The sequence below is a fragment of the Kineosporia babensis genome, from assembly GCF_021129305.1.
Classification (GTDB): domain Bacteria; phylum Actinomycetota; class Actinomycetes; order Actinomycetales; family Kineosporiaceae; genus Kineosporia; species Kineosporia babensis.
The window spans coordinates 172,121-287,463 of the sequence record NZ_JAJOMB010000008.1; the positions used below are offsets into that span (position 1 = coordinate 172,121).

At 69.3% G+C, this 115,343-nt stretch carries 101 protein-coding genes and 1 pseudogene (2 of these 102 running past the window's edge); 59 read left to right on the top strand and 43 right to left on the bottom strand.

What is annotated here, in order from left to right; translation table 11 throughout:
• Positions 1-337: the 5' portion of a nucleotidyltransferase family protein gene (locus LR394_RS16995; protein ID WP_231442994.1), read on the bottom strand. Its footprint begins 251 nt before the window's first position; the window shows 337 of its 588 coding nt (coding positions 1-337); the start codon lies at positions 335-337; the stop codon falls past the left edge of the window.
• 118 nt (positions 338-455) lie between these two features.
• The gene (gene groL / locus LR394_RS17000) at positions 456-2,081 is read right to left on the bottom strand and encodes a chaperonin GroEL (protein WP_231442996.1); all 1,626 of its coding nucleotides are present in this window, start codon (positions 2,079-2,081) and stop codon (positions 456-458) included.
• Between the two features lie 311 nt (positions 2,082-2,392).
• On the opposite strand from groL, the gene LR394_RS17005 reads away from it, so the two are divergent.
• The gene (locus LR394_RS17005) at positions 2,393-4,012 is read left to right on the top strand and encodes a bifunctional 3'-5' exonuclease/DNA polymerase (protein WP_231442998.1); all 1,620 of its coding nucleotides are present in this window, start codon (positions 2,393-2,395) and stop codon (positions 4,010-4,012) included.
• Positions 4,013-4,296: 284 nt separating this feature from the next.
• Here LR394_RS17005 and LR394_RS17010 read toward each other — a convergent pair whose 3' ends face one another.
• Positions 4,297-4,506 (bottom strand): cold-shock protein, encoded by a 210-nt coding sequence (locus tag LR394_RS17010; RefSeq protein ID WP_231443000.1) that lies wholly within the window; start codon positions 4,504-4,506, stop codon positions 4,297-4,299.
• Positions 4,507-4,862: 356 nt separating this feature from the next.
• On the opposite strand from LR394_RS17010, the gene LR394_RS17015 reads away from it, so the two are divergent.
• On the top strand, positions 4,863-5,297 hold the full coding sequence (locus tag LR394_RS17015; RefSeq protein ID WP_231443002.1) for a hypothetical protein: 435 nt from the start codon (positions 4,863-4,865) through the stop codon (positions 5,295-5,297).
• A gap of 104 nt (positions 5,298-5,401) precedes the next feature.
• Here the strand turns inward: LR394_RS17015 and LR394_RS17020 are convergent, their stop codons facing one another.
• The 3 genes from LR394_RS17020 to LR394_RS17030 all read right to left on the bottom strand — a co-directional run bounded on the left by LR394_RS17020 (position 5,402) and on the right by LR394_RS17030 (position 7,896).
• A complete protein-coding gene (locus LR394_RS17020) occupies positions 5,402-6,055 on the bottom strand; it encodes a LytR C-terminal domain-containing protein (RefSeq protein WP_231443003.1) in 654 nt (217 codons plus the stop codon).
• Between the two features lie 137 nt (positions 6,056-6,192).
• Positions 6,193-6,531 carry a DUF3263 domain-containing protein gene (locus LR394_RS17025; protein ID WP_231443004.1) on the bottom strand — a complete coding sequence of 113 codons (339 nt, stop codon included), beginning with the start codon at positions 6,529-6,531 and terminating at the stop codon, positions 6,193-6,195.
• On the bottom strand, positions 6,532-7,896 hold the full coding sequence (locus LR394_RS17030; protein WP_231443006.1) for a pyridoxal phosphate-dependent decarboxylase family protein: 1,365 nt from the start codon (positions 7,894-7,896) through the stop codon (positions 6,532-6,534).
• 2 nt (positions 7,897-7,898) lie between these two features.
• On the opposite strand from LR394_RS17030, the gene LR394_RS17035 reads away from it, so the two are divergent.
• Entirely contained in the window at positions 7,899-8,612 is a 714-nt protein-coding gene (locus LR394_RS17035) for a uracil-DNA glycosylase (protein ID WP_269329291.1), read from the top strand.
• Positions 8,613-8,675: 63 nt separating this feature from the next.
• Here LR394_RS17035 and LR394_RS17040 read toward each other — a convergent pair whose 3' ends face one another.
• Positions 8,676-11,225, bottom strand: a complete 2,550-nt coding sequence (locus tag LR394_RS17040; protein WP_231443018.1) for a bifunctional FO biosynthesis protein CofGH — start codon at positions 11,223-11,225, stop codon at positions 8,676-8,678.
• Between the two features lie 218 nt (positions 11,226-11,443).
• Between LR394_RS17040 and LR394_RS17045 the strand changes: the two genes are divergently transcribed.
• A complete protein-coding gene (locus tag LR394_RS17045; RefSeq protein WP_231443020.1) occupies positions 11,444-12,319 on the top strand; it encodes an SDR family NAD(P)-dependent oxidoreductase in 876 nt (291 codons plus the stop codon).
• Between the two features lie 526 nt (positions 12,320-12,845).
• Here LR394_RS17045 and LR394_RS17050 read toward each other — a convergent pair.
• On the bottom strand, positions 12,846-13,172 hold the full coding sequence (locus tag LR394_RS17050) for a hypothetical protein (protein ID WP_231443022.1): 327 nt from the start codon (positions 13,170-13,172) through the stop codon (positions 12,846-12,848).
• A 103-nt stretch (positions 13,173-13,275) separates the two neighbouring features.
• On the opposite strand from LR394_RS17050, the gene LR394_RS17055 reads away from it, so the two are divergent.
• A complete protein-coding gene (locus LR394_RS17055; protein WP_231443024.1) occupies positions 13,276-14,688 on the top strand; it encodes a dihydrolipoyl dehydrogenase family protein in 1,413 nt (470 codons plus the stop codon).
• A gap of 56 nt (positions 14,689-14,744) precedes the next feature.
• Positions 14,745-16,178, top strand: coding sequence for a glycosyltransferase (locus LR394_RS17060; protein WP_231443026.1), 1,434 nt, complete (start codon positions 14,745-14,747; stop codon positions 16,176-16,178).
• A 70-nt stretch (positions 16,179-16,248) separates the two neighbouring features.
• Here LR394_RS17060 and LR394_RS17065 read toward each other — a convergent pair whose 3' ends face one another.
• The gene (locus tag LR394_RS17065) at positions 16,249-17,118 is read right to left on the bottom strand and encodes a polysaccharide deacetylase family protein (RefSeq protein ID WP_231443028.1); all 870 of its coding nucleotides are present in this window, start codon (positions 17,116-17,118) and stop codon (positions 16,249-16,251) included.
• 210 nt (positions 17,119-17,328) lie between these two features.
• On the opposite strand from LR394_RS17065, the gene lhgO reads away from it, so the two are divergent.
• The 6 genes from lhgO (at position 17,329) to LR394_RS17095 (ending at position 24,646) form a co-directional block, all read left to right on the top strand.
• A complete protein-coding gene (gene lhgO / locus LR394_RS17070) occupies positions 17,329-18,537 on the top strand; it encodes an L-2-hydroxyglutarate oxidase (RefSeq protein ID WP_231443030.1) in 1,209 nt (402 codons plus the stop codon).
• 526 nt (positions 18,538-19,063) lie between these two features.
• Positions 19,064-20,710 carry a sugar transferase gene (locus LR394_RS17075; protein WP_231443032.1) on the top strand — a complete coding sequence of 549 codons (1,647 nt, stop codon included), beginning with the start codon at positions 19,064-19,066 and terminating at the stop codon, positions 20,708-20,710.
• 202 nt (positions 20,711-20,912) lie between these two features.
• Positions 20,913-21,734: a glucose-1-phosphate cytidylyltransferase gene (rfbF, locus tag LR394_RS17080; RefSeq protein ID WP_231443034.1), complete on the top strand. Its 822-nt coding sequence runs from the start codon at positions 20,913-20,915 to the stop codon at positions 21,732-21,734.
• Between the two features lie 55 nt (positions 21,735-21,789).
• Positions 21,790-22,827, top strand: coding sequence for an NAD-dependent epimerase/dehydratase family protein (locus LR394_RS17085; protein ID WP_231443036.1), 1,038 nt, complete (start codon positions 21,790-21,792; stop codon positions 22,825-22,827).
• Positions 22,824-23,363 carry a dTDP-4-dehydrorhamnose 3,5-epimerase gene (gene rfbC, locus LR394_RS17090; RefSeq protein ID WP_231443039.1) on the top strand — a complete coding sequence of 180 codons (540 nt, stop codon included), beginning with the start codon at positions 22,824-22,826 and terminating at the stop codon, positions 23,361-23,363. The genes LR394_RS17085 and rfbC overlap by 4 nt, the downstream gene beginning before the upstream one ends.
• Entirely contained in the window at positions 23,360-24,646 is a 1,287-nt protein-coding gene (locus LR394_RS17095; protein WP_231443041.1) for an NAD(P)H-dependent oxidoreductase, read from the top strand. The genes rfbC and LR394_RS17095 overlap by 4 nt, the downstream gene beginning before the upstream one ends.
• Before the next feature lie 118 nt (positions 24,647-24,764).
• Here LR394_RS17095 and LR394_RS17100 read toward each other — a convergent pair whose 3' ends face one another.
• From LR394_RS17100 to LR394_RS17110, 3 genes are all read right to left on the bottom strand, one after another.
• The gene (locus tag LR394_RS17100) at positions 24,765-26,600 is read right to left on the bottom strand and encodes a glycosyl hydrolase (RefSeq protein ID WP_231443043.1); all 1,836 of its coding nucleotides are present in this window, start codon (positions 26,598-26,600) and stop codon (positions 24,765-24,767) included.
• A 177-nt stretch (positions 26,601-26,777) separates the two neighbouring features.
• Entirely contained in the window at positions 26,778-27,881 is a 1,104-nt protein-coding gene (locus LR394_RS17105) for a glycosyl hydrolase (RefSeq protein ID WP_231443045.1), read from the bottom strand.
• A gap of 187 nt (positions 27,882-28,068) precedes the next feature.
• The gene (locus tag LR394_RS17110) at positions 28,069-29,745 is read right to left on the bottom strand and encodes a Wzz/FepE/Etk N-terminal domain-containing protein (protein ID WP_231443046.1); all 1,677 of its coding nucleotides are present in this window, start codon (positions 29,743-29,745) and stop codon (positions 28,069-28,071) included.
• A 291-nt stretch (positions 29,746-30,036) separates the two neighbouring features.
• On the opposite strand from LR394_RS17110, the gene LR394_RS17115 reads away from it, so the two are divergent.
• Positions 30,037-30,969, top strand: coding sequence for a glycosyltransferase family 2 protein (locus LR394_RS17115; protein ID WP_231443048.1), 933 nt, complete (start codon positions 30,037-30,039; stop codon positions 30,967-30,969).
• The gene (locus LR394_RS17120) at positions 30,966-32,465 is read left to right on the top strand and encodes a hypothetical protein (RefSeq protein ID WP_231443050.1); all 1,500 of its coding nucleotides are present in this window, start codon (positions 30,966-30,968) and stop codon (positions 32,463-32,465) included. The genes LR394_RS17115 and LR394_RS17120 overlap by 4 nt, the downstream gene beginning before the upstream one ends.
• Before the next feature lie 191 nt (positions 32,466-32,656).
• On the opposite strand, the gene LR394_RS17125 is transcribed toward LR394_RS17120, so the two are convergent.
• A complete protein-coding gene (locus LR394_RS17125) occupies positions 32,657-35,608 on the bottom strand; it encodes an oligosaccharide flippase family protein (RefSeq protein WP_231443052.1) in 2,952 nt (983 codons plus the stop codon).
• A 492-nt stretch (positions 35,609-36,100) separates the two neighbouring features.
• Here LR394_RS17125 and LR394_RS17130 point away from each other — a divergent pair, with 492 nt between their 5' ends.
• Positions 36,101-37,048 (top strand): glycosyltransferase, encoded by a 948-nt coding sequence (locus LR394_RS17130; RefSeq protein ID WP_231443054.1) that lies wholly within the window; start codon positions 36,101-36,103, stop codon positions 37,046-37,048.
• An 87-nt stretch (positions 37,049-37,135) separates the two neighbouring features.
• On the opposite strand, the gene LR394_RS43010 is transcribed toward LR394_RS17130, so the two are convergent.
• Entirely contained in the window at positions 37,136-38,314 is a 1,179-nt protein-coding gene (locus LR394_RS43010; protein ID WP_231443056.1) for a glycosyltransferase, read from the bottom strand.
• A gap of 256 nt (positions 38,315-38,570) precedes the next feature.
• Here LR394_RS43010 and LR394_RS17140 point away from each other — a divergent pair, with 256 nt between their 5' ends.
• Positions 38,571-39,545 carry a glycosyltransferase family 2 protein gene (locus LR394_RS17140; RefSeq protein WP_231443058.1) on the top strand — a complete coding sequence of 325 codons (975 nt, stop codon included), beginning with the start codon at positions 38,571-38,573 and terminating at the stop codon, positions 39,543-39,545.
• Positions 39,542-41,200 carry an FAD-dependent oxidoreductase gene (locus LR394_RS17145; RefSeq protein WP_231443060.1) on the top strand — a complete coding sequence of 553 codons (1,659 nt, stop codon included), beginning with the start codon at positions 39,542-39,544 and terminating at the stop codon, positions 41,198-41,200. Before LR394_RS17140 ends, LR394_RS17145 begins: the two co-directional genes overlap by 4 nt.
• A 62-nt stretch (positions 41,201-41,262) precedes the next feature.
• Here the strand turns inward: LR394_RS17145 and LR394_RS17150 are convergent, their stop codons facing one another.
• Together LR394_RS17150 and LR394_RS17155 are read right to left on the bottom strand one after the other, a co-directional pair.
• Positions 41,263-41,472, bottom strand: a complete 210-nt coding sequence (locus LR394_RS17150) for a DUF397 domain-containing protein (RefSeq protein WP_231443062.1) — start codon at positions 41,470-41,472, stop codon at positions 41,263-41,265.
• A gap of 17 nt (positions 41,473-41,489) precedes the next feature.
• Positions 41,490-42,335, bottom strand: coding sequence for a helix-turn-helix domain-containing protein (locus tag LR394_RS17155; RefSeq protein ID WP_231443064.1), 846 nt, complete (start codon positions 42,333-42,335; stop codon positions 41,490-41,492).
• Positions 42,336-42,966: 631 nt separating this feature from the next.
• On the opposite strand from LR394_RS17155, the gene LR394_RS17160 reads away from it, so the two are divergent.
• From LR394_RS17160 to LR394_RS17170, 3 genes are all read left to right on the top strand, one after another.
• Complete coding sequence (locus LR394_RS17160; protein WP_231443066.1) at positions 42,967-44,364, top strand: NAD(P)/FAD-dependent oxidoreductase; 1,398 nt, start codon at positions 42,967-42,969, stop codon at positions 44,362-44,364.
• A gap of 90 nt (positions 44,365-44,454) precedes the next feature.
• Positions 44,455-45,249: a HipA family kinase gene (locus tag LR394_RS17165; protein WP_231443068.1), complete on the top strand. Its 795-nt coding sequence runs from the start codon at positions 44,455-44,457 to the stop codon at positions 45,247-45,249.
• Positions 45,246-45,695: a DUF3037 domain-containing protein gene (locus LR394_RS17170; protein WP_231443070.1), complete on the top strand. Its 450-nt coding sequence runs from the start codon at positions 45,246-45,248 to the stop codon at positions 45,693-45,695. Before LR394_RS17165 ends, LR394_RS17170 begins: the two co-directional genes overlap by 4 nt.
• 29 nt (positions 45,696-45,724) lie before the next feature.
• Here the strand turns inward: LR394_RS17170 and LR394_RS17175 are convergent, their stop codons facing one another.
• The 3 genes from LR394_RS17175 to LR394_RS17185 form a co-directional block, all read right to left on the bottom strand.
• Positions 45,725-45,982: a PspC domain-containing protein gene (locus tag LR394_RS17175; protein ID WP_231443072.1), complete on the bottom strand. Its 258-nt coding sequence runs from the start codon at positions 45,980-45,982 to the stop codon at positions 45,725-45,727.
• Positions 45,983-46,100: 118 nt separating this feature from the next.
• A complete protein-coding gene (locus LR394_RS17180) occupies positions 46,101-46,982 on the bottom strand; it encodes a hypothetical protein (RefSeq protein WP_231443074.1) in 882 nt (293 codons plus the stop codon).
• Positions 46,983-47,159: 177 nt separating this feature from the next.
• Entirely contained in the window at positions 47,160-47,831 is a 672-nt protein-coding gene (locus tag LR394_RS17185) for a hypothetical protein (RefSeq protein ID WP_231443076.1), read from the bottom strand.
• Positions 47,832-47,849: 18 nt separating this feature from the next.
• Here LR394_RS17185 and LR394_RS17190 point away from each other — a divergent pair, with 18 nt between their 5' ends.
• The 4 genes from LR394_RS17190 (at position 47,850) to LR394_RS17205 (ending at position 51,603) form a co-directional block, all read left to right on the top strand.
• Complete coding sequence (locus LR394_RS17190) at positions 47,850-48,047, top strand: hypothetical protein (RefSeq protein ID WP_231443078.1); 198 nt, start codon at positions 47,850-47,852, stop codon at positions 48,045-48,047.
• 127 nt (positions 48,048-48,174) lie between these two features.
• Complete coding sequence (locus LR394_RS17195; RefSeq protein WP_231443080.1) at positions 48,175-48,375, top strand: hypothetical protein; 201 nt, start codon at positions 48,175-48,177, stop codon at positions 48,373-48,375.
• A complete protein-coding gene (locus LR394_RS17200) occupies positions 48,372-49,124 on the top strand; it encodes an ABC transporter ATP-binding protein (protein ID WP_231443082.1) in 753 nt (250 codons plus the stop codon). Before LR394_RS17195 ends, LR394_RS17200 begins: the two co-directional genes overlap by 4 nt.
• 1 nt (position 49,125) lies before the next feature.
• Positions 49,126-51,603, top strand: a complete 2,478-nt coding sequence (locus LR394_RS17205) for an ABC transporter permease (protein ID WP_231443084.1) — start codon at positions 49,126-49,128, stop codon at positions 51,601-51,603.
• Here LR394_RS17205 and LR394_RS17210 read toward each other — a convergent pair.
• The 3 genes from LR394_RS17210 to LR394_RS17220 form a co-directional block, all read right to left on the bottom strand.
• Positions 51,591-52,730: a cytochrome P450 gene (locus LR394_RS17210; protein WP_231443086.1), complete on the bottom strand. Its 1,140-nt coding sequence runs from the start codon at positions 52,728-52,730 to the stop codon at positions 51,591-51,593. The genes LR394_RS17205 and LR394_RS17210 overlap by 13 nt on opposite strands.
• Positions 52,727-54,121, bottom strand: a complete 1,395-nt coding sequence (locus tag LR394_RS17215; RefSeq protein WP_231443088.1) for an ABC1 kinase family protein — start codon at positions 54,119-54,121, stop codon at positions 52,727-52,729. Before LR394_RS17215 ends, LR394_RS17210 begins: the two co-directional genes overlap by 4 nt.
• A gap of 99 nt (positions 54,122-54,220) precedes the next feature.
• Positions 54,221-55,237 carry a LacI family DNA-binding transcriptional regulator gene (locus tag LR394_RS17220; protein ID WP_231443090.1) on the bottom strand — a complete coding sequence of 339 codons (1,017 nt, stop codon included), beginning with the start codon at positions 55,235-55,237 and terminating at the stop codon, positions 54,221-54,223.
• 272 nt (positions 55,238-55,509) lie between these two features.
• Between LR394_RS17220 and LR394_RS17225 the strand changes: the two genes are divergently transcribed.
• Both LR394_RS17225 and LR394_RS17230 read left to right on the top strand, forming a co-directional pair.
• A complete protein-coding gene (locus tag LR394_RS17225) occupies positions 55,510-56,415 on the top strand; it encodes an amidohydrolase family protein (protein WP_231443092.1) in 906 nt (301 codons plus the stop codon).
• Positions 56,412-56,987 carry a cysteine dioxygenase gene (locus LR394_RS17230; protein WP_231443095.1) on the top strand — a complete coding sequence of 192 codons (576 nt, stop codon included), beginning with the start codon at positions 56,412-56,414 and terminating at the stop codon, positions 56,985-56,987. Before LR394_RS17225 ends, LR394_RS17230 begins: the two co-directional genes overlap by 4 nt.
• 19 nt (positions 56,988-57,006) lie before the next feature.
• Here LR394_RS17230 and LR394_RS17235 read toward each other — a convergent pair whose 3' ends face one another.
• On the bottom strand, positions 57,007-58,581 hold the full coding sequence (locus tag LR394_RS17235) for an aromatic amino acid lyase (protein WP_231443210.1): 1,575 nt from the start codon (positions 58,579-58,581) through the stop codon (positions 57,007-57,009).
• A gap of 206 nt (positions 58,582-58,787) precedes the next feature.
• Here LR394_RS17235 and LR394_RS17240 point away from each other — a divergent pair, with 206 nt between their 5' ends.
• The 5 genes from LR394_RS17240 (at position 58,788) to LR394_RS17260 (ending at position 63,366) form a co-directional block, all read left to right on the top strand.
• Positions 58,788-59,672: an IclR family transcriptional regulator gene (locus LR394_RS17240; protein WP_231443097.1), complete on the top strand. Its 885-nt coding sequence runs from the start codon at positions 58,788-58,790 to the stop codon at positions 59,670-59,672.
• Positions 59,673-59,779: 107 nt separating this feature from the next.
• Entirely contained in the window at positions 59,780-60,913 is a 1,134-nt protein-coding gene (locus LR394_RS17245; protein WP_231443099.1) for an ABC transporter ATP-binding protein, read from the top strand.
• On the top strand, positions 60,910-61,557 hold the full coding sequence (locus tag LR394_RS17250; RefSeq protein ID WP_231443101.1) for an ABC transporter permease: 648 nt from the start codon (positions 60,910-60,912) through the stop codon (positions 61,555-61,557). Before LR394_RS17245 ends, LR394_RS17250 begins: the two co-directional genes overlap by 4 nt.
• Positions 61,554-62,291: an ABC transporter permease gene (locus LR394_RS17255; RefSeq protein WP_231443103.1), complete on the top strand. Its 738-nt coding sequence runs from the start codon at positions 61,554-61,556 to the stop codon at positions 62,289-62,291. The genes LR394_RS17250 and LR394_RS17255 overlap by 4 nt, the downstream gene beginning before the upstream one ends.
• 148 nt (positions 62,292-62,439) lie before the next feature.
• Positions 62,440-63,366: an ABC transporter substrate-binding protein gene (locus tag LR394_RS17260; RefSeq protein ID WP_231443104.1), complete on the top strand. Its 927-nt coding sequence runs from the start codon at positions 62,440-62,442 to the stop codon at positions 63,364-63,366.
• 148 nt (positions 63,367-63,514) lie between these two features.
• Here the strand turns inward: LR394_RS17260 and LR394_RS17265 are convergent, their stop codons facing one another.
• Positions 63,515-63,691: a hypothetical protein gene (locus tag LR394_RS17265; RefSeq protein WP_231443107.1), complete on the bottom strand. Its 177-nt coding sequence runs from the start codon at positions 63,689-63,691 to the stop codon at positions 63,515-63,517.
• Between the two features lie 162 nt (positions 63,692-63,853).
• Positions 63,854-64,690: an IclR family transcriptional regulator gene (locus LR394_RS17270; RefSeq protein WP_231443109.1), complete on the bottom strand. Its 837-nt coding sequence runs from the start codon at positions 64,688-64,690 to the stop codon at positions 63,854-63,856.
• A 173-nt stretch (positions 64,691-64,863) separates the two neighbouring features.
• On the opposite strand from LR394_RS17270, the gene hutU reads away from it, so the two are divergent.
• The 4 genes from hutU to hutI are packed head-to-tail and all read left to right on the top strand — an operon-like array spanning position 64,864 to position 70,239.
• Positions 64,864-66,528, top strand: coding sequence for a urocanate hydratase (hutU, locus tag LR394_RS17275; RefSeq protein ID WP_407937069.1), 1,665 nt, complete (start codon positions 64,864-64,866; stop codon positions 66,526-66,528).
• Positions 66,525-67,712, top strand: a complete 1,188-nt coding sequence (locus LR394_RS17280; RefSeq protein WP_231443114.1) for an allantoate amidohydrolase — start codon at positions 66,525-66,527, stop codon at positions 67,710-67,712. Before hutU ends, LR394_RS17280 begins: the two co-directional genes overlap by 4 nt.
• On the top strand, positions 67,709-69,049 hold the full coding sequence (locus tag LR394_RS17285; protein ID WP_231443116.1) for a formimidoylglutamate deiminase: 1,341 nt from the start codon (positions 67,709-67,711) through the stop codon (positions 69,047-69,049). The genes LR394_RS17280 and LR394_RS17285 overlap by 4 nt, the downstream gene beginning before the upstream one ends.
• The gene (hutI, locus tag LR394_RS17290) at positions 69,046-70,239 is read left to right on the top strand and encodes an imidazolonepropionase (RefSeq protein ID WP_231443118.1); all 1,194 of its coding nucleotides are present in this window, start codon (positions 69,046-69,048) and stop codon (positions 70,237-70,239) included. Before LR394_RS17285 ends, hutI begins: the two co-directional genes overlap by 4 nt.
• Before the next feature lie 33 nt (positions 70,240-70,272).
• On the opposite strand, the gene LR394_RS17295 is transcribed toward hutI, so the two are convergent.
• Together LR394_RS17295 and LR394_RS17300 are read right to left on the bottom strand one after the other, a co-directional pair.
• Positions 70,273-70,803 carry a GNAT family N-acetyltransferase gene (locus tag LR394_RS17295; RefSeq protein ID WP_231443212.1) on the bottom strand — a complete coding sequence of 177 codons (531 nt, stop codon included), beginning with the start codon at positions 70,801-70,803 and terminating at the stop codon, positions 70,273-70,275.
• Between the two features lie 26 nt (positions 70,804-70,829).
• Complete coding sequence (locus LR394_RS17300; protein ID WP_407937070.1) at positions 70,830-71,861, bottom strand: Gfo/Idh/MocA family protein; 1,032 nt, start codon at positions 71,859-71,861, stop codon at positions 70,830-70,832.
• Between the two features lie 727 nt (positions 71,862-72,588).
• Between LR394_RS17300 and LR394_RS41725 the strand changes: the two genes are divergently transcribed.
• Positions 72,589-74,835: an ABC transporter ATP-binding protein gene (locus LR394_RS41725; RefSeq protein WP_331283076.1), complete on the top strand. Its 2,247-nt coding sequence runs from the start codon at positions 72,589-72,591 to the stop codon at positions 74,833-74,835.
• 151 nt (positions 74,836-74,986) lie between these two features.
• Here LR394_RS41725 and LR394_RS17315 read toward each other — a convergent pair whose 3' ends face one another.
• From LR394_RS17315 to LR394_RS17325, 3 genes are all read right to left on the bottom strand, one after another.
• On the bottom strand, positions 74,987-76,108 hold the full coding sequence (locus LR394_RS17315) for an aromatic ring-hydroxylating oxygenase subunit alpha (RefSeq protein ID WP_231443122.1): 1,122 nt from the start codon (positions 76,106-76,108) through the stop codon (positions 74,987-74,989).
• A gap of 196 nt (positions 76,109-76,304) precedes the next feature.
• Positions 76,305-77,528, bottom strand: a complete 1,224-nt coding sequence (locus LR394_RS17320; protein ID WP_231443124.1) for an NAD(P)/FAD-dependent oxidoreductase — start codon at positions 77,526-77,528, stop codon at positions 76,305-76,307.
• A gap of 37 nt (positions 77,529-77,565) precedes the next feature.
• On the bottom strand, positions 77,566-77,901 hold the full coding sequence (locus LR394_RS17325) for a bifunctional 3-phenylpropionate/cinnamic acid dioxygenase ferredoxin subunit (RefSeq protein WP_231443126.1): 336 nt from the start codon (positions 77,899-77,901) through the stop codon (positions 77,566-77,568).
• 159 nt (positions 77,902-78,060) lie between these two features.
• Here LR394_RS17325 and LR394_RS17330 point away from each other — a divergent pair, with 159 nt between their 5' ends.
• A complete protein-coding gene (locus tag LR394_RS17330; RefSeq protein ID WP_231443127.1) occupies positions 78,061-78,846 on the top strand; it encodes an IclR family transcriptional regulator in 786 nt (261 codons plus the stop codon).
• 94 nt (positions 78,847-78,940) lie between these two features.
• Here the strand turns inward: LR394_RS17330 and LR394_RS17335 are convergent, their stop codons facing one another.
• From LR394_RS17335 to LR394_RS17345, 3 genes are all read right to left on the bottom strand, one after another.
• On the bottom strand, positions 78,941-79,345 hold the full coding sequence (locus LR394_RS17335; protein ID WP_231443129.1) for a DUF805 domain-containing protein: 405 nt from the start codon (positions 79,343-79,345) through the stop codon (positions 78,941-78,943).
• A 206-nt stretch (positions 79,346-79,551) separates the two neighbouring features.
• Positions 79,552-80,373 (bottom strand): DUF805 domain-containing protein, encoded by an 822-nt coding sequence (locus LR394_RS17340; protein WP_231443131.1) that lies wholly within the window; start codon positions 80,371-80,373, stop codon positions 79,552-79,554.
• 87 nt (positions 80,374-80,460) lie between these two features.
• Positions 80,461-81,933, bottom strand: a complete 1,473-nt coding sequence (locus LR394_RS17345) for an aldehyde dehydrogenase family protein (RefSeq protein WP_407937071.1) — start codon at positions 81,931-81,933, stop codon at positions 80,461-80,463.
• A gap of 143 nt (positions 81,934-82,076) precedes the next feature.
• On the opposite strand from LR394_RS17345, the gene betA reads away from it, so the two are divergent.
• The 5 genes from betA to LR394_RS17370 all read left to right on the top strand — a co-directional run bounded on the left by betA (position 82,077) and on the right by LR394_RS17370 (position 90,838).
• Positions 82,077-83,783 (top strand): choline dehydrogenase, encoded by a 1,707-nt coding sequence (gene betA / locus LR394_RS17350; protein ID WP_231443136.1) that lies wholly within the window; start codon positions 82,077-82,079, stop codon positions 83,781-83,783.
• Positions 83,784-84,231: 448 nt separating this feature from the next.
• Positions 84,232-85,221 (top strand): quaternary amine ABC transporter ATP-binding protein, encoded by a 990-nt coding sequence (locus LR394_RS17355; RefSeq protein ID WP_407937072.1) that lies wholly within the window; start codon positions 84,232-84,234, stop codon positions 85,219-85,221.
• Positions 85,218-87,170 (top strand): ABC transporter permease subunit, encoded by a 1,953-nt coding sequence (locus LR394_RS17360; protein WP_231443140.1) that lies wholly within the window; start codon positions 85,218-85,220, stop codon positions 87,168-87,170. The genes LR394_RS17355 and LR394_RS17360 overlap by 4 nt, the downstream gene beginning before the upstream one ends.
• 27 nt (positions 87,171-87,197) lie before the next feature.
• On the top strand, positions 87,198-88,169 hold the full coding sequence (locus LR394_RS17365; RefSeq protein ID WP_269329296.1) for an ABC transporter substrate-binding protein: 972 nt from the start codon (positions 87,198-87,200) through the stop codon (positions 88,167-88,169).
• 218 nt (positions 88,170-88,387) lie between these two features.
• Positions 88,388-90,838 carry a GcvT family protein gene (locus tag LR394_RS17370; RefSeq protein WP_231443145.1) on the top strand — a complete coding sequence of 817 codons (2,451 nt, stop codon included), beginning with the start codon at positions 88,388-88,390 and terminating at the stop codon, positions 90,836-90,838.
• A 175-nt stretch (positions 90,839-91,013) separates the two neighbouring features.
• On the opposite strand, the gene LR394_RS17375 is transcribed toward LR394_RS17370, so the two are convergent.
• Positions 91,014-91,451, bottom strand: a complete 438-nt coding sequence (locus tag LR394_RS17375; protein WP_231443146.1) for a DUF2000 domain-containing protein — start codon at positions 91,449-91,451, stop codon at positions 91,014-91,016.
• A gap of 110 nt (positions 91,452-91,561) precedes the next feature.
• Between LR394_RS17375 and LR394_RS17380 the strand changes: the two genes are divergently transcribed.
• Positions 91,562-92,356, top strand: a complete 795-nt coding sequence (locus tag LR394_RS17380) for a helix-turn-helix transcriptional regulator (RefSeq protein WP_231443148.1) — start codon at positions 91,562-91,564, stop codon at positions 92,354-92,356.
• A 45-nt stretch (positions 92,357-92,401) separates the two neighbouring features.
• Positions 92,402-93,319 (top strand): aldo/keto reductase, encoded by a 918-nt coding sequence (locus LR394_RS17385; RefSeq protein WP_231443150.1) that lies wholly within the window; start codon positions 92,402-92,404, stop codon positions 93,317-93,319.
• 10 nt (positions 93,320-93,329) lie between these two features.
• On the opposite strand, the gene LR394_RS17390 is transcribed toward LR394_RS17385, so the two are convergent.
• Both LR394_RS17390 and LR394_RS17395 read right to left on the bottom strand, forming a co-directional pair.
• Positions 93,330-94,319, bottom strand: coding sequence for an aldo/keto reductase (locus LR394_RS17390; protein ID WP_231443152.1), 990 nt, complete (start codon positions 94,317-94,319; stop codon positions 93,330-93,332).
• 25 nt (positions 94,320-94,344) lie between these two features.
• Complete coding sequence (locus LR394_RS17395) at positions 94,345-95,010, bottom strand: TetR/AcrR family transcriptional regulator (protein ID WP_231443154.1); 666 nt, start codon at positions 95,008-95,010, stop codon at positions 94,345-94,347.
• Positions 95,011-95,498: 488 nt separating this feature from the next.
• Here LR394_RS17395 and LR394_RS17400 point away from each other — a divergent pair, with 488 nt between their 5' ends.
• Both LR394_RS17400 and LR394_RS17405 read left to right on the top strand, forming a co-directional pair.
• Positions 95,499-96,020, top strand: coding sequence for a SigE family RNA polymerase sigma factor (locus LR394_RS17400; protein WP_231443156.1), 522 nt, complete (start codon positions 95,499-95,501; stop codon positions 96,018-96,020).
• Entirely contained in the window at positions 96,020-96,784 is a 765-nt protein-coding gene (locus tag LR394_RS17405; RefSeq protein ID WP_231443158.1) for a hypothetical protein, read from the top strand. Before LR394_RS17400 ends, LR394_RS17405 begins: the two co-directional genes overlap by 1 nt.
• A gap of 6 nt (positions 96,785-96,790) precedes the next feature.
• On the opposite strand, the gene LR394_RS17410 is transcribed toward LR394_RS17405, so the two are convergent.
• The 3 genes from LR394_RS17410 to LR394_RS17420 all read right to left on the bottom strand — a co-directional run bounded on the left by LR394_RS17410 (position 96,791) and on the right by LR394_RS17420 (position 100,126).
• Positions 96,791-97,186: a VOC family protein gene (locus LR394_RS17410; RefSeq protein ID WP_231443160.1), complete on the bottom strand. Its 396-nt coding sequence runs from the start codon at positions 97,184-97,186 to the stop codon at positions 96,791-96,793.
• 72 nt (positions 97,187-97,258) lie between these two features.
• On the bottom strand, positions 97,259-99,220 hold the full coding sequence (acs, locus tag LR394_RS17415) for an acetate--CoA ligase (RefSeq protein WP_231443163.1): 1,962 nt from the start codon (positions 99,218-99,220) through the stop codon (positions 97,259-97,261).
• 201 nt (positions 99,221-99,421) lie between these two features.
• On the bottom strand, positions 99,422-100,126 hold the full coding sequence (locus LR394_RS17420; protein WP_231443165.1) for a LytR/AlgR family response regulator transcription factor: 705 nt from the start codon (positions 100,124-100,126) through the stop codon (positions 99,422-99,424).
• Between the two features lie 227 nt (positions 100,127-100,353).
• Between LR394_RS17420 and LR394_RS17425 the strand changes: the two genes are divergently transcribed.
• The gene (locus LR394_RS17425; protein ID WP_231443168.1) at positions 100,354-100,803 is read left to right on the top strand and encodes a GtrA family protein; all 450 of its coding nucleotides are present in this window, start codon (positions 100,354-100,356) and stop codon (positions 100,801-100,803) included.
• Positions 100,804-100,992: 189 nt separating this feature from the next.
• Positions 100,993-101,832 carry a Fic family protein gene (locus LR394_RS17430; protein WP_231443170.1) on the top strand — a complete coding sequence of 280 codons (840 nt, stop codon included), beginning with the start codon at positions 100,993-100,995 and terminating at the stop codon, positions 101,830-101,832.
• Between the two features lie 462 nt (positions 101,833-102,294).
• On the opposite strand, the gene LR394_RS17435 is transcribed toward LR394_RS17430, so the two are convergent.
• Positions 102,295-103,158: an HAD family hydrolase gene (locus LR394_RS17435; protein WP_231443172.1), complete on the bottom strand. Its 864-nt coding sequence runs from the start codon at positions 103,156-103,158 to the stop codon at positions 102,295-102,297.
• Between the two features lie 471 nt (positions 103,159-103,629).
• On the opposite strand from LR394_RS17435, the gene ssd reads away from it, so the two are divergent.
• The 11 genes and pseudogenes from ssd (at position 103,630) to LR394_RS17490 (ending at position 114,233) form a co-directional block, all read left to right on the top strand.
• On the top strand, positions 103,630-104,748 hold the full coding sequence (gene ssd / locus LR394_RS17440; RefSeq protein WP_231443174.1) for a septum site-determining protein Ssd: 1,119 nt from the start codon (positions 103,630-103,632) through the stop codon (positions 104,746-104,748).
• Positions 104,745-106,076 (top strand): TadA family conjugal transfer-associated ATPase, encoded by a 1,332-nt coding sequence (locus tag LR394_RS17445; RefSeq protein WP_231443175.1) that lies wholly within the window; start codon positions 104,745-104,747, stop codon positions 106,074-106,076. Before ssd ends, LR394_RS17445 begins: the two co-directional genes overlap by 4 nt.
• A gap of 503 nt (positions 106,077-106,579) precedes the next feature.
• A complete protein-coding gene (locus LR394_RS17450) occupies positions 106,580-107,005 on the top strand; it encodes a type II secretion system F family protein (RefSeq protein ID WP_231443177.1) in 426 nt (141 codons plus the stop codon).
• On the top strand, positions 107,002-107,499 hold the full coding sequence (locus LR394_RS17455; RefSeq protein WP_231443179.1) for a type II secretion system F family protein: 498 nt from the start codon (positions 107,002-107,004) through the stop codon (positions 107,497-107,499). Before LR394_RS17450 ends, LR394_RS17455 begins: the two co-directional genes overlap by 4 nt.
• Positions 107,500-107,729: 230 nt before the next feature.
• A complete protein-coding gene (locus LR394_RS17460) occupies positions 107,730-107,900 on the top strand; it encodes a DUF4244 domain-containing protein (RefSeq protein WP_231443181.1) in 171 nt (56 codons plus the stop codon).
• Positions 107,901-108,058: 158 nt separating this feature from the next.
• Positions 108,059-108,391: a TadE family type IV pilus minor pilin gene (locus tag LR394_RS17465; protein ID WP_231443182.1), complete on the top strand. Its 333-nt coding sequence runs from the start codon at positions 108,059-108,061 to the stop codon at positions 108,389-108,391.
• Positions 108,392-108,832 (top strand): Rv3654c family TadE-like protein, encoded by a 441-nt coding sequence (locus LR394_RS17470; protein ID WP_231443183.1) that lies wholly within the window; start codon positions 108,392-108,394, stop codon positions 108,830-108,832.
• 166 nt (positions 108,833-108,998) lie between these two features.
• Positions 108,999-109,328 (top strand): annotated as a pseudogene (locus LR394_RS17475) (STAS domain-containing protein); the annotation flags it as partial.
• A 92-nt stretch (positions 109,329-109,420) separates the two neighbouring features.
• Complete coding sequence (locus tag LR394_RS41730; protein WP_331283077.1) at positions 109,421-109,882, top strand: ATP-binding protein; 462 nt, start codon at positions 109,421-109,423, stop codon at positions 109,880-109,882.
• A 259-nt stretch (positions 109,883-110,141) separates the two neighbouring features.
• Positions 110,142-112,574, top strand: a complete 2,433-nt coding sequence (locus tag LR394_RS17485; protein ID WP_231443187.1) for a sodium-translocating pyrophosphatase — start codon at positions 110,142-110,144, stop codon at positions 112,572-112,574.
• A 93-nt stretch (positions 112,575-112,667) separates the two neighbouring features.
• Positions 112,668-114,233, top strand: a complete 1,566-nt coding sequence (locus LR394_RS17490) for a DUF7059 domain-containing protein (RefSeq protein WP_231443189.1) — start codon at positions 112,668-112,670, stop codon at positions 114,231-114,233.
• Between the two features lie 81 nt (positions 114,234-114,314).
• On the opposite strand, the gene LR394_RS17495 is transcribed toward LR394_RS17490, so the two are convergent.
• The 3 genes in view from LR394_RS17495 to LR394_RS17505 are tightly spaced (at most 13 nt apart) and all read right to left on the bottom strand, a layout consistent with a single transcriptional unit that may run on beyond the window.
• Complete coding sequence (locus tag LR394_RS17495) at positions 114,315-114,890, bottom strand: GTP-binding protein (RefSeq protein WP_052527280.1); 576 nt, start codon at positions 114,888-114,890, stop codon at positions 114,315-114,317.
• Positions 114,871-115,251, bottom strand: coding sequence for a DUF742 domain-containing protein (locus tag LR394_RS17500; protein ID WP_231443191.1), 381 nt, complete (start codon positions 115,249-115,251; stop codon positions 114,871-114,873). Before LR394_RS17500 ends, LR394_RS17495 begins: the two co-directional genes overlap by 20 nt.
• A gap of 13 nt (positions 115,252-115,264) precedes the next feature.
• On the bottom strand, positions 115,265-115,343 hold the 3' portion of the coding sequence (locus tag LR394_RS17505) for a roadblock/LC7 domain-containing protein (protein ID WP_285617011.1). It continues 344 nt past the right edge of the window; the window shows 79 of its 423 coding nt (coding positions 345-423); its start codon lies beyond the right edge, outside the window; the stop codon is at positions 115,265-115,267.

Genomic DNA, 115,343 nt, shown 5'->3' on the forward strand with positions numbered 1-115,343 from the left:
TGGCTTGAAAGGCTGCCTGCGCGGCGTGGCGGAGGCGTTCCACCACCGCGGCCGTCACGTCCGGCATGTCTACGAGGCCGACAACCACGGCGTCCGGCGGGGAAGGAAGATCAGCAAGGTACCTCAGTCCGGCGAGCAGCGAGACCGACATACCCCCGGCCCAGCCCGCGGCGTGCACCACCACCGCTTCGGCCGGCACCAACTCTCTGACAGCCGACCCCGCGGCCCCGGTGACCACCACAACCGGCTGACAACACGCGTCCCCCATTGCTGTTACCGCGAGCCGCACCCAAGGCACCCCGCGCGCATCGGCGACCAGACCCTTGGGCCTGCCCATCCGCGTCCCTGCGCCGGCAGCGAGCACTACCCCCGCGATCCGCACTACCCCACCCCCAAAACGCCGCAGGGGCGGCCTTCCCGAAGGAAGACCGCCCCCACGAACCGGAACAGCTGGATCAGAAGTCCATGCCACCCATGTCCGGAGCGCCGCCGGCCGGAGCCGCCGCCTTCTCCGGCTTGTCGGCGATGACCGCCTCGGTGGTCAGGAACAGCGCCGCGATGCTCGCGGCGTTCTGCAGCGCGGAGCGCGTGACCTTGGCCGGGTCGATGATGCCCTTGGCGACCAGGTCGACGTACTCGCCGGTGGCCGCGTTCAGACCGTGACCGGCTTCCAGGTTGCGCACCTTCTCCGCCACGACGCCACCCTCGAGACCGGCGTTGACCGCGATCTGCTTGAGCGGGGCCTCGACGGCGACCTTGACGATGTTGGCACCGGTGGCCTCGTCGCCGGTCAGCTCGAGCTTGGCGAAGGCCTTGACCGAAGCCTGCAGCAGCGCGACGCCACCACCGGCCACGATGCCCTCTTCGACGGCGGCCTTGGCGTTGCGCACGGCGTCTTCGATGCGGTGCTTGCGCTCCTTGAGCTCCACCTCGGTGGCAGCCCCGGCCTTGATCACCGCAACACCGCCGGCCAGCTTGGCCAGACGCTCCTGCAGCTTCTCACGGTCGTAGTCGGAGTCGCTGGCCTCGATCTCGTTGCGGATCTGGGTCACCCGACCCGCGATCTGCTCCGCGTCGCCCGAGCCCTCGACGATGGTGGTCTCGTCCTTGGTGATGACGACCTTGCGGGCCTGGCCGAGCAGCTCCAGACCGGCGGTCTCCAGCTTCAGGCCGACCGTCTCGGAGATGACCTGGCCGCCGGTCAGGATCGCGATGTCCTGCAGCATGGCCTTGCGGCGGTCGCCGAAGCCGGGCGCCTTGACGGCGATCGACTTGAACGTGCCCTTGATCTTGTTGACGACCAGGGTGGACAGCGCCTCGCCGTCCACGTCCTCGGCGATGATCGCCAGCGGCTTGCCGCTCTGGATGACCTTCTCGAGCAGCGGCAGCAGGTCCTTGACCGTGCTGATCTTGCCCTCGACCAGGAGGATGTACGGGTCGTCGAGGACGGCCTCCATCCGCTCCGGGTCGGTCACGAAGTAACCGGAGATGTAGCCCTTGTCGAAGCGCATACCCTCGGTGAGCTCGAGCTCGAGGCCGAAGGTGTTGCTCTCCTCGACGGTGATGACGCCTTCCTTGCCGACCTTGTCCATCGCCTCGGCGATGAGCTCGCCGATCGCGGGGTCAGCGGCGGAGATGGACGCGGTAGCAGCGATCTGCTCCTTCGTCTCGACCTCCTTGGCCTGCGCGAGCAGCTCTTCGCTGACCGCAGCGGTGGCCGCCTCGATACCCTTCTTCAGGGCCATCGGGTTGGCGCCGGCGGCGACGTTGCGCAGACCCTCACGAACCAGGGCCTGGGCGAGCACGGTGGCGGTGGTGGTGCCGTCACCCGCGACGTCGTCCGTCTTCTTGGCGACCTCCTTGACCAGCTCGGCGCCGATCTTCTCGTAGGGGTCCTCGAGCTCGATCTCCTTGGCGATGGACACACCGTCGTTGGTGATCGTGGGGGCGCCCCACTTCTTCTCCAGGACGACGTTGCGGCCCTTCGGCCCAAGGGTCACCTTGACGGCGTCGGCGAGCTGGTTCATGCCCCGCTCGAGGCCGCGACGGGCTTCCTCGTCGAACGCGATGATCTTGGCCATCGTGTGGTGTTCCCTCCACGTGGGTGGGCGGCGGCCAGGTGATGCCCGCGACGGACGAAGTGGCACCCGGCGGTCTCTGTCCCGCCCGGTCCCCGGCTTCTCACCGCCTGGCCGTACTCGCAAAGCTGTCACTCTCACGGGGAGAGTGCTAGCTCCATGATTAGCACTCGACCTAGGTGAGTGCAAACCTCCGGGCGCTCGTCCCAAGGGCCGATTCTGTCGGTGGTGGGTGCCAGCATGAGCGCGTGGCGGGTGCTGGTTCGGCTGTGTGGGCACTGGTGGTCCGTAGGGGTGCGGGCTTCGAGGTGCAAATGGCAGACGCGGTGGGCGCCTCGGTCGGCGAGGTCACGCGGGTGGACGACCTGGGTGAGATCGAGCGGGCCAGCTCGCCCCGCTGGGTGTGGTGGCGTACGGCCGAGATCTACCCGGCGCTGCTGGAGGCCGGGGTCCGGGTGCAGCGCTGTCATGACTTGGCGGCGGTGCAGAGCCTGCTGCGCACCTACGAGGGTGAACCGTTCGTGCCGCCGCAGAGCGCACTTTCCGAACCGGCCGGGTCTGGCGCCGTCCAGATCTCGCTGTTCACCGACGACGAAGCTGCGAGCAAGCCGTCCCGGCGGCTGGGAGCCGGGCCGGACGGTGACCCTGCCATGTACGGCACGTACTTCGGGTTGGCAGAGCTACGCCGCCACTATGCCGAACAGCTCGCCCACATCGCCCGGGTCCGCAAGGCCCACCCCGGCTTCGGCCTCCTGGTCGCCGCCGAGTCGGCCGCCGGCCTGGCCGCGGTCGAGATGGGCCGGGCCGGGCTGCCGTGGAGCACCGAGATCCACGACCGGGTGCTCACTGACCTGCTCGGCCCGCGCCCGCAGCACCATGGGCGCCCGCGCAAGCTGCAGGTGCTGGCCGAGGAGGTCTCCGCGTTGCTCGCGCCGGAGAAGACCGGCCCGGCGCTGCAGGTCAACCCCGACTCCCCCGCCGACGTACTCAAGGCGTTCAAGCGCCAGGGGGTCACGCTGACCAGCACCCGGGCCTGGGAGCTGAAGGAGGTCGAGCATCCGGCGGTGGCGCCCCTGCTGCGTTACAAGGAGCTGGCCCGGCTGCACGTGGCGCACGGCTGGGGCTGGCAGGACCAGTGGGTGCGCCAGGGCCGGTTCCACGCCGAGTACGTGCCCGGCGGGGTGGTCACCGGGCGCTGGGCCACCTCGGGCGGCGGAGCGCTGCAGATCCCCAAGGTGATGCGGGCCTGTGTGGTCGCCGATCCGGGTTACGTGCTGGTGGCGGCGGACGCCGGGCAGCTCGAGCCGCGGATCCTGGCGGCGCTGTCGGCCGACCGGGGCATGATCGCGGCCACGGCCGACGCCGACATGTACACCGCCCTGGCCCGGCAGGCCCTGGGCCGCCCCGAGGCCCGTAACGAGGCCAAGATCGGGCTGCTGGCGGCCATGTACGGCGCCCGGGCGAACACCCCGGCGATGGTGGCGCTGAAGCGGCGCTTTCCGCAGGCCCTGGATCTGCTCGAACGGGCGGCGCGCACCGGTGAGAACGGCGGCATCGTGCGCTCGGTGCTCGGGCGTACCTGCCCACCGCCCGAGCCGACCTGGCAGGAGGTCCCGCCCGAGCAGGCGCTGGCCCGCTCCCGGGCGCGGGGCCGGTTCACCCGCAACTTCGTCATCCAGGCCTCGGCCGCGGACTGGGCCAATGCCCTGGTGGCCGGGCTGCGGCGCCGGCTGATCGCGCTTTCCGACCGGGCCGAACTGGTGTTCTTCCAGCATGACGAGGTGCTTGTGCATGCCCCGGCAATGCTGGCCGAGGCGGTCGTCGCGGCGATCGCCGACAGCGGCGCCGAAGCCACTGCCTTGGTTCTCGGTGATCGTGGTGTTCGTATCCCGCTGGCGGCGGCACCGATCACCTCTTATGCCGACAAGAATTAACCGCTGGTCGCATTTCTTCGGCGGTGGTGAACGCACTGCGACCGGACCGGCAAACCGAGGTCAAGAATGTGTCAGGACGACGATATCTGGCAGCCGCACCGACACCCGGGACTTAATCCATCGGGCCACGAGAATGCGGACAACCCTCGCGGCAATTGTTCAGCCGGGATATCCGGATTGTAAAAACTGTGCAAACACACAAGGCCGTCCCCGACTGGACCACCGGGGACGGCCTTGGTGACGAGTCAAGCCGCAAGCCGAGTAAGGCTCACGATCGACGCAAATCAGCTGCTGGCGGGGCGAACGGCCTCGGCCTGCGGGCCCTTCTGGCCCTGACCGACCTCGAACTCCACCCGCTGACCCTCGTCGAGCGAGCGGTAGCCGTCCATCTGGATAGCCGACCAGTGCACGAAGACGTCAGCGCCACCACCGTCAACGGTGATGAACCCATAACCCTTTTCGGCGTTGAACCACTTGACGGTTCCCTGAGCCATTCCTACTCCTGCTTGCTGTAACTGCGGCGCGACTCGAGCACTGCACACGAGCCGGGTCTCACGCTCGCCGAGCCCGCTCTCCCGAGGGGGAGCTGGTCCGGGATGGTCCAACGTGCGGGCCTCTGGCGTGAAGCTGGAGAGGACATTGCTCATCGAACTGTTCGACCGCCGCCTACAGTAGCGCCTGATTCGCGCAGGCGGGAGATACCAACTCTTAGCGGCCTTCGTGAACCGCACTTAGGCTGAGCTTCATGCGATCTGCGCGCCGACGCGTGGGACCAGAAGTCGGCATCCGTTCTACCGGCCGGCGAGGCGGTTATGTGGAGGCTCCGAGTCGGGGTCCGACCACTCGTCCGATGTTGATCAGAACCCGTCGCTGGATGAATTGGATCAACCTTTCCACCCCCGCCGGACTGGCCTTGGCGAAGGCCGGCGGAGCCCGGATCGAACCCGGTCCGTACGGGCTGCTGCTGGCCTGGGAGTACCGCAGCGCACTGCTGCCGGTGCGCGGGCGGGCGATGACCGTGGGCGATGTGGTGCTGCTCGGGATCAAGGAGTCTGCGCTGGTCAGACGGCCCCATCTGCTCCGCCACGAGGCTCGCCACGCCGGCCAGTACGCGCGCTGGCTGGGACCGCTGGGGTTCTGGCCGGCCTACGGGGTGGCCTCGCTGTACAGCTGGCTGCGCACCGGCGATCCGGCGCTGCGCAACCACTTCGAGTCGCGCGCCGGGCTGCTCGACGGCGGTTACATCCACCCGGTGCGACCGGACCCGCCGCGGCCACCGGACTGAGGAGTGGTTGACCAATTGCCGAACGGGCCGACGCATCGCCGCGCCGGCCCGTTCCGAAGGTCGTGAACAGCCGCCAGAAACTCATTCGGCTGTCGGCGAACGGACTACTGGGTGTCCTGGCCGAGGACGACCGTGATGTCGCCCGGGTTGACCTCCGGGCTGTCGGAGATCTCGCCGACGCCGATCGCCTTGCGCACCGCGTTCGCCGTCGGCTTCAGCTCGTCGCCGCCGTAGTAGATCTTGGTGACCGGCAGGTCCTTGTTGGTGGAGTTGCCGGTGCGCTTGACCGTCCAGCCCTCGCCCTTGAGGCTGCCCTCGTACTCGGCGGCCAGCCCGTTGATCCCGATCGAGTTCAGCACGATCACCTCGATCGACTTGTCCACCTTGGTGTCGGTCTCCTCGCCACCGGTGTCCGCGCCGTCGTTGCCGCCCGCAGTCTCGCTCTCCTCGGGGGCCGCCGACTCGTCCGCGGCCGACTCCTCGTCCTTCGGAGTCTCCTTGTCGGCGCTGGGAGCGGCGCTGGCTTCGGTGTCGGTGCCCTCGTCGAGGGCGGCGGAATCGCTGGAGGGCGCCTTGTCGGTGCGGCCGCCGACCACGGTGTAGACCGCGCCGATCACCAGCATCACCACGGCCACCCCGGCGATCACCGGCAGGATGGCGGCAATCGCCTTCGGCCGCGCGCGGTGGGCACCGCGGCGGCTCGCCTCCACCGGTGCGGCGGAGCGGTCGTCGTAGCCCGGAGGCCTCGTGGCGGTCATCGCATGACTCCCAGAACTATGGAACGAGCACCGCCCGGTTCAGGGGTGCCCGACGACCTGAGACTACCGACCCGAATCCGTGCGACCAGGTAACTCAGCACGCCGTCGCCGCGTCGTCCGCCCCGTCAGACGCATCTTCATGCTCGACCGTGAGCATCCAGTGACTGTGCGGAACCACTGCGACGCCGCATCTGGCGCACCCGACGCAGCCGTTTCACCAGCATAGGGTCGGCGGCCAGCGCCTCGGGTCGGTCGATCAGCGTATTCAGCACCTGGTAGTACCGGGTGGCGGGCAGGTCGAACAGTTCGCGGATGGCCTGCTCCTTGGCCCCGGCGAAGCGGAACCACTGCCGTTCGAAGGCCAGGATCTCGGCCTCGCGCGCGGTCAGCGGCCCTTCGGCGGGATCCTCGGAGTCCATGCGGATCACTCTAGGACCGCGGTCGGCCGGGTGCCATTCACTGCCGTTCACCGGCATTCACACCAGGCTGTCCAGAATCAGGTCGATGTCCGCCTCGCTGGTCTCCGGGTTGACCACTGCCAGCCGGGTGCAGGTCTCCCCGTTGTGCGTGGTCGAGACCACGAACGCCTTGTCCTCGGCCAGCAGCTGCTCCGACCAGGCCCGGTAGTTCTGCGGGGTCCAGCCGATCCGCCGGAAGCAGACCACCGACAGGTCCGGCTCGTGCAGCAGTTCCAGCTCAGGGCGCTCGCGGACCTGCTGGGCGGCGTAGCGGGCCACGGTCAGGGTGCGCTCCACGGCGTCGGTGTAGGCCTGGGTGCCGTGCGTGGCCAGGGAGAACCAGAAGGGCAGTCCGCGTGCACGTCGGGTCAGGCCGACCGCGTAGTCGGTGGGATTGGTCTCCCCGCTCTCGGTCAGCACGTCCAGGTAGCCGGCCCGCTGGGTGTGCGCGGCCCGGGCCACCGCCGGATCGCGGTAGATCAGGGCGCAGCAGTCGAACGGCGCGAACAGCCACTTGTGCGGGTCGACCACGAAGGAGTCGGCCCGCTCGATCCCGGCGAAGCGCGAGCGGACGCTGGGGGCGGCCAGCCCGGCCAGACCGTAGGCGCCGTCGACGTGGAACCACAGGCCCAGTTCCGCACACACCGCGCCGACCGACTCCAGGTCGTCGATGATGCCCAGGTTGGTGGTGCCCGCGGTGGCCACCACCGCGAACACGCCCTCGTGCCCGGCCCGGGCCAGGGTGCTGCGCAGCGCCTCGCCGGTGAGCCGGCCGTCCTCGCCGACCGGCACCCCGATGAAGTCGATGTCCATCACGTCGCAGGCGCTCACGATCGAGGAGTGCGCGTTGGCGGTGCCGGCGATCGCCCAGCGCGGCGGCAGGTGCTGCGAGCGCTGGTGCCGGGCCTGGTAGCGGGCGGCCACCAGCGCGGACAGGTTGCCGATGGTGGCGCCGGGGACGAACACTCCACCCGCCTGCTCCGGCAGCCCGGCCAGACCGGACAGCCAGGCCAGCGCCTGGTTCTCGGCGAAGACCGCGCCCGAGCCCTCCATCCAGGTGCCCGCGTACAGGCTGGAGGCGCTGACCACCAGGTCGAACAGGGTGGCGGCCTTGGTCGGGGCGCAGGGGATGAAGGAGAGGTAGCGCGGATGGTCCACCGTGATGCAGGCCCGGGCCAGGACGTCGCTGAACAGCCGCAGCACCTCCTCGCCGCCCATCCCCTCGGCGGTGATCGTCGGCCCGACCAGCTTCTGCAGCTCGGCCGCGGTCAGCGGAGCGTCCAGCGGAGCGTTCTGAGGCGCGTTCTGCAGGCTCATCCGGTGCCGCGAGTAGTTCATCACGGCCTCGGCGAGAACCTGGGTGCCTGCGTCGTAGCGATGCACGGATGTGCAGTCTAAGCGTGGCTGGCGATACCGTCGCCTGCGTGACGCGCCGACCACTCGCCGAGCAGATCGACCCCGGATGGGCTGCCGCCCTTGCCCCGGTCGAGGACAAGATCGCCGAGATGGGCGATTTCCTCCGGAAGGAGATCGCCGACGGCAGGACTTACCTGCCTTCCGGGCCCAATGTGCTGCGGGCGTTCAAGCAACCGCTCGACCAGGTGCGGGTACTGATCGTCGGGCAGGACCCGTACCCCACTCCGGGGCACGCGGTGGGGCTGTCGTTCTCGGTGGCCCCGGATGTCCGGCCGCTGCCGCGCAGCCTGGTCAACATCTACAAGGAGCTGCACTCCGACCTCGGCATCGAGCCGGCCAAGCACGGTGACCTGACCAAGTGGTCGGAGAACGGTGTGCTGCTGCTCAACCGGGTGCTGACGGTGGCGCCTGGTGCACCGGCATCGCACCGGGGTAAGGGCTGGGAAGAGGTCACCGCGCAGGCCATCCACGCTCTGGTCGAGCGGGACGAGCCGCTGGTGGCGATCCTGTGGGGCCGCGACGCCCGCAACCTCGCGCCCGCGCTGCAGGACATTCCCCGGATCGAGAGTGCGCACCCCAGCCCGCTGTCGGCCAACAACGGCTTCTTCGGCTCTCGTCCGTTCAGCCGGGCCAACGCCGAGCTCGAGGATCTGGGCGCCGACCCGATCGACTGGTCTCTCTGAAACTGCTTTCAAACTAAGGACGCTGTGGGCAACCGGGTGCCCACAGCGTCCTTAGTTTGGTTGTCAGTGTTGTAGTTCGGCCGCTTCGTACAGCGTGTTGCGCCGGCGCGCGGGCCGGTCGAGGTACTCGGAGATCTCCTCCAGCTCGTCCACGGTCTTCAGCGAACCGTACTGCGAACCGGCCATTCTCGAGATGGTCTCCTCCATCAGGGTGCCGCCCACGTCGTTCGCCCCGGCCTGCAGCATCGCCCGGGTGCCCTCCACCCCGAGCTTGACCCAGGACGTCTGGATGTTGTCGATCCGGCCGTACAGCAGGATTCTCGCGAGCGCGTGCACCACCAGGTTGTCGCGCATGGTCGGCCCCGGGCGGGCCACCCCGGCCAGGTAGATCGGCGCGTTCTGGTGCACGAAGGGCAGCGCCACGAACTCGGTGAACCGGGCGTTGCCGTACTCGATGCTCTGCTCCTGCAGCTGGGCCAGCAGCCTCAGGTGCCGGGCCCAGTGCGCGGGATTGTCCACGTGGCCGTACATCATGGTCGAGGAGGTGGGCAGGCCGACCTGGTGGGCGGTGGTGACCACCTCGATCCATTCCCGGGTGGGCAGCTTGCCCTTCGTCAGGATCCAGCGCACGTCGTCGTCCAGGATCTCCGCGGCGGTGCCCGGAAGTGAGTCCACCCCGGCCTCTTTCACCCGCTCCAGCCATTCCCGGATCGGTAGGCCGGTACGGGTGGAGCCGTTCACCACCTCCATCGGGCTGTAGGCGTGCATGTGCATCTGCGGCACGGCCTCCTTCACCGCCCGGGCGATGTCGAAGTAGGCGTTCGCCGGCAGCCGGGGGTCGATCCCGCCCTGCATGCACACCTCGGTCGCGCCGACCGCCCAGGCCTCGCGCACCCGCTGCTTGACGTCGTCCAGCGACAGGGTGAACGCGTCGTCGTCCTGCCGGCGCTGGGCGAAAGCGCAGAAGCGGCAACCGGTGTAGCAGACGTTGGTGAAGTTGATGTTCCGGTTGACGACGTACGTGACGTCGTCGCCGACCGCCTCCCGGCGCAGGTCGTCGGCGATCCGGGCGAGCTGCTTCAGGGCGTCGCCCTCGGCGTAGGCCAGCAGGACGGCCTGGTCCTCGGTGAGCTGCTGCGGTTCGGTCTCGGCGGTCTTCAGGGCCTGGACCATGTCGCCGTCGATCCGCTCGGGAGCGCCGGTCTGGACGGCCTTTTCGCGTAGCGCCGACCAGTCGCCGTAGACGTCGTCGAAGTCGCTGCGGCGGTCGCTGGTGCGGCCGGTGGTGTCGATCGTGACGTTCAGATCGGTGCGGCCGCTGCTGCCCCAGTCAGGATCCGGCTCCTGCCAGGGCATTCCCTTGATCAGCGCACTGGGGTTGGCCAGGCCGTCCTGGCGCATCAGGGCCTTGACATGACCGTAAACCCTGGGGTCGAGCCAGGGTTCGCCGACGGCCGCGTACTCGGGGTGCACGGTCAGGCGCTCAGTCAGCTCAAAACCGGCATCGGCGCTGTACTTCGCCAGATCGTCCAGGTGCGGCCAGGGACGCTCGGGGTTCACGTGGTCGGGGGTGAGCGGGGAGACGCCGCCCCAGTCGTCGGCCCCGGCCTGCAGCAGCCGGCCCAGCTGCTCGGGCTCGGACAGGTTGGGCGGCACCTGGATCCGCATCCTCGGCCCGAGCACGATCCGCGCGGTGGCGACGGCGGCCAGGTACTCCTCGTCCTCGGCGTCGGCCCGGTGGCGCATCACGGTCTTCGGCTTGGCCCGGAAGTTCTGGATGATGGTTTCCTGGATGTGACCGTACTCGCGGGCCAGCCGGCGCAGCGCGAGGAGCGACTCGGCCCGGTCGGCGAACGTCTCGCCGATGCCGATCAGCAGGCCGGTGGTGAACGGGATGTTCAGCCGGCCCGCGTCCTCGATCACCCGCAGCCGCACCTGCGGGTCCTTGTCCGGGCTGCCGTAGTGCGCCTGACCTGGAGTTTCGTACAGATGCCGAGAGGTTGTCTCGAGCATCATGCCGACGCTCGGCGAGACCGGCTTGATCCGGCCCAGGTCCTGCCAGCTCATCACCCCGGGGTTGAGGTGCGGCAGCAGACCGGTCGCCTCGAGCACCTGCACGGCCAGGCTGCGGATGTAGCCCAGGGTGTCCTGGTACCCGGCCTCGGCCAGCCACTCCTTGGCCTCGGGCCAGCGGTCCTCCGGGCGGTCGCCCAGGGTGAAAAGGACTTCCTTGCAGCCCAGCGCGGCCCCCTGGCGGGCCACCCGCAGCACCTCGTCGGGCGTCATGTACAGACCCTTGCCCTCGCGCTCGAGCTGCTTGGGGGTCTTCACGAACGTGCAGTAGTGACACCGGTCGTTGCAGAGGTGGGTGACCGGGACGAAGACCTTGCGGGAGTAGGTGACGATGCCGCTGCGCCCGGCGTTGGCCAGGCCCGCGTCCCGCACCGCCCCGGCCGCCCGCAGCAGGCGCTCCAGATGCTCACCCCGGGCCTGCAGCAGGACCTCGGCCTCGGCCTCGTTCAGAGTGACGCCGTCCTCGGCCCGCCGCAGCGCCCGGCGCAGCGCGGATTCGGAGGGCGCGGGCGCTGACGAAGGGGTCGGCGTCTGGGTCACGAAGGGCTCCTTCTGCTTGCGGGGCTTGCTGCCAGGGTGGAACCTGAATCGCCGCTCATCACCCTCGTGCGAATCTACGCGGGCGCCCCTGGCATTCCCGATCGGGCAACTTCGGCCCGCGCAGGTTTCACCGGCGCCCGCGCGTATCAGGCTGCGGCGACCGAGCATCTTTCTACGCAGTAACCCCCCAGACTTCCCTCTTCAGGAGATTCAGCGCGATGCGCAGCTCGCAGCCCGTCGGCGGCAAGGTCGTGGTCATCACCGGTGCGGCGCGGGGTCTGGGGGCCGCGCTGGCCGAGCAACTGGCCGCGCGGGGCGCCCGCGTGGCCCTGCTCGGGCTGGAGCCCGACGAGCTGGCCGTGGTGGCCGCCCGGTGCGGGCGTAACGCCGCTTGGTTCGAGTGCGACGTGACCGACCCGGAACAGCTCGCCGCCGCCGTGGCCGGGGTGGAGAAGCGCTTCCGCGGGGTGGACGTGCTGGTGGCCAACGCAGGCATCGCGATGGGCAGCCCTCTGCTGCTGGCCGAGCCGGCTGCCTACGAGCGGGTGATCGAGGTCAACCTGCTGGGCAGCATCCGGACCTTGCGCGCTTTCCTGCCCCTGCTGATCCGCAGCCAGGGGTACTACCTGCAGATCGCTTCGCTGGCCGCGCTCAGCCCCACGCCGATGATCACCTCGTACGGCGCCAGCAAGGCCGGCGTGGAGGCTTTCGCCTTGGGGGTACGCACCGAACTGGCTGTGCACGGAGTCGGTGGCGGGGTGGCCTACCTGTCATTCACTGACACCGACATGGGCCGCTCGGCCAGCCGCTCCAGCAGTGGGGTGCGCCTGCATGACCTGGACCGCGCGGTGAACCGCTTGGTGCAGGGAATCGAGCGGCGCGCACCCTACGTCTACGGCCAGGCCTTCATCCGGCTGCTGCGCCCGGTGCGAGGGCTCCTGCCGGGGGTGGTGCATCGGGTGGCCCGGGGACCTGCCTCGCGGTTCGAGGCTGCGGTAGCTCAGGCCGGGCCGCAGGCCTCCTCGCCGATCGGGCCGGGCGGGCGGGCGGACACCAAGGCCCGCAAGTTCCGAGACCCGGAGACCACCGGCTAGCTCCTACATCACCACAGATGTTGCCCTGGCCAAGGTTGGTGCTCTCCGCACCGGGCAAGGGAGAAAGCAGTCCCGGACCGGGAGCGGTGGGCGGGGACGCTCAGATGATGTGTACACCTGGTACCAGATGGACCACGTTGACACATCGTGAGCGGTCGTCGGCCGGGCTCTGCCCGGGGATGGGCAGGATCGGGCTGGCACGGTCTCACCAAGGCCGGGCGGCAGATCCGCCGACAAGCCGTCAAGGTCGGCGTGACTTCCGAAGCACGACCTGGTCTGATCCACCGGGCCGTGCTTCAACGCGCCCGGCCCGACCAGCCCGGTAGCTCCTCAGCCACCCGCCTCACCGGCGGGTGGCCCCGCGGAACGGGCCACCCCGTCCGTTGCTTCTAAATCAGCCGACCATAGGAAACCGGGCAGCCCTATGGAACGGACCGCGACGTCCGTTGCTTGTGGTTGTTCCGGTCAGAGGCAGACCGGCGAGCCCGCTGCCTCTGACCCGTCTGCGTGATCGCCGGCGGACCGCTCAGTTCTGCGGGGGCTGCCCGTAACGCGGCGGCTCGTTCGGCGGGGTGCCGTACGCCGGGCCGTCTGTCGGAGGCTGCTGCTTGGGCTGCTGGCCCGGCTTGGCACCGCCCTTGCCGTCCTTGAAGCGCTCGGTCAGGCCGCGGGCCTGCTCCTGCACCTTGGCGCGGGTTGCCGGATCCTTCAGCTTCTTGCTGAGCTCCTGCGCCTGAGCCTGCACCTTGGCCCGGGTGGCCGGGTCCTTGGCGGCAGCCTGAGCCTGCGCGAGGAGTTTCTTGCCCTGGGGGGAACGGGCGAACGCGGTGACTTTCCCGAGAAAACCGGCCATGCCCAAAAGTAACCGCTGAGCTGATCAAAAGCATCCGCGTGGCGGGCCGCGTCCGGAAGCCGCCGATGTGCCGAACCGCCAGGTCGCAGGCAGGATGCGGGCCATGGCACCGAAGCATGACGATGAAGTGGCAGAGGCTGTCAGAACCCCCGCGCAGCTGGACGGCTCCCGCTACGACGTGGTGGTGGTCGGAACCGGCTCGGCGGGTAAGCCGCTGGCCAGCGAATTGGCCAAGGCCGGGCTGCGGGTGCTGGCGGTGGAACGGCATCGGGTCGGCGGCGAGTGCGCCTACGTGGCCTGTGTGCCGTCCAAGTCGATGCTGCTCGCGGCCCGGCGGCATCGGGCGTCCGGCTCACCTTCCTTTGCCGAGGCCGTGGCGCTGCGCGACAAGATCGTTTGGCACCGCTCGGACCACAAGGCGGTGGAAGGGATGCTCGAGGCGGGCGTCGAGCTGGTGCGGGCTTCGGCCGCCTTCTCGCCCGGCGCGGTGCAGCTCGACGGCACCGCCACGGTGCGCTGGAGCCGGGCCCTGGTGATCGCCACCGGGGCCGATGCGGTGATCCCGAAGATCGATGGCCTGCAGCAGGATGCGGCGGGGATCTGGACCTCCGACCAGGCCCTGTCCAGCGATGAACTGCCGCCACGGCTGGCGATCTTGGGTGGCGGCCCGATCGGCTGCGAGCTGGCCGAGGTGTACGCGTCGTTCGGCAGCCAGGTCACCCTGCTGGAGGCCGCGCCCACGTTGCTGCCCCGCGAACAGCCCTGGCTCGGCGAGGCCATGGCTCAGGCGCTGCGCCGGCTGGGGGTAGACGTCCGCACCAGCACGGAGCTCACCGCAGTGCAGCCGGGGCTCGTGCTGCAGACGGCCCAGGGCGAGATCGCGGCCGAGCGCCTCCTGGTGGCGATCGGCAAACGCCCGCTCACCGAAGGTCTGGAGAACCTGGAGCTCGGGGAGAAGGGCGAACTGCTTGTAGACGCTCGGATGCGGGTGCGTGCGAACGGCGGCGAGGCGCTGGCCGATGTGTTTGCGATCGGCGACGTCACGGCGCTCAACCCCTATACCCACGGCGCCAACTACCAGGCCCGGGTGGTGGCCGACGAACTGTTGGGCCGCGGCCGTGACGCCGACCATTCCGGCACCCCTCGGGTGGTCTACACAGACCCCACGGTCTTCGCTGTCGGGGAGACCGAACGCACCGCCGCCGACCAGGGTCTGCGCACGGTCAGCGCGCGGTTCGACGTGACCGGCACAACGCGCGCCGCAGTGGAGGCAGTTGAGCAGGCCGACGATCGCCCGGCCTCCCTGGAGCTGATTGCCGACGCGTCCAGCGGCGTACTTCTGGGCGCCGCCGCGATCGGTCCGGAGGCCGACTCTTGGGCTGCCGAACTGGCCCTCGCAGTGCGGGCGCGGATCACCGTGCAGGCCCTTGCCGACCAGCCGCACGCCTTCCCCTCCTGGGCCGAGGCGATCGGCTCACCGGCCCAGGAGCTGGCGGCCCGGCTGAGAACTGCCTGATCTGAGCGGCTGATTCACCGGCTGCCCCGGGGCACCGCGCAGATAAGGTTCGTGCCATGGATGCGGGCACGAACGACGGAACGATCTCGAGCGCGGTCTTCGTCACGGCGACAGAGCCGGAACCGCGCAAATACGGCAAGCCGGTAGTCATCGGCGGCATCCTGGACCACCTGTGCGAACGCCTCGGGCCGGACAATGTGCACCTGGTCCTGATCGGCCGGGCCGACGTCGAGCGCCCACCGGTTCAGTACCACCGGCACGTGCTGACCAAGCCGGGCACGGTGGAACAGGCCACCTCGGTCCTGGCCAATGTGGTCCTGCCGCCCCGCTTCCGCCCGGCCGGCCTGGGCCAGGCCGCGGGCGAGCACTCCGGCGGCCGCTACCGGCACCCGCTGCAGGAGGCGGTGCTGCACTCGGCCAACCTGGGCACCCGGATCTTCAAGGTGATCAACGAGATCGAGGCCGATCTCGAGGTCTGGGACACCGTGCGGATGGGCCAGTACGTGCTGGAGCGCGGCGAGACCGCCCGCGACCGCTCGATGCTGTGGCCCGGCTCGTCGTTCGGCCACCAGGTCAAGCGCCGCATCCTGTACGCGGACGACCTGTTCTCCGAGCGCTACGACGCCATGCTGAAGGAGGACACGGCCACCGGTAACCCGGGCGGCGAGTTCGCCAAGCTGCTGCCCGGCCCGGCGAAGAAGCTGCTGGCCAACCCGCGGGTGCACCGGCCGCTGCTGCGCCTGGAGCGCGACCTGGTCGCTGCCTCCGAGGTCCGCCAGCCGGAGTACTTCGACGGCACCTACCTGATCAGCCCGGAAGAGACCGCCCGCCTGGCCGAGAAGGTGCCGGGGGCGAACATCGGCACCCTGCCCCCGCTGCTGCGCGAGCCCTCCGGCACCCGGATCCGGCAGTACAACGGCGCCCCCGAGTTCACCTTCATCGGTGGTTTCGACTATGCGCCCAACCGGGACGGCCTGGACTGGTTCCTGACCAACTGCCGCGAGGCGGTGCTGCAGGCGCTGCCCAACGCCGTGATCAACGTGGTCGGCCCGGGCACCGACGCCGGTCTGCCCTCGGGTGAGGCCTGGGGCGAGAAGGTTCGCTTCCTCGGCTGGGTGGACGACCTGGACACGGTGCTCAACGGCAGCGCCACGCTGCTGTCGCCGCTGCGGACCGGTAGCGGCGTAAAGATCAAGGTGCTGGAGGCGCTGGCCCGGGCCCTGCCGGTGGTCGGTACCAAGGCCGGGGTGCAGGGCATCGAGGGTGGCGAGAGCAGCGGTCTGCTGATCGGCGAGACCCCGCAGGAGCTGGCCGCGGCGATGCAGCGGGCCACCGATCCGCTGCGCAACCAGCAGTTGTCGGCGGCGGCCCGGACGGCCTGGGACACCAAGTACTCCCCCGTCGTGGTGCGCCGTAAGTACGACGAGATCTTCGGCTTGTCGCGCCCGATCGCTCCGGAGACCCGCCCGATCCAGCTCCCCCGCTTCTGAGCCGGGTACCCCGAACAGAACTGGGGACGCCCGCGGTCACCGACCGCGGACGTCTCCAGTTCTGGTTGGATCAGTTGGCGTCGGGCATGCCGCCGGTGGGACGGTTCGGGTCACGCTTCTCGGCCCAGACCGTGCGCACGGCCGGGTATTTGGCCAGCAGTTCGCTGCAGGTGCGCGAGGTGTAGTTGCGCTCGGCCATGCCGGCCAGCAGCAGCCGGGTCGCCTCGCCGCGGTCCAGGCCCTCGCCGGTCTCCGGGTCGGAGGCGCCTACGCCGTCGCCGGAGAAGTCGTGCAGCAGCACGATGCCGCCCTGGTGCAGGGAGCCGATGGCGCGCTCGGCGATGGTGGCCGCGTCGGAGCCGTCCCAGTCGCGGGCCCAGGCCGACCAGACCACCACGTCCATCCCCAGCGCCCGGGTGGCCAGGTACTGCCCGATGGTCTGCGCGCCGTAGGTGGGACGGAACAGCAGCACCTTGCGGCCGGTGATCCGCTCCAGCCGGGACTTGCCGTCGCGGATCAGCGCCACGGCCTCCTTGATCGGCAGCGAGCTGAGCCGGGTGTGATCGATGCCGTGCAGGGCGATCTCGTGGCCCTCGGCGATGATCCGGCGCACCAGGTCGGGGTACTTCTCGGCCTGCTCCACCATCACGAAGAAGGTGGCCCGGTTGCCGCTGGCGGCCAGCGCCTCGAGCACCTGCGGGGTGTAGACCGGGTCGGGCCCGTCGTCGTAGGTGAGACCGACCACCTTCTCGGAGGTGGCGACCGCGGCAACGGTGCTGACCGCGAGCAGCGCCGGGCGGCCGTACTTGAGCACCTTGTCCGGTTCGGGCAGCTGGCGCTCGCCGACCTCGTAGTCGCAGACGTAACCGCGGCGCACGAGCCGGGCGGACAGGTCGAGCAACGGCCGCCGGGCGGCGGGCCGAACGGAGGCCTCAGTCATGGTGGCCAACCTATCCGCACCCACCGTCAGTTTTGCGCCGACATCACGCTGCGCCACCGCCGTAGAGCACTGAGGCGGCCGAACCGGGGTAAATGGTCCACCCTCCGCTGCCGGAGTACACCTATCCAGTTACTCCGGGCCGATCTCGGTCATCACCACCCCCCTCGTCTGGATACGCTCGACTTCTCTTTGAATTCGGAGGATCCCTAGATGTCCGTTCAGCACGTCGGCGTCATCGGCGCCGGAATCGTCGGTCTCGCAGTCGCCCGGCGGATCACCGAGGTCTACCCCGGCACGCAGATCACCGTCCTGGAGAAGGAGGACCGGCCGGCGGTTCACCAGACCGGGCACAACAGCGGTGTGGTGCACGCCGGGCTCTACTACACCCCGGGCTCGCTCAAGGCCACGCTGTGCCGTCGCGGCGTGGGCCTGCTGCAGGAGTACACGCAGGAGAAGAAGCTCCCCTACGACGAGTGCGGCAAGCTGGTCGTGGCGATCAACGACGCCGAGGTCGCGGGTCTGAAGAAGATCCAGGAGAAGGCCGCCAAGAACGGCGTGCCGGACGTGGCCTGGCTGGACAACGTGGGCCTGCGCGAGATCGAGCCGTACGCGGCCGGTGTCGCCGCCCTGCACTCCCCCCGCACCGCGATCACCGACTACGTGGCGATCACCGACGCCTACGCCGACGACGTGCGCGCGGCCGGCGGCAGCATCGAGTTCAACTTCCCGGTCGACGGGATCACCCAGTACAACAACAAGGTCCAGGTCAAGTCGAACGGCCGCACCATGGTCTTCGACCGGCTGGTGGTCTGCGCCGGTCTGCAGTCCGACAAGGTGGCCACCTGGGCCGGCGACGACGCGGGCCCGGCGATCGTGCCCTTCCGCGGCGAGTACTTCCAGCTGCTGCCCGAGCGCACGCACATGGTCAAGGGCCTGATCTACCCGGTGCCCAACCCGGACTACCCGTTCCTGGGCGTGCACTACACCAAGCGTGTGCACGGCGGCGTGGACCTCGGCCCGAACGCGGTGCTGGCCTTCGCCCGCGAGGGGTACACCAACGGCACCTTCAAGGCCTCGGAGCTGTTCGAGACGCTGAAGTGGCCGGGCTTCCGCAAGCTCGCGGCGCAGCACTGGAAGATGGGCGCCAACGAGATGGCGGGCTCGCTGAGCAAGCGGCTGTACGTGAAGTTCGCCCAGCAGTACGTGCCCGAGATCCAGGCCGGCGACCTGGTCAAGGCCCAGGCCGGGGTGCGGGCCCAGGCGGTCGACCGGGACGGCTCGCTGGTCGACGACTTCCGGATCTCCAAGCTGGACAAGGTGATGGCCGTACGCAACGCGCCCTCACCGGCGGCCACCAGCTCGATGGCGATCGCCGAGTACATCACCGACGAGCTGCGCGACCTGATGGTCACGAAGTGACTCTGAAGTAGGACCGGAGCGGGACCGGTCCGGACGGACGTCGCCTGGCGTTCATCCGCCGGTCCCGGGCCGGGGGCCTGTGCGCCGCGTGAGCCTCACAGCCAGTTACGGAACGTGCGATTTTCCGGATTCTTGATGCTTTCTTGGGTGCCCTGGGCACATCCGGTCCGGTGCCCTGGCATGCTTACGCCCGGGGGGCAGCAGCGCTGCTGTCGGTCCTTCGGGCACAGCGGCTCAGGTGAACGTATATATGAACCTCACCCGATCGGCCATGGTTCCCTGACTGGTCAGGTTCGGCGGTTACGAAGGTAAAAGTCCGGAAGAACGGTTTCGGATTGCCCGATTTAACCGTCGAAGTTACGCGAGTGACTACGAAACGTAGTCACTGAAACCAAAATCGTCACTCGACACGTGCGTTGCGGTAACGAACTCGGCATTGGCTAACGATGAGGTTGGCGAGACCGTACTTTGGCAGTGGCGGCAGTGCGGGGCTGCGGACGACACAGTGCGACAGGGAGGGCTTGTAGTGACGCTCCGTGATCCGATGGGCAGGGCCGGCAATTCCGGGGGACCGTCCCCGGACGGCAGCCACCCGGACGAAGCACGGCTGGTCATCGACGTACGCGGCGAGGCCGCGCCCGCCCAGCACCTGGCCGGCTCACAGCAGTCGCAGAACGGCTACGGCGGCTTCGCCCCGCAGGCCTCGTTCAACCAGCAGATGGCCACCCAGCCGATCCAGATCCCCCAGCTGAACTCGCCGCACGCAGACCTGCGCCCGGGCGGCAACGCCCAGGACGACGACCCGCCGGCCGGCACCTGGGCCGGACCGCTGGTCCGCGCCGGGATCCGCCCGATGCTGGTGCTGCTGGACCTGGTGGCCTGCGTGGCCGGCGCCCTGGCGTCCGGCGGGCTGCGGCCGATCATGGGCATCTTCACCATCCTGCTGATCGCGGCCTACGCCACCGGCGGCCTGTACCGCTCGCGGCTGTCGCCCTCGATCCTCGACGACATCCCGGCCATCTCCGGCCGCCTGCTGGTCGTCCTGGCCCTCACGGTCACCGGCCAGCTCACGCTCAACCAGCTGCGCTGGGACGTGGAGATGGTCGACTGGAAGCTGCTGATCGCCGCCGCGGTCACCTTCGTCGCCACCGTCTGCCTGCGCACCACCGCCTACGGCCTGGTCCGCTTCGCCCGTCGAACGGGGAGGATCGCGCACCGCACCCTGATCCTGGGCGCCGGCCGGGTGGGCACCTACCTGGCCGAGTCGCTCTCCCAGCACCCGCAGTACGGCCTGCAGCCGATCGGCTTCCTCGACATCGACCCGCCGCGGCCGGGCGTCAGCGCCTCGCACCGCATCCTGGGCCGGCCCGAGCAGCTGGTCGAGGTCCTGCTGGACCACCAGGTCCGCAACGTGATCGTGGCCTTCGGCTCGATGCGCGAGTCCGAGCTGGTCGACATCATCCGCACCTGCGACCGGCTGCACTGCGAGATCTTCGTGGTGCCCCGGCTGTTCGAGCTGCACCACATCGGCGCCGAGATGGACACCGCCTGGGGTATGCCCCTGGTGCGCCTGCGCCGCGCCGCCTACCGCAGCCGCGCCTGGCAGGTGAAGCGAGGGATCGACATCGCCTTCTCCGGCTTCGCGCTGTTCCTGCTGTCCCCGCTGATGGCGGTCATCGCCGCGGCGGTGCGCTGGGAGGGCGGCCCGGGCATCCTGTTCAAGCAGGAGCGGGTCGGCGTCGACGGCCAGCACTTCTCGGTGATGAAGTTCCGGTCGATGAAGCCGGTCAACGAGGCCGAGTCGGCCACCAACTGGAACATCGCCCAGGACCACCGGCTCGGCCCGGTCGGCAAGTTCCTGCGCCGTTCGTCGCTGGACGAACTGCCCCAGCTGCTGAACATCCTGCGCGGCGACATGAGCCTGGTCGGTCCCCGGCCGGAGCGCCCGCACTTCGTCGACACCTTCCGCAGCCAGCACCCGCACTACGTCGCCCGGCACCGGGTGCCGTGCGGCCTGACCGGCCTGGCCCAGGTCAACGGCCTGCGCGGAGACACCTCGATCGCCGAGCGGGCCCGGTTCGACAACTACTACATCGAGAACTGGTCGCTCTGGCTCGACATCAAGATCCTGATGCGCACCGCTATGTCCGTGATCCGGGCCGAGGGCGGCTGATCACGTCTTCACCGTGACCGCCGTCCGGGGTGGTCACGGTGCGCCGAACCGGTCACTACCAGGCCGGATCGGCCCAAGGGGCCCGGCGGTGCGGCCATACTGGTCGCCCCGTCAGCGGGTTCTCCCCGGGTAGGGCCTTCCCCAAAGAACCCCAAAGAACCCGACCGTTCACCAATCCCCCCATTCGTGCGAGGAATGTCCTGTGACTGAACAGCAGCCCGACGTCTCCGAGATCCCCGTAGTCCTGCTCGCCGGAGGTATGGGCACCCGGCTGCGCGAGGCCAGCGGGGACAAGCTGCCCAAGCCGATGGTGGACATCGGCGGCCGCCCGGTGCTGTGGCACGTGATGAAGATGTACCAGGCGCACGGCTTCCGTAAGTTCGTGATCTGCCTGGGCTACAAGAGCGACGTGATCAAGCGGTACTTCCTGGACTACCGGCAGGCCGCGGGCGACTTCACCCTCACCAACGACGGCTCCGAGCCGGTCTTCCACTCGGCCGGCAAGGTCGAGGACTGGGAGATCACCTTCGTCGAGACCGGTCTGCAGACCGGCACCGTGGGCCGGGTCAAGCGGGTCGCCGAGCACCTCAAGGCCGACCAGTTCATGCTCACCTACGGCGACGGCGTCGGCGACGTCGACATCTCCAAGGTGGTCGCCACCCACCGGGCCGGCGGCCGGATCGGCACCGTCACCGCGGTGCACCCGACCAGCCGCTACGGCGAGATGCACGTCGAGGGCGACCAGGTGGTCGAGTTCAACGAGAAGCCCACCCTGGCCACCGGCTGGGTGAACGGCGGCTTCTTCATGTTCGAGCGCAGCTTCATCGACAAGTACCTGTCGAAGATCGACGACGACTCGATGATGCTGGAGCAGCAGCCCCTGCAGGAACTGGCCCGGGACGGGCAGCTCTCGCTCAACGGCCACGAGGGCTTCTGGCTGGGTATGGACACCTACCGGGACTGGACCGAGCTCAACAAGATGTGGGACCGCGGCGAGGCGTCCTGGAAGTTCTGGCAGGACTGAGTCTCCCCTCCCTTCCGATCGTTCGACCGACGTATACAACAAGGAGCAACTGACCATGAAGGTCCTGGTGACAGGCACCGAGGGGTACCTGGGCTGCCTGGTGGCGCCCGAGCTGATGAAGCGCGGTCACGAGGTGATCGGCGTGGACACCGGCTACTACCGGCAGGGCTGGCTGTACAACGGCGTCCCGTTCACGGCCCAGACGCTGGCCAAGGACATCCGCGAGATCACCGTCGAGGATCTCGAGGGTGTCGACGCGATCGTGCACATGGCCGAGCTGTCCAACGACCCCCTGGGTGAGCTGCTCTCCGAGGTCACCTACACGGTCAACCACAAGGGCTCGGTCAAGCTCGCCGAGATGGCGATCCAGGCTGGCGTCGAGCGCTTCGTCTACATGTCCTCGTGCAGCGTGTACGGCGTGGCCGAGGGCACCGTGGACGAGAACTCCCCGGTCAACCCGCAGACCGCCTACGCCGACTGCAAGACCCTGGTCGAGCGCGACCTGAGCGCCCTGGCGAGCGACAACTTCTCGCCCACGTTCATGCGCAACGCCACCGCCTTCGGCGCCTCCCCGCGCCAGCGGTTCGACATCGTGCTGAACAACCTGTCCGGCCTGGCCTGGACCACCAAGAAGATCGCGATGAACTCGGACGGCACCCCGTGGCGTCCGCTGGTGCACGGCCTGGACATCGCCAAGTCGATCTACTGCGCCCTCGAGGCCCCGCGCGAGGCCGTCCACAACGAGAAGTTCAACGTGGGCAGCAACGAGCAGAACTACCAGGTCCGGACGATCGCCGAGACGGTCGGCGCCGAGTTCCCGGGCTGCGAGGTCACCTTCGGCCCGGCCGGTGGCGACAACCGCAGCTACAAGGTGAACTTCGACAAGATCTCCTCGCAGCTGCCCGGCTTCTCCTGCGACTGGGACGCCCAGAAGGGTGCCGCCCAGCTGCACCAGGTCTTCCAGGCGATCGACATGGACGAGGCCACCTTCACCGGCCGCGGCCACACCCGCCTGAAGCAGCTCGAGCACCTGATCAGCACCAAGCAGCTGGACGCCGACCTGTTCTGGACCAAGGAGGCGGCGGCCAAGTGATCATCACCAAGCAGCACATCCCCGACGTCGCGATCGTCGAGCTGGAGCGCCGCGAGGACGACCGCGGCTTCTTCGCCCGGACGTTCGACGTGGCCGAGTTCGAGGCCGCGGGCCTGAACCCGGCCGTCGAGCAGTGCAACATGTCGTACAACCACAAGGCCGGCACCCTGCGGGGCATGCACTACCAGCTGGACTACGCCCCCGAGGTCAAGCTGATCCGCTGCGTGCGCGGCGCGATCGTCGACCAGATCGTGGACATGCGTCCGGACAGCCCGACCTACCTGCAGCACGTCTCGGTCGAGCTGACCGCGGAGAACCGCAAGGCTCTCTACGTGCCGGCGATGTTCGCCCACGGTTTCCAGACCCTGGTCGACGACACCGAGGTGATGTACCAGGTCACCGGTAAGTACACCCCGGACGCCGAGCGCGGTCAGCGCTACGACGACCCGGCCCTGGGCCTGACCTGGCCGCACGAGGTCACCGTGATCAGCGACAAGGACAAGTCCTGGGCGCTGCTGGAAGGTGCCGCGAAGTGATCATCGTCGACACCGCGCTGGCCAAGCGCGAGGCCGAGGGCAACCCGGTCCGGGTGGCCCTGGTCGGCGCCGGCTTCATGGGCCGGGGCTTCGTCAACCAGGTCGTGAACTCGGTTCCCGGCATGGTCGTGGCGGCCATCGTCAACCGCACCCAGGCCAACGCCGAGCGGGCGTACACCGAGGCCGGCGTGACCTCGTGGGAGGTCACCGAGACCGCTGAGGCGACGTCCAAGGCGGTCGCCGCCGGCACCCCGGTGATCACCTCGAACTACGCCGCGGTCACCGAGGCCGAGGGCATCGACGCGATCGTCGAGGCCACCGGCAACGTCGAGTACGGCGCCCACGTGGTGACGTCGGCGATCGAGTTCGGCAAGCACGTGGTGCTGCTGAACGCCGAGGTCGACGGCACCGTCGGCTCCGCGCTGAAGGCCCGCGCCGACGCCAAGGGCGTCATCGTGACCGGCTGCGACGGCGACCAGCCGGGCGTCCAGATGAACCTGGTGCGTTTCGTCAAGAGCATCGGCCTCACGCCGCTGGTCTGCGGAAACATCAAGGGCCTGCAGGACGAGTACCGCAACCCGACCACGCAGGAAGGCTTCGCCAAGCAGTGGGGGCAGGACCCCCACATGGTGACCTCCTTCGCCGACGGCACGAAGATCTCCTTCGAGCAGGCGATCGTGGCCAACGCGACCGGCATGACGGTGGAGAAGCGCGGCATGCGCGGTGCCGACCACCGGGCCCACGTGGACGAGCTGACCAAGGCGTACGACGTCGAGGAGCTCAAGGCGGCCGGCGGCTACGTGGACTACGTGGTCGGCAGCCAGCCCGGCCCGGGTGTCTTCGTCCTGGCCACCCACGACGACCCGAAGCAGAAGCACTACCTGAACCTGTACAAGCTCGGCGAGGGCCCGCTGTACAGCTTCTACACCCCGTACCACCTGTGCCACTTCGAAGTTCCGCTGTCGGTGGCGCGGGCCGTGCTGTTCAACGACGCCGTGATGCAGCCCCTGGGCGCGCCCACGGTCGAGGTCGTCGCGGTCGCCAAGCGCGACCTGAAGGCCGGTCAGACGATCGACGGCCTGGGTGGCTACGACACGTACTCGGTGGCCGAGAAGGCTTCGGTCACCAAGGACGAGAACCTGCTGCCGATGGGTGTCACCGAAGGCTGCGTGCTGCTGCGCGACGTGGCCAAGGACGAGGTGCTCACCTACGCCGACGTCACCCTGCCCGAGGGCCGGCTGATCGACCAGCTGCGGATCGAGCAGGCGAACCTCTTCGCCTGATCTGCCGATCGAGACGGCCCCGGACCTTCTGGTCCGGGGCCGTTCTGGTGTGCGGTAAAAGGGCTTTCAGAACTGAGGACGTCGGTGGGCACCTGGCGCCCACCGACGTCCTCAGTTTTTACTCACCGAAGAGCTTCTGGAACTCCTTGCCGGCCTTGGGCATGCTGTCCAGCCGGTGGTCACCCTTGTCGCCCACGTCGACGTCGAAGTAGATCTGGTAACCGACGTTGTTGCGCGGGTCGTCGATGAACTTGTGCATCTGCTCGATGAAGTACGGGTTGTCGCCCCCGCCGTGACCATCACCGACGCTGCGGTCCCACAGCCCCCACTCGGGCAGGGACAGCGGCTTCTTCTTGGACTGCGCGAAGTTCGACCAGAAGGACAGGCCGTAGGTGGCGTCCATGACGGTGGCCCAGGCCTGCTCCTGGTGCGCCACCCGGCAGGCGGCCTTGCAGCCGCTCGGGTAGGGGTAGCTGTTCTCCGCCCAGGAGATGTCGTAGACGTCCACCCCGATGTAGTCCACGTACTTGTTGCCGGGGTAGTACAGCGTGGAGTCGTACGTCTCGCCGCCGTTGTTGACGTTCCAGTCGAACTTCAGGTTCTCGGCACCGGGCACCGCGCGCATGGTGGTGACCACGTTGCGCCAGTACTTGATGAAGTCCTCCCGGTCCGAGGCCTTCGGGTGCCAGGGCCAGTTGACGTTGAACTCCCAGCCCAGGCGCAGGATCGCATCACCCTGGCCGTAGGCGACCAGGTTCTTGGCCAGACGCTCGAAGTGCCGGTCGTAGTCGCCGTCGGCGCCCGCGGCCAGCGTGGCCGTGCTGTCCCGGGTGGGCAGCATGGCCACCGCGAAGACCATCTGGTAGTCGGTGTTCTGCCAGGTGTTCAGCATGTACGTGGGCGCCGCGATCTGTTCCCAGTTGGTGCGCTGGGAGTAGTCCATGGCGTAGGTGGGCTGACGGCCCAGCCAGCTGCCGAACGAGTTCACCGACGAGGGTGAGGTGCCCTTGTACACGCCCAGGCCCACCTTGCCGGCCGCGCCGGAGGTGGCCGGCTTCTCGGTCTCCTCGGCCTTGGGCTCGGCCGCCGGGGTGGTGGCGCCCGCGGCCGGGGTGACCGGAGCGGTCTCGTCCTTACCCCCGCCGACCAGTGCGTACGCAATGCCGCCGACGACCAGGAGGACCACCATCACGGCAGCGATCAACGGCAGACGCGGTTTGCGGCGTTTGGGCTGCCGGAACGACTGGGGCTGCTGGCGCGGGGGTGGACCGGTGCGGCTGCCGCCGAGGCTCGGGAAGCTGGCCCCGTTCCCGGGAACCCGCTTTCCGTCGCCAGAGGCCCAGCCGAGATCGGGGGCCTCGGAATCCATATCGAAGAAACTCGGCCGACGGCCCTGGATGTTGAGGCTTTTTGCGTCCTCCCGCTCGTCGCGGGACCGGTCCGGGCGCTGGTCGTACTCGTCTTCCGGCTCATTGCGGCCAGGAGCGACGATCGCCTTGATCTTTCCGGAGGCGGTGGTCAGCGGAGCGATCGCGCGGAACCGGGTGCGGGGCCCCTCCTGCTGCTCGCCCTCGGGGCGCCGGTTCTCGTCCTCCCGGCGGGGGCGGCGGCCGGCGAAACCGCGGGCCGGGCGCTCGGGGAACTCGTCCTGAGCCTGCCGGTCGAGGCGGTTCTCCAGGGCGTACTCGTCAGGGGAACCACGCTGCGCCGAGCGCGGTTCGCCGTACCCCTGCTCATAGTTCGTTTCGTAGCCCGGCTGATACCTGGAGTCGTCACCGGTTTCGAGGCCGGGCCGGTGCCCCTGCTCGTAACCGTCGTCGTACCGAGAAATTTCGTACTGGTGGTCCTGGGCGGCGGCGCGCCGGCCGTCCCGGTCGTAGGGCGGGCGTGCGGGCGATTCGTCTGCCGGATCCTGGCCGTACGGGTGCGACGGTCTGACAGGGTATTCAGGCATGACCTGGCACCGACTCCCGGCCCGATTCGGCACCATTTGACGGGCCGCCGGAGCGGTCACCAGGCGCGCAGGAGTAAAGGAGGGTCACGCCCAGAGAGTGTAATCGGTTCTCTGTGCGTCCGCTTCGCCCTTTGCGTCCCTACTGAAAACAACACAGCGGGTGAGCAGGCGACTCCTTTACTTCGCGAAAAGGGAACGGAAAGTCTCCCCGGCCTCCTGATAGGTCGTCATCAGCTTGTGCGGGCCGTCGTGGCCGTTGAACTCGAAATAAGCCTGGTAGGCGACGCCGTTGTCCGGGTTCGCGATGAATGCATGCATCTGCTGCAGGTAGTAGGTGTTGAGCCCGCCGCCGTGCCGGTCCTCGCGCTCCCACAGACCCCATTCCGGCAGGGTGAGAGGTTTTCCGCGGTGCCGGGCGAAGTCGGCCCAGAACTCCAGGCCGCGCTTGCCCCCGTAGATCGCGTTCTCCCACGCCCGTTCCTGCCGGTCGGAGCGGCAGTCGACGTCACAGCCGTCCGGGTAGGGGTAGGTGCGCCAGGTGTACGCCACGTCGTAGGCGTCTACCCCGATGTAGTCGACGTACTCGTCGCCCGGGTAGTACTCCACCGCGTCGTACTTGTTCTTGCCGTTGTTGGGGTTCCAGTCGAACTTGAACTCCTGGCCGGGCACCGAGCGCATGGTGTCGGCGATCTGCCGCCAGTAACCGATGAAAGCCGCCGTGTCGGGCGTCGCCCAGCGCGACGTCTCCAGGTTGAACTCCCAGCCCAGCCGCAGGATCGCGTTGCCCTGACCGGCCTCGACCAGGTTCTGCGCCAACTGCCGGTAGTACTCGTTGTAGGCGCCGGTGGCGCCGTTCGCGACCGTGGCCGAGGCGTCGTCCTCAGGCAGCAGGGCGATCGAGTACGACGGCTGGTAGCCGGTGCCGCTCCAGGCCTCGATCATGTACGCCGGGTCGGCGATCTCGTCCCAGCTGGTCCGGCTGGAGAAGTCCACCACCACGTCCAGGTCGGCGCCGAACCACTCGGCGAAGGCCTGCGCCTGATCCGGCTCGGTACCCACGAACACGCCGTTCTTCAGCGGCGGCACGGTGCGCTCGGGGATCGGGCCGGACAGCGCCGCATCTCCCACCGGGTCGCGCTGCCAGAGCCAGTAGCCCACGCCCGCGGCGACCGCCAGCAGCACCGCGAGAACGCCCGCCACGAGGGCGAACAGGCGCAGTCGGCGCCGGCGCCGGGCGACCGCGCGCGGCGGCCCTCCCGTTCCTCTGGTGAGCTCGAGCATCTGGCTTCAGGCCGTCCGGATCTGGAGTGAGCAGTGACCTATCAAGTCTCAGCGTCACCTTTGGCCGGAAGCCGGTCAACCGTCACTCAGCCGCAGCTCAGGTAGGCGGCAGCTTCTGCCAGCAGCGCGCAAACGACGGACGGCCACCGGGAGGTCTCCCGATGGCCGTCCGTCGAAACTGTCCTGCTCAGCGTCGGCGACCGCCACCGCGGCCACCGCTGGAGCCACCCGAGCGGGTGACGTCGTTCCAGGGCAGATCCGCGTCTTCCGGACGCCCGCCGCCGTAGTTGCCGCCGCCCTGCGGGGCACCGTAGCCACGGTCGTCCCCGCCCAGGGCCGGGAAACCACCGGAGTCCTGACCGCTGTTGATGATCGGCAGCCCGCGCGGCGAGGTGTCGTACATCCGGTTCGGCTCGGCGCTCATCGCGGCCCGCTGCCGGCGACGGCTGTTGGTCGTGTTGGGCCGGCGGATGTGGTTGACCAGCAGGCCCGCCACCGGGATGCCGGCCAGCCGGCAGCGCCGCTGGAGCTCCTCGAGGTCGGCCGGGGTGGTCGCCTCGTCGAGCACCACGACCGCGGCGTCGACCTGACCGGCCAGCACGAACGAGGCCGAGGAGGCGGGCAGCGGCGGGGCGTCGATCAGCACCAGGTCGGTGTCGTCCGGGAGCTGGTCGAGGATGGCCTGCACGTCGGGCACCGGGTGCCCCTGGACCGGCTGGAGCACCTGCAGCCGGATGATCCCGAACTGGGCCCGCGAGGCGGCCTTGCGCTCCACCGCGTGGCCCAGGTCGATCCGGCCCTGGGCCAGGTCGTGCAGCGGAACCCGGAGCACGCCGTGGTCGGCCTCGGACTGCGGGCGCACCGTGTCCTCGATGTTGAGCAGGAACACCCGGCGACCGTGGTCGGCGGCGGCCGCGGCCAGGTTCAGCGCGGTCAGGCTGGAGCCGGCGCCGTCGTGCGGGGCGGTGATCAGGAAGACCCCGGGGGCGGTGCCACGGATGTAGTCCAGACCGACCGCGGCCATCCGGTAGGCGTCACCGGGCTCGGAGTAGGCGGCGGCGATCGCGTCGTCGGCACCGATCCGGCCCCGGTCGGGGACCTCGCTGAGGACCGGGGCGCCGAAGATCGCGCTGGCCTCGTTCGGGCCGACCTTACGCCGGGAGAAGGACTGCGTGTACAGAGCGTAACCAGTACCGGCGATCAGGCCGATCAGCGCCAGGATCAGCGCGTTGCGCAGCGGCTGCGGTGAGGAGGCCGACTCGGGTACGTCGGCGAGCTGCACGTTGTTCACGCCGTTGCCGTAGACCGCGGCCGCGGCCTCGACCGCGTTGCGCTGGAGGACCGAGGTGCCGGTGGTGTCGTCGACCTGCTTGACCTGGGCGGCGACCTGGGCGGTGCGGACCTTCTGGTAGGCCGCGACCACCCCGTCGACCGTGGTCTTGGCGAGCGCCGCGGAGGAGGCGGTGGCCTCGACCGTGATCACCGAGGCGTCCTCGGACGAGGTGACCGCGATCTCCTTGTACAGCTCGCGCGTGGTCACGCCGGGCAGCGGGGTGTCGTCGATCGCCGTCTGCAGCACCTCGTTGGTGGTGAGCAGGACGGTCTGGTTGGCGATGTACCGGGCGACATCGTTCTGCGGCTGGTCGACCAGGGGCTGGAAATCGCCCTGCGCGCTGATGAAGATCTTGGACTCGGCGGTGTACTTCGACGACTGCACCGTGCTCAGCCCGACGCCCAGCAGAGCCGCGACCACGACGCAGGCCAGCACCACCCAGCGTTCCCGCACGATGGCGTTCACCAGGCTGGGCGCCTCTTCCGCGGCCGAACTGCCATCGGCCTGGCGCGCCGCCAGAATGTCCTGCACGCGTACTCCTCCTGGTCGCGAAAATTATTGCCGGCCCGCAGCACCCCCCGTAGTGCGGCCGAATGGGTCAAGTGCCCCGCAGCCGGATGGGTTCCTCTGCATTGAGCCACCCGGTATCCGTGCGACAGTCTGTCACGAACGCCTAGCCTGAGCGGCAGAGTTGCGCAGCCTTGGGCTGTATCGCCCCGATGATTGCGACGATTGGACCCCAGCCGGCCACACAGGGCCATCGGGCTGTTACGTCGTGCTCATCAAGCACCACACGGCAAGCCGGTTCACAGGAGGAATGACGTGGAGTCAAGCGCCCAGGACGGCGCCGTACCTGCTTACGAGCTGATCATGGTCAGCTACAACAGCCGGTCACAGATCGAGGGCCTGCTCGCCGGGCTGCCCGCCGACATCCCGCTGGCCATCATCGACAACGCCCGGGGGGCCGACGGCCTGCGGGAGCTGATCAGCGGCCGCCCCAACGCCCGGTACCAGGAAGGTCCCGGCCAGGGCTTCGCCACCGCAGCCAACATCGGTGCCCGCAGCAGCGCCTACGACTATGTGATTTTTGTCAATCCGGACTGCCGCCCGACGGTCACCGGTCTCGACGCTCTGGTCTCGATGCTGGCGGCCGAGCCGAACATCGCCTCGGCGGCGGCCACCACGGTCTCCGGCGACGGAACGGTGGAGATCGGCACCGGCGGCTGGGAGCCCACCCTGCGCCGCTCGATCGTCCATGCGGTCGGCCTGCACAAGGTCGCCCCGCAGGCCGGCCTGTTCGCCCGGCCCCGGCCCTACCTGCCGATCAAGGTGGACTGGACCACCGGTGCCTGCATGGCCGTGCGGGTGAGCACGTTCAAGGATCTGGGCGGGTTCGACGAGCAGTTCTTCGTCTACAACGAGGACGTGGCGTTCGGCCGGGCGGTGCGCGAGTACGGCATGACCCAGGCGCTGCGCACCGACGTGCTGGTGCAGCACGCGGCCGGTAACTCGGGCGCGCCCTCCAAGGAGATGCTGCGCCTGCGGGGGGCCTCGATGGCCCGCTACGTGGCCCAGCACAACGGCCTGGAGACCGCGCGCGGCATCCGCCTGGCGCTGACCTTCGGCTACGGCGTGCGAGCGCTGGCCTCGCTGGCCAAGGGCAACCGGGGCCGGGCCCAGGAGCACTGGAGCTACGTCCTCGGGATCACCAGCGGGCGGGCCAGCGTGGCCGGCCGGACGGTGACCAGGGCGTGAGCAACACCCCCCGATCCGGCTCGACCCGACTGCCCGGCGGTACGCCGCCGGGCGGCTCGGCCGGGCCTGGTACCGGCCAGCAGCCGTACGACAGCGCCCGGCTGGTCAAGCAGGTACGCAACCGCTGGCGCCGGGCCAAGACCAGCCCGCAGCCCAGCCTGGACGCCCTCGCCGCCTACGACGAGCGCTCCGAGCGGCTGCGCCTGGTCGACGCCCTGCCCAACCGCCAGGTGAGCGACGCCGACCGCAAGTACATGCTCCGGCTGATCAAGATCACCCTGCTGCTGTGCGTGGTGTTCCAGCGGTTCGCGCTGCCGCTGGGCGGTTTCCCGATCTCCGTGCCGCTGGTCGCGATGTACGTGTTCCTGGTGCTGGCCCGGCTGCGTGGCGGGGTCCGCTACAACCGGGTGCGCAGCGAGCTGTTCATCGCCTCGGCCGGGCTGGTCATGCTGGCCACGTTCTTCGCCGGTCTCACCCCGGGATCGTCGGTCTCGGTGAACTCGGTCCTGCTCCTGCTGATCATCTACATCCCCTGGGTGTTCTGCATCAGCTCGCAGTTCCGCGACCTGTTCGTCCCGGTGGCCCGGTTCTACACCCAGATCATGCTGGTCGCCTCGGTGGTCGGGATCTTCCAGCTGGCCTCGCAGTACGCCGGCGTCTGGGTCTACCAGGACTTCATCCTGAACGTGGTCCCGGAGAACTTCCTGCTCCAGAACTACAACGTGTCGTACCAGCTGGCCTGGAACGACCCGACCACGAAGGCCAACGCCTTCGTCTTCCTGGAGCCCTCGTTCCTGTGCCAGTTCCTGGCCGTGGCCCTGGTGGTCGCGCTGCTGATCCGGGCGCCCGCCTGGCAGCCGGCCCTGCTGGGCATGGGTATGGCCGCCACGCTGTCCGGTACCGGCATCATCCTGCTGGTGCTGTGCGTGGCCCTGATGGTGGTCGTGGCCCCGAACCGGATCCGCCCGGCGTACGTGCTGGCGGGGGTGGTCGGGCTGGCGATCGTCTTCGCCACCCCGGCGGCCGACATCCTGCTGGACCGAAGGAACGAGACCTCCCAGGAGGGCTCCTCGGGTTACATCCGGTTCGTCCAGCCGTACACCGAGGTGGCGGACGGGCTGCGGGAAGAGGCCACCCGGCTGTTCGTCGGGGCCGGGCCGGGTTCGGCCGACCGGTTGCTGACCTCGTTCCGCTCAGGTGGTGACGCGGTGGTCTACACCATCGCGCCCAAGCTCGCCTTCGAGTACGGCCTGATCGCGATGGTGGTGTTCGTCGCCTTCCTGGTGGTGGCCGTGTACCGCGGTCCGCCGATCCCGGTGCTGCCCACCGGCATCCTGTTCATGATCTTCTTCCTGTCCGGAAGTCTGCTGCAGCCGCACACTCTGGCGCTGGCCTGGCTGCTGACCAGTCTCTGGGGCCCACCGGTAACGGTGGGGGTGTCGGACGCGCTGGCCGCGATGGTCCGCAGGAACAAGGACGCCGGGGCGCAGGCCTAGGCAGAACAGAATTGAGGACGCTTTCCGGCCGCTGGGCCGGGAAGCGTTTTCTTTTGGGTGTGGTCAGGCAGAGCAGAGGACGTCCGGGCGGGCTTGCGCAGCAGACAGGCCAATGGCTGTGCGGGGCACCGGAATGCTGGTGCCCCGCACAGCCATTGGTGGGTATTGCTCAGGTTCTGGTTACGGCCGGATCAGCGGTTGCGGCGCCCGGCCTCGGGGAACGGCCACGGGTCTTCGCCCTGGTCTTCGGCCGACTGGCCACGCCCCGGTTCCCGGCTGCGACCCTGTTCACGGCCTTGCTCGCGGCTCTGTCCGCGACCGGAACGCCCGTCCCCGTAAGGGTTCTGCTGGTCATAGCGGTTCGGCCCGCCGGCCCGGCCGGACTCACGCCCCCGACCCTCATAGCCACGGCCGTCATTACCGCGACCGTCGTGGCCACGGCCTTCGTAAGCGGCCGCGTCATATCCCGGATCGTCGTAGCCAGGTTCGCCGTACTCCCGGCCGCCGGCTCCTCGGTCCGGGTAACCGCCGCCGCGCTGACCACCAGCACCGCGAGACTGCCCCCGTTCCGGTCGCGCCTCGTAGCCCTGGACCGGTGTGCCGTAGGCGTTCTGGCCTTCGCCCGGAGTCGCATACCCACCCCGGCCACGCCCACGCTCGTCGTAGTCCTGGGGCGCAGGGCCACGGCCATTGGCCGGCGTCGCGTACCCGCCGCGGCCACCGGATTCGTACCCAGCGCGCCCATCAGCAGGGGCCTCGTACCCCCCGCGACCGCCGGCACTTTCGCGCCCGCTGCGGCCCCGACCGCTCAGGCCGTCACGTTCCTGGCTCCGGGAACCCTGCTCGCTCCAGTCCGCCTCGCGACCACCGCTCGGCCGGCCACCCGCGTCGTAACCACCGCGCCCAGCAGCCTGGCCACCCGTGTCGTAACCACCGCGCCCGGCAGCCTGGCCACCGGTGTCATGGCCGCCCCGGCCCTGGCCGTCGTAACCACCACGACCACCGGCCGAACCACCGCGCGCAGGCCCACCAGCGCCATAACCGTCCGGACCCGGCTGAGCCTGGTCGGCATAACCATCACGGCCACGGGCATCACCACGGCCGGAACCCGGCCGCCTGGGAGCCTCACCGTGAGCGCTGTAATCGCCCTGGATCTCTACTCCGCGAACTTCGCCACGTGAACCCGAGCCACCACGAGCCTGCCCACGACCTGGCTCATCCCAGTCCCGCGCACCGGCGTTGCCCCGGTCCGACCGTCGGCCGTCATCGGGCCCACCCTGCGCGGACTCCCACGGCGCCGGGAACTGACCCTGCGAAGAGGGTGGCCTACCGCCACGGTCCTGCCGAACCGCAACGGTGGGCTCATGGGCGTCGTAAGCGCCCTCCGACCCGCGGCCAGAGGGGCCGAAGCCCTGCCCGTCCTGCCGCACGGCAACCGTAGGGCCGGTCGGGTCGTACCAGCCTTCGGCCTGCGAGCCGGCCGGACTCTCGTACCCGTCCCGGTCCCGCGGATCACGACCACGCGGATCACGGCCCTGCAGATCACGGCCCTGCAGATCACGGCCCTGCGGATCACGGCCCGAACGACCGCCGGACGAGTGCCGGTCCCGCTCGTCCCAGCCCCACGGTTCCTCGGCCTGCCGGCCGGCCAGGCGCTGCTCCGGCTCGTCCAGAGCCCAGCGCTCCTGCTCGTCCTCACTCCAGAAACCCTGGGCACCATGACGTTCGCGCTCGTCAAAGCGCTCGTCAAAGCGTTCGTCGTAACGGTCGTCGTAAAGCTCGTCCCGGGCCCGGCCCGCGTTGCCCTGGGCCCGCAGCGCCTCCGCCGCCTCTTCCTCGATCCACGGGCGAGGCTGCTTGTCGGCCTTCAGGAAGATGATCCAGCTGGCCACGAAACCGGCGATCTGCGCGGTGGCCATGCCCCAGGCCGCCCCCGGACCGCTCCACAGCGCCCCGCCGAGCGAACCCAGACCCAGCATCAGCGGCGCCTGCACGAAGGTGACCCGCAGCATCTGGTCGGCCCGGCGCAGCGCCTTCAGACCCAGGCTGGCGCCCAGCACGAAGCCCACGCAGACCACGATGATGCCCATCGGGAGCATCACCTCGCGGGCGGTCGCCCAGCTGTCGCCCAGCAGCTCGCCACCGATAGAGGTCGGCACCAGCAGCAGGATCAGCACCCAGGTCCCGGCGATCCCGCCGATCCCCGCGCTGAGCATCAGGGCGCCCTTGAGCAACGACTGACCGGCCATCGCGGTGCGTGAGAGCATCGGCAGGCCGAACGAGGAGATCCCGGAGAAGAGCAGGTTCAGCGGGCCCAGCAGGGTCTGCGCGGCCCGGATACCACCGATCGCCACCTTGCCGACGATGCCGCTCACCACGTACGAGACCAGGGTGGTGGCGCCCTGGTTGAACGAGAAGTCGGCGGCCATCTTCATGTTGATGTCGCGGGTCTCGCGGAACCAGGCCATCGCCTCGAACGGGTCGGGCGCCACCCGGGTCTGCAGGATGCCGATCAGGGCGGCGACCAGTGCCCCCGCACCCCAGGCCAGGGTGATCAGGAAGACCGACGGCTCCGGCTGGACCAGCAGCACCGCCAGCAGACCGAACTGGATCGCGGTGCGGACCGCGTCGTTGATCGTGGCGGTGCGCGGGCGGCCGGCCGCGAAGAAGGCGCTGCGCCAGGTCTCCTGCAGCATCAGGCCGGGCATCGCCAGCCCCAGGCCGAGAATCGCCAGCGCACTGACGTGGTCGCCGAGCACGAAGTACATCACCGCGGCCGCCGCCGCACAGATCAGGCCGGTGACCACGCCGAAGCTGATCGCTGAGCCGGCCGCCTGGCGCTGGGCCCGGCGGCGGGTGTGCCGGTCGGCGTCGGTGAACCGGATGACGTACGGGTCGCCGATCCCGGCCCGGCCCAGGCCGATCAGGAAGGTGAAGGTGACCAGCATCAGGCTGAAGGACCCGAAGTCCTCCTTGGTGACCTGCCGGGCCACCACGATCGAGAGGGCGAAGTTGGCCAGGCTGGAGAGCGCCTGGTCGGCGAACGTCCAGATGATCCGGCTCTTGTTGGAGATCTGCGGGGTGTCGTCCTCGGAGTCCAGGTCGGCCGGGTCCCGGTGCACGTGCCTGCCGGTCAGCGCCACGGCTCACCTGCTTCCGAGGGGAAGCGGCGGCGAATGCCTGTCGCGATGGCGCCGGTGCGGCCGGGCATTCACGCACACCTTTCGCAGATCGCGGTCCGACGGCCCGGACGGCACCGTCGGAAACGATCGACCAGCACGTCTGCGAGCAGTTCGATCGAGCACTGGAACCGGACGGTACAGCGCCGGCCCGGAACACCACAGCAAGCTTCCGGCGTCTCAGCCTACCTTCACGCCTCGTGAGGTCCGTCGGTTTCGCTGCGGTGCACCTGTCCGGCGCAATCCGGACACCAAAACGAGTATCAACCTGGACTTAAGGTTGCGCTTGATCAGCCAAACGGATGACCCTGCCACATCTTCACGCCAGAAACACAGGTAAAGGGCATTAACTAAGACGGCCGAGTCTCAGCGCGCTCTCAGTTACCCTCAGGGCGCGGTCTGACCGCATTAAGAGTAAGTTGCGAACGTGTTGCCTACGGAGAGGCCTGGACCGATATGCCGTCTGTGAGCGTGGTGATCGCGTGCTACAACGCCGCCGACACTCTCGGCATCCAGCTGGAGGCACTGGCCCGGCAGACCTACCGGGGTGACTGGGACGTCATCATCAGTGACAACGGCTCCACCGACCACAGCCGCCTGGTCGCCCAGCGGTACGAGAGCCGGCTGCCGAACCTGCAGATCGTCGACTCCTCCGGCACCGCCGGGGCCGGGCACGCGCGCAACATTGCCGCCCAGCACTCCGAAGCCGACTTCCTGGCCTTCTGCGACGCCGACGACGAGGTGGCCGACGACTGGCTGGAGACCATGACGGTGGCGCTGGAGCGCAACCCGTTCGTGGCCGGCCGCTTCGAGTCGCGCAAGCTGAACTCCGAACGGGTGCTGCGCTCGCGCCCGCTGCAGCAGAGCACCGGTCTGCAGGAGTCGCCGTTCGGCCCGGGTCTGCCGCACGCCGGCGCCGGCAACATGGGCGTCCAGCGCGAGATCTTCCTCACCGCGGGCGGCTTCGACCAGGCCGTGGGCACCCTGGAGGACACCGACCTGTGCTGGCGGATCCAGCTGGCCGGCACCCCGCTGATCTTCGCCCCCGACGCGGTGGTGCACGTGCGGCTGCGGACCTCGTTCAGCAAGATGTGGCGCCAGGGCTGGTCCTACGGTCACGCCGCGGCGTTGCTGGAGCGGCGCTACGGCAACAAGCCGATCGCCAGCGTCACCGCGGTCACCACCTCCCTGGCCGTGATCAAGGCGGCCGAGGAGGCCGAGATCCAGCCTGCTCAGGGCAAGGTCGGCTCGGCGCTGAAGCTGATGCGGGAGAACCCCTCCCCCGGGGCGATGCTGTGGGCGGTCGGCTGGCACGTCGGGCACCGGGCGATGAAGGGCGACGAACTGCCCGCGCTGCCGATGCTCACCTCCGGCCAGGAGAACCGGCTGAGCCAGGCCGGCTGAGACCCGAAACCCAGGAACCGCACAAAGCAGAGGACGCTTGCCCCGGCCGGGGCAAGCGTCCTCTGCTTTGTGCTCTTAAAAGGGTTTTCAGTGCCCCAGGAAGTCCAGCATCGGCTGCAGCGTGACGTCCCAGGAGTAGTGCTTGCGCACCCAGTCCTGGGCCAGCGCCGAGGTGTCGCGCGGCGAGCGCAGCCGGGCCACCACCGTGTCGGCGAACAGCTGCGGGTCGATCTTCAGCCGGTCCACCAGCTCGGAGGGGATGTCCTCCAGGCCGGAGGCGCCCACGTCGGTCGAGACGATGTCGATGCCGGCGCCCAGGTATTCCAGGATCTTGATCCGTGAGCCGCCACCGGACAGCAGCGGCACGATGCCCAGCACGTGCGCGTCCAGCACGGCCGACATCACCGGCGGGTTGGCCAGCAGGGTGATGCCGTCGGGAGCACAGGCCTCGGTCACCGCCTTGCCGGGGTTACGGCCGGCGACGGTCACCGTGGCCTCGGGGATCTGGGCCCGGATCAGCGGCCAGACCTTCTCCGAGAACCACACCACCCCGTCGATGTTCGGCTCCCAGTCCAGGGCGCCGGAGAAGACCATCGAGTTGGCCGGGCGGTTGCCCGAGGGGGTGACCTGACCGGCGAAGATGCCGTTGCGGCAGACGATGGTTCCGCGCTTGGGGTTCAGTGCCCGGGCGTCGGCTTCGGTGCAGACCATCACCGGGTAACGGTCGGCCACGTGCGCCTCGAGGTGGCGCAGCAGCCGCACCTCGGCGTTCATCGCGACCTTGTCCTTGGCCGAGGTGGCCAGCCGGGCCCGCTGGTTCATCAGGTCGGACTCGATGTTGTGCATGCTCACCACGATCTGGTCGGCCCCGGCCGCCACCTCGTCGGCCAGCCCGGCCAGCGCGGTGTGGTCGATGACGGCCACGTCGTAGCGGCCCTCGGCGCCGTTCCACAGGTTGTCGAGCAGCTTCGAGCCGCCGGTGCGCAGACCGCTCAGCGACTTGTAGCGCGCCGCGGTGCGCAGCTGGCGCAGCAGGTCGCCCCCGGACGAGCGGCCCGGGTGCTCCTCCAGCGGCCGGCCCGGCCCCTTGGCGACGACCCCGTCCGGGCTCACCACGGTGGTGTCGTACCTGGTGGACAGGGTCTCCAGGATGGCCAGGGTGCGCAGGGTGCCGCCCGAGGTCGGAGTCGCGGAGAACTCCTTGGTCACCAGCAGGCAGCGAGGTACTCCGGCGGCGCCGGGCGTGGGACTGTTCGTCGTGGGCACCCCCCGACCCTAACCACTGCGGAGACCGGATGAGGCCACGATCGGCCCGTGACCGGCTCCGGAACCAGACCCGTACCCCTTCAGCAAGCGCGGGTTTGACCACTAAAGTCCGGGCGCAGCGGGGGCGGGTCCTCGGGCGGTGGCATCAATTCACGAAACTGCCCCCGTTGGGGCGGCTGCTGGGGGATACCCTCGCGTGGAGTCAAGAAGACTATTAAGACAGGATCAAACCCATGGTCCCCACGGACGGAGCATGATGACTCGCACCCGACCTGCGGTCACCGTCTGCATCCCCACCTTCAACCGGCGGGAGCTGCTCAGCCGCAGCTTGCAGAGTGTCCTCGACCAGTCCTTAGAGGACGCTGAGATCATCGTCTCGGACAACGCCTCGACCGACGACACCGAGGAGTACGTCCGCTCGATCCGGGACCCGCGCGTGCGTTACGACCGGCTGCCCACCAACATCGGCCTGTTCGGCAACCTCTCGCGCTGCCTGAGCCTGGGCAGCGGCCGGTACCGGGTGATGCTCCCCGACGACGACAGCATGCTGCCGGGCAACCTCGAGGCCAAGGTCCGCTTCCTGGACGCCAACCCGAGCGCCGGAATGGTGCACTCGGCCTTCCGTTACCTGGACGACGGCCCGCAGCCGTTCGGCGAGCCGCAGAACTGGTCCCGGCTGGAGAGCGACACCCTCGAGCCCGGCCTGGCCTTCCTGCGCCGCTCGCTGGCGGTCGGCGGGATCGTCTGCGTCTCCTCGGTGATGACCCGCAGCTCGATGGTCTGGAACGAGCGCTTCGACGCCTCCGACGGCCCGTACGCCGACATCGCCCTGTGGTGCCGCATCGCCAGCCGCTCCGACGTGGGCTTCCTGGCCGCGCCGCTGTCCGGCTACATGGTGCACGGCGGCTCGGCCAGCTCCGGATTCCAGCTGGTCCAGGTCAACGGCGGTCAGCACCACATGACGGCGCAGCACGCCGACGCCACCCTGCAGGCGCACGGCCGGTTCGTGCAGCGCGCGGACATCACCCCGCAGCTGCGCGCCGAGCTGGCCGCGATCGTGGCCGAGGCCGACCGCCGGATGCGGCTGACCGTGCTGGCCAACAAGACCATCCCGCCGAACGCGATGAAGATGCTCAAGCGCGCGGTCGGCTGGGGCAAGGGCAACGCCCTGCACCGCAACCTGTCCCTGGACGGCAACGTCGGCGCGCCCGGCCCGGGGGCCATGGCGTGAGCGAGAGCACCACGGAACCCATCGAGGCGGACGTCTGCATCGTCGGCGCGGGGCCGGCCGGCCTGTCGGTGGCCAGTTCGCTGGCCCGGGCCGGAGTCCGGGTGGTCCTGCTGGAAGGGGGCCCGGAGGGCGCCTGGCGGCAGCTGACCGACGTCACCGCCGAGGGCGAGGACGCCTACCCGCAGAGCAGCATCACCGAGACCCGGGGCTCGGGCATCGGTGGCACGGCCGGGCAGTGGAGCTACCGGATGTCCAACGTGGACGCCGACCCGGAGGCCGGGGAACGCGGCTGTCGTTACGCCCCGCTGGACCCGATCGACTTCGAGCAGCGCGCCGAGGTGGCGCACTCGGGCTGGCCGCTGACCCGCTCCGACCTGGACCCCTGGTACGCCAAGGCGCAGCCGCTGGCCGGACTGGGTGAGTACGCCTACCACCCGAACTCCTGGAGCACCCCGCAGGCGCAGCCCCTGGACCTGGACCCCTCGCTGGTCGAGACCCAGATGTTCCAGTTCGCCCCGGCCTCGGTCTGGATCGACAAGGTAGCCGGTGACCTGCGTAGCCGCACCGGTGTCCTGATCCTCACCGACGCCAACGTCACGCAACTGGAGGTCGACGACGCGGGCGGCACGGTCACCGGCGTGCGCTTCGCGCGGCCCTCGGGCCCCGAGGGCCGGGTGGTGGCCCGCGCGGTGGTGCTGGCCACCGGCGGGATCGAGACCGCGCGGCTGCTGCTGATGTCCGACGAGAAGGTCAGCGGCGGCCTGGGCAACGCCAAGGACCAGGTGGGCCGCTACTGGATGGAGCACCCGCTGGTCCGCGGCGGCATGCTGGTCGGCCGGCCCGACCTGCGGCTGGGCCTGGCCGAGCGGCTGAAGCTGTACGACGCGCACTGGCAGGGCAGCACCAAGGTGATGGCCAAGCTGTCGATCGCCCCGGAGCGGATGCGCCAGGAGGGCCTGCTGTCCACCAGCTGCCTGCTGCTGCCCCGGCACGACGTGATCGCCGGCGGCGCGGTGCAGGCGTACACCGAGATCCGCAGCCCTTCCGGCAAGGCCTCCGGCCTGGGCCACAAGGCCGCGCTCGGAGCCAAGATCGCGCTGGGGGCCAACAAGCTGCTCACCGCCCGCAAGGCGATGGCGGCGCAGCCCGGGCTGGACCTGTCCGGCTGGGCCACCCAGGACGACGCCGGCGGTTTCCGGGTGTTCGAGGTGGTGCACCAGACCGAGCAGTCACCCGACCCGGACAACCGGATCGTGCTGGACCGGCGCAGCACCGACCGGTTCAACCGGCCGCTGCCCAAGCTGCGCTGGCACTGGAGCGCCCCGGACCGGGAGCGGATCACCCGCTCGCGCGACCTCTACGCCCAGGCCTTCGCGATCGCCGGGCTGGGCGACTTCGTCCAGACCGACTGGGAGAACGGCCAGCCCCGGATGACCGGCGGCAACCACCACCACATGGGCGGCGCCCGGATGTCCACGGACTCCAGCACCGGGGTGGTGGACTCCGATGCCAAGGTGCACGAGATGGCGAACCTGTTCGTGGCGGGCAGCTCGGTGTTTCCCACCGGCGGCTCGGTGAACCCGACGCTGACCATCGTGGCGCTGTCGCTGCGGCTGGGTGCGCACCTGGCGAAGGTGCTGCCGACGCTGCCCTGAACCGGGCCCAAAACGCCGGTGGGGACCTCGGACGAGGGCCCCACCGGCGAAAGCGACGATCCTTACGGCGTGCGCAGCTCGCCGTCCACGACCCCGTCGACGAAGGCCGACCACTCGCCGGGGGTGAACCGCAGGACCGGGCCCTGCGGGTTCTTGGCGTCACGCAGAGCTACTCGACCGCCGTCCAGAAATGCCACCTCGACGGAATTGCCATTCGCCCCGGAGCGGGTGGACTTTACCCAGGCGACATTCGCCAGTTCATCCGTACCCATGTCCCTGCTTTCCGTCTCTAAGCCAGCCGGCTGCTCACCATCCGCGCCGACTGGGCCGGCGATGCAGCGGTGGCCCGCAAATGGTCGAAGGCCACGGTACAGGCCCGGACTTCTTCCTCGGTCTCCTGAAAGAGGTTACCGGCCATGGTCTCCACGCAGGCCACGGTGGGATCCGGGTCGGGGAACTCCAGCAGCGAGAAGGACCCGCGCATACCCACGTGCGAACCCGCGGTGAACGGCACGATCTGAATGGTGACGTTCGGCAGTTCCATCATCGTCAGCAGATGCTCGAACTGCTCGCGCATCACCGCGGGCCCGCCGACCTCGCGCCACAGCACCGCCTCGTCGACAATCGCCCACAGCGCCAGGGGATTACTGCGCGTCAGCAAGTTCTGCCGGCCGACCCGGATCTTGGCCTGCAGATCGATCTGGTCGCCCGGCATCAGCGGGCTCTGGCCGGTGGAGCTGGAGCGGATGTAACCCTCGGTCTGGAGCAGGCCGGGAATCAGCAGCGACTCGAAGTTGCGCACCGAGGCGGCCTCGGACTCCAGCTGGATGTACATCGAGTAGTGCTCCGGGATGGCCCCGGCGAAAGGCTGCACCCAGCCCTTCTCCCCGGCCGCCTTGAGCAGGGCGAACAACACGTCCCGCTCTTCCGGGGCGACCTGGTACAGCTCCAGCAGACTGGTCAGCGTGCGCCGTTGCGGGCGGCCCTTGGCGGTCTCCAGCCGGTACAGCGTGGCCACGTTGATGTCGGTCCGCTCGGCCACATCCTCGCGACTCATGCCGGCAGCGCCCCGCAGCCGGCGCAATTCGCTCGCGAGTCGGCGCATACGGACGGTCGGGGGCGTGCGCGAAGCCATGGGCCTCATCCTTTCGGTCAGATGTTGCGCCGGACAAGCACAAAGTGTGTTTGCAATCCTTGCATTTACCGCGCGGTCACTCGTATCGTTTACGACATGGCGCGGGGATGAACGAGTCCCTCCCGTTCACCCCGCGCCCACCAACTTCCTCCCGTGACCGCTCCGGGAAATCCCCGAGAACCGCAAGGGCCCACGGTCCACCCCCTGACGTGCAGCCCTGACCACGTTGGTTACGCTTTCCATCTCGACGCGCAGGTCGACGCCGACCGCCCGCGCCAGCACCCGCGGACCGGCCACCCGGCGCGAGCGCAAGACCCGGACCGCAAGATGCACGGTAGAGCCGTGCGCCGAGCGGTCGTCACCGTGGCGCCGGACACAGAGGTCCGCATCACGGACTCAACCCAGCACCAGGACCCGCCGACCCAACTGCCGACGGCAGTTCACCGGCCCGCCTGACGCATGGCGCCGATGATGCCGCCAACCACGCCTGAACAGCTACGACGCCAACCAGCGGCGAACTTTCGGGCGAACCGGACACCAGGGCACAAACCCTTGCCGCCGTCTGTTGCCAAAGATGCGAATGCAAGACTGAGCGAACGTGGCAAGACCTTCGGGAGTGGAAAAAGACACGATGTCGAACCAGCCTGCACAGCCCCGTGACGCGGCCGCCAAGCCGGCCCGCGAGCGGGTCGTCATCATCGGTTCCGGTTTCGGCGGCCTGTTCGCGGCCCGCAAGCTGGCCCGCACCGACGTCGACGTCACCATCATCGCCAAGACCTCGCACCACCTCTTCCAGCCGCTGCTGTACCAAGTGGCCACCGGTGTGCTCTCGCAGGGCGAGATCGCCCCGGCGACCCGCGAGATCCTGCGGCGGCAGAAGAACGCCCAGGTCCTCCTGGGCGACGTGACGAAGATCGACGTCGAGGCGAAGACGGTCACCTCGCAGACCCCGGTCGGCGAGGCGGTCACGTCCTACGACACCCTCGTGGTGGCGGCCGGAGCCGGTCAGTCGTACTTCGGCAACGACCACTTCTCCGAGTTCGCCCCGGGCATGAAGAGCATCGACGACGCCCTCGAGCTGCGCGGCCGGATCTTCGGCGCCTTCGAGATGGCCGAGGTGCTCGAGGACCCGGAGGAGATCCAGCAGTGGCTGACCTTCGTGGTGGTCGGCGCGGGCCCCACCGGCGTGGAGATGGCCGGCCAGATCGCCGAGCTGGCGCACAGCACGCTGAAGAAGGACTTCCGCCGGATCGACCCGACCAAGGCCCGGGTGCTGCTGCTGGACGCGGCGCCCTCGGTGCTGCCGCCGTTCGGGGCCAAGCTCGGCAAGAAGGCGCAGACCCAGCTCGAGCGGATGGGCGTGGAGGTCCAGCTCGACGTCAAGGTGGTCAACGTCGACGAGGACGGCCTGGACGTGATCGACCCGGACGGCTCGCCGCGCCGGATCGAGTCGCGCACCAAGGTCTGGGCGGCCGGGGTGCAGGCCTCGCCGCTGGGCAAGCAGCTGGCCGAGCAGACCGGGGCCGAGACCGACCGGGCCGGCCGGGTCATGGTCGAGCCGGACTGCACGCTGCCGGGCCACCCGGAGATCTTCGTGATCGGCGACATGATGTCGCTCAAGCGCTACCCGGGGGTCGCCCAGGTCGCCATGCAGCAGGGCAAGTACGCCGGTAAGACGATCGCCAACCGGCTCAAGGGTGGTGCGCCGCTGCCGGAGTTCGAGTACTTCGACAAGGGCAGCATGGCGACCGTCTCGCGGTTCCACGCGGTGGCCAAGATCAACGACAAGATCCAGCTCTCCGGGTTCTTCGCCTGGCTGGCCTGGCTGGGCGTGCACATCGTGTACCTGATCGGGTTCAAGAACCGGATCACCACGCTGATGCACTGGACCGTCACCTTCATCGGCCGGGGCCGCTCGGAGCGCGCCGTGACCGACCAGCAGGTGGTCGCCCGGATGGCGCTGCACCGGGAGAAACTCGCGAACGAGGCGGAACGGGCCGAGGAAGAAGCTCGTAACGTCGCTTCCTAGAACCTGAACCAACTAGGGACGGGGTGGTCGCCTACCAGGGCGACCACCCCGTCCCTAGTTTTGCTGGGTTGGGCCGTTAACCTGACCAGCGTGCTCCGAACTGTGACCGCCACCAGCTATCTGACTCCCCTACGGGAGGGCGGCTCGCTCCCCGGACTGGTCGAGGCGGACGACGACGGCATGTACGTGGTCAAGTTCCGCGGAGCCGGGCAGGGCACCGCCTCCCTGGTCGCCGAGGTGATCGTGGGCGAGCTGTCCCGCCGGCTGGGGGTGCGGGTGCCGGAACTGGTCCGGATCACGATCGACGGGCGGATGGCCCGGCTGGAGCCCGACGAGGAGGTCCAGGAGCTGCTCAACGTCAGCGCGGGCGAGAACCTGGGCATGGACTTCCTGCCCGGCTCGTTCGGCTACGACGGCATGCACTGGCAGCCCCCGGCCCGGGATGCCGCCACGGTTCGCTGGATCGACGCGTTCACCGCGAACATCGATCGCACCTGGCGTAATCCGAACCTGCTGATCTGGCACCGCAACCTGTGGGCGATCGACCACGGCGCCGCGCTGGTGTTCCAGCACGCCTGGCCGCCGGTGGAACGCTGGGCCGCCCGCCGCTACGACCTGAGCGAGCACATCCTGGCCCCGGTGGCCGACCAGCTGTCCCGGGAGGAGCTGGACGCCCTGGACGCCGAGCTGGCCGCCCGGGTGACCCCTGAGCTCCTCGGGGAGGTGCTGGGGCTGGTGCCGGGAGACTGGCTGCTGTCGATGAACTCGGCGATCGGGGACGACCGCGACGCCGACGCCTGGCGGGCCCGCTACCAGGAGTACCTGCTGGCCCGGCTGGGCGAGCGCACCAACTGGCGGCCCGAGACGGCGCAGGTGAAGTCGTGAGCAGCCTCAGCAGCGGCCTGAACAGCACGCCCGCGGTGGCGAACGTGGACAACGGTCAAAGCGGCCCCAAGCCCTTCTCGTACGCCCTGGTGCGGGCCGTACCCCGGGTGGAGCGCGGAGAGTTCGTGAACGTGGGGGTGGTGTTGTACTCGCAGCACCACGAGTTCCTGGCCTGCACCCGCGACCTGGTCGCCGATCGTCTGCACGTTCTGGCCCCGGAACTCGACCTGTCCCAGCTGGAGAGCGTGCTGCTGGGCTTCGGCTCGGTCTGCGAGGGGGCGCCGGCCGCCGGGCTGATCCGGCAGCAGCCGCTGCGGGCCCGGTTCGGCTGGCTCACCGCCCCGCGCAGCACCGTGGTGCAGACCGGGCCGGTGCACTCCGGGATCACCAGCGACCCGCAGGCCGAGCTGGCCGGACTGCACCGGCGCCACGTGCTGTTGTCCTGACTCGGTCGTCCTGACTCGGGGGACGGCGGTCAGCGCATGGAGTTGGTGGGGCTGGAGTACGAGCCGTAGGCGGCGCTGGACTCCTTCGGCATCAGCAGCCACAGCACCGGGTAGATCAGGATCTGGCTGCCCGGGATCACGATCAGGGTGATCATGAAGATCAGCCGCATCATGGTGGCGCCGATCCCGAACCGGCGGGCCAGGCCGGCGCACACGCCACCCAGGATTCCGCCGTGCTGCGGTCGGTAGAGGCCCTGGGTGTACATGTTCCGATGAATAGAGTTCATGGCGTAGTCACGTCCTCGCTGAGTCAAGATGGGCTGACTCGTCCAGCCTGCTGCAGCTGTGGGCTCTCAGCACATCGGGAATTACCCCCGAGTCACCCTGACCGCCGCAGGCCGACCCTCAGAGGGCGTTGCCTGCGGTGATGCCGCTGTACCGGGTCATCACCGCGAAGATCAGGGTGATCACCAGGACGATCGCGGCGGGGGTGCGCAGCCGTCGCCAGTCGGGGTCACCCCGGTACCGGGCGGCGTGCCGGGCGCTGCCCCCGACCGGCTCGGCACCGGGCTGCAGGCCGAAATAGACGACGGCCAGGGCCACCGCCAGGCCGGCGTACTGGCAGAACTCGGCCCACTCCTGCAGCCGGACGGCGAAGTTCACCTCACCGGGCACGAACAGCCGGTAGAGGCGGTAGCCGGGCATGGCCAGCAGCAGGGGCACCAGGCCCAGCGGCGGTGCGACCAGGCGCCACAACGAGCCGGGGCGCAGATCGGCGAGCCGGCCGAACAGGCTGACGGCGATCATCACCACGCTGATCAGCAGCTGCAGCAGCCGGAACAGGGCCTCGGGGTCGATGCCGGTGGTGAAGTTGTGCAGGTTGGTCTCGGCCTGGTGGTTGCCCTCGAAGCCCTCCGGGGTGGCGATGCCGAACACCCGCTGGCCCCAGGAGATCTCCTCGCCGGCCAGGAAGAACCAGGCCAGGGCGCCGAGCAGGAGCAGGGCGGCGAGGGGGTAGTACCGCTCCCGCAGGGCCGGGCGCAGGCACAGCCCTGCGAGCACGCTGATGAACAGGCTGAGCGCGAACTGGCCCCACTCCACCGGAAAGTCTTCTTCCAGCATCTTGTCGAACGCCGGGCGGAAGATCAGCGCGGCGGCAAGCAGCCCGGCCAGGCTGACCAGAGGCAGCCAGAACAGGGCCCAGACCAGTCGGCGAGGCAGATCCTGCCCGTCCTCTTCGATCAGCCGGGCGAATCCGAGCCCGCCCTTCGGCAACGTCTGGACCACGAGCCACCCCCACCCCATGAACCCCAGGTGGACGGAAGGCAACCAGTAGGCCAATCCACCGTGTACCGGGCGAGACTAGCCAGCGGCGAACCGTGGCCTGGGGCGCTCAGGAGGCCGGATAACGCCCGCTACGTGAGGGACTCCAGCAGGCAGAGCGTGAGGAAAGCTGACGCTGCGTCAGACCTCGGGTTCGTCCAGTGTGACGCGGATCTCAACGCCGAGCCGGGCGCCGTCGTTCAGCGCCAGGCTGTCGCCGCTCCAGAACCGGCCCGGGTCGTACCAGCCCGGTGGACGGTCGTCCGGCAGCAGGCCCATCGCCTGGTACGTCGCCGCCACGATCTCGGCGCAGTACGCGGCCTCCAGGGCGACCGCCTCGTCGGTGCGGCCCGAACGGCGCAGCGTGCGCACCACCTTCTTGCTGCTGACCCAGCGGGTGATCAGGCCGACCGTGCTGGGGAAGGGCGTCCCGGCCATCCGCGCGACCGTGCGCAGCACCGCGTCCTCCGCCTCCCGGCCCACCTCCGGGTCGAGCTGACGGAACCAGGCGCGCTGGTGGTACTTGGTCACCCAGGTGCTGACCGCGGCCGACAGATCGTGCAGCTGGGCGCCGCGATGGTGCTCGCCGACCCAGACGTCGGGCAGGGACCGACCGAGCTCGGCATGCCACATCAGCGGTGGCAGGTCCTCCAGTACCACTGCCATGCCGACGTGGTTGACCGGTGCGTTGGTGAACGCCTGGATGGCCCGGTCCGCGCTGCTGCGGCCGCGGAAGAGCCAGAGGTCTCCGGTGCGGGTCAGTGCGGCGGCCTGAGACAGGGGAATCGGCTGAAGAGGCTGCTGGGCGGGCACAGGACATACCCTAGGCCGATGGCGCAGCGACGCATCGCATGGTGGAAACTTGTCGGGATGGCCGGCGTGGCCGGAGTGGCCGCCGGAGGGGTGCTGATCGCCCGCAACGAGCGGCAGCGCAAGTCCTACACCCCCGACGAGGTCAGGACCCGGCTCCAGGAACGGCTGAACGAGGCCACCGAGGAGCCGGGCGAGAACGAGAAGCAGGCTTCTTAGGTCCTGGGTACAGCAGGCTGTACTGCGGTTGCGGCAGTAGCCGGGATCGGTTCGGCAGGGTTTCGTCCCTAGCGTTGAGGACAACGCAAGGACGGTTAAAAAACCCTGTCGGACAAGGAGAACTACCATGTCGCAGAACACCGGCTCGCAGCCTGGCCCCTACTCCCCCTTCGTGGTCAACCTGGCCTGGCTGGCGGTGGTGGTCGGGGTGGTCGGCAACGCGGTGGCCTCGTTCGCCGCCGACGCCATCGTGGTGCAGCTGGCCCTGAGCTCGCTCACCGCCGTCGGCATCGGCACGCTGGTGCTGAACTGGCTGCGGCGGCGATGAGCCCGGCGATCAGGCTGCAGGACGTGGCCAAGGTCTACCGCACCGGTCAGACCGAGGTCACCGCCCTGCACCGGGTGTCCCTGGACGTGCCGCGCGGCGAGTTCGTCGCGGTGATGGGCCCCTCCGGCTCGGGCAAGAGCACGCTGATGCACTGCGCCGCCGGGCTGGACACCCCCAGCAGCGGCGAGGTGATCGTCGACGGGGTGGCGATCGGCGGCCTGAACGAGACCCGGCGCACCGAACTGCGGCGCGAGCGGATCGGTTTCGTGTTCCAGTCCTACAACCTGGTCTCGTCGCTGAGCGTCGCCGACAACATCACCCTGCCGCTGCGCATGGCCCGCCGCCGCGCCGATCCGGCCTGGGTGGCCGAGCTGGTCGAGCGGGTGGGCCTGACCGAACGGCTGCACCACCGGCCCGCCGAGCTCTCCGGCGGCCAGCAGCAGCGGGCGGCGATCGCCCGGGCCCTGGTCGCCCGGCCCGCAGTGGTTTTCGCCGACGAGCCGACCGGCGCCCTGGATCTGCGGGCCGCCCGCGAGGTACTGGCCCTGCTGCGCCGGATGGTGGACGAACTGGGCCAGACCGTGGTGATGGTCAGCCACGACCCGGCAGCGGCCGCACACGCCGACCGGGCGTTGGTGATGGCCGACGGCCGGATCGTCGAGACGCTGCTGCGACCCACCGCCACCGAGCTGGCCACGAGCCTGATGGGCGCCCAGGAAGCCGCTTTCACGATGGCGGGAGAGAGCTGAGATGTTCTACGTGGCCCGCAAGATGGCCCGGCGGCGGATCGCGGCGCTGATCGCGGTGGTCAGCGCCGTGGTCGGTGGCGCGGCGTTGATCACCATCACCGGCGTGCTCGGCGAGTCCGGGCTGCGCTCACATCCGCCGCTCACCCGGCTGGCCGAGGCCGACATCCTGATCAGCGCGAATCAGACCTTCGGCCAGGGCATCGAGGCGATCGCGCTGCCCGAGCGAGCCGGCATCCCGGCATCCCTGGTCGAGGAGATGGCGGCCCTGCCCGGCGTCGAGTCGGCCTTCGGCGACGTCAGTTTCCCGGCCGCAGTGATCGGCCCGGACGGGCAGCCGGTGGTTGCCGATGAGGATCCGGCCGGTGCCGGGCACGGTTGGATCTCTGAGGGGTCGGCACCACCGGCGGGGCAGGTGGCCCTGAGCGAGTCGCTGGCTTCGGCCGCCGGGCTGGCGGTTGGCGACAACGCCGACCTGATGGTGAACGGGAATCCGCTTTCAGCAGAGGTTTTCGCAGTCACTGGTTCGGGAATCTCTTTCCCCGACGAAGCGGCCGCGCGGTATTCCGGCGATCCCACCAGCGTGGATCTGATCGGGCTCAAGGTGGCCTCCGGGTCCGAGAAGTCAACGATCGAGGACGCGGTGGCCGCCCGGTGGCCCGACCTGGCGGTTGCGTCGGGGGCGGGTCGGGGCGACGTGCTCGATCCGGCGATCGGCGCGGCCCGGGCCCTGCTCCTCGCCCTGGCCGGATCGATGGCCGGGATCACCTTGCTGCTGGTCGGTTTCATCGTGACCGGGGCGCTCGGCGTATCGATCGACGGCCAGCGCCGCGAACTTGCCCTGTTGCGCGCGGTCGGGGCCACACCGCTGCAGATCCGCCGACTGGCGGCCGGTCAGGCCACGGTCGCGGCCGCGGTTGCCCTGGTGCCCGGCATCGCGGTGGGCTACCTCCTGGCCGAACAGGCCCGGCGCTTCCTGGTGCACCTGCAGATGCTGCCCGAAGGCCTGCCCCTGGCCCTCAGCCCGATCCCGGCCCTCGCGACGGCAGCGCTGCTCCTGCTCACCGTGCAGATCGCCGCCCGCAGCGCAGCCTGGCGCATCTCCCGCCGCCCGGCCACCGAGGCCGTGGCCGAGTCCCGCACCGAAGCCCCCACCAACGGCCGGGGCGCCCAGATCCGCAACACCGCCGGCCTGCTGCTGATCGTCTCCGGGCTGATCCTTTCGGTCACGCCGCTGGTGTCCCGCTCGGTGATCGCCATCTCCAGCGCATCGCTGGCCGGGATCATCGCCGCGATCGGCCTGGCCCTGGCCGGGCCCACCCAGCTGCAGACCTTCAGCCAGGCCCTGACCCGGCGCCTGCCCAGTCGCATCTCGCCGACCGCCTGGCTGGCGGTGTCGAACGTGCACGGTTACTCCCGGCGGTTCGCCGGGGCCGTGACCACTCTGGCCATGGCCGTGGTCTTCGTGATCACCTACACCTTCACCCAGACCTCGCTGATGCAGGCCCAGGCCGATGACACCAGCACCGGAACCAGCGCGCAGTACAGCGTTTCGGCGGCTGCGCTGGGCGGCGTTCCCGAGGGCACGGTGCCGGCGCTGAGTTCCGTGCGCGGTGTGGAAGGCGTTGCCGCAGTGCGGAACACCACGCTGATCCGCGAATATCAGATGCTGGGCGAGGCCGAGGTGGAGGCTTCGTCGGTGCTGGTGGCCGGGCCGGAAGCGGCTTCGGTGCTGGACCTCGGCGTGCGGAAGGGCTCGCTGGACGACCTGACCGGGGCCACCGTGGCGGCGGGTGCGGCTACCAAGCTGGCGGTCGGCGACGAGACCAAGCTGATCCTGGGCGACGGGGCCGAGACCACCGCCCAGGTGGTGGCCGTGTACAACCGGGATCTCGGTTTCGGCGGGCTGGTGGCCTCGGCCGATCTGGTGGCCGGGCACACCGCCTCCGCGCTGCCTGCCTCGGTGCTGGTTCGCACCGACGGCTCGGCCGAGGCCGAGGCTGCGCTGACCGATCTGGTGGCTCAGACCCCCGGGCTGGCCCTCGGCCCGGCGAACCCGACCTCGAGCGGGCCGGGCGACATCCCGGCGGAGGTCTGGATCAATCTGGCCGCGATCGGTGTGCTGCTCGGGTATCTGCTGCTGGGCATCACGAACAAGCTGGTGGCGGCCACCACCGCGCGCCGGGCCGAGTTCGCCACGCTGCGGCTGAACGGCAGCACGCCGGCGCAGATCCGGTCGATGACCCGGCGCGAGGCCGGCTTGATCACGGCGGCCGCCACGGTGACCGGGCTGGCGCTGGCCGCGGTGCCGATGCTGCTGCTCGGGGTGGGTCTGCTGGGCCGGCCCTACCCGGCCGGGCCGATCTGGCTGGTGCCGGTGACGGTTGTGGTGGTGGCGGTGATCGGTTTCGCCAGCATCGAACTGGCCACCCGGCAGGCGCTGCGACTGCCTCCGGCCGAGGCGCTGGCTCAGCGTGACTGATCGAGACTGACCGGCAGTTCCGCCAGCGCGTGGAAGGTCGAGGAAGACCGCCAACGGGGGACGCGGGTGAGCGGCTGAACATTCGGGTGGCGGCGGAAGAGGCGGGTCAGGGCCTCTCCCGCCTCCAGCCGCGCCAGCGCGGCCCCCAGGCAGAAGTGGATGCCGGTGCCGAACCCCAGGTGGCCTGGGCCTTCGCGGCCCAGGTCCAGCCGCTCCGGGTCTGGCCAGCGCCGATCGTCGCGTGACGCCCGGTCCAGCTCGACCAGCACCGCCCGGCCGGCCGGAATGCGCACCCCGCCGAGCTGGTGCTCGGTCACCGCGGTGCGGCCGAGCACCCGCACCGGGCTCTCCAGCCGAATCAGCTCCTCGACCGCCCGCGCCGGGTTCTGCTGCAGGGCCGGGAGCTGGTCGCGGTGGTTCATCAGGGCCAGGGCGCCGTTGGCGATCAGGTTGGCCGTGGTCTCGTGACCGGCCGCCAGCAACAGGATGCAGGTGGCCATCACCTCGTCCACCGTCAGTTCGGTGCGCAGCAGCTGGCTGACGAAGTCGGTCCCCTCGCCGCCCTTGCGCGCGGCCAGCACCGGGGTCAGGAACAGCGTCACCTCCAGGCCGGCGGCGATCGCCAGCTGGGCGTCCTCCGGGCTGGCGTCCACCTCGAGAAGCCTGACCAGATCGGGGGTCTGCTCCTGGAACACCTGGGCTCCCTCGACCCCGACATCGAGCAACTCGGCGATCACCGCCAGCGGTACCAGATACCCGAAGTCAGCCAGCAGATCGACCGGAGGGCTCGAATCCCCGTCTTGACAATCGTCTTCAGTCAGATGTTCGTGTTCTTGCTCTTCGATCTGATCCAGGGCCGATTCCACGACCGCACCCACCCGCTCCCGAAAAGCCTCCACCGCCCGGGCACTGAAGGCCGGGGCGACCAGCCGGCGCAGACGGGTGTGGTCCGGGGGATCGGTGAAAATCATCATGGTGTCGGGCATCTGGGGCATCCCGGCCGGGGCCAGCGGACTGTTGGCCGGACTACTGCTCCAGCCCGAGCCGCGCAGCACCACGTCGGCCTCCTGGAAGCCGTGCACCCGGTAGGCGCCGATCGCTTCGTCCCAGAACACCGGCCCGGTCATGGATGCTCCTGCCGATAGGCCTTTTCCAGCTGCCCGAAGCGCGTCACCGGATCGACGCCGAGATCCATCTCCTCGCGAATGCTGCGCCAGTCGCTGGTGGCCCGCAGACCGGCCAGCACCGAGGTCAGGCCGAGGTCGATCCGGCTCAGGGCCAGGTACTCCCCCGGCAGCGCGAGCTTCTGCACCACGGCGGAATGCGGCCCGCGCGGCGAGAACTCGAGATCTACGATGCGAGCCGCGAACTCGGGCGTGTAGGTGAAGGGCTGCGGCGCCAGAACCGGGGCCAGCGGCTCCCGGGCCCAGGCCAGCATGGCCTGCGGCTCGGGCGGCTCCCCCGGGACGAATCCCTGGGCCGTGTACTGCTTCAGCAGCTCGTCGGCATCTCCATCGATCGTCGCCTGCACCGCGGCCACCATCCATCCCACCTGTCCGGTGTCCCAGGTCTTGACGCAGCCGAAGTCCAGGAAGGTGACGCTGCCGTCGGGATGGAACAGGTAGTTGCCCGGATGCGGATCGGCGTTGAACCGGCCCAGGCGGCGCAGACTGCCCAGGGTGAACCGGTAGATCGCCTCGCCCCACTGGTCTTTCAGCTCCTGCTCGGCCTGGCGGGCCTGGGCCCAGCGCATCCCGTCGCTGCGTTCCATCGTGAGCACCCGGCCGGTGCTGAACTCGGGCAGCACCTCGGGCACTCGGGCGAACGGATGATCGCGGTAGGCGTCGGCGAAGACCTGCTGGTTGGCCGCCTCGGTGCGGTAGTCGATCTCCTCACCGATCCGCTCGCTCACCTCGACTGCCAGAGCCCGGGCGTCAGTACCGCCCAGGTCGGGCAGCACCCCGCGGATGAGCTGGAAGAACGTGGCCAGCAGCTCGGCGTTGGCGAGGTCGGCGCGAATCGCCTCGGCCACGCCCGGGTACTGGATCTTGACTACCACCCGGCGGCCGTCGGGCGTGACGGCGGCATGCACCTGGCCGATCGAGGCGGCGGCCAGCGGGTGCGGGTCGAACTCGGCGAACACCTCCTGTGGCGGGGCCCCGAGTTCGGCGGTGACGGCCTCGGCGGCCAGCTCCGGCTCCATCGGCGGCGCATCGTCCTGCAGGCGGGCCAGGGCCGCCTGGTACACCGACTGGCTGCCGCCCTCGACCAGAGAGCCGAGCGAGACGAAGGAGAGAATCTGCCCCGCCTTCATCAGCACGCCCCGGGAGTTGCCGAGCGACTGGGCGTACCGCTCGGCGCTGCGCTGGGGACTGTGTTCCTTGCGGCGCAGGGCCGAGATCACCGCTTCTCCGGCGGTCCGGCCGGTCAGCGCAACCAGCGGGGCCGCCCGGGCTACGCGACCGGTCCGGATCCGGCCGGCCTTCTCCGGGCTCCTCGGGGGTTCGGCTTGCGACATGGGCCCTCCGTCACCGCTACGTAGCCCTCTGTGTAACACGATCCGCCGCGAGGTACATCTCATCGCCCGATGCTGCGCTCCCCCGGGGACCGGGGCCCGTCAGGCTGATGTCACTCGGGGGGCGGCCACGCTGCCGCGCGGCATCGGTTCGGGGACCAGTACCGTGCGGCGCTGGTCGGTCTTCCGGTCGTTCGCTTCGACGGCATAGCTGACCACCGACTCGACCAGGCTGTCGATCGGCCACTGGTAGCTCGACAGCGGCGGGGTCAGCAACCGGCCGGCGGGCAGGTCGTCGTAGCCGACCACCGAGATGTCCTCGGGCACTGACATGTTCAGCTCGCGGGCGGCCAGGTACACGCCGAACGCGATCGAGTCGGCCAGGCAGAAGAAGGCGGTGGGCGGGGCGGGCACGGCCAGCAGTTCGCGCACCACGGCCGCAGCTCCGTCCAGGTCGTGCGGACAGGTCCGGACAGCGGCGGTCAGGCCCAGCTCGGGGGCCATCTGCTGGACGATCTGCTCGGCCGGGCGATCGGGAGTGGCCCGGTCGGTCGGGGTGAGCACGGTGACCCGGGTGTGCCCGGCCTCGGCCAGCAGCCGCAGGCCGTGCCGGACGCCGGTGACGTTGTCGAAGACCACCTCGGCGGCGGCCGGCGCCCCGGGCAGGCCGTCGCCGACCGCGACAAGCACTGTGCGCTCAGCGATCTCGGTCCAGTGCGGGGCGTTCGGGTCCACCGGCAGCACGACCAGGGCATCGGCCCGCTGGTCGACCATCCGCTTGGCCAGGGTGATTTCGCGCTCCGGGTCGTTGCCCGCGTCTACCGTGATCGGATTGCGGCCGGCCCCCAGCAGGCCCCGGCCCAAGGCGGCGGCCACCTGCTGCTGCCAGCCGTCGGCCAGCGATCCGCACAGCACGCCGATCGTCTCGGTACGGCCGGAGGCCAGTGCCCGGGCGATCGGGTCGGCCTCGTAGCCCAGGCGCTTGGCCGCCGCCCGCACCCGCGCCTGCGTCTCTTCGGTGACCTGCAGCCCTCGCAGGGCGTAGCTGACCGCCGCCGGGGAGAGCCCGGTCTCCTCGGCGATGTCGCGCAGCGTCGGCCGGTGACGCCCCTGATTCATGCAGTCACCGTATCCGGGCTCACTCACCCCTCCCCCTTGTCATGATCAAGGTGAAGCGCTTCAATGAAACGCAGTGAAGCGCTTCACCGCAGGTCGAGGCCCGGTTACCGGGAGGTCGGACTGCGTTGGCCGTCACGCGGTGTTCAGCCGGGCGACGCGCCGTGGACGCCTCTTGCACGATGCCGGGCGGACCGGTTGAATAAGTCTATAGATTTAGTCGAGAATGCAGGTCAGGCCTACGGGGAGGTCCGGGATGCGGAGAGGTGGTGGGTGTGACGTCGAGTTCGGCACGGGCGTGCGACGTGCATCAGCACCTCTGGCCGCCGGCTCTCCTCGAGGCCCTGCGCGCTCGCACAGAACCGCCCTTTCTCCGCGGATACACCCTGTACCTGGACGGCGAACCGCCGTACGAGGTGAACCCGGCCGATCACGATGTCGCGGCTCGGCTCGCCCAGCAGGGCGATGTCCGGGCCCTGGTGTCGCTGTCCAGTCCGCTCGGCCTGGAAGACCTGCCGCCGGCTGAGGCCCAGCCTCTCCTGGACGCCTGGCACACCGGTGCCCAGGCGTTCCCGGCGGGCTTCGGCGCCTGGGCCGCGGTCGGGCGGATCGAGCCGGACCGGGCCGGGCTGGCCGAGTTGCTGCGGGGCTCCTTCGTGGGCCTGCAGATCCCGGCCACCTGGATCTCGACCCCGCGCGCCCTCGAGGCTCTCGCCCCGGTACTCCAGGTGTGTGAGGGCGCGAACAAGCCGGTGTTCGTCCATCCGGGTGCAGTTTCTTCTCCCGCCGAGGAGGAGCTGCCCGGCTGGTGGCCCGCCGTCGTCGACTACACCGCGCAGATGTCGGCGGCCTGGTGGGCCTGGCACCGGATCGGCCGTTCGCTGCTGCCGCAGCTGCGGATCGGGTTCGTCGCCGGGGCCGGCCTGGCTCCGCTGCACCACGAGCGGATGGTCGCCCGGGGCGGGCGGCTCGGCCGGACCGATCCGGGGGTCTTCGTGGAGACCTCCAGCTACGGCCCGCAGGCGGTGGACGCCCTGATCCGGGCCCTGGGGATCGACGCCGTGATCCGCGGCAGCGACCGCCCCTACGCCCAGCCCACTCCTCTTGGCTTCGGCAACGCCGCCGACCATGCCATCGATGTCAGCAACCCGCAGCGCTTCCTGATCGGAGGTACGCCATGACCGAGAGCACCGTTGCCGGTGCGACCGACGTCGCCGTCCTGAACGACCTTCCCGCCCGCACCCTCACCCGCCCGGAGCTGCGCGAGCTGGTCTCCGCCATCGCCGACGACCCGGCGGTGTGGCAGCAGCACGTGGCCTACGACGACGAGCACCGGCACTACGTCTGCCTGCACCGCGACGCGAACGTGGACGTCTGGGTGCTGTGCTGGACGCCGAGCAACGACACCGGCTGGCACGACCACGACGTGTCCTCGGGCGCGGTGGCGGTGGCGGACGGCGAGGTGACCGAGCACAACCTGGTGATCGGCAGCGCGGCACTGGAGGTGCGGGTGCCGGCCGGGCACTCGTTCAGCTTCGGCCCGGACCACATCCACCGGATGACCGGGGTGGCCGAGGGCAGTGTCTCGATCCACGCCTACTCACCGCCGTTGTGGCGGATGGGCCAGTACGCGATCAGCACCACCGGCGTGCTGCGGCGCACCTCGGTCTCCTACGCGGACGAGCTGCGGCCGATCGACGAGCCCTTCCCGGACGACCAGGAACGCCTGCGCGACGCCGCGCTGCACCCCTGACCCGCGTCGCTCGAGCCGCTCAGCGGGTGGGCTCGTTGGCCTCGACCAGGTCGGCCAGGGTGGGCAGCAGATCCTGGGCGATGGTGAGGTCACCGGTCAGGTCACGGTCGGCCGGGTTGTCCCCCAACGGCAGGCAGGCCTCGAGCAGGGCACCCCAGCCGGCGCTCTCGGTCTTGACCCCGGTCATCCGGATCGCCCGCACGGCCGCCACCAGCTCGCACGACAAGGCCGTGGCGTAGGCATCACCGGCGGTCAGCAACTGCACGGCCGATCGGGATGCGAAGCTGGCGTGCTCCTCGGTGCCCCGCGAAAGGCTCACCGAGCCGAGCGAGGCCGGGGTCGCGGCCGAGCGCAGCTCCGCAAGGGCCGAAGCGGCCAGGTATTCCAGCATCATCACGCCTGAGGCGCCGGGCGTTCCGTCGCCCAGGAACGGCGGCAGACCGGTGGCCGCCGGGTCGACCAGCATGGCCAGCCGGCCCTGCAGCAAGGACGCCGACTGGGCCGCGGCGATCGCCGCGCTGTCGCAGCCGAGGGCCACGGCCGGGATGTGAAAGCCGCCGTGATGCGCCACCACCGGCTCCGGGTCGGGCCCGAGCACGGTGGGACCGGCCAGGATCACCGGGTTTTCGGCGGCCGCGTTCAGGTGCGCCCCCACCACCCGGTCGAGCTGCTGCAGAGTGTCCAGCAGCAGGCCGTTCACCTGAGGCAGACAGCGCATTCCGAAAGGGTCCTGAATCCGGGCCGGTTCACCGGTAGGGCCGTCCTGTCCGGCTTCGGTCACCAGCTCGGTGACCACGCGGCAGACCCGGCGCACGCCCATACCCGGCGTCACCCGGGCCACCGCCGGACCGAAGGCTTCCCAGTTCGCCCGCACGGCAACCCCGGTCAGCGTGGCCACCCCCAGCGAGGCCCAGGCCAGGGTCTGCAGGCGGGCGGTGGCCAGCGCGGCATCGGCCAGGGTGGCGGCGTTGGAGCTGAGAAACGGCAGCGCGTCGTGAATTCCGAGCACGGTCGGACGTAGCGGATTGGTCAGCGGCGCCTCGCCGAGCAGGCCGAGCGCGGTGGTGGCCATCGCGGTGAGGTCGCCGGTGCCGATCCCCGCGTGCTCGCGGATCGGGGGCAGGGCATCGGCGTTGATCATCGCGACCAGGCCGTCGATCGCGGCCATCGAGATGCCGCTGCCGCCGGCCGCGAGCTGGTTGAGCCGGACCAGCAGCGTGGTCCGGATCCGGATGTCGTTGCGGATCTGGCCGGCGCTGGTGGCGTGCGAGCGCAGCAGGCCCAGGGTGTAGCGGGCGGCTTCGGTGGCGGGCAGGGCTACTTCACGGTTGGCGCCTACCCCGGTGGTCCGGCCGTACACCGGGCGCAGGCCGACCGCGGCGTTCGCGGCCTGGTGGGAGGCCAGGGCGCGGCGGCGGGCGGTCGGCGTGATCCGTACCTTCAGCGGGGCGTCCACCCGGGCCACCAGCTTGCGCGTGGTCAGGGTGCGGCCGTCGATCGTCATCGCGGGCACTCCGGACCGGCGGGCGCGCGCCGGTGGGGCCGCGTCCGCTGCAGCAGCCGCGGCGGCCCGGTCCGCCGGAGTCTGATCCATCGCCACGCTTCGCTCCCGATTCACTCCTTGAGGTAACGGCTCCCCCGGCAGAGATCTGGACGCCGCCACCGCCTCGACACCCATGTGACTCTAGTTTCCACAGAACGGCAATGTGTTTCCGATGGATGAAAAAATTGCTCCGGCCGAGACGGCACTCTTCATCCTTGGTAGAAAAGGTGCTCCACCGATCGAGAGGGGCGCCGAAGATGCCCGGCAAGCCCCCGGCCAGCTCTTCCACCAGATCCGTCGAGCGCGCGCTGGCCCTGCTGGCCGCAGTTTGCACCGGCGGTACCGACACCTTGGTCGAGCTCGCCCGCACGGTGGAACTTCCGGTGAGCACCACGCTGCGCCTGTTGCGCACCCTTGAGCAGGACCAGTTCGTCACCCGTGCGGAGAGCGGCGGCTACCGCCCCGGCCCTCGGATGATGCAGCTGGGTGCGCAGGCGCTCTCGCACGAGCACCTGGTGCCGCTGAGCCGGGCCGCCCTTAACGAGCTGGTCGCGCAGACCGGTGAATCGGCCTACCTGAGCGTGCCCGGACCTGGGCAGACCGCGTTGTACCTGGCCATGGCCCAGGGCACGCACTCGGTCCGGCACGCCGGCTGGGTAGGCCGTTCCTTTCCCCTGGAGGGCAGCGCCGCCGGCGGAGTGCTGCTTGGCCGTACCCCCGAGCAGGGCTGGACCAGCAACGCCTCAGGTATCGAGCCCGACGTGACCGCGATGGCCGCCCCGGTCACGGGCCCGGGCGGGGTAGTCGCCGCGCTCAGCATCGTCGGTCCGACCTATCGTCTGGACCAGAGTTCCGTCGCCCGGTTCGGCCCGCTGCTGAGCCGTCTGGCCCGCGAGCTGGGTCAGTGCCTCGGCGGTACGCCTGCGCAACCGCCTGCTCCTGTTGAACCGAATAGCCCCCAAGAGCCGGATCCCAACCACGGACGTTTGCCCGCCCCCGGTCCCGACCGCGGACGTCCGTCGGTCGAAGGTCCCGACCGCGGACGCCCACTGACACGTAGCCCCGACCAGCTACGTCCCCAAGCAGTTGAGCCCGAGCGGGAGCCGCCGGCCGGCACCCCGGCCGGGCACGAACGTCCGTAAGCAAGAAAACTGAAGTCAGCGCAAGACCCCTGCCCAACGAGACACAGCTGACCCGGCTGCCCCACCCGCAGACCCCGAGCACGATGCACGAGAGCAGAGATGAGCGCATGATCAAGTTTGAATCCGTGGTGAAGAAGTACCCGGACGGGACCGTGGCGGTGAACGGCCTGGACCTGGTGGCACCATCGGGCAAGATCACCGTGTTCGTCGGCCCCTCCGGCTGCGGCAAGACCACCTCGCTGCGCATGATCAACCGGATGATCGAACCCACCTCGGGCACGATCTGGCTGGACGACCAGGACACCGGCAAGGTCTCCGAGAGCACCCTGCGGCGCGGTATCGGCTACGTGATCCAGCACGCCGGGCTGTTCCCGCACCGCACGATCGTGGACAACATCGCCACCGTGCCGCTGCTGCTGGGCTGGGACAAGAAGAAGGCCCGGGCCCGTTCGCTGGAGCTGATGGAGCGGGTCGGGCTGGACCCGAACTTCGCCAGGCGTTACCCCGCACAGCTTTCCGGCGGCCAGCAGCAGCGGGTCGGCGTGGCCCGGGCCCTGGCCGCGGACCCGCCGGTGATGCTGATGGACGAGCCGTTCAGCGCGGTCGACCCGGTGGTGCGCGGGGAGCTGCAGGACGAATTCCTGCGGCTGCAGTCGGAACTGGGCAAGACCATCATCTTCGTCACCCACGACATCGACGAGGCGGTCAAGCTGGGCGACCAGGTGGCCGTGCTCAAGGTCGGCGGCACGCTGGCCCAGCTGGCCTCCCCGGCCGAGCTGCTGACCGATCCGGTGGACGACTTCGTGGCCGGCTTCGTGGGGCGCGACCGGGGTTACCGCGCACTGGGTTTCGAATCCGGGACGCTCGACGCGGCGAGCGAGCAGACGGTCAAGTTCGGTGACGACTCGGCAACCGTGCTGCGGGCGGGGCGGGACGGCTGGGCCCTGGCCGTGGACGAGGCCCGCCGGCCGTTGGGCTGGGTGCGCTCGGCTGCGGTGCCCAGTGGCAAGCAGGTCGGGCCGGAACTGCTGCACCGCGGGGGCACCCTGGCCTCGGTCTCCGGTTCGCTGCGCGCCGCGCTCGACGCCGCGCTCTCCTCACCGTCCGGCCGCGGGGTGCTGATCGACGAGAACGGTGCCCTGGTCGGCACGGTGACCGCGGCCGAGGTGGTCCAGCGGATCGAGTCGCACCTGCACGCCCGGCGCGACCAGCACGACGAGGGGGCGGTGAGCGGCGGATGATCAACTACCTCAAGAACAATCCGGACAACGTCTCCGAGTGGTTCTTCGCCCACGTCTGGCTCTCGGTGGTGCCGGTGGTGCTCGGGCTGATCATCGCCCTGCCGATCGGCTGGGTGGCCAGCCACTACCGCTGGACGTACCCGCCGATCACCAACCTGGCCGGGCTGCTCTACACCGTCCCGTCGCTGGCGCTGTTCATCATCATGCCCTCGATCCTGGGCACCAAGATCCTCTCTCCGATCAACATGGTGGTCGCGCTGACCGTGTACAGCGTGGCCCTGCTGGTCCGGGTGGTCGCCGACGGGCTGAACTCGGTGGCCCCTGACGTGCGGGCCGCGGCCACCGCGATGGGCTTCACCGGTCTGGGCCGGTTCCTGAAGGTCGACCTGCCGATCGCGGTGCCGGTGATCACCGCCGGGCTGCGGGTGGCCACGGTCTCGAACGTCAGCCTGGTCTCGATCGGCGCGCTGATCGGGGTGCCGCAGCTGGGTTCGCTGTTCACCACCGGTTTCAGCCGGTACATCCCCGGCATCGTGCTGCTGGGAATTGTCCTGTGCCTCGTCCTGGCCCTGGTGCTGGACGGGCTGATCATCCTGGGCGGCCGGTTGCTGACCCCCTGGCAGCGGGCGGTGGCGAAGCGATGATCAACGGAATCATCGAGTGGCTGAGCGACGGTGAGCACTGGTCGGGCCCGGACGGGATCACCGCGCGGCTGCTCGAGCACCTGCAGTACTCCTTCTCCGCCCTGGCCGTGGTGCTGCTGATCGGTATCCCGATCGGCCTGTACATCGGGCACACCGGCAAGGGCTCGGTGGCCATCGCCGGCAGCGCCAACGCGCTGCGGGCCCTGCCCACCTTCGGCCTGCTGCTCTATCTGGTGATCGGGTACGGCGACAAGCTGCCGACCGACTGGATCTACCTGGGCCCTTCGTTGTTCGTCCTGGTCGTGCTGGGTGTTCCGGCGGTCCTGTCGAACACCTACGCAGGCGTGCAGAACGTCGACCCTGCGGCCCGAGACGCGGCTAAGGGCATGGGGATGACCGGGATGCAGGTGCTGCTGCGGGTCGAGCTGCCCAACGCCCTGCCGCTGATCCTGTCCGGTGTGCGCAGCGCCATGCTGCAGATCATCGCCACCGCAACGGTGGTCGCCTACGTCACCCTGGGTGGGCTGGGCCGCTTCATCATCGACGGCCTGTCCCAGCAGGACTACTTCCAGATGGCCGGCGGCGCCATCCTGGTCGCCGTGCTCGCGGTCGCTCTCGACCTGGCGTTCGCGGTGATCCAGCGTTACGTCGTCTCGCGCGGCATCACCGGTCGCTACGCGGCCCCGGCGGCGAACGCCGACGTGGTGGCGGCCGAGTCCAAGGCTTCCGTTTAGACCCGGTTACACAGGGTTGCGGCGGGATCGTGGGTCGACTGTTGCCGAGTTGATACCCGCACACACTGCAGACCCCCCAAGACTGTCGGTGGCAGGCGACAAGCTGTCATCTGCGCAGTTCCAACACATCCGAACCAGGAGTGCACTGATGAATCGACGCAGAATGGTCGTCGCCTCGGCCCTCGCGACCTCTGCCCTGGCTCTGTCGGCCTGCGGCGGCGGCAGCGACCCCCTCGACAACTCCAGCGGTGGCGACGGCGACACCGGCTCGGGCTCCTCCGAGTCGATCATCGTCGGCTCGGCCAACTTCCCCGAGAACGAGTTGCTCGCCGAGATCTACGCGGGCGCCCTCGAGGCCAAGGGAGTCTCGGTCTCGAAGAAGCTCAACATCGGCTCCCGCGAGGCCTACATCCCGGGCCTGGAGGACGGCTCGATCGACCTGCTGCCGGAGTACTCGGGCAACCTGCTGTCGTTCCTGGACGACAAGGCCACCGCGGTCAGCTCCGAGGACGTCTACGCCGCCCTGCCGGCCGCCCTGCCCGAGGGCCTGAGCGTGCTCGAGCAGTCCACGGCCGAGGACAAGGACGTGGTCACGGTCACCAAGGAGACCGCCGACAAGCACAGCCTGAAGTCGATCGGTGACCTCAAGGGCAAGAACCTGATCCTCGGCGGCCCGCCGGAGTGGAAGACCCGGGCCACCGGTGTGCCGGGCTTCGAGAAGAACTACGGGGTCACCTTCAAGGAGTTCAAGGTGCTAGACCCGGGCGGCCCGCTCACCGTGGCCGCGCTGAAGAACGGCACGGTCGACGTGGCCGACATGTTCAGCACCGACCCCACGATCACCACCAACGGCTGGGTCACCCTGGAGGACCCGGAGAACCAGTTCGCCGCCCAGAACGTGGTGCCGGTGATCAACAAGGAGAAGGCCAGCGGCACCGTGAGCGATGCCCTGAACGCCGTCTCGGCCAAGCTGACCACCGAGAACCTCACCGCCATGATGGGTGAGATCAACCAGGAGCAGAAGGAGCCGGCCGACGTGGCCGAGGAGTTCCTCTCCAGCAACGGCCTGAGCTGACCGAACGAACGAGTGCCCGCCCCGTGGCTACGGGGCGGGCACTTCTTTTGCTCAGTCGCAGGCCTGGGCGCGAACCAGACCTTGATCGAGCCCGACTTCTGCTTCTTGCTGCAGTCGATGGCCCCGTACCAAGGCAGCGGCGGGCGGCTCAGCGGGAGCGGGCCTCGGAGACGGCCTTCTTCGGCGGCTTGGCGTCGAACTTGTACGTCATCAGGTCGATCCGGGTGGCAAAACCCGCATCGGACAACCGCTTCAGCACCACCGGACAGCTCTTGCACCGCGGCTTGTCCTTGCAGCACTTCTTCTTCGCCTTCTTCACGCCCACGTCGGCAGATTAGGTGAGCCTGACCTAACTTCCAAGTGTCAAGGCCTGTGGACATTTGCGTCGTCTCATGCTGATCAGAACCGCAGATGGTCCTCTGAGCGTGATCAGGCTGGGAATGTGCGCGCCCTCACGTCCAGATCTCAGCCACCGTCCCGCCGCCCGTCAGGTCCGGCCCGGCTGCCGCCCACCACCGTGCACCCGGCGTTCCAGCGCAGCGGCCGCCGCCTGGACCGACCCCACCAGACGCTCGTGATCGCTGACCGTCCCACCTGGGTACGTCACCGCCACCGCGGCCACCGGGTACCCGTTGTGGTCCAGCACCGCTACCGCCACGGACGAGAACCCGGGCGTCACGGCGTCGTTCTCCACGGCGTACCCGGCCCGGCGCACCGTCATCAACACCCGACGCAACTCGGGCAGGCTGCTCGGCGCCGGTGGGCCCTCGCCGTACCCCGCCTTTTCGGCCGGGGCAGCATTGAAGGGCGCCGGCGCGAATGCCTCCCGGCCGGGAAACAGCGCCCTGACCTGCGCCTGAGGAAGAGCCGCGAGCATTGCCCGGCCACTGGCGGTGAGCTCGCTGGGCAGGCGCACGCCCACGTCGGTGACCAATGGCGGACGTCCGGGGGCCCGTTCCTCGATCAGATACAGCACTTCGCGGCCATGCAGCACTCCCAGATGCGCGGTGTGCCCGACGGCATCGACCAGCCGGGACAGCACCAGCCGGGAGAGACGCTGGAGCGGTTCCTGGCGGGAGTAGGCCGAGCCCACCTCGAAGGCCGCAACGCCCAGACCGTAGCGCCGCACCTCCGGCAGATGGGTCACGAAGCCTTGGTCGATCATGGCCGTGAGCAGGTGATACACCGTGCTGCGGGGTAGCCCCAGCTCCCGCGCCAGCGCCCCCGCGGGCAACGGACCCGGCGCCCGGGCCAGAACCCGCAGGATGGCCAGCGCCCGGGTCGCCGCCGGGACCTGCCCCTCCCCCCGGTCTGGGCTCCCCACTCGTCCCCCATTTGGACCGCGACCCCGCGCTCTGGTGGGCCGACCCTGTTCGCCCAGCCGGGCGTCCTCTTGTTTCGGCACGTGCACAGTGTCTCGGATCCGAGACGGCAAGGCCGTGGCGGTCCTGTCACCCCCTGTCGCGGGAAGGTCCAATAGAGAGCATGACCTCCTCGATTTCCGGCCCGCGGCCGGTCCAGGCGCCCCGCGGCACGACCCTGACCGCCCGGAGCTGGCAGACCGAGGCGCCGCTGCGCATGCTCCAGAACAACCTCGACCCGGACAACGCCGAGCGCCCCGACGACCTGGTGGTCTACGGCGGTACCGGCAAGGCGGCGCGGGACTGGGCCAGCTACGACGCGATGATCCGCACCCTGACCACGCTGAAGGACGACGAGACGATGCTCGTGCAGTCCGGGCGGCCGGTCGGGGTGATGCAGACGCACGAGTGGGCCCCGCGGGTGCTGATCGCGAACTCGAACCTGGTGGGCGACTGGGCCACCTGGCCGGAGTTCCGCCGCCTGGAGAAGCTCGGCCTGACCATGTACGGGCAGATGACGGCGGGGTCCTGGATCTACATCGGTACCCAGGGGATTCTGCAGGGTACGTACGAGACTTTTGCCGCCGTGGCCGCCAAACGCTTCAACGGAACGCTGGCGGGCACCCTGACGCTGACCGGCGGCGCGGGCGGTATGGGCGGGGCGCAGCCGCTGGCGGTGACCCTGAACGAGGGCGTGTGCCTGATCGTCGATGTGGACGCCACGCGGCTGAAGCGCCGCGTGGAGACCCGCTACCTGGACGAGATCGCCGACGACATGGACGACGCGATCCGGCGCTGCCTGGAGGCCAAGGCCGCGCGACGTCCGCTGAGCGTCGGGCTGGTCGGCAACTGCGCCACCGTGTTCCCGGAACTGCTGCGCCGGGGCGTCGAGATCGACATCGTCACCGACCAGACCTCCGCCCACGACCCGCTGTCCTACCTGCCCGAAGGCATCGAGGTGGGCGACTGGCACGACTACGCGGCACAGAAGCCGGAGGAGTTCACCGACCGGGCCCGGGCCGCGATGGCCAAGCACGTCGAGGCCATGGTCGGGTTCCTGGACGCCGGCGCGGAGGTCTTCGACTACGGCAACTCGATCCGGGACGAGGCCCGACTGGGTGGATTCGACCGCGCCTTCGCCTTCCCGGGCTTTGTTCCGGCCTACATCCGGCCGTTGTTCTGTGAAGGCAAGGGGCCGTTCCGCTGGGCTGCGCTCTCGGGGGACCCCAAGGACATCGCGGTGACCGACAAGGCGGTGCTGGAGCTGTTCCCGGAGAACGACCACCTGCAGAAGTGGATCCGCGCGGCCCGCGAGAAGGTCGCGTTCCAGGGTCTGCCGGCCCGGATCTGCTGGTTGGGTTACGGCGAACGCGACCAGGCGGGCCTGCGGTTCAACGAGCTGGTGGCCTCCGGCGAGATCAGCGCCCCGCTGGTGATCGGCCGCGACCACCTGGACGCCGGCAGCGTGGCCTCGCCGTACCGCGAGACCGAGGCGATGGCCGACGGTTCCGACGCGATCGCCGACTGGCCGCTGCTGAACGCTCTGGTCAACGCCTCTTCCGGGGCCACCTGGGTGTCCATCCACCACGGCGGCGGCGTGGGCATCGGGCGCTCCCTGCACGCCGGTCAGGTTACGGTTGCGGACGGTACGCCGCTGGCCGCCCAGAAGCTGGCGCGGGTGCTGACCAACGACCCGGGAATGGGTGTGATCCGGCACGTGGACGCCGGTTACGACCTGGCTCAGCAGGTTGCGGACGAGCGCGGCGTGCGGGTGCCGATGCGCGAGGGGGAACAGGGATGAACTTCAGCCGACGATGGACCGACCTGGAGCCGATCGGACGAGCGGCGTCCGGTGGATATCGCCGGTTCGCCTGGACGTCCGAGGACAGTGAGCTGCGCGAGTGGTTCGAGGACCAGGTCTACGGCCTCGGCCTGACCCTCACCCTGGACCGGGCCGGCAACCAGTGGGCCTGGTGGGGGGACCCGGACGAGGCTCCTGGGATCGTCACCGGCAGCCACCTGGACTCGGTGCCGGACGGCGGCGCGTTCGACGGTCCGCTGGGCGTGGTCAGCGCCCTTTCGGCGGTGGAGGCGCTGAAGGCTGAGGGTTTTCAGCCCAGCCGGCCGATCGGTGTAGTCAACTTCGGGGACGAGGAGGGCGCCCGGTTCGGGGTGGCCTGCGCCGGTTCGCGGATCATCACCGGCGCCCTGTCGCCCGAGCGGGCCCAGAGCCTGAAGGACACCGAAGGCACCTCGCTGGTCGAGGCCATGGAGGATGCCGGGCAGAACCCCGACTACCTGGGCCGGGACGAGGAGACGCTGAACCGGATCGGCGCGTTCGTCGAACTGCACGTGGAGCAGGGCAAGGCCCTGGCCACCGACGAGTACGACGCGGCGATCGGCGTTGGCACTGCCGTCTGGCCGCACGGGCGCTGGCGTTTCGACTTCCCGGGCGAGGCCAACCACGCCGGAACCACGCGCCTGGTGGACCGTGACGACCCGATGCTGGCCTATGCCTCCACGGTGCTGGCGGCCCGGCAGTTCGCGGCGCAGCACCAGGCCGTTGCCACCTTCGGCAAGCTGGCGGTCGAGCCGAACGGGGTCAACGCCATTCCGTCGTTGGTCCGGGCCTGGCTGGACGCCAGGGCGCCGCAGGAGAAGGACGTGAAGGCGCTGCTGCAGGAACTCACCGCCTCGGCCGAGGAGTTCGGGGCCACGGTCAGCGAGGAATCCTGGACGGGTAACACGCTTTTCGATCCCGATCTGGCCGGGCGCCTGAGCAAGCTCCTGGACGGGGCGCCGCTGCTGGGCACGGGTGCGGGGCACGACGCCGGCATCCTGGCCACCGCGGGCATCAGCACGGCCATGCTGTTCGTGCGCAACCCCACCGGCAAGTCGCACACGCCGTCCGAGTTCGCGGAAGAGGCTGACTGCCTGGCCGGAGTCGAGGCGTTGACCACGGTGCTGCGGGAACTGGCTGCATGACCTCTTACTGGGCGCCCCATGCCTGGCTTCCTTCCGGAATTGCCTCGGATGTAAGAGTTTCCGTGGATACCGAGGGTCTGATTACCTCGGTCGAAAGCGGAATTACCCCTTCGCCCGAGGACGAACGTCTGCCTGGCGTCTTGCTGCCCGGTTTGGCCAATGCGCATTCGCACGCCTTTCACCGGGCGCTGCGGGGGCGCACGCATGCCGACGGCGGTTCGTTCTGGACCTGGCGCACGGTGATGTACGACGTGGCCGGAAAGCTTGATCCGGACTCGTATCTGGCTCTGGCCCGGGCGGTTTACGCGGAGATGGCGCTGGCCGGGATCACCTGCGTCGGCGAGTTCCACTATCTGCACCACGACCGCGGCGGCAAGCCGTACGCCGATCCGAACGCCATGGGTGAGGCACTGCGTCAGGCCGCCTCAGACGCCGGTATTCGCATCACCTTGCTTGACACCTGTTATTTGACCGGCGGTCTCACAGCCGACGGGTACACGCCGCTGAACGATGTCCAGCGGCGGTTCGCCGACCCAGATGCGGACGCCTGGGCGGAACGGGTTTCGGCGTTGCGGGCTTCGGCCGGGATGCGGATCGGCGCGGCCATTCATTCGGTCCGGGCGGTGCCGCGCGAACAGCTTTCTTCGGTTACGGCTTTCACACGTAAGGACGGTGTGCGCGAGGCTCCCTTGCACGTGCACCTTTCGGAGCAACCGGCCGAGAACCAGGCCTGCCTGGACCGGTTCGGGTTGACCCCCACCGCGCTGCTGAAGGACGAAGGCGTTCTGGGACCACAGACGTCTCTGGTTCATGCCACCCACCTGACCGAGACCGACATCGCCGACCTGACCGGCACGTTCGCCTGTTTCTGCCCGACCACCGAGCGCGACCTGGCCGACGGCATCGGGCCGGCCCGGGTGCTGGCCGAGGCCGGAGCGACACTCACTCTGGGCAGCGATCAGCACGCCGTGATCGACCTGTTCGAGGAAGCGCGCGGGCTGGAGATGCACGAGCGGCTCTCGACCTTGCAGCGCGGTCGCTTCACCCCCGGCGAACTGCTGAACGCGCTCACCGTGGACGGGCAGCGCAGCCTGGGCTGGCCCGAACTCGGCCAGATCAAGGTCGGGGCTCCGGCCGATCTGATCGCGGTGCGGCTGGATTCGGTGCGCACTGCGGGAAGCCGGCCCGAGCAGGTGGCTCTGAGCGCTGGTGCGGGTGATGTGGACACGGTGATCGTCGGCGGGCAGAAGGTGGTCAGCGGGGGGCAGCACCGGCTCGGAGATGTCGGTGGGCTGCTCGGTAAGGCATTCGACTTGTTGGAAGGAAAAGTCCTGTGAGCCACCTGGTCACCGGAATTGCTCAGCTCGTCACGAACGATCCGGCCCTCGGCGACGGCTCCGAGCTGGGCCTGCTCGAGCACGCCGCGATCGTGGTCGAGAACGAGCGCGTGGCCTGGGTGGGCCCGGCCGTGCAGGCGCCCTCGGCCGATACCGCCACCGATCTGGGCGGGCGGGCGGTGGTGCCGGGTTTCGTCGATTCGCATTCGCATCTGGTGTTCGCGGGTGATCGCTCGGCCGAGTTCGCGGCCCGGATGACCGGTGAGCCGTACACCGGGGGCGGGATTGCCACGACCATGGCGGCAACCCGGGCGGCCGGCGACGAAGAGCTGCTCGAGCACGTGCAGAAGCTGCTGGCCGAGATGCGTTCTCAGGGTACGACCACGGTCGAGATCAAGAGCGGCTACGGGCTGGATGTGGAGGAAGAGGCGCGGGCGTTGCGGATCGCGGCGCAGGTGACGTCCGAGGTGACGTTCCTCGGTGCGCACGTGGTGCCGCCCGCGTTGCGGGACCGGCGGGAGGACTACGTCAAGCTGGTGGCCGGCGACATGCTTGCGGCCTGCGCTCCCTACGCCCGCTGGGCCGACGTCTTCTGCGAGCCGGCCAGCGCCTATGCCTTCGACGGGGATGAGACCCGGACGATCCTGCAGGCCTGCGCCGCGGCCGGGCTGGAACTGCGGGTGCACGGCAACCAGCTCTCCGCCGGGCCGGGCGTGCAGATCGCGACCGAACTCGATGCGGCCAGCGTGGACCACTGCACGCACCTCACCGATGCGGACGTTGCTGCACTAGGGGCTGCCGGTCAGCGGATCGATCCGGAGAACCCCTCCACCGGAACCGTTGCCACGCTGTTGCCCGGCGTCGAGTTCTCCACCCGATCGCCCTACCCGGACGCCCGGCGGTTGCTGGCCGCCGGCGCGGTGATCGCCCTGGCCAGCGACTGCAACCCGGGTTCGTGCTTCACCTCGTCGATGCCGCTGGTGATCGCGCTGGCGGTGCGGGAGATGAACATGAGCCCGGCCCAGGCTCTTTGGTCGGCCACGCTGGGCGGCGCGATCGCCCTGCGGCGCAACGACATCGGCCGGGTCCGGGTGGGAGCCCGCGCCGATCTCGCCGTGCTGGAGGCACCCTCCTACCTGCACCTGGCCTACCGCCCGGGTGTGCCTCTGGCCCGGACGCTGGAGCTGTGACTCGTTCGTTGCGACGATCAGAGGTTCAGATGTTCAGACCCAGTCGGGGTTGACCCGCTGGAACATCACGTGGTCCTGCCAGATCCCCTCGATCCGGAGGAACTTCGGCGCCAGGCCGATGCGCTCGAAGCCGTTCTTCGCCAGAACCCGCTGCGAGCGCGCGTTGTGGATCAGCGTGTTGGCCCCGACCCGGTGCAGGTTCAGCGCGGTGAAGGCCAGGGTCACCACCGCCTCGACCGCGATGGTGGCCACCCCCTGCCCGCCGGCCGACTGCGCGACCCAGTAACCGACGTCCCCGGTTTGCAGGTTGCCCCGCACGATGTTGTTGATGTTGATCCGGCCGACCAGCTCACCGTGGCGAATGATGGCGCACGGCAGGTGGACTCCGCCCGAGTAGAGCAGCAGGGCGTCGTCGATGATCCGGCGCTGGCCGTCGGCGGTGAAGTAGGCCTCGTCGTGCTTCGGTTCCCACGGCCTGAGGAACTCACGGTTGGCCCGCAGCACTGCGGCCAGCGGCTCGGCGTCCTCCTCGCGCACGATGCGGATGACGACGCCGGTGTCCATGCTCACCCCTACTCGTCTGCTCGTCTTTACTGGTCGTCGTCGCTCAGGGAGACGACCTGGCCGATTGTGGCGCTGCGCCGGGCCGCATCCAGTACCCGCATGGAAGCGATGGCGTCGCGCGGGTCGACCGGCACTTCGCCATCGCCCCTGACCGCCGCCGCGAAGGCCGGGTAGTACGTGTCCCAGCTGCCCCGCTCGGTCGGGACCGCAGTGCCCTCGTCGCCGCGGTAGAGCCGTCCGTAGTTCTCTTCCCGCTCCACGCCCCAGCGCTCAGCTGCGGTGGCCGGGTTCAGGCCCTCGATCAGCAGCGCCTCCTGGCCCTCCATCGGCTTGTTCAGCACGAACGAGCCCTTGCTGCCGCTGACCCGGTAGCGCGGGCCCGGAGCGCCCTCGACCCAGTTGCCGATCAGGTGGCTGAGCACGCCGCTGTGGTGCCGGACGGCGATGAAGAACCGGGAGTCCTGGCCTTCTTCCACCGCGTCCAGCTCGGCGTACACCGTGGCGGCCGGGCCGAACAGGTACAGGGCTTGGTCGACCAGGTGGCTGCCGAAGTCCCGCAGGATGCCGCCCCCGGCCGCGGGCGGGGCGCTCTCGGTGTCGAAGCGCTCGAATCGCGACTCGAAGCGGAACACCTCCCCGAGCTCGCCGGCCTCGAGGAGCTTCTTGACGGTGAGCAGGTCAGCGTCCCAGCGCCGGTTCTGGTAGGCGGTCAGCTTCACGCCCGCCTTCTCGGCGGCCTCGACCACGCTGCGGGCCGCCGCGGCGTCCAGAGCGAAGGGCTTGTCGCAGGCCACGGCCAGACCCAGCTCAATCGCCTCGAGCATCAGGGGGACGTGGGTGGGGGCCGGGGTAGAGATGGCCACCGCCTGCGCGCCGGCCGCCTTGAGCTCGCTCAGAGAGCCGAACGTGGGAACGCCGGGATACAGCTCGGCCACCTCGGCCTGGCGCTCCGGTGACTTGGTGACCACGCCGGCGAACTGCACGCCCGGGGCCGCAGCGAGCAAGGGGGCGTGGAAATACTTCCCGCCGAAGCCGAAACCGACCAGGCCGATCTTCACGTCATCCGTCACGAGGGTGATCGTATGCACCCGGCTCCCCATCGCGCGTTCTGGGCCCGTCCCAGTTCATGGTCCGTCCGGAACCGGCATGGCATCCAGTCCTCTGCTCATGCCGCCGACCTCCCGGCCCCATCCCCCATCCATCCGCCCGTTCCTTGCCCCCTGCGTCCAATCCCGCCTTAGCCCCATCACCCCCTCGATCTCTACCCACACCCCGCCTCGCCCCACGCCATCCGCCCCGCTTCTTGCCCCTGCGTTCCATCCCGCCTTACCCCTCCGATCCTGCGCCTCCGCCCGCACCCCTGGCCTTACCTCCTTCCATCCGCCCCGCCTCTTGCTCCCCTCCACTCCATCCCGCCTCACCTCATTGCCCCCTCGACCTGCGACCATCTCGCCGCTCTCCCCCAACCCAGCGCCTCTGTCAGTAGCCCCTTTGGCCTCGCTTGCCTCGACCACCCCTTCGTTTCGGCTTCGGCGAAGGGGGTCCGCGATGTGTACACACAGGTCATTTGGTACTCGGAGTACACATTCCGGTGGATGCGTTCGGCTGCTGGAGAACGCTGGAAGCCGACGCCGCGCTCGTCCGTTGGTTCTGATGGCTCGATCCGAGTTGGCGTCGAGGGGTGCACGATTCGGGACGGGTCCGCTCGGCTCAGGAATGTCGGTGGTGGCGGGTACGGTCGGCTCGACGGTTCGCAGCAGGCTGCGGCGCAGGGATGGTGATGACGTGAGTGAACGGCCCACTGGGTCCGGCAGTTCGGGAGGCCCTGGCGGTTCGGGAGGCCCGGCCGGCGGAGGTGTACGGGGGCAGGGCCATGCGGGTCGTCACCCGGGAGCCACGGTCTCCGAGGCAGCCGCCGGGCTGCGCGAGGCCGCCGCCGACCGTCCTCTGCTGCGCCGCGTGGTCTCGCTCTTTCGGCCCTACCGGCCCCGGGTGCTGCTGGTCGGGGTGCTGATCCTGGTCACCGCCGGGCTGGGGGTGGCCAACCCGCTGCTGATCCGCGAGGTCTTCGACAAGGCGCTGTTCGTGTCCGGCGGGCCCGACATCTCCTTGCTGGTCACACTGTCGGTCCTGATGATCGCGATTCCCGCGGTGTCCAGCGTGCTCGGGGTGTGGCAGGCCTACCAGACCACCTACGTGGGCCAGCAGATCATGCGTGACCTGCGCGGTCAGCTGTTCAGCCACCTGCAGAGCCTCTCCCTGCGCTTCTTCACCGGTACCCGCACCGGTGAGATCCAGAGCCGGCTGCAGAACGACGTCGGCGGCCTGCAGAACGTCATCACCGACACCGCCAGCACGCTGCTCAGCAACAGCGTCATCCTGATCTCCACGCTGATCGCCATGTTCGTGCTGTCCTGGCAGCTCACCCTGCTCTCGCTGGTCATGCTGCCGCTCTTCATCTGGCTGACCGGCCGGGTCGGACGAATCCGGCGGGTCATCACCAGCCGCACCCAGACCGCGCTGGCCGAGATGAGCGCGATCACCCAGGAGTCGCTCTCGGTCTCCGGGGTCCTGCTGTCCAAGGTGTTCGGGCGGCAGGACCGGGACGCCGATCGCTATCACCGGCAGAACGAGAAGCTGGCCGACCTGCAGGTGCGTCAGCAGATCGTCGGCCGGGCCTTCTTCGCGGTGGTGTCCACGTTCTTCTCGATCACCCCGGTCCTGGTCTACCTGGTCGCGGGCTTCCAGCTCGCCAACGGCAGCGGGCCCAGCGCGGGCACGATCATCGCCTTCACCACGCTGCAGTCCCGGCTGTTCATGCCGATCGGCCAGGTGCTGCAGACCTCCACCGAGGTCTCGAGCAGCCTGGCGCTGTTCTCGCGGGTGTTCGGGTACCTCGACCTGCGGGCCGAGATCGTCGAACCGCCTGATGCCAAAAAGCTGGCCCCGGAGGAGATCCGCGGCGAGATACGGCTGGAAGACGTCTGGTTCAGCTATGTTCCGGACGATAGCGAGGCCACCCACGGACTCGGTGATTCGGGCCGTGCCGGTAACTCGGATCGTCCCGACGGCTCGAACCGGGTCGAGGGCTCTGGGGATACCGCGGCCCGCGGCAGCTCCTGGGGCTTGGGCAGCACCAGTACTCCCCGCGCTGCAACCGCTCCCGGCCTGGCCCCCACCACGAACACGACCGAAGCTGCGCAGGACGCACTGCTTCCCATCTCCCGCAGCACGGTTCCCGACTCCCCCGCCGACCTTTCCGGTACCCGGCGCTGGGCCCTGCGCGGGCTCGACCTCACCGTGCAACCGGGGCAACTGGCCGCCGTGGTCGGAGCGAGCGGCGCGGGCAAGACCACCCTGAGCTATCTGGTGCCCCGGCTTTACGACGTCACCTCGGGCGCGGTCCGGCTCGACGGGCACGATGTGCGCACCCTCTCGCTCGACTCCCTGGCCGGGGCGATCGGCATGGTCACGCAGGAGACGTACCTGTTCCACGCCACCGTGCGCGACAACCTCGCCTACGCCCGGCCCGAGGCCACCGAAGAAGAGGTGGTCGCCGCGGCCCAGGCCGCCTTCATCCACGACCGCATCCTGGAACTCGAGCACGGCTACGACACCGTCGTCGGCGAACGTGGCTACCGGCTCTCGGGCGGGGAGAAGCAGCGCCTGGCCATCGCCCGGGTTCTGCTGAAGAACCCGCGCGTGCTGGTCCTCGACGAGGCCACCAGCGCCCTCGACACGGTCAGCGAGCGCCGGGTCCAGGCCGCCCTCGAACCGCTGATGGCCGGGCGCACCACCATCGCGATCGCGCACCGGCTCTCCACCATCCGCTCAGCCGACGTCATCTTCGTGATGGACGCCGGCCAGGTGATCGAGAAGGGCACCCACGAAAGACTTCTGGCGCTGGGCGGGGCGTACGCCCGGCTCTACGAGCAGCAGTACGGCGGCGGCCTGGTGGAGGCTCGCACGGCCGACGGCTTCCAGCTGAGCGACGGGCGAGTGCTCGAGACCGGGGGCAGCAGCGGGGCCTGAGGCTCCGGGAGCGCTTTGGAAGCCGCTGCCGCAGCGACCGAAAAGAGCGGGGCAACAAAACCTGCGCTCAGCAAACTTTGTTGCCCCGATCGTCCTTAAAGCAGTTCTCCGCCGAACCCGAGGCCTGAGCCGGGCAGCCGGTCGAAGAGCCTCAGCCGAGCAGGCGTCCTTGCACCCACTCATGGAACTCAGCGATGTGGTGCTCGCTCGGCACCAGCACCCCACCGGACCGGTAGGCCCGCGACGACATACCGGGCTGGGTCGCCTCGCAGGCCTCGAAGTCCTGGCGGTTGACCCGGTCGAACAGCTCCACCGATCGGCTCAGGTCGGCCCCGGACTCGACCACCCCGGGCAGGTAGAGCCAGTCGCACTCGACCACGGTACGGTCCACCGCCATCGGGTACATCCGGTGGAAGATCACGTGGTCCGGCACCAGATTGATGAAGACCTGCGGCCGCACGGTGATGGCGTAGTAGCGGCGGTCGTGGTCCTCGTCCACCCCCGGGATCCGCTCGTGCCCACCGGCGCCGTCGATGGTGAACGCCTGCGCATCGTCGCGGAATTCGGCCCCGTGCCCGACGAAGGCCTGGGCCGCGTAACCGCCCGCGAACTCCGGCAGCATCTCGGTGAGCTCGGGGTGGATGGTGGCGCAGTGGTAGCACTCCATGAAGTTCTCGATGATGAGCTTCCAGTTGGCCTTCACGTCATAGGTGATCCGCTTGCCCACCGCCAGCTCGTCGACCTGCCAGCCGCCGATCACGCCCTCCCCGCCCAGCCTTTCGTCGGCCGAGGCGATCACGTCCGTCTCGAACGGCGGGGGTTCGTCGGCCAGGCAGACCCAGATGTAGCCGAGCCACTCCTTCAGGTGCACCTTGATCAGGCCGTACTCGTCCCGGTCGATGTCCTGCATCTTGGTCAGGTTCGGCGCGGCGACCAGCTTGCCGTCCAGGCCGTACGTCCAGGCGTGGTACATGCACTGGATGTTGCGGCGCAACTGCCCCTCCTCCGCCGGGCAGAGCCGGGCCCCGCGATGCCGGCAGACGTTCAGAAAAGCCCGAACCTGCTGGTCACGGCCGCGCAGGAGGATCACGTTCTCGCGGCCGACCTGCTTGGTCACGAACGCGCCCGGCCCGGTCAGCTCCGAGGCCCGGGCGGCGGCGAACCACATCCGCTCGAAGATCAGCTCCTGCTCCTGGGCGAACACCCCCGGATCGGCGTAGATGTTCCCCGGCAGCGTGGCCACCAGGCTCGGTGGAAGACTGACACTGGTCATGTCGAGCTCCAATCAAGGGGGGATTCGCCCACGTCCCGCGATCGACCGGAATGGCGATGAAACCTGCCGCACGGCAGGCAGATCGGGGTGGCGACATTCAGGATGACCGGGAATTGTTTCCCGCCGGTCACGGGAGGTCACACGAACTTCGCCGAAGACGGCCGGTCCGCTCACTCGAACCGGCCGCCGGCGTGGATCAGGGAAGCAACTTGGCCAGCTCGCGCCGCCAGCGACCGAACACCTTGGGCTGGCCGACACCGAAAACCCCTACCGGCTGCCCGTTACGCCGATAGATCACGGTGAAGGCGGGTCCGGCCAGATCGCCGTCCACCACCTCGGTCTCGTCGCCGGGCTGATGATGCCCGGCGAACTGGAAGTTCTGGCCGTACTGCTCAGACCAGACGTAAGGCACCCGCATCGCCGGAGCCACCGGCGGCGCCGGAACGCCCAGCAGCGCAGCTACCGCCTGGGCTGGATGCTGCGCCGCGTGAGTCCAGTGCTCCTGCCGCATCACCCGCCCGGCGAACGGATGGTGCAAAGCCGTGCAGTCGCCGGTCGCGACCACTCCGGAAAGCGCAGTCCGGCCGTCTTCTTCGGTCAGAACCCCGCCGCTCAGACTGCCCTGCGGACCGAGCAGACCGGTGCCCTCGAGCCATTCGGTGTTGGGCTCCGAGCCGATGCCCACCACCACGACGTCGGCCGGAATCTCCCGCCCGTCGGCCAGAACCACCGCGCCGACCCAGTCGGGCTCCTCGGGATCCGGGGCAAGGGCCGAGACCCCCACCCCGGTATGAACCTTCACACCGTTGGACTCGTGCAGAGCAGCCATGGCCGCACCGACCTCGGCGCCGAGCGGACCGGCCAACAGCGCCGGAGCCACCTCGACCACCGTCACATCGACTTCCAAAGACACTGCAGTGGAGGCAATCTCGGCGCCGATGAAACCACCGCCGACGATCACCAGCCGGGCCCCCGGGCTCAGCTCGGCCTTGAGAGCCAGCGCGTCGTCCAGTGTGCGCAGGGTATGTACACCAGACAGCGGACGTTCGGACGGCAGCTTGCGGGCTCGGGCACCGGTGGCGATCACCACACCGTCCGCCCGGACCTCGTCGCCGCCGTCCAGGACGACCACCCAGCCGCCCGCCTCGCCCGGCCGGAGCCCGACCGCGCGCTGCCCGAGCCGCCAGTCCAGATCCAGGCCGGCATCGGTGGGCAGCCCCAGCGAGATCTTCTCCGGGTCCCACTCCCCGGCCAGAAACGCCTTGGAAAGCGGCGGACGGTCGTACGGGTCGTGCTTCTCGTCGCCGATCAGCACGATCCGGCCATTGTGGCCGAGTTCCCGAAGCGCCCGCGCCGACGACAACCCGGCCAGCCCCGTCCCCACCACGGCGACGACTTCCAGGTCCGAATGCTCGGTCATGACCTTCTGCTCCCGCGTCTGCGTGCGACTACGTGCCTCAGCCGACCGGCACCGCGGCCGGCTGCAGCTGCACGTACACATGTCCGTTCTCAATTACCACGGCATGTGTCCGCACCGGCACCCGGGCGGGCGGACCGCTCGGCTCCCCGGTGCGCAGACTGAAGCAGGCAGCGTGCAGCGGGCACTCGACCGCGCAGTCGTCCGCTTCGACGTATCCATCGGTGAGCGACGCGTCCTGGTGGGTGCAGGTGTCGTCGATGGCGTAGTACTCGCCGCGGACGTGGAACACCGCCACCGGTACGCCGTCCGGCCCGTGTTCGACACGAACCGCTTCACCCTCGGGGATTTCCCCGACCGCACAGACCCGAATCACGGCAGGCCTCTTCTCATACGAAGGACTTGGAGGGGGGTGGATCTAGCTGATTTGTTGCGTCTTGCACAACGCGAAGTGCGATAAGCAACAGCGTGCGGCCGACGCGGCCCACGCGTCAAGACATAACGGGGTTACTGGCAGGGAGCTATGGTTTCTTACATGGGGGAAACGAACCGCTCCGGAGGTGACGCCTCGCAAGTGCAGTCCGTCGACCGGGCCCTGTCCGTCCTCGACCTTCTGGCCAAGCACGGTGAGCTCGGGGTGACCGAACTGGCCGCCGAGCTCGACGTGCACAAGTCAACCGCCTTCCGCCTGGTGACCGCGCTGGACCGGCGGGACCTGGTGCAACAGATCGGAGACCGCGGCAAGTACCGCCTGGGGCTGGGCATCCTGCGCCTGGCCGCTGCCACCACCGGCCGGCTGGAGGTCAGCCACGAGGGCCGCGAGGTCTGCGAACGGCTGGCCAACGAGCTCGGCGAGACCGTCAACATCGCGATCATGGAGGACGACGCGGCGGTCAACGTGCTGCAGGAGTACGGCAACGCCTCGGTGATGACCCGGAACTGGATCGGCCGGCGCACCCCGCTGTACGCCACGTCCAGCGGGAAGGTGCTGCTGGCGTTCGCCGACGAGACGGCCCGCAAGGCCGTGCTGGAATCGACACTGGAACCGCTCACCGACAACACCACCACCGACCCGCAGCAGTTGCTGCGGGAGCTGGACGAGGTGGCCCGCCGCGGCTGGGCCTGCACCAGCGAGGAGCTGGAGATCGGCTTGACCGCGCTGGCCGCACCGATCCGGGACGGTGGTGGCCGGGTGGCCGCGGCGGTCAGCGCCTCGGGGCCCTCGTTCCGTCTCACACCGGACTCCTTCGAGGAGGTCGCCGAGAAGCTGGTCGCCGGTGCAGCCGAAATCAGCAGCCGCCTAGGGTATTACGGAGCCTGAAAGTTTCGTCCGGGTTTCCGGAACCGACCGCTGAGCGCAAAAACGGTTGCGCCGCCTCCCTTGACGGAAGGCGGCGCAACCGTTCGTTCACGGCCTACTGCGGCTGCTGACCCCAGCCGGGCTGCGGACCGGCCTGCGGGACGAAGCCGCCCTTGGGGCTCGGGCCGTGCTGGTTCTCGCCCGGGTGGCTGTCCTGGACCCAGAACACCACCAGCACGATGAACCCGATCAGCGGGATGATGCTGATCAGCTGCCACCAGCCCGAGCGGCCGGTGTCGTGCAGCCGGCGGGCGCCGACGGCCAGCGAGGGGATCAGGAACGCCAGGGTGACGATCGCCTGCACGATCGGCGAGCCGATCACCTGGTCGATGATGCTCGCGACGATGCCGACGACGAAGCTGAAGAGCCAGAACCACCACAGCTCCGAGCGCCGGGCCCGGCCGCTGAAGGTGGCGTACTTCTTGGTGAGTACCGTCTGCACGGCGTCTTTGAACGACACGCTGCTCTCCTGAACGGTCGGATGACGGGGAAGCGGGACCGGCCGCCGGTGCCTGCCGGCCTTGGGTCGGAAGATTATGATCTTCAGTAAATCCCGCAACTCGGGCATCAGGCGTTCAGTGCGTACAAACGTCCTCGATCGGCCGGACAAAAGAACAGTGCGCCGCTTCCGAGAAGGAAGCGGCGCACCGAAGTCGCGTCAGCGGATCAACGCCATTCGCCGTTGCCCTGCTGACCTTGCTGGCCCTGCTGGCCGTACTGACCCGGCTGCTGCCCGTACTGACCGGGCTGGCCGTAACCCTGACCCTGCTGGCCATAACCCTGGCCCTGGCCCGGCTGCCCGTACTGACCCGGCTGCCCGTAACCAGGCTGACCCTGCTGACCAGGCTGGCCATAACCCTGACCCTGGCCCGGCTGGCCGTACTGACCAGGCTGGCCGTACTCGGGCTGCGGCTGACCGTAGCCGGGCTGCTGCTGACCATAGGGGGGCTGCTGGCCGTACCCACCCTGGTCCTGCTGACCCCCGTAAGAAGGCTGACCGCCGTAGCCAGGCTGCTGACCGTAGCCCTGCTGCTCCCCGTAACCGGGCTGCTGACCGTAAGCCTGCTGCTGGCCGTAGCCGGGCTGCTGGCCGTACCCCTGCTGGCCATAACCCTGCTGACCGCCCCAGCCGCCGTCTTCCTTGGGGTTGGGACCGTGCTGGTTACTACCCGGCTTGCTGTCCGACACCATCCAGACGAACAGCACGATCCAGCCGATGATCGGGATGATCCACAGCAGCAGCCACCAGCCCGAACGGCCGGTGTCGTGCAGCCGGCGGACCGCCACACCCAGGCTCGGCAGGAAGAGGGCCGCAGTGACGATCCAGTTGATCACATTGATGCCCAGGAGCCCGTCGATGAACCCGGCGACGAAGCCGACCAGCGAGCTGAAAAGAGCGAACCACCAGTACTCCGAGCGCCGGGCGCGCCCGCTGAAGTCTATGTACTTCTTGGTGAGCACCGTCTGCACGGCGTCTTGGAACGACACTCTGCTTCTCCAGGCCTAGAGGAACCGATCGGGCGAATCGCCACGGAACCGCGAAACTAGCACCCTCTGACCAGCCCTGACACTCACTTACCGGGCAGCGAACCAGTGCTGGGCCGCGGGCTCGGTGTTCTCGTACACATGCTTGGCCTCGCGATACTCCGCCAAGCCTGACGGCCCGAGCTCGCGGCCGGTACCCGAGAGCTTGAATCCACCCCATTCGGCCTGAGGCAAATACGGACCGAAGTCGTTGATCCAGACCGTGCCGTGCCGCAACCGGGCCGCCACCCGCCGGGCCCGGCCGCGGTCGCTGGTCCACACCCCACCGGCCAGGCCGTAGCGCGTGTCGTTGCCCAGGAACACCGCCTCGTCCTCGCTGGTGAACCGCTCAACGGTGACGATCGGCCCGAAGGTCTCCTCCTGCACGATCCGCATGTCGCGCCGGCAGTCCACGAACACCGTGGGCCGGTAGTAGTAGCCGCTCTGGTCCTCGGCGAGCCGGGTGCCGCCGGTCAGCAGCCGCGCTCCCTCGGCCAGCCCGACCCGCACGTACTCCTCCACCTTGGCCAGATGCTCGGCCGAGACCAGCGGCGGCATCTCAGAGTCCTCAGCGAGGCCGGGGCCGATCCGGATCAACGAGGCCCGGCGCACCAGCTCGGCCACGAAGGCGTCGGCGATGCTGTCTTCCAGCAGCAACCGGGTGCCGGCCGAGCAGACCTGCCCGGCGTGCAGGAACACGGCAGTGAGCGCGGCGTCCACCGCAGCCGACTGATCGGCGTCGGCGAAGACGATGTTCGGGTTCTTGCCGCCGAGCTCCAGCGCCACCTTCTTCATCGACTCGGCCGCCGTACGCATGATCGTGCGCCCGGTCTGCAGCCCACCGGTGAACGACACCAGATCCACGTCGTCGCTCTCGACCAGCGCGGCCCCGGCCACCCCACCGGCACCCAGAACCAGGTTGACCACCCCGGCCGGCACCCCCGCGTCCTCCAGCAGCCCCACCAGGACCAGCGTCGTCAACGGGGTGACCTCACTGGGCTTTACCACCATCGTGCAGCCCGCGGCCAGAGCCGGCGCGATCTTCCAGGAGATCTGCAGCAGCGGGTAGTTCCACGGACCGATCAGGGCACAAACGCCGACCGGTTCGTAGACCACCTGGCTGACCACCGCCGGATTTCCGGCATCGACCAGCCTTCCCGCCTCGCCCAGGGCCAGCGCGGCGTAGTAACGAAACACCGCCGTCACATCGTCGACATCGATCTCGCTCTCGCGCAACGTTTTTCCGGTGTCAAGAGTTTCGATCCGGGCGATCTGCGAGCGGTGGGCCTGGAGCAGGTCAGCGACGCGAGAAAGCACGGCGCTGCGCTCGGAGGCCGGCGTGGAGCTCCATCCGCCGTCGTCGAAGGCCTTGCGCGCGGCTGCCACGGCCTTCGCCGCGTCGTCTGCGGAAGCCTCGTCCACCTGGCAGAACTCAACGCCGTCGGCCGGATTCAGCACCGCCCGGCGGGACGACCCGCTCAGCCAGGAGCCGTCGATGTAGAGCGTGCCGGCCACCACCGGCATCCCGTCCGGACCGACTACGAGCTGATGATCCGCGGAAGACATCTGGACCCCTCACCAATCGTGATGATTCACTGTGGCTGTTGCTTGGAGCGGAACTTAGTGCGCTGGACGCAACGATATCCGGCCTGCATCAGGAGGAGTCCATGAGCGAGCGGTTCGACTACGTCATCGTCGGTGGGGGTTCGGCGGGGTGCGTGCTGGCGAACCGGCTGAGCGAGGACCCGGGCACCAGCGTGCTGGTGCTCGAGGCCGGACGCCGGGACTTCGCCTGGGACCTGCTGATTCACATGCCGGCCGCGCTGACCATGGTGATCGGGAACCCGCTGTACGACTGGCGTTACCGCTCCGAGCCGGAGCCCCACATGCACGGCCGGCGGATCTCGCACGGCCGGGGCAAGGTACTGGGCGGTTCCTCGAGCATCAACGGGATGATCTTCCAGCGCGGCAACCCGATGGACTTCGAGCGCTGGGGTGCCGACCCGGGCATGCAGACCTGGGATTTCGCGCATTGTCTACCGTATTTCAAGAAAATGGAGAACTGCCTGGCCGGGGCGGACGAGTGGCGTGGCGGCGACGGCCCGCTGGAGCTGGAGCGCGGCCCGGCCACGAATCCGTTGTTCGGCGCGTTCTTCGCCGCGGCTCAGCAGGCCGGCTATCCGCTGACCGACGACGTGAACGGTTACCAGCAGGAAGGTTTCAACCAGTTCGACCGGACGATCCGCGGTGGCCGCCGGCTCTCCGCAGCGCGCGCCTATCTGCACCCGGTGCTCAAGAATCGCCCGAACCTCCAGGTGCGCACCCTTTCCCTGGTCCACAAGGTGCTTTTCACCAATGGACGCGCGAGTGGAGTCGAGTACACCCGCTCACTTCCGTTCGGCGGACCTTTGGGGAGGATCGGCAGCGGGCCGCGGCGGGTGGAAGCAGGCGAGGTGATCCTGGCCGGCGGAGCGATCAACACCCCGCAGTTGCTGCAGTTGTCGGGCATCGGGAACGCGGCCGAACTGGGCGCGCTGGGCATCGAGGTGGTGGCCGATCTGCCCGGTGTGGGTGAGAACCTGCAGGACCACCTCGAGGTCTACGTGCAGCACGCCTGCCGTCAGCCGGTCTCGCTCAATCCTTCACTGAAGCTGCACCGCCGGCCCGCGATCGGCCTGGAATGGCTGCTGCGCAAGACCGGCCCGGCCGCGACCAACCACTTCGAGGGCGGAGGCTTCGTTCGCAGCAATGACGACGTTGCCTATCCCAATCTGATGTTCCATTTCCTGCCGGTGGCCGTGCGCTACGACGGCAGCGCCCCGGCCGCCCGGCACGGGTACCAGGTGCACATCGGCCCGATGTACTCCGACGCCCGCGGCAGCGTGAAGATCACCAGCACCGATCCGCGCCGGGCGCCCGCGATGACCTTCAACTACCTCTCCACCGAGCAGGACCGCCGGGAGTGGGTGGAGGCGATCCAGGTGGCCCGCCAGATCCTCGCCCAGCCCGCCTTCGCCGAGTTCAGCGACGGGGAGATCTCCCCCGGCCCGGGCGTGGCCACCGACGACGAGATCCTGGACTGGGTGGCGCGGGACGCGGAAACCGCCTACCACCCTTCCTGCACGGCCAAGCTCGGCACCGATCCGATGGCCGTGGTGGACCCGCTGACGATGGGCGTGCACGGTGTTCCCGGCCTGCGGGTGGTCGACGCCTCGGCGATGCCCTACGTGACCAACGGCAACATCTACGCCCCGGTCATCATGCTGGCCGAGAAGGCCGCCGACCTGATCCGGGGAAACGCCGCCCTCCCGGCCGAGCCGGCCCCGTTCTACCGGCACCAGATTCAGCAGCTGGACGAAAAGCACACGGCTTAACCCGGCCGTCCGCTTCTTCAACATTTCTCAACCCGCTTTCACCACGCACCCCGAGGCCGCTCGGCGCTTTCTGTCGTCCCTGCCGACCCAGAAGGCGCAGGATGGCGGTGACCGGCGAGTCATGACCGAGTGTCGATCGATTGTCAACCCGCCGGAAGTCACAATTGGGCGTCTCGGGCAAGCCGCACATACGGGTTTGGCTCGATTAACCGCACCGAAACGACGGCATACCTTGACCATGACCGCTCACCGGGCACAGTGTGTCCCTCGGCAAGAATCGAAGTGCGGCATACGCAACTTTCAGCGGTGCGCCAGTTCTGCGAAAGCGTCCTAGAGAAATTCAGGAGAGGCAATGGCCACCGTCGCCCCGAGCAGTCAGGACCGGGTCAGCGACCCGGGTCCCGCACCGAGCGCCGGGTCGCCGCTGATCTCGGTCCGCGACCTGTGGATGGTGTTCGGCCCGAAAGCCGCTGCCGTGCCGCAGAACCAGGAACTGTGCGGGCTCTCCCGCCGGGACCTGATGCAACGCACGGGTAACACGATTGCCGTGCGGGACGTCTCTTTCGACGTCGCGCCCGGTGAGGTGTTCGTGGTGATGGGCCTGTCCGGCTCCGGGAAGTCCACCCTGGTAAGGTGTCTCACCCGGCTGATCGAGCCGACCGCCGGATCGGTGGTTTTCGAGGGTGAGAACCTCCTCGAGGCGGACCCGAAACGCCTGCGCGACCTGCGGCGTCACAAGTTCTCCATGGTGTTCCAGAACTTCGGCCTGCTGCCCCACCGGCGGGTGATCGACAACGTGGCCTACGGCCTGGAGGTGCGCGGCGCGGGCAAGGCCGAGCGCCGCCAGCGGGCCGGTGAGGTGATCGACCTGGTCGGCCTCGGCGGCTACGAGAACTCCTACCCCGACCAGCTCTCCGGCGGCATGCAGCAGCGGGTCGGCCTGGCCCGGGCGCTGGCCGTCGAACCCGACCTGATGCTGTTCGACGAGCCGTTCTCGGCGCTGGACCCGCTGATCCGGCGGGACATGCAGAACGAGGTCATCAGGCTGCACCGCGAGCTGGGCAAGACCATGGTGTTCATCACCCACGACCTGTCCGAGGCGCTGAAACTGGGCGACCGAATCCTGATCATGCGCGACGGCAAGCCGGTGCAGATCGCCACCGGCGACGAGCTGGTGGCCCGGCCGGCCGACGACTACGTGCGCGACTTCGTCTCCGACGTGCCCAAGGGTGACGTGCTCACGCTGCGCTGGATCATGCGCCCGGTCACCGACGCCGATCCCGACGAGGGCCCGGAACTCGGTCCCGACGTGGTGGTGCGCGACGCCACCCGGGTGGTCCTGGAGAGTCATCGGCCGGTGCGCGTGGTGCAGGACGGAAAGTTACTCGGAATCGTCGGCCAGGACGAGATTCTCAGCATCGTGGCGGGCGCCCGGTGACCGTGCTGACGGCCTCCCGGGCCGCCTTCACCCGTCCCGGCCGGGGCCGGCTGATCGTCGCCGTCGTCGGTGTTTTCGTGGTGCTGGCGGCGATCCTGCGGGGCACGCACACCCTCTCGCTGGTCCCTTCCGACACCACCGCGCTGCACCGCTGGTTCAACGAGGTCAACCGCTGGGTCTCCAGCAACCGCAACGAGAGCCCGCTCTTCCTCTACTTCTTCAACGAGATCCGGGCCTTCGTCGGCTCGCTCACCACCTTCTTCCAGGACCTGATCGCCCAGCCCAGCTACGGCCGGCCGGTACCGATCATCGGCTGGCTGGGTGTGGTGGCGATCCTGACCCTGCTCGCCCTGGTCTTCGCCAACCTGCGGGTGGCCCTGCTGGTAGTAGCCGGGTTCTCCTTCATCGGCCTGCAGGGGCTGTGGGAGGAGAGCATGCAGACGCTCGCCCTCACCCTCTCGGCCGTGTTCCTGGCGCTGCTGATCGGGATCCCGCTGGGTATCTGGGCGGGTCTGTCCGACCGGGTCCATGCGGTGCTCAGCCCGGTGCTGGACTTCCTGCAGACCATGCCCACCTTCGTCTACCTGGCCCCGTTCACCCTGCTGTTCCTGATCGGCCCGGCCTCGGCCACGCTGGTCACCCTGGTCTACGCGCTGCCCCCGGCGGTGCGCTACACCGCGCACGGCATCCGCTCGGTGCCGCGGGCCAGTGTGGAGGCCTCGGAGTCGCTCGGCGCCAACGGCTTCCAGCGGCTGGTCGGGGTGCTGCTGCCGATGTCGATGCGCACCGTGGTGCTCGGCCTGAACCAGACCATCATGGCCGCGCTCTCGATGGCCACCGTCGCCGCCCTGATCGACGCGCCCGGCCTGGGCAAGACCATCCTCAAGGCGCTGCAGACCCTGGACGTGGGCACCTCGTTCAACGCCGGCCTGGCGATCGTGGTGATGGCGATCGTGCTGGACCGGCTGACCACCGCGGCCAGCCGCCGGGCCCCGGTGCAGCAGCAGCCCCGCTGGCGCCGGCCCCTGCTGATCGGGGCCGGCCTGGCCGCGCTGTTCTGCGTCTACCTCTCCCGCACCTACGTCTGGGCCGCCGAGTTCTCCACCGGCTCCACCATCGGTGACGACATCGCCCGGCTCAGCAGCACCTTCTCCGACTGGGTCACCAGCACCTTCTCCGACCTCACCGGCTGGCTGAAGGACACCACCACCGCGCTGCTGCTGGACCCGCTGCAGACCCTGCTGGTGGAGTCGCCCTGGTGGCTGGTGGCGGCACTGCTGCTGGCCCTGGCCTTCCTGCTCGGCAACCTGCAGGCCACCGTGGTCACCGCCTTCTGCGTGGCCGGCCTGGTGCTCAGCGGCCTGTGGCAGGACAGCATGACCACGCTGGCCGCCACCCTGCTGGCCACCGCCGCCACCCTGCTGCTGGGGGTCGCGGTCGGGGTCTGGATGGCCCGCAGCCCGCGCGCCGACCTGATCATCCGGCCGGTGCTGGACGCCCTGCAGGTGATGCCGCCGTTCGTCTACCTGGTGCCGTTCCTGGCGCTGTTCGCGGCCAGCCGGTTCACCGCGATCCTGGCCGCGGTGCTCTACGCCGCACCGGTGGTGATCAAGATCGTCGCCGACGGCATCGTGGCGGTCTCCCCCACCGCCGTCGAGGCCGCCATCGCCTCCGGCTCCAGCACCTGGCAGACGATCTGGAAGGTGCAGCTGCCGATGGCCCGCCCGGCCCTGGTCCTGGCCGCCAACCAGGGCATCTGCTACGTGCTGGCGATGATCGTGGTCGGTGGCCTGGTCGGGGCGGGCGCGCTGGGCTACGACGTGGTGGCGGGCTTCTCCCAGGGCGAGCTGTTCGGCAAGGGCCTGACCGCGGGCCTGGCCATCGTCGTGCTGGGCATCATGCTCAACCGGATCACCCAAGCGGCCGCGGAGCGTCGGCGCAACGCCTGAACCACTTCATCAGGAGGATGAAAGATCTTGCGAGAGAACGTGAAGGCCAGGAGGGTCGTGACCGGGGCGGCAGTGCTTGCCCTGTTCCTGTCCGGTTGCGGCGGCGAGACCATCGAGTCCGGCAGTGACGGCGGGGGCTCCGGTTCCGGCGAGAACTGCGGCACGGTGAACCTGGCGGTGAACCCCTGGGTCGGTTTCGAGGCCGACGTGGCCGTGGTCAAGTACGTCGCCGAGGAAGAGCTCGGCTGCACGGTGAACACCAAAGACCTTACGGAAGAGGTCTCCTGGCAGGGTTTCGCCTCCGGTGAGATCGACGTGATCCTGGAGGACTGGGGCCACCCGGAACTCGAGCAGCAGTACGTCGAGGACCAGAAGGTCGCGGTCAAGGTCGGGGAGAGCGGCAATGTCGGCCAGATCGGCTGGTTCGTCCCGCCGTGGATGAAGGAGAAGTACCCCGACATCACCGACTGGAACAACCTGAACAAGTACGCCGACCTGTTCAAGACCTCCGAGTCCGGCGGCAAGGGTCAACTGCTGGACGGTGACCCGTCGTTCGTCACCAACGACGAGGCCCTGGTGAAGAACCTCGACCTGAACTACAAGGTGGTGTACTCGGGCAGCGAGGCGGCCCTGATCACCGCCTTCCGCCAGGCCGAGGAGAAGAAGGAGCCGCTGCTGGGCTACTTCTACTCGCCGCAGTGGTTCCTCGCCGAGGTGCCGCTGGTCAAGGTGGACCTGCCGGCCTACGAGGAGGGCTGCGACGCCGACCCGGAGAAGGTCGCCTGCGACTACCCGGAGACCCCGCTGCTGAAGTTCGCGCGCAAGGAGTTCATGGACTCCGGCAGCCCGGCCGCGAATCTGGTGCAGAACTTCTCCTGGACCAACGACGACCAGAACCTGGTGGCCAAGTACATCTCGGAAGACAAGATGGACTACGACGCCGCCGCCCAGAAGTGGGTGGAGGAGAACCCGGACAAGGTCGAGGCCTGGATCAAGTAGGGCTCCGCGAAGGGGGTGGCAGCCGAGGGCTGTCACCCCCTTTTGCATGTTCCGATTGAGTTACCCAGCAATAATTTTGGACGTCTACCAGCCTTTGGGCTCTCCGGTGGCACTTGCGCAGTACTTGGCTCTTGACGGGTCGCCTCCGACGATGGACAGTCATGTTGCGCGTGGTGATCTGAGTTGCGTAATACGCACCCCTTCCCTGGAGGCAGTCCATGACCGGACCGCGGGTCGTCATCATCGGAGCCGGTGTGGTGGGCGCCGCCCTGGCCGACGAACTCTCCAGCCGCGGCTGGAGCGAAGTCACCGTCGTCGAGCAGGGTGAGCTGCCCCGGCCCGGCGGCTCCACCTCGCACGCCCCCGGCCTGGTGTTCCAGACCAACCCGTCCAAGACGATGGCCCTGCTGGCGAAGTACACCGTGGAGAAGCTGGTGTCGCTGGATCTGGACGGCGAGCCGTGCTTCCTCCAGGTCGGCGGTCTGGAGGTGGCCACCACCCCCGAGCGACTGGCCGAGCTGCACCGCCGGGCCGGCTGGGCCACCGCCTGGGGCATCAAGGCCAAGGTGCTCTCCCCCGCCGAGTGCGCCGCGCTGTGGCCGATGCTGGATCCGGAGCTGGTGCTCGGCGGCCTGCACCTGCCCACCGACGGCCTGGCCAAGGCCGTGCGGGCGGTGGAAGCCCAGTTGCGGCGGGCGAAGTCGCGCGGAGTCACGGTGCTCGACCGGCACGAGGTGCTGGACGTACTCACCGCCGAGGGCAAGGTCACCGGCGTGCGCACCGATCAGGGCGACCTCGAGGCCGACATCGTGGTCTGCTGCGCCGGTTTCTGGGGCCCGAAGATCGCCGCCATGGTCGGAATGGAGCTGCCGCTCACCCCACTGGGCCATCAGCTCGCCTGGACCACCCCCGTCCCCTCGTTGGCGGGTTCCACCGAAGAGGCCACCCGGCCGATCCTGCGTCACCAGGACGCCGACCTGTACTACCGGGAGAACTTCGAGGGTCTGGGGATCGGTTACTACGGCCACCGCCCGATGCCGGTCTCGCCCGAGGAGATCCTCTCGGTCGACGAGGCCGAGGACATGCCCTCGGTACTGAAGTTCACTCCCGAGGACTTCGCCCCGGCCTGGACCGAGAGTCAGCGCCTGCTGCCCGATCTGGGCGGTTGCGAGGTGGGCGAGGGGATCAACGGCATCTTCTCGTTCACCACCGACGACTACCCACTGCTCGGCCCCTCGAGCGAGGTGGAGGGCTTCTGGGTGGCCGAGGCGGTCTGGGTGACGCATTCGGCGGGGGTCGGCGCGGCGATGGCGGAATGGCTGGTGGACGGCCACTGCTCAAGCTTCGACCTGCACGAGTGCGACGTCAACCGGTTCGAGAAGCACCAGCTGACACCGGATTACGTACAGATGCGGGACTGCCAGAACTTCGTCGAGGTCTACGACATCAAGCACCCGCTGCAGCCGATGGAGGAGCCACGGCCGCTGCGAGTGACGCCGTTCTACCACCGGCAGCAGGAACTGGGAGCGATGTTCCTGGAGGCCTCGGGCTGGGAGCGGCCGCAGTGGTACCGGGCCAATGCCTCTCTGGTGGAACGATATCCGGCGCCGGTTCCGGATGCCTGGGCCGCGCGCTACTGGTCGCCGATAGTCGCCGCCGAGGCGCAGTACACCCGCGAGCACGTCTCGATGTTCGACATGACGGCGCTGAAACGGCTCGAGGTCACCGGCCGAGGGGCCACCGCGTTTCTGCAGCAGATGTTCACCGGGAATGTGGACAAGTCAATCGGTTCAGTGACTTACGGGCTGCTTTTGGACGAGGACGGCGGGATCCGCAGCGACGTCACCATCGCGCGGCTCGGGAAGGATCGATACCAGGTCGGCGCGAACGGCGCCCTGGACGAGGCCTGGCTGAACCGGCATCTGCCGGCGGACGGGCTCACCCAGGTTCGGGACATCACGGCCGGTACCTGCTGCATCGGGCTGTGGGGGCCGCGAGCGCGGGACGTACTGGCTCCGCTCACCGCCGACGACATCTCCAACGAGGGCCTGAAGTACTTCCGGGGCAAGCAGATCCGGGTCGGGCACGTGCCGGTCACCGCGTTGCGGCTGTCCTACGTCGGAGAGCTGGGCTGGGAGCTGTACACCACCTCGGACCAGGGCCAGAAGCTCTGGGACACGTTGTGGGCGGCCGGTCAGGAGCACGGGCTGATCGCGGCCGGGCGTGGGGCGTTCAACAGCCTGCGCCTGGAGAAGGGCTACCGCTCGTTCGGCACGGACATGACCTTTGAGCACGACCCCTGGGAGACCGGGGTCGACTTCGCGGTCCGGTTGCAGAAGGAGTCGTTCCTGGGCCGCGAGGCCGTGGTGGCGCGCCAGGAGCAGGTTGCGCGGCGGTTGACCTGCCTGCTTTTGAACGTCCCGGAGACCGGCGCGTACGACCAGCCCTTGGGCAAGGAGCCGGTTTTCGACGGAAATGCCTGCGTCGGCTACGTCACCAGCGCGGCGTACGGTTACACGATCAACGCCCCGATCGCCTACGCCTGGCTTCCGGCCGAGCTGTCGGCGCCCGGGCAGCGGGTGGAGATCGGCTACTTCGACCGACGTCTACCCGCCACCGTGGCCGCCGAACCGCTGTTCGACCCGGAGATGAAGCGCCTGCGCGGCTAGGTCGTGTTTTGGAAGTCCATGCCTACTGCGGGGCACCCGGTGGCCGCCTGGACTGCGCCGTTGGGACGCCCACGTAGAACACCGCTACGAGGGCGTCCCAACGGCTTGCCAGACGACCACCGGGCACCTCCTCGCTACGGCAGCGACTTCCAAGACACTCCCTAGCTCGTTTTTCCTAAGGATGCATGACGGCACCTTTGAGCACCTTGTCCACGGCGTTCTTCGGGCCGTGAACGGCCAGGCCGACCAGGTCCAGTTCTGCGGTGGGTACGGCCGCGACCGCCGCCCGGTTGTCGCGGTCGTTCCCGCTGCTGAACAGCTCGCTGGTGAAGATCGACATCGGCAGCCGGCGGCCCAGGGCCCTACCGTGCGCGGCGGTGAGCACGTCCTTGCCGCCCTGGAACACCAGCACGGGCTGGCGCAGCATCGCCAGGTAGCCGGTGCCGTCGGCGTCCGCGTAGGCGTCGCCGACGAGTTCCGGCTGCCCGGCGGTGATCCCGCTGACCAGGAAGGCGCACACGTTGAGGCGCTGCCAGGAGGCCAGGTCCTCGCGCAGCAGCACTGCGATCTTGGTGTCGAAGCGAATCGGTTCGCGGTCCGCGTCGGGGCTCACCGTCCCCCAGCCGCTAGGCGGCCGGGAGGTGCCCCCAGTCCTCAATTCAGTAAGACTCACACCAGCGATCGTGCCGCCGCACTCGTCCTCTGCTCTTGTACGTTCTTTGCATGGCGGGTGAGGCGCCGGAACTGAAGGCGTGGCAACCAGGCGTCCACGGCGTCCTGGAAGTGCTGCACGCCCGCTTCCAGCAGCACTCCTACCCCATGCACGCGCACGAGTCGTGGACCCTGATGCTGCTCGACGCGGGGGTGGTTCGCTACCACCTGGGCCGCCACGAGCACGGCGTGCTCACCTCGATGGTCACCCTGCTACCGCCCGGCGTACCCCACGACGGCCGCGCCGCGGGCCCGGACGGCTTCCGCAAGCGCGTGATCTACCTGTCGGAATCGCAGTTCAGCCCCGGCCTGGTGGACGCCGCCCGGCGTACCCCGTCGCTCGACGACCCCTTCATGCACCGCCGCGTGCACCAACTCAATGTCGCCCTCAGCCGGCGCACCGAAGACCTGGAGGCCGCCAGCCGCCTCGCCCTGATCCGCGAGCGCCTGGAGACCGCGCTGGGCGGCACCGTGGCCAACTTGGAGCACCGCAGCAGCCTGGCCCACGACCTGCGCGACCTGCTGGACGGCAGCGTGGTCGAGGGCATCGCCCTGGAGACGGCCGCCCAGACCCTGCACAGCCATCCCACCCACCTGGTCCGGGCCTTCACCCGGGAGTTCGGCATGCCACCGCACCAGTACCTGACCGGGCGCCGGGTGGAGAAGGCCCGGCACCTGCTGCTGTCCGGCGAACCCCCGGCCCGGGCCGCCGTGCTGGCCGGCTTCTACGACCAGTCCCACCTGGCCCGGCACTTCCGGCGGATGCTGGGCACCACCCCCGGCCGCTTCCGCACGGCCCGGGCATAGATTGATGTCGCCCTGCGTAGTGCCCGGCTGACCTGGAGGTAATTCGTGAGCCTGATCCCCCGCACCGACCTGGACGTTCATCCGCTCTGCCTGGGCGGGAACGTGTTCGGGTGGACCGCCGACGAGCAGCAGTCGTTCGCCGTGCTGGACGCGTACACCGCGGCCGGGGGCAACTTCGTGGACACGGCCGAGGGGTACTCGCACTGGGTACCGGGCAACGTGGGCGGGGAGTCCGAGACGATCATCGGCAACTGGCTGGCCCGGCGCAAGCGCCGCGACGACGTGGTGATCGCGACCAAGCTCAAGGGGCTGACCCGGGACAGCATCCGGGAGAGCGTGGAGGCCTCGCTGCGGCGGCTGCAGACCGACTACATCGACCTGTACTACGCCCACTACGACGACCCGGACGCGCCGCAGGAGGAGACTGCGGCGGCCTTCGGGGAGCTGGTGACCGAGGGCAAGGTGCGGTACCTGGCGGCGTCCAACTTCAGCACCGAGCGGCTGGCCAGTGCGCTGCGGATCTCCGACCAGCTCGGGGTGGCCCGTTACGTGGCCATGCAGCCGCACTACAACCTGATGGAACGCGAGGTGGTCGAAGGTGAGCTGGCCGCGCTGCTGGCCCAGGAGGACCTGGCCCTGTTCCCGTACTACTCGCTGGCCAGTGGCTTCCTGACCGGCAAGTACCGGACGGTGAGCGATGTGGCGGGCCGCGAGCGCGGGGATCGGGCCGGAACGTACTTGAACGAGCGCGGTTTCCGGGTGCTGGACGCGCTGGACCGGGTGGCCGGGGCGCACGGCGTCACGCCCACCACGGTCTCACTGGCCTGGCTGCTCAGCCGGCCGAACGTGCTCGCCCCGATCGCCAGCGCCCGTACCGTGGAACAGCTTCCGGCCTTGCTGGCGGCCGCCGAGCTGAAGCTGACCGAGGCCGAGGTGGACGATCTCACCACGGCCTCGGCGTAGAGCCTGAGTTTTACCAGCGGTTGTGCACCAGGGGACGGATGTCCTCGTCGTAGATCAGCCGGATCACACCGCGCACGTCGTCGCTCAGCTCGGGCAGCTGGGCGGCGGCGGCGTTGGCCCGGGCCTGCTCGGGTGAGCGGGCGCCGGGGATCACGGCGCTGACTCCGGGCTGGTCGATGATCCAGCGCAGCGAGGTCTGGGCCAGGGTGCCCTCGTCGTCCGGAAGCGCCTGCTGCAGACGGCGAACCGCGCGCACACCGGCCCGGAACGGCACGCCGGCGAAGGTCTCGCCCACGTCGAACGCCTCACCGGAACGGTTGAAGGTGCGGTGGTCGTCGTCGGCGAACACCGTCTCCTCGGTGTAGCGGCCGGACAGCAGGCCGCTGGCCAGCGGGACCCGGGCGATGATGCCGACGCCGGCCGCCTCAGCCGCGGGCAGCACCTGCTCCAGCGGCTTCTGCCGCAGCGGGTTGAGGATGATCTGCACGGTGGCCACGTTCGGCCGGGCGATCGCGGTGATCGCCTCGGCGCAGGTCTCCACGCTCACCCCGTAGGCCGCGATCCGGCCCTTGGCGACCATCGAGTCCAGCGCGTCGTACACCTTGTCGCTGGAGTACACCGGGGTCGGCGGGCAGTGCAGCTGGACCAGGTCGAGAGTGTCCACGCCGAGGTTGGACCGGCTGCGGTCCACCCAGGCCTTCATGTTGTCCTTGGTGAAGGTGGCCGGCTCGAACGGCTCGGCCCGGCGGCCCAGCTTGGTGGCCACGGTCAGCCCGGCGTCGGGCAGTTCCTTCAGCAACTGGCCGATGATCTTCTCGCTACGGCCGTCGCCGTACACGTCCGCGGTGTCGATGAACGTCACACCGGCCTCGACGGCGGCGTGCAGGGTGGCCAACGCGTCCTGCGAGCTCACCGAACCCCAGTCGGCTCCCAGCTGCCACGCGCCCAGGCCGACGACTCCCACGCTGCGGCCGGTCCGGCCCAGGGTTCGCTTTTCCATGATGCGCAACGATAGGCCCTCCGGGTCACACCGGCGCCAGGGGCATGAATCGGGCCATCACCTCGTCCATCGCCATGATCAGGTAATCCGCGGCCGCAGCGTCCCCGGCACAGTGCCGTAGCAGTGCCTGCTGGAACAGCCCGTCCATCAGCCCGTAGGTCACCTCCGGGCCGAACGGCGGCGAGACCTGGGCCAGCTCACCGATCCGGGTGGCCACCCGCCAGGTCATCGCGCACAGCCCGGCGTCGATCGCGGCCACGTCGGCCCGGAACGCCGGGTCGAACATCGACTGCGAGCGCAGGTCGTACCAGAGCCGGTGCAGATCGGCGTCCTGCACCATCGACTCGGCCATCGCCAGCGAGAACTCGTGGCGGAGCTGCGCGGCGCTGCCGGCGGTGGCGATGATCGGGTCGTAACGGCGCATGCAGCGGCCCTTGTACTGCCGCACGCACTGGGTGATCAGGTCGACCTTGTCCACGAAGTAGTAATGCAGGACTCCGTGGGAGAACTCGGAATTCTGGGCTATCTCGCGAAGACTGGTGCGGGCATATCCCAGTTCTGACAACGTTTTCAGCGCGGCATCGGCCAGTTCGGCCCGGCGCTGCTCGAATTTGGCCCCTCGCCCCCGGCCGTCCCGGCGGGCCGGGATCGCCGTTCCCGCCGCGGTGGGTCGTTCTGCAGGCTCAGCCACTGTCTCCCCCGTGGGATCTCGCGCTTGCGTACGTCCGGCTCCGCCCGTTCTTCCCGCACCCTAGCGGCGTGCGGATATCCCGTCGCCTCGGTACAGCCGCCGACCGGTCCGGCGGTAAGCGGCACGCGGTGTGGGTTTTACCCATATCTCGGACCTCACCCATCGCAGCGTTCTCGGGAATCACCGGAGAAAACAATGTCCTGGCCGATACGAAAGCTGCTTTCACCCAGGGAAAAGCAACACTCTCAGCCATCCGGGAACATTTTCCTTGACGACTGTCATAGATAATTCTGGACACCTGACCAGACTGAATCGAATGTGACCCGGATCACGGTGAGCCCTCCGCTACCGCGGCGTTCACCTGTCCCGGCTGAAACGCTGGGGGCGATCGAGGAGTTTCGCCGCCACCGCAACCGGGGCCCGGGGTGGGGCGTGTTCATCGGCGTGAACAGCATGCGACAGGAATCAGAGGGTGGGAGGTGAGCAGAGTGCCTTCGAGCGACGCGGATCTGGATTTCGACAGTTTCTACGCCAGCTCGTCCCGGCGGCTGCTCGGCCAGGTCTACGTGATGACGGGCGATCTGAGCGCCGCGGAGGACGCCATCGCCGAGGCCTACGCCCGGGCCTGGCAACGGTGGGACACCGTGCAGCGCTACGGCTCCCCCGAGGCCTGGGTACGCACCGTGGCGATGCGCGTGGCAGTGAGCAGCTGGCGCAAGACCCGCAACCGACTGGTGGCCCACCGCCGCGACCAGTACACCGATCCGCTGGCGATGGCACCCGAGCCGGACCGGGTGATGCTGGTCCAGGCCCTGCAGAAGATCCCGGCCAAGCAGCGTCAGGCCCTGGTCCTGCACTTCATCGCCGACCTGCCGGTGCGTGCGGTGGCGGCCGAGATGAAGAGCACCGAGGGCACCGTGAAATCCTGGCTGTCGCGTGGGCGGGCGGCACTGAAGACCGAGCTGGGCGCATCCGCTTCGCCGATGCACCGCGGAAGAGGTGAGCACTGATGGACGAGGTGGAGTACCGGATGCGAGATCTGGACGCGATCGCCGATCACGCCGGGAGGCTTCCCTCCGCGGCCGAGCTGCGGCGCCGAGGTGAGCGCAAGCGCACCACGCGGCGAATCGGGCTGGGGGTGGCCACCTTCGGTGTCGTCGCTCTGGTGGCTGGAGGCGCCACGACGGTGCTGCACGACAGCAGCAACAGCCTGTCCGGCACGCCGTCCGGAACCACTGCGCCACTGGACCCCGAGCCCACCGCGTCTTCTTCCACCCCCAGCGATGCGCCGAGTTCCGCGGCCGCCGCGCCGAAGACCGATCAGCTGAGCGAGGCCGCCCAGTACTGGATCTGGGCTCCCCCGCTGAGCGACGGCAAGCGCATGCTCAACAACGACTGGCAGGACCGGACGTTCGACCTCGAACGCAGCAGCAAGGACCTCGATCCGGGCGGCGGGCCGAACTGGCGCGGGCAGTGGCTGCTGCAGCCGGTCGAGGGCAGTTCCGGCCAGTGGCAGATCGTCGACCTGGTCAGCAGCGAGGCCGACACGATCTGCATGACCGTCCTCGAGGGTGGTATCGCCGGTGAGGCCTGCGACCCGGACGACGAGAAGCAGGCCTTCCAGCTCGAGCTGACCGCCGACGAGCAGGCCTACTCGATCTACTCGGTCAGCCGAAAGGCCTATCTGGTACCCGGTTCCGACCGCACCGTGGAGTGGAGCGACAGTGCCGACGGCGCTGGGGTCTGGTCGTTCGAGCAGAGCACCGACACCTGAACCCGGCTACCCGGCCACCAGTTCCACCTCGAAGCCGTCGGTGTTCTCCAGGTATCCGGCGTAATGGTCGGGACCGCCGGCGAAGGGGTACTTCTCCCCGAAAAGCGGCTTCCAGCCCTGCTCCGGCGCCTGGGCCAGCAACTCGTCCAGCTGCTGGCGGGTGCCGGCGTGGAAGGCCAGGTGGTTCAGGCCCGGCCGCAGCCGCTCGTGTGCGGCCGCGGTCAGGGCCGGGCTCTGCTCGAGAACCAGATAGGTGCTGCCCAGTTTCCAGCTACGACCGGCCGGCCAGTCCTGGAACTGCTGGTACCCCAGTTCCCCCATCAGCCAGCCCCATTCGGCCACCGCCCGGGTCAGATCGGGTACCCAGAGCTCGACGTGGTGCAGCAGTCCGCGGTTTTCCATCCGACGATCATTGCCGAAAACGAGGGACGTGGGTGCGCACCCACGTCCCTCGTTTTCGGTTCTGGTGCCTCCTCAGTCGGAGGAGGACCCCAGACCCTTCTTGATCAGGTCCATCACCGTGGAGTCGGCCAGCGTGGTCACGTCACCCACGGTCCGGTTCTCGGCGACGTCCTGCAACAGCCGGCGCATGATCTTGCCCGAGCGGGTCTTCGGTAGCTCGGCCACCACCATCACCTGCCGCGGCTTGGCGATCGGGCCGATCTCCTTGGCCACGTGGTTACGCAACTCGGTGATCACCGCCTCGGCCTGCGACTCGTCGTAACCCGCGTCGCCGCGCAGGATCACGAAGGCGCACACCGCCTGGCCGGTGGTCTCGTCGCTGGCCCCGACCACCGCGGCCTCGGCCACCTTCGGGTGCGAGACCAGGGCGGACTCGATCTCGGTGGTGGACAGCCGGTGGCCGGACACATTCATCACGTCGTCCACCCGGCCGAGCAGCCAGATGTCGCCGTCCTCGTCCTTCTTGGCCCCGTCCCCGGCGAAGTAGATGCCGTCGAACCGCGACCAGTAGGTGTCCTTGTAGCGTTCCGGGTCACCCCAGATCCCGCGCAGCATCGAGGGCCAGGGCTCGGTCAGCACCAGGAAACCGCCCGAGCCGTTGGGCACCGGGTTCGCGTCGTTGTCGACCACGTCCACCCCGATCCCGGGCAGCGGCACCTGGGCCGAACCGGGCTTGGCGGTGGTGACCCCGGGCAGCGGGCTGATCATGATCGCCCCGGTCTCGGTCTGCCACCAGGTGTCCACGATCGGGGTGCGGTCGCCGCCGATGTGCTTGCGGTACCAGACCCAGGCCTCGGGGTTGATCGGCTCGCCGACCGAGCCCAGCACCCGCAGGCTGGACAGGTCGAACGAGGCCGGGATGTCGTCGCCCCACTTCATGAACGTCCGGATCGCGGTCGGCGCGGTGTAGAGCTGGGTGACCTTGTACTTCTGCACGATCTCCCAGAACCGGCCCTTGTGCGGGGTGTCCGGGGTGCCCTCGTAGATCACCTGGGTGGCCCCGTTGGCCAGCGGGCCGTAGACGATGTAGCTGTGCCCGGTGACCCAGCCGATGTCGGCCGTGCACCAGTAGATGTCCTTCTCCGGCCGCAGGTCGAACACGTTGCGGTGGGTGTAGGAGGTCTGGGTCAGGTAGCCGCCGGAGGTGTGCAGGATCCCCTTCGGCTTACCTGTGGTGCCGCTGGTGTACAGGATGAACAGCGGGTTCTCGGCGTCGAAGGCCTGCGGCGCGTGCACGTCCGAGGCGCTGTCGACGACGTCGTGCCACCACACGTCCTTCTCGTCGTTCCAGGCCACGTCCTGCTTGGTGCGCTGCACCACCAGAACCTTCTGCACCGACGGGGTGTTCACCACCGCCGCGTCCACGGCCGGCTTCAGCGCCGACGGGCTGCCCCGGCGGTAGCCACCGTCGGAGGTGATCACCAGCTTGGCGTCGGCGTCGTCGATCCGGCTGCGCAGGGCCTCGGCCGAGAAACCGCCGAAGACCACCGAGTGGGCCGCGCCGATCCGGGCGCAGGCCAGCATCGAGATCACCGCCTCGGGGATCATCGGCAGGTAGATCGCCACCCGGTCGCCGGCCTCGACCCCCAGCCCGAGCAGCGCGTTGGCGGCCTTGGAGACCTCGCGCTGCAGCTCGGCGTAGGTGATCTCGCGGGTGTCGCCCGGCTCGCCCTCGAAGTAGATCGCCACCCGCTCGCCGTTGCCCGCCTCGACGTGCCGGTCCACGCAGTTGTAGGCCACGTTCAGGGTGCCGCCGACGAACCACCTGGCGAACGGCGCGTTCGACCAGTCCAGGGTCTGGGTCCACGGGGTTTCCCAGGTCAGCGCCCGGGCCTGTTCGTCCCAGAAGGCCAGCCGGTCCTGCTGGGCGGCCTGGTACAGCTCGGGCCGGGCCAGGGCGGCGTCGGCGAACGCCTTCTCGGGCGGGAACCGCCGCTCCTCGTGCAGCAGGTTCGACAGGGTCTCGTCCGTCATCGGATCCCCTCTTCGCATGAGGCTCGTGTGGTCGTGATCACCCTGACCCTAAACGTCCGCGGCCTCCGGCGACATGGGACGGGACAGGTCCGCCCGCCCGAAGGGGCCTGACCTGTCCCGTTGTACAGCTCGTTCGGCCGGTTCCTCGTACCGTTCGGCCCGTCCGTGGCGCCGCTGGCGGAATTGCCGGGCCGTTGGTCTCTAGCCGACGTCCGCGATCCGGTTGCGGGTGGGCGGTTCGGCCGGGCGCCGGGGTTGCTCGCCGGCGGTTCCGGCCAGCAGTACCTCTCGCACGTGCCGGCCCTGGCGCCGGCTGACCTGGAGCGTGCGCCCCCGCAGCCGTACCCGCATCCGACCGCCGACCGTGCGCACCTCGTCCACATGGGGCAGCGCGACCATCGTGCTGCGGTGGATGCGCAGGAAGCCGTACGGTTCCCAGCGCTCTTCGAGGGTGCTCAGCGGAACCCGGATCAGATGGCTGCCACTGGCCGTGTGCAGCCGCGCGTAGTCACCCTGGGCCTGGACGAAGAGGATCTGCGAGCGCCGGATGAACCGGGTGACCCCGGCCAGCTCCACCGCGATCGTCTCGTCGGCACAGGACGCCACCGTGCGCCGCACCGCCTCGGCCAGCCGCTCGGCCGTCACCGGCTTGTCCACGTACTCCACCGAGTCCAGCTCGAACGAGCGCGGTGGGTGCGCCCGGGCCGGAACGGTGAAGACCAGATGCGGATGCCGGTCGATCCGGGCCAGGGCGCGAGCCAGGTGCGGCCCGTCCAGGCCAGGGGTGGACACGTCGCAGACCAGCAGGTCCACCGGGTCGTCGCGCAGGATCTGCAGGGCACCAGCGCGATTGCGCGTGGTGCGGACCGCACTGATCCGCGGATCGGCCCGGAAGAACTGGGTCATCCGAGCGAGTGCCGCTCCGTCGGGATCCACGATCAGTGCCCGTAGCGGAGCCGGGTCCGGGGGATGAGTCCATCGCGGACCCGTTCGCACCCGACCAATAACCGTCACGTTCCCAGGCGCCGTTGCCATACGTCCCAGAGTAGGGACGCTCCGTGCGCCTGTGAACCTATGAATTTCCACAAGTCACGCACAGACCGCTTTGAAGTTGGCGGCGCAGGCTGGCGGACATGACCGCAGCGACCCGTACGGATCACTCCGAATTCGCCGATCGCGCCCGAATCGGCGCAGGTCAGCGCGGGCGCACGGTGCGTCAGCTGATCCGCTTCGCCGGGGTCGGGGTGCTCAGCACGCTGGCCTACTCGGTGCTCTATCTGGTGCTGCGGAGTTTTCTGGGTTCGTTCGCGGCCAACACCCTGGCCCTGTTGATCACGGCGGTGGCGAACACCGCGGCCAACCGCCGGCTGACCTTCGGGGTGCGCGGGAACGCCGGGCTGGCCGGTGACCACGCGGTGGGTCTGCTGGCCTTCGGGGCCGGGTTGCTGCTGACGAACGGGTCGCTGGCGGTGGTGCACTGGGCCGGGGTGCAGGCCCACTGGGTCGAGGTGGTGGCCCTGACCTTGGCCAACGGGCTGGCCACGGTGTTGCGGTTCGTGGTGTTGCGGATGCGGATCTCCTAGGGCTCCAAACTTGGGACGTCGTGCTCGCCTCGGGCGCTCGGGCGCGCCTTGGGATTCCGGGCCGGTCCTGGACCTCGAGACTGTCGCCCTGCCCGACCCGCGTTGTGTACACACGGGACATCCGGTACCAGGTGCACGCATCCGCACGGGCCAGGGGCCCGAAATCTCGGTGCACGTAGGCTCCGAGCCGTGACTACGTTGGCGCAGAGCCTGGCCGCGCTGGAGACCCTCCCCGGAGTGAGCGCCGCCGTACAGTCGGCCCGCACGGCCTGTACCGAGATCCGCTGGCACAACGCCCTGCGCCGACGCTCAGCCGAGGCCCGGGCGGAAGCCACCGTGCGCTCAGCCCGCAACTCCGCCGCGCTGGAAGGCGCGCGCTACCCCGTAGACCTGGTGCGCGATGCCGCCCGCGGCGCCTCAGCTCTGCCGGACGACGCGTCGGGGCAGTTGGCCCAGGCGGCGATCCGGACCTACTCCGAAGCCGCGCAGGTGGAGAAGACTCTCGCCACCGCGCCGGCCCAGGCATTGGCCCGGCTGCATCTGGCCGCGGCCGGGGGGCTGATTCCCGCGGAACAGGTGGGGCGGCCGCGGCAAGGGACTGAATTGCCCGGCGACGGGATCGGCGAGCCCGCCCATGCTCCGGTCGGAGCTGCGCTGGGAGCCCGGTTGAACGGCATCACCGATCTGCTGTCGGCCCCGGCCTCGGCGCCCGCGCTGATCGTGGCGGCGCTGGTGCACGCCGAGATCCTTACGGCCCGGCCTTTCATTGCTGGGAACGGCCTGGTCGCCCGGGCGGCCGCACATGCCGTGGTGGTCGGGCGCGGACTGGATCCGATGGGCGTGGTGGTTTGGGAGGCCGCGCATTTGGACGCTGGACCGGGTTATCACCGCCGACTTCAGGCCTACACGACGGGAAGCACTGCAGCGGTTGCGGATTGGCTCGTGCACTGTGCGGATGCGGTGGTGAAGGGCGCTCAGGAGGGGCGCGTGGTGTGCGACGCGGTGACGATGGGACGAGTCACCGGCTGATTTCTGGCCATCGGGGCGGTTTTTCGCCGAGTTACCCCGTCCATCGTTTTGATCTGAATCGAAAAGTGTCACCCGGATGGAGTACTCGATCAGGCACTCAGGTGCCGTTCGTCGCACGGATGGCCGCTACTTGCCGGTTGGGTGCTGACTAACGCGGTTTTCCGGAGTAGACAAGGAGTCACGGTTCTTCGGCCCGGAAGTTCGGGCCCGGAGAATCGCCCGGACCGCACGATCCGCCGGTACCCACGCGCGATCAGTCCACGCGAGGACCCGCTCGGACGGGCTTGCACCGCTCCAGCGAAAAGTATCTGCGTGCTTGGTAGCCGTGCGTGTCGTGCATCGGGTGGCGGCGCCCAGCTGCGGGGCGCCGCCACCCATCACAACTTCATCCGCCCCGTCTTCGGTTCCGCCATCCCCCGGATCGAGGTGAATCAGCGAAAGTTGCCCACGGGAGCGGGTTTCCTACTCCGGCCGGGAGAGCGTCCGACGAGACCGGGCGAACTCCCGGCCGGAGGACTGTTTGCCGGCCTCCTTGCGGCGGCTGGCGTACCAGACCAGCCCCGCCGCCGCACTGGCACCGGCCCCCAGGGCGGCGGTCCGGGCGGCCGTCTGGGCCGGGAACTTCGGGCGCAGGCTGACCGGGCGGCTGAAGTCCTGCACCAGCCAGCCCCGGGCCTGCGCCTCCCGCCGCAAAGCCTTGTCCGGGTTGACCGCGACCGGATGCCCCACTGCAGCCAGCAGCGGCAGGTCGGTCACCGAGTCGCTGTAGGCGAAGCAGGCGTCCAGGTCATAGCCCCGCTCGGCCGCCATCTCGCGGACCGCGGCGGCCTTGTTCTCGCCGTAGGCGTAGTACTCGATGGTGCCGTTGTAGCGCCCCTCGTCGATGCCCATACGGGTGGCGATGACGTGGTCGGCGCCGAGCATCGCACCGATCGGCTCGACCAGCTCCACCCCCGAGGCGGACACGATGACGACGTCCCGGCCGGCCGCCCGGTGCTCGGCGATCAGGGCGGTCGCCTCCTCGTAGACGATCGGCACGATCAGCTCGGTCAGGGTGGTGGCCACGATGTCGCGGACCTGCTGCACCTCCCAGCCGATCACCATCCGGGAGACCTGCTGGCGCATCCGCTCCATCTGAGTGTGATCAGCGCCACTGGCATGGTAGAAGAAGTGCACGTAGGCACTGCGCAGCATCGCCGAGCGGCTCAGCAGGCCGTTGGTGTGGAAGGGCCGCGAGAAGGCCATCGTGCTGGACCGGGCGATGACGGTCTTGTCCAGGTCGAAGAACGCGGCTTCACGGCCCCTGCCAGCTGTCTCGCCACCCATGGCGCCAGAATAGGCGCAGCCCGAGATCACTCGCAGTGAATGACCGCAAACCCTGCGCGAGCGCTTTCGAATGACCCGGCCTGGGCGTTTTGGAAACGGGTTGGTCCGGAATGGCCCTGACCGAACGTATTCGGCCGCGTGCTCAACGACATTTCGCGATTACGCAACGTGCTTGGGCGTTACCGGAATCGTGTTTTGCTCCGCCGAATCCGGGTGAGTTGCCGCCGACCGGTGGCGTAGGTGTTGCACGAGACGCCACGAGGGGTACAGACTGATCTAGCCGGCTTAATTGCCGTGCCCGCCCGGTCCGACTCCTCCCCCCCGAGCCGGACCGGCCAGACGGCCCCCGCTCCCCCCCAGCGGGGGCCGTCGCCTTTTGCGCCTCGGCTCCTGGCTCACACGAACCGGGGTTTATCCACAGACCGGCTTCCGAGGGCGACTTCCTGACCCGGCGAGCCTCAGCCTCTTCGTATGGCTTCTGTCTGGTTGCTGCTGCTGACCGCCGAGCCGCTCCTGGTCGCCACGGTCGAGCGGCTGGCGGCGGCCTACGGGGTCGGGGTCCAGGTCTCCTCGCTGGGGGTCTCGTCGCTGAGGGCTTTCGAGCAACGGACGTCGGTGGTGGGTTCGGGGGTCCCTCCGGCTCTGGTGCTGGTCGGGGCCGATCACGAACCCGCGGCCGGGCTGCCCGCGTCAGCTTCGGGGGTACCCCGGCTGCTCCTGGCCGTCGGCCCACCGCACGAAGGGCTGTGGCGCTCGGCGCTGGAGCTACGCGCCGAGCAGGTGGTGCTGTTACCCGAGGGCGAGCACCTGCTGGAAGACCGGCTGGCCCGGCTCGGCTCGACCGGTGCGCTCACGCTGGGCGTGATCGGCGGGTGCGGCGGCGCCGGAGCCAGCGTCCTGGCCGCGGCCCTGGCCCGAACCGCAGCAGCGGCCACCCCCACCCTGCTGGTCGAGATGGACGGCTTCAGCGGCGGCGCCGACCTGCTGCTCGGCGCCGAGGACGAGCCCGGGCTGCGCTGGCCGGACCTGGCCTCGGCCCGGGGCCGGTTGCTCCCGGGCAGCCTGGCCACCTCGCTGCCCCTGATCGACGGCGTGCACGTGCTGGCCTCCGTCCGCGCCGGCCCACCCCTCCAGCTGTCGGTGGCGGCCGTGGGCGCGGTGCTCGACTCGGCCCGCTCCGAGTTCGGTGTGGTGGTGGTAGACCTGCCCAGGCACCTCGATGAGGCCTCCAGCGCCGCCGTGCGGGCCTTGGACGCCTGTCTGGCCGTAGTTCCCTCCGAGGTGCGCGCCGTGGCCTCAGCGCAGCGCGTGGCCGCTTCGCTGCGCCCGCTCGTAGGAGACCTGCGAGCCGTCGTACGCGGACCCGCACCTTCCGGGCTCAGCCCGCTCAGCATCTGCAGTGCACTCGACCTGCCCCTGGCCGGCCTGCTGCCGCCGGAGCCCCGGCTCAGGGCCGCGCTGGAACGGGGCGAGCCGCCCGGTCTGCGCGAGCGAGGCCCACTGGCCCGGTTCTGCCGAGAGCTGCTCGGGCCGGAACTGCCCGGTGCGCGGACGGGCCGTCGTGGTGCCGCGCAGGAGATGCTGCGGTGAGTGATTCCGAGGCTCTCCTGGCCGAGGTAGTGACCAGGCTGCGAGGCGGACTGGCCGGGCGTGGGTCATCCGGGCTGGGCACCGCCGGTCAGGCCGCCCTCGGTAGCGTCGCTGCGGGAATCGGTTCCGGCGGGCTGGATTACACCGGGTCGGGCCTGGCCGGGCTGGATCCGAGCAGGCCGAATCTGACGGGACCGGGCGGAAGCGCTGGGCCGGACCTGGGCGAGTTGGCGTCATTGGTGGCCGCCACTTCGGCCGAGCTCGGCCAGGTTCTGGGGCAGGCCGACGTCTTGGCGGTCACCAAGCGGATCAGTGCGGAGCTGTGGGGGCTCGGCCCGCTGCAGCCCTTTCTGGAACTGCCCAGCGTCACCGACGTCCTGGTGAACGGCCCCGGCGAAGTCTGGCTGGACCGCGGCGAAGGCCTCAGCCGAGTGCCCTGCCCCACCGCCCTGGCCGATGAAAGCGCCGTTCGTGCCCTGGCCACCCGCCTGGCCGCCGCGGGCGGACGACGCCTGGACGACGCCGCCCCCTACGCCGACGCCCGCCTCGAGGGAGGCATCCGCCTGCATGCCGTCATTCCGCCGGTTGCTCCTACCGGCACCCTGATCTCGCTGCGGGTCCTGCGCCAAGAGCCGCTGCCGTTGGACGCTTTGGTTTCGTCGGGGTCCATCCCGCCCGGCTGGTCCGAAGTCCTGCGGGCCATGGTCACCACCAAGGCGGCCTTCCTGGTCAGCGGGGGAACCGGGGCCGGCAAGACCACTCTGCTGGCCTCGCTGCTCTCGCTGGTCCCTCCCACCGAACGGATCGTGCTGGTCGAGGACGTGGGCGAGCTCCGGCCGGCCCACCCTCACCTGGTCCGGCTGGAGGCCCGGCACGCCAACGTCGAGGGCGCCGGCGCAATCGGCCTGGAAGCGCTGGTCCGCCAGGCGCTGCGGATGCGACCCGACCGAGTGGTGGTCGGAGAGTGCCGCGGGGCCGAAGTCCGAGATCTGCTGGCAGCCCTGAACACTGGCCATGCCGGAGGTTGCGGCACCGTGCACGCCAACGCGCCCGCCGACGTCCCGGCTCGTCTCGAAGCGTTGGGGGCGCTGGCCGGGCTCTCTGCAGACGCGGTGCGGGCCCAGGCTGCGGCTGCCCTGGATGCAGTGGTGCACGTGGAAAGACGAGGAGGCCGAAGACGCGTGATGCAGATAGCCATCGCCCGGCGCAGCGAACGAGGTGACCTGGCCATGCTGCCGGCCCTGACCGCAGATCCTCGCGATCCGGCTTCGGAAGGAAAGGCCGGACCAGGCTGGGCAGAGTTGGCCGAGCGTCTGGAGAAGTCTTGATCACGCCAACCGAGCTAGGTCGGGCGAAGTAGCCCTGGCCGACATCGCACAGCAGGTCCGATTGCCCCGCTGCGGACTCCCCGCCCCCTTCCGATTCTTGCCCATTGCATCGCTTTCAGTCCCCAAGTCGCTACGAACCCAGGTGCGGTGGCCTCCTCCGGCGCCCACAACGTCCTTTGTTGAAGTGGCCGCCCACCTTCTGATGCATCCGGTACCAGGTGGACACGTTCGACAGCATCCTCGGCTCTTGACCCGGAAGGATTTTCGCCATGCAACCATCGCCCTCACCGCCATGGAGGCCAGCTGTTCGCGGGCCGATGCGTCGCCTGAACCGTCCTCCCGGAGAACCGATTCCTACTTCGTTGGACGGAGTAGTTCTAGGTCGGGACGATGCGGCGCAACTCTGTGGTCGCGTGTCAGCGCTTTCCCGGGCGGGCGTCCCACCGGGGCGCGCGTGGGAGGTGCTGGCGTCTGGAAGAGGGCCAGATGCACAGGTCGCGAAGATGGTTGCCGTCATGCTCTCGATGGGCGGAACTACTTCCGAAGGGCTGCGTCTGGCGGCCGTCAACTGCGAAGGTCCAGGGGTGGAGGCGCTGGAGTGGCTGGCCGCCACTGCTGAAGTCATCCGGCGGTCCGGCGCCCCTGCGGCTGCCATTTTCGATGGGATCGGCGCTGGATTGCTCGCCCAGATCGCAGAGGCGGACGAGCGGGACGTGGCGTTGGCCGGGCCGCGCACCACCGCCCGAGTACTGGCAACGCTACCGGTGATCGGGCTGCTGCTGGGCGCAGTGCTGGGGGTGAACACGCTCGGGGTGCTACTCGGGACGAATGCTGGAATGGCGTGTTTGATTACGGGTGGGGCGTTCTGGTGGGGCGGTCGTCGATGGACCGCCCGGATGGTGCGAACGGCTTCGGAGAACAGCCGATGAACCATCGGCTGGACAATGCGCTGCGGCCGTATCGCCGACAGGTTGATCTGGAGGTCGAGGCAACCGTTGCGGCCATGCCTGGACCGCTGGTGCTGGACCTGCTGGCGGCGCTGATCGAGAGTGGGGCGCCACCGTCGGCGGCGTTGCGTGATGCCGGATCTGCGCTGGCCGACCTTGGCGACCCTCGTGGGGAAAAACTGCTTCTGCTGAGCGATCTCGTCAACAGCCCATTGTCCGAACAGGCTGCGCCAGAGGCAGACAGCACCACGGCCGCGCTCGCTGAGGCCCTGACCTTGGCCGGGCGCTCTGGCCTGCCTCCTTCTGCCCTGATCCGCCGAGCTGCCACCGAGGAACGACGGCGGCAGGCGGCTGCGCGGGCGGCGGCCATCCAGCGCCTGGAGGTGCTGCTGGTCATCCCGGGTGCGGTCTGCTTACTGCCCGCCTTCGCTCTGCTCGGCATCGTGCCGCTGGTGATCCGACTTACCACGGGCTGAATCTCGTGCTTTCCACAGCCCACACGATCCGGGATTCATCCACAGGAACAGCTTTTCACATGACCCACGACCACATCGGGCGCCAATCTGTTCTCAGGTCGCAGCGGGTGCGGCCGACCAGGCCGGAGGCACCGGCCACGGGAGGGAAAGTCATGCGGATCCGATTCCTGAACCGGGCGAAGAACATTGCCCAAAGGGTGTTTTCCTTGGCCTGCGCACGATGGGCGAGGATGACGGCCCGCGCGCGACTGGTGCCCGAAGCAGGCGCCAGCACGGCCGAGTACGCGATGACCATGCTGGTGGCCTGCGCCTTCGCCGGGGTGCTGATGGGGATCATCAAGAGCAATCCGATCAAGACCCTGCTGCTCGGAACCATCCAGAAGGCGCTGAACATCGGATGAGCACTACGGACGGCCGGGGTCGCCTTTCAGGGTCGGCCCCGGCCCGGCCGGTATCTCCGGCCGACTCTCCTGACCGGCCGCGGTGGGCCGAGCCGTCCGGCTCCGGGCCGGGGCGGCCGACTCAGCCGGTTTCGGAGGGCCGTTGCGAAGCTGGCGCGGTGACCGCTGAATTCGCCTTGGCCTTGCCGTTCTTCGTGCTCCTGCTGGCCACCTTGATGGCTGCCGTCGTGGCCGGGACAGCCCAGGTGCAGTGCATCGACGCCGCCCGGGCCGGAGCGCGGGCGGCCGCCCGGCATGACGATCCGCGTCCGGTAGCTGCAGCGGCCGGGCCCCAGGGTGCCGAGATCCGGGTCTCGACCGGCGGGGATCTGGTGAAGGTGCAGGTCTCGACCGAACTGGACCTGCCACTGCCGTGGCATCCGCGCATTCGGGTGCAGTCCGAAAGCACTGCGCAGGCCGAACCAGACACAACAGCCATTGAAGGTGAATGAATGAGCCGGACCGCTCGTGGCAGGCAAACCGACCGCTACAAAGGCCACGACCAGCCCCACGACCACGACCGAGGCTCGGGCACGGTCCTGATGCTCGGTCTGGCCGGCGTGGCCTCGATGCTCATGGTGGTAGCTCTGGGCCTGGGCGCGGCCGTTACGGCCCGGCACCGCGCTGCCGCCGCGGCCGACCTCGCCGCCCTGGCCGCGATCGATTCCGGTGAGGGCTGCCCAGCCGCCGGCCGCATCGCCACTGCCAACCAGGCGCACCTGGCGTCCTGCGAATCCGCGCCGGACGGCACCGTCGTGGTTTCCGTGACCGTCAAGGTGGCCGGGCTGGGCCAAGACGCCCGCAGTTCCGCCCGCGCAGGGCCCGGACCTGCGCAGATCCCCGGTCCCGACGAGTCGGTGAGTCAAACAATTGAACGCCGCAGCGACTCCTGACAGGAAGAGAATGAATCTTGTCATCCAAATTGGTGACACGCAGTGGGCGGTGTGGGCCATTGGAGTGACCGTCAGATGATTGAATGCCGCCAGGCACGTCCCCCGCGAGGACGTAGAGAACTCTGCGAACACCACGAGACGGGCGCGAGACTTTCAGGGAGGCGATGTGGAGCTCACAGTGGCGACACGGCGCGAGGGTGTCCAGACGGTCATCAGCGTGTCCGGCGAGATCGACGTGTACACGGCGCCCACCCTGAGGGAGCGCCTGAACGAGCTCGTTGCCGACGGCGAGTACCACCTCGTCGTGGACATGGGCGGGGTGGACTTCCTCGACTCGACCGGGCTGGGTGTCCTGGTCGGCGGCCTGAAGCGGGCCCGCTCGCACGAGGGCTCGCTGCAACTGGTCTGCGATCAGGAGAAGATTCTCAAAGTCTTCCGGATCACCGGCCTGACCAAGGTTTTCCCGATCCACTCATCACTGGAGAGCGCTCTGAGCGTCCCCACCCCGCAGGAGCCCGCGCCCACCACCATCTCGCTGGACGACCCGGCCGAGAAGGCTCTGGACGGGGACTCCTCCCGAGGCACGCCATAACCGGCTCCGAGCCGAATTCGGCCGCAGGCGCTGAACCACCCCCGGCCGGTGTCGAGCTACGGTTCCCCCCGGCCGCCGAATACGTCCGCACGGCGCGACTGGTGGCCGTGGCCGTGGCGCGGCGGGCCGGGTTGATCGAACGGCTGGAAGAACTGCGCCTGGCCGTCGGCGAGGCCTGTGCGCGGGCCGTGCGACGGTGCGAGGCTGCGGATTGCGACGATCCGGTCACGATGTTCGTGGACGACACGGGTCCCGGACTGGTGATCGAGGTGACCGACCGCGCCAAGGCCGAACCAGGCCCGGAGCCTGTGGTCCTTTCCCTGCTCGAAGGCCTCGCCGATCATGTCGAGGTACGCCCTCACCAGGGCCTTTCCGGCGCTCAGGTGCATCTGGAGTGGTGGCCGGACCAGCCCGCCGAGGGTGCTGCGGCACCAGTTCCACCCACTTCGGCGAGCTGACACCCGTCCGTTGGGACCGTTTTGAATACCGCACTCCAGCGATAGCAAAACGGACTAATCCACCCAAAGTGAAAAGAGCCACGCGCCAGACGTTTGGTGGCCAGCATCACAGTACATAGACTCCGCGACGTGGGAACTTTCGTCGAACATTCGGCGTCCCCACGCAAGCCAAGGCCCTGATTCGCCCTGTCGCCTGCACCTGGAAGACCATCACCCCGCGACGGGTGAGGGGGTCGTCCGCGCACGTCGAGGAGGACGGATGCACAAGGGCTACCTGGCTCTCTCAACCCTGGCCGAGCCAGAACTCGAAGGCCGTAATCAGACGCTGGTGATCGTGGTCCTGGTGATCGCGCTCGTGGCGCTGGGAGTGGCGGCGGCGTTCCGCCGGCTGGTTCTGGCCGCCCCCGAGGGCACCCAGAGCATGATCGACATCGGCAGAGCCGTGCAGGAGGGGGCGGCGGCCTATCTTCGCCGTCAGTTCCGGACGCTGGCCGCCTTCGTCGTCCTCGTTCTGGCGGTGCTGTTCCTCCTGCCCGGAGAGGCCGATGTGCGGGTCGGCCGGGGCATCTTCTTCATCGTCGGGGCCGTGTTCTCGGCCGCGATCGGTTACCTCGGCATGTCGCTCGCGGTGCGGGCGAACATCCGGGTCGCCGAGGCCGCCCGCCAGGGCAATCGGGACGAGGGCATGCGACTGGCCTTCCGGACCGGCGGTTTCGTCGGCATGTGCACGGTGGGCCTGGGCCTGCTGGGCGCCTCTTCGGTCGTCCTGCTCTACGAAGGTGACGCCCCGGCGGTGCTGGAGGGCTTCGGCTTCGGCGCCGCCCTGCTGGCCATGTTCATGCGGGTCGGTGGAGGCATCTTCACCAAGGCCGCCGACGTGGGCGCCGACCTGGTCGGCAAGGTCGAGCAGAACATCCCGGAGGACGACCCGCGCAACGCGGCGACGATCGCGGACAACGTCGGCGACAACGTGGGTGACTGCGCCGGCATGGCCGCCGACCTGTTCGAGTCCTACGCCGTCACCCTGGTCGCGGCGCTGATCCTGGGCAAGGCCGCCTTCGGCGTCGAGGGCCTGGTCTTCCCGCTGATCGTGCCCGCGCTGGGCGCTCTGACCGCGGTGCTCGGGGTCCTGATCACCCGCACCCGGCCCGGTGAGGGCGGTCTGGCCGCGATCAACCGGGGTTTCGGCATCTCCGCGGTGGTCTCGGCCGTGCTCTGCGCGATCGCCTCGTTCACCTACCTGCCCAGCTCGTTCGCCGACTTCTCCGGCGCCGACTCGGTGGTCGCAGGCCTGGACGGCGACCCGCGGCTGATCGCCTTCGCTGCCGTGATGATCGGCATCGTGCTGGCCGGCGTGATCCTCTGGCTCACCGGCTACTACACCGGCACCGACAAGCGTCCGACCATGGACGTCGCCGACACCACCACCACAGGTGCCGCCACCGTCGTCCTGTCCGGCATCGGCCTGGGTCTGGAATCGGCGGTCTACACCACCGGAATCATCGCCGGCGCCGTGTTCCTGGCCTTCACCCTGGGCGGCGTCTCGTTCTGGCTCTCGCTGTTCCTGATCGCCCTGGCCGGCTGCGGTCTGCTGACCACCGTCGGGGTCATCGTCGCGATGGACACGTTCGGCCCGGTCAGCGACAACGCCCAGGGCATCGCCGAGATGTCCGGTGACGTGGACGGTGAGGGCGCGCAGATCCTGACCGAGCTGGACGCTGTCGGCAACACCACCAAGGCGATCACCAAGGGCATCGCGATCGCCACGGCCGTGCTGGCCGCCACTGCGCTGTTCGGTTCCTACACCGACGCCTTCCAGAACGCGCTGGTCCAGGCCGGGGTCAACCTGGGCGATGCGGGCCGCAGCTTCAGCCTGGAGATCGCCCAGCCCAACACCCTGGTCGGGCTGATGCTGGGCGCCGCGGTGGTGTTCCTGTTCTCCGGTCTGGCGGTCAACGCCGTCACCCGGGCGGCCGGGGCGATCGTGGTCGAGGTGCGGCGTCAGTTCCGCGAGAACCCGGGCATCATGGACCATTCCGTGAAGCCGGAGTACGGGCGGGTGGTCGACATCTGCACCCGAGACTCGCTGCGCGAGCTGGCCACGCCCGGGCTGCTGGCGGCCCTGGCCCCGGTCGCGGTCGGGTTCGGTCTGGGGGTCGGCCCGCTGGCCGGGTACCTGGCCGGTGCGATCGGGGCCGGCGCCCTGATGGCGGTGTTCCTGTCCAACTCCGGTGGCGCCTGGGACAACGCGAAGAAGATCGTGGAGGACGGCCATCACGGTGGCAAGGGCTCCCCGGCCCACGCCGCCGCGGTGATCGGTGACACCGTCGGCGACCCGTTCAAGGACACCGCGGGCCCCTCGATCAACCCGCTGATCAAGGTGATGAACCTGGTCGCCGTGCTGATCGCCCCGGCCGTGGTGCAGCTCAGTGTGGGCGAAGACGCCTCCGACGCACTGCGTTACACCATCGCTGGGATCGCCGTGCTGATCATCGCGGCGGCGTTGGTGGTCACCAACCGCCGCAAGGTCGACTACGGCGAAACCCCTCAAGCAGGGACGCCGGCCCCGGTTACGTCGGGGCATCCGGCTACCGCGGTGGCTGAGTCGGACAACCAGCAGGAGACGTCCGCGGCCAAGACGGTGCACGTGGACGAGACGGCCACCTCCACCTCCGGCCGGACCACACCGTAAGAGCTCTTCCGAGGAGCAAGAACCGGCCGCGCGGGTCTCGACCCGCGCGGCCGGTTTCACGTCCGGGCCGCCCAACACGGTAGAAACGACGGCATGAGTTCTGATGTCCCGCCGTCCCGTAGTTCCCGGACCGATGAACTGGTCGCGAAACTGCGCACCGACTTTGCCGGTTTCACCGTGGATGCGGTCAACGACCTGCTCGGGCCGGTGGCGCAGGCCGCCCTCGGCCGGGAGCAGTCCCTGCCCGCCCGGCTCGCCGTCACCCAGCGTCTGAGTGCTTCCCCCGATGAACCGCTGGCCGCCCTGATTGCGGTTTTCGTGCTCGGGCTGGAGGTTCCGGCCGAACGCCTGGCCCGGGCCGTACCGCAGGTGAGTGTGCCCGGACTGCAGGAGCTCGGCCTGATCGTCACCGCCGGGAACGAACCGGGCGATCCGGTCCGCGCCCGGGTGGACCTGCGCCCCTACGCCACCGTCGACGCCCTGGGCCCGGCCGATTGGTGGCTCGCCTCAGACCTTTCCGAGGTCTCGACCGGCCGGCCACTGGCCGATGACCACGTGCTCGGGGTCGGCGGCGCCTCGCTGACCCTGGCCCGCTGCGCGATCCGCCGTCCGACCGGGCGGGTGCTCGATCTGGGCACCGGCTGCGGGATCCAGGCCCTGCACGCCGCCAGGCACGCGAAACACGTCGTGGCCACCGATATCTCGGCCCGGGCACTGCACCTGGCCGAGCTCAACTGGGCCCTCAACGCCCCGACCATCGGCGCCGCCACGATCGAAGGACGCCGGGGCAGCCTGCTCGAGCCGGTCGCCGGGGAGCTGTTCGACCAGGTGGTCAGCAATCCGCCGTTCGTGATCACCCCACGCTCGGCCCCGGCCGCGGCCTTCGAGTACCGCGACGGCGGGATGGTCGGCGACGACCTGGTCCGGCAACTGGTGGAGTCGGTCGGCTCGGTGCTGGCGCCGGGTGGGATCGCGCAGTTCCTGGGCAACTGGGAAGGGCGTAAGGACGAGGGGTGGACCGATCGCGTCTCGTCCTGGCTGGAGGCGTCCGGGCTGGACGGCTGGGTGGTGCAGCGCGAGTGGCAGGACCCGGCCGAATACGCCGAGACCTGGATCCGCGATTCCGGGCAGCACCTGGGCAAGGACGGCGACGACCTGTACGCGGCCTGGCTGGCCGACTTCGCCTCGCGCGGGGTGGAGGGTGTCGGCTTCGGGCTGATCACCCTGCGCCGGCCGACCCACGAGGGCACGCCGCTGCGGGTGATCGAGGAACGCCGGACCGGACCGGGTCTGCCCTGGGGTGACGAGGTGCTGGCCACGCTGGAACGGCAGGACTGGCTGGCCGCGCGCGACGACGCGGCCCTGCTGGCCGAGACCCTGCGGGTGGCGGCAGACGTCACCGAGGAACGGCATCACCTGCCGGGGGCCGAGGACCCCAGCGTGATCCTGCTCCGGCAGGGCGGCGGTGCAGGCCGCGTGGTGCAGGCCGGCACCGCCCTGACCGGATTCGTCGGGGCGAGCTCCGGAGACATCCCGGTGGGTCGCCTGATCGCCGCCCTCGCCACACTGCTCGAGGTCGACGCTCAGGCGCTGGGCACCGAACTGCTCAGCGACGTGCGCAATCTGGTGCGCGACGGGCTGCTGGAACCGGTGCCCTAGCTACTACTCTCCGGCCGGAGCCGGGCCTGGGAGGGCCTGTCCTTTGGATCAAGGCCGTAGCGATGATCCGCAGGACAGGACCTAGGCCCGGCTCCAGGTCGCGAGAGCGTGCTCGACCACCGAGATCAGTGTCTGCTTGGCGGACTCCCGCTCGCGGGCGTCACACACCAGGACCGGAACGTCCTGGCTGAGCTGCAGTGCCTCGCGGACGTCCTCCGGACGGTGCCGGAGCAGTCCGTCGAAGGCGTTGATCGCCACCACGAAGGGCAGGTTCCGGGCCTCGAAGAAGTCGATCGGGCCGAAACAGTCCTCCAGGCGCCGGGTGTCCACCAGGACCACCGCGCCGATGGCGCCGCGCACCAGGTCGTCCCACATGAACCAGAACCGGTTCTGCCCGGGCGAACCGAACAGATACAGCACCAGTTCCTGGTCGATGCTGATCCGGCCGAAGTCCATGGCGACCGTGGTGGTCGTCTTGTTCGGTGTGGCCGAGAGATCGTCCACGCCGACGCTGGCCGAGGTCATCACGGCCTCGGTCCGCAGCGGCATGATCTCGGAAACCGCACCCACGAACGTGGTCTTGCCCGCACCGAACCCACCCGAGATGACGATTTTCGTCGATCGGGTGGCCCTGGTCTCAGAGCCGCTGAAGGCCACTGAGCACCCTCCTCAAGAAAGCTGGATCACGTTCGTCACCAGAAGCGTTCGCCGTGCTCAGCACCTCGACCAGACCCAGTTCGACCATGTCCGCGATGATTACGCGGGCCACGCCGAGCGGGGTGTGAAGCCGGGCGGCGATCTCGGCGACGGAGATCGTTCCCTCACACAACTCGATCACCGTGCTGTGTTCCGGCGAGAGCAAGTCGTTCATTCCGGGGTCCTGGCCGGCGACCGTGGTCACCACCAGAGCCTCGAGGTCGAGGTCGTGCACCGGACGGGTCCGGCCACCGGTGCGTGCGTACGGACGCACCATCGACGGTGGCGGATCGCCGCCCTCATGAGCTGAGTAGTCGGTCATCTCGGCAATCTGCTCACATCGGTGGCAGCGAGCCACCGTGGCCGTTGTGCCTGATCTCCGGGGACAGGTGTTGCCCGACCCGGTCGACCAGC

Bases quoted from the DNA above. Each gene is read 5' to 3' on its own strand.
- groL (WP_231442996.1), bottom strand. From the start codon at position 2,081: ATGGCCAAGATCATCGCGTTCGACGAGGAAGCCCGTCGCGGCCTCGAG.
- LR394_RS17005 (WP_231442998.1), top strand. From the start codon at position 2,393: ATGGCAGACGCGGTGGGCGCCTCGGTCGGCGAGGTCACGCGGGTGGAC.
- LR394_RS17010 (WP_231443000.1), bottom strand. From the start codon at position 4,506: ATGGCTCAGGGAACCGTCAAGTGGTTCAACGCCGAAAAGGGTTATGGG.
- LR394_RS17015 (WP_231443002.1), top strand. From the start codon at position 4,863: ATGTTGATCAGAACCCGTCGCTGGATGAATTGGATCAACCTTTCCACC.
- LR394_RS17020 (WP_231443003.1), bottom strand. From the start codon at position 6,055: ATGACCGCCACGAGGCCTCCGGGCTACGACGACCGCTCCGCCGCACCG.
- LR394_RS17025 (WP_231443004.1), bottom strand. From the start codon at position 6,531: ATGCCGGTGAACGGCAGTGAATGGCACCCGGCCGACCGCGGTCCTAGA.
- LR394_RS17035 (WP_269329291.1), top strand. From the start codon at position 7,899: ATGTGCAGTCTAAGCGTGGCTGGCGATACCGTCGCCTGCGTGACGCGC.
- LR394_RS17045 (WP_231443020.1), top strand. From the start codon at position 11,444: ATGCGCAGCTCGCAGCCCGTCGGCGGCAAGGTCGTGGTCATCACCGGT.
- LR394_RS17050 (WP_231443022.1), bottom strand. From the start codon at position 13,172: ATGGCCGGTTTTCTCGGGAAAGTCACCGCGTTCGCCCGTTCCCCCCAG.
- LR394_RS17055 (WP_231443024.1), top strand. From the start codon at position 13,276: ATGGCACCGAAGCATGACGATGAAGTGGCAGAGGCTGTCAGAACCCCC.
- LR394_RS17060 (WP_231443026.1), top strand. From the start codon at position 14,745: ATGGATGCGGGCACGAACGACGGAACGATCTCGAGCGCGGTCTTCGTC.
- LR394_RS17065 (WP_231443028.1), bottom strand. From the start codon at position 17,118: ATGACTGAGGCCTCCGTTCGGCCCGCCGCCCGGCGGCCGTTGCTCGAC.
- lhgO (WP_231443030.1), top strand. From the start codon at position 17,329: ATGTCCGTTCAGCACGTCGGCGTCATCGGCGCCGGAATCGTCGGTCTC.
- LR394_RS17085 (WP_231443036.1), top strand. From the start codon at position 21,790: ATGAAGGTCCTGGTGACAGGCACCGAGGGGTACCTGGGCTGCCTGGTG.
- LR394_RS17100 (WP_231443043.1), bottom strand. From the start codon at position 26,600: ATGCCTGAATACCCTGTCAGACCGTCGCACCCGTACGGCCAGGATCCG.
- LR394_RS17105 (WP_231443045.1), bottom strand. From the start codon at position 27,881: ATGCTCGAGCTCACCAGAGGAACGGGAGGGCCGCCGCGCGCGGTCGCC.
- LR394_RS17130 (WP_231443054.1), top strand. From the start codon at position 36,101: ATGCCGTCTGTGAGCGTGGTGATCGCGTGCTACAACGCCGCCGACACT.
- LR394_RS17140 (WP_231443058.1), top strand. From the start codon at position 38,571: ATGACTCGCACCCGACCTGCGGTCACCGTCTGCATCCCCACCTTCAAC.
- LR394_RS17150 (WP_231443062.1), bottom strand. From the start codon at position 41,472: ATGGGTACGGATGAACTGGCGAATGTCGCCTGGGTAAAGTCCACCCGC.
- LR394_RS17155 (WP_231443064.1), bottom strand. From the start codon at position 42,335: ATGGCTTCGCGCACGCCCCCGACCGTCCGTATGCGCCGACTCGCGAGC.
- LR394_RS17160 (WP_231443066.1), top strand. From the start codon at position 42,967: ATGTCGAACCAGCCTGCACAGCCCCGTGACGCGGCCGCCAAGCCGGCC.
- LR394_RS17175 (WP_231443072.1), bottom strand. From the start codon at position 45,982: ATGAACTCTATTCATCGGAACATGTACACCCAGGGCCTCTACCGACCG.
- LR394_RS17190 (WP_231443078.1), top strand. From the start codon at position 47,850: ATGGCGCAGCGACGCATCGCATGGTGGAAACTTGTCGGGATGGCCGGC.
- LR394_RS17195 (WP_231443080.1), top strand. From the start codon at position 48,175: ATGTCGCAGAACACCGGCTCGCAGCCTGGCCCCTACTCCCCCTTCGTG.
- LR394_RS17200 (WP_231443082.1), top strand. From the start codon at position 48,372: ATGAGCCCGGCGATCAGGCTGCAGGACGTGGCCAAGGTCTACCGCACC.
- LR394_RS17205 (WP_231443084.1), top strand. From the start codon at position 49,126: ATGTTCTACGTGGCCCGCAAGATGGCCCGGCGGCGGATCGCGGCGCTG.
- LR394_RS17210 (WP_231443086.1), bottom strand. From the start codon at position 52,730: ATGACCGGGCCGGTGTTCTGGGACGAAGCGATCGGCGCCTACCGGGTG.
- LR394_RS17215 (WP_231443088.1), bottom strand. From the start codon at position 54,121: ATGTCGCAAGCCGAACCCCCGAGGAGCCCGGAGAAGGCCGGCCGGATC.
- LR394_RS17220 (WP_231443090.1), bottom strand. From the start codon at position 55,237: ATGAATCAGGGGCGTCACCGGCCGACGCTGCGCGACATCGCCGAGGAG.
- LR394_RS17230 (WP_231443095.1), top strand. From the start codon at position 56,412: ATGACCGAGAGCACCGTTGCCGGTGCGACCGACGTCGCCGTCCTGAAC.
- LR394_RS17235 (WP_231443210.1), bottom strand. From the start codon at position 58,581: ATGGATCAGACTCCGGCGGACCGGGCCGCCGCGGCTGCTGCAGCGGAC.
- LR394_RS17240 (WP_231443097.1), top strand. From the start codon at position 58,788: ATGCCCGGCAAGCCCCCGGCCAGCTCTTCCACCAGATCCGTCGAGCGC.
- LR394_RS17245 (WP_231443099.1), top strand. From the start codon at position 59,780: ATGATCAAGTTTGAATCCGTGGTGAAGAAGTACCCGGACGGGACCGTG.
- LR394_RS17250 (WP_231443101.1), top strand. From the start codon at position 60,910: ATGATCAACTACCTCAAGAACAATCCGGACAACGTCTCCGAGTGGTTC.
- LR394_RS17255 (WP_231443103.1), top strand. From the start codon at position 61,554: ATGATCAACGGAATCATCGAGTGGCTGAGCGACGGTGAGCACTGGTCG.
- LR394_RS17260 (WP_231443104.1), top strand. From the start codon at position 62,440: ATGAATCGACGCAGAATGGTCGTCGCCTCGGCCCTCGCGACCTCTGCC.
- LR394_RS17280 (WP_231443114.1), top strand. From the start codon at position 66,525: ATGAACTTCAGCCGACGATGGACCGACCTGGAGCCGATCGGACGAGCG.
- LR394_RS17285 (WP_231443116.1), top strand. From the start codon at position 67,709: ATGACCTCTTACTGGGCGCCCCATGCCTGGCTTCCTTCCGGAATTGCC.
- LR394_RS17295 (WP_231443212.1), bottom strand. From the start codon at position 70,803: ATGGACACCGGCGTCGTCATCCGCATCGTGCGCGAGGAGGACGCCGAG.
- LR394_RS17315 (WP_231443122.1), bottom strand. From the start codon at position 76,108: ATGACCAGTGTCAGTCTTCCACCGAGCCTGGTGGCCACGCTGCCGGGG.
- LR394_RS17320 (WP_231443124.1), bottom strand. From the start codon at position 77,528: ATGACCGAGCATTCGGACCTGGAAGTCGTCGCCGTGGTGGGGACGGGG.
- LR394_RS17330 (WP_231443127.1), top strand. From the start codon at position 78,061: ATGGGGGAAACGAACCGCTCCGGAGGTGACGCCTCGCAAGTGCAGTCC.
- LR394_RS17345 (WP_407937071.1), bottom strand. From the start codon at position 81,933: ATGCCGGTGGTGGCCGGCACGCTCTACATCGACGGCTCCTGGCTGAGC.
- betA (WP_231443136.1), top strand. From the start codon at position 82,077: ATGAGCGAGCGGTTCGACTACGTCATCGTCGGTGGGGGTTCGGCGGGG.
- LR394_RS17355 (WP_407937072.1), top strand. From the start codon at position 84,232: ATGGTGTTCGGCCCGAAAGCCGCTGCCGTGCCGCAGAACCAGGAACTG.
- LR394_RS17370 (WP_231443145.1), top strand. From the start codon at position 88,388: ATGACCGGACCGCGGGTCGTCATCATCGGAGCCGGTGTGGTGGGCGCC.
- LR394_RS17380 (WP_231443148.1), top strand. From the start codon at position 91,562: ATGGCGGGTGAGGCGCCGGAACTGAAGGCGTGGCAACCAGGCGTCCAC.
- LR394_RS17390 (WP_231443152.1), bottom strand. From the start codon at position 94,319: ATGGAAAAGCGAACCCTGGGCCGGACCGGCCGCAGCGTGGGAGTCGTC.
- LR394_RS17405 (WP_231443158.1), top strand. From the start codon at position 96,020: ATGGACGAGGTGGAGTACCGGATGCGAGATCTGGACGCGATCGCCGAT.
- LR394_RS17410 (WP_231443160.1), bottom strand. From the start codon at position 97,186: ATGGAAAACCGCGGACTGCTGCACCACGTCGAGCTCTGGGTACCCGAT.
- acs (WP_231443163.1), bottom strand. From the start codon at position 99,220: ATGACGGACGAGACCCTGTCGAACCTGCTGCACGAGGAGCGGCGGTTC.
- LR394_RS17420 (WP_231443165.1), bottom strand. From the start codon at position 100,126: ATGACCCAGTTCTTCCGGGCCGATCCGCGGATCAGTGCGGTCCGCACC.
- LR394_RS17425 (WP_231443168.1), top strand. From the start codon at position 100,354: ATGACCGCAGCGACCCGTACGGATCACTCCGAATTCGCCGATCGCGCC.
- LR394_RS17435 (WP_231443172.1), bottom strand. From the start codon at position 103,158: ATGGGTGGCGAGACAGCTGGCAGGGGCCGTGAAGCCGCGTTCTTCGAC.
- ssd (WP_231443174.1), top strand. From the start codon at position 103,630: ATGGCTTCTGTCTGGTTGCTGCTGCTGACCGCCGAGCCGCTCCTGGTC.
- LR394_RS17450 (WP_231443177.1), top strand. From the start codon at position 106,580: ATGGTTGCCGTCATGCTCTCGATGGGCGGAACTACTTCCGAAGGGCTG.
- LR394_RS17455 (WP_231443179.1), top strand. From the start codon at position 107,002: ATGAACCATCGGCTGGACAATGCGCTGCGGCCGTATCGCCGACAGGTT.
- LR394_RS17460 (WP_231443181.1), top strand. From the start codon at position 107,730: ATGACGGCCCGCGCGCGACTGGTGCCCGAAGCAGGCGCCAGCACGGCC.
- LR394_RS17470 (WP_231443183.1), top strand. From the start codon at position 108,392: ATGAGCCGGACCGCTCGTGGCAGGCAAACCGACCGCTACAAAGGCCAC.
- LR394_RS17485 (WP_231443187.1), top strand. From the start codon at position 110,142: ATGCACAAGGGCTACCTGGCTCTCTCAACCCTGGCCGAGCCAGAACTC.
- LR394_RS17490 (WP_231443189.1), top strand. From the start codon at position 112,668: ATGAGTTCTGATGTCCCGCCGTCCCGTAGTTCCCGGACCGATGAACTG.
- LR394_RS17500 (WP_231443191.1), bottom strand. From the start codon at position 115,251: ATGACCGACTACTCAGCTCATGAGGGCGGCGATCCGCCACCGTCGATG.